Source organism: Streptomyces lunaelactis (assembly GCF_003054555.1).
GTDB classification, from domain to species: Bacteria; Actinomycetota; Actinomycetes; order Streptomycetales; family Streptomycetaceae; genus Streptomyces; species Streptomyces lunaelactis.
The window spans coordinates 3137017-3251091 of the sequence record NZ_CP026304.1 but is presented as its reverse complement, the minus strand read 5'-3'; the positions used below and the strand labels follow the sequence as shown (position 1 = coordinate 3251091).

97 protein-coding genes, 4 tRNA genes and 2 pseudogenes (2 of these 103 cut by a window edge) are annotated in these 114075 nt (G+C 70.3%); 45 read left to right on the top strand and 58 right to left on the bottom strand.

Annotated features, from left to right (window positions below; all coding sequences use genetic code 11):
* A protein-coding gene (locus tag SLUN_RS14605) for a glycoside hydrolase family 6 protein (RefSeq protein ID WP_108148907.1) crosses the window boundary here: on the top strand, positions 1-800 show its 3' portion. It extends 208 nt beyond the left edge of the window; the window shows 800 of its 1008 coding nt (coding positions 209-1008); its start codon lies beyond the left edge, outside the window; its stop codon occupies positions 798-800.
* A gap of 124 nt (positions 801-924) precedes the next feature.
* Here the strand turns inward: SLUN_RS14605 and glxA are convergent, their stop codons facing one another.
* From glxA to SLUN_RS14590, 3 genes are all read right to left on the bottom strand, one after another.
* Positions 925-2877, bottom strand: coding sequence for a radical copper oxidase GlxA (gene glxA, locus SLUN_RS14600; protein ID WP_108148906.1), 1953 nt, complete (start codon positions 2875-2877; stop codon positions 925-927).
* The gene (locus tag SLUN_RS14595) at positions 2874-4796 is read right to left on the bottom strand and encodes a glycosyltransferase family 2 protein (RefSeq protein ID WP_108148905.1); all 1923 of its coding nucleotides are present in this window, start codon (positions 4794-4796) and stop codon (positions 2874-2876) included. Before SLUN_RS14595 ends, glxA begins: the two co-directional genes overlap by 4 nt.
* 446 nt (positions 4797-5242) lie before the next feature.
* Positions 5243-5316 (bottom strand) — tRNA-Lys (locus SLUN_RS14590).
* A 185-nt stretch (positions 5317-5501) separates the two neighbouring features.
* Between SLUN_RS14590 and SLUN_RS14585 the strand changes: the two genes are divergently transcribed.
* The 7 genes and pseudogenes from SLUN_RS14585 (at position 5502) to SLUN_RS14555 (ending at position 14232) form a co-directional block, all read left to right on the top strand.
* Positions 5502-6881 (top strand): peptidoglycan-binding protein, encoded by a 1380-nt coding sequence (locus SLUN_RS14585; protein ID WP_108148904.1) that lies wholly within the window; start codon positions 5502-5504, stop codon positions 6879-6881.
* 97 nt (positions 6882-6978) lie between these two features.
* A pseudogene (locus SLUN_RS14580) lies at positions 6979-8130 on the top strand (SPFH domain-containing protein); the annotation flags it as partial.
* A gap of 120 nt (positions 8131-8250) precedes the next feature.
* Positions 8251-8838 (top strand): lytic polysaccharide monooxygenase auxiliary activity family 9 protein, encoded by a 588-nt coding sequence (locus SLUN_RS14575; protein ID WP_108148902.1) that lies wholly within the window; start codon positions 8251-8253, stop codon positions 8836-8838.
* 26 nt (positions 8839-8864) lie between these two features.
* Entirely contained in the window at positions 8865-10559 is a 1695-nt protein-coding gene (locus SLUN_RS14570; protein ID WP_108148901.1) for an AMP-binding protein, read from the top strand.
* Positions 10560-10778: 219 nt separating this feature from the next.
* Positions 10779-11456 (top strand): response regulator transcription factor, encoded by a 678-nt coding sequence (locus SLUN_RS14565; RefSeq protein WP_108148900.1) that lies wholly within the window; start codon positions 10779-10781, stop codon positions 11454-11456.
* Complete coding sequence (locus SLUN_RS14560) at positions 11446-12807, top strand: sensor histidine kinase (RefSeq protein WP_108148899.1); 1362 nt, start codon at positions 11446-11448, stop codon at positions 12805-12807. The genes SLUN_RS14565 and SLUN_RS14560 overlap by 11 nt, the downstream gene beginning before the upstream one ends.
* A 75-nt stretch (positions 12808-12882) precedes the next feature.
* A complete protein-coding gene (locus SLUN_RS14555) occupies positions 12883-14232 on the top strand; it encodes a hypothetical protein (protein ID WP_108148898.1) in 1350 nt (449 codons plus the stop codon).
* A gap of 36 nt (positions 14233-14268) precedes the next feature.
* On the opposite strand, the gene SLUN_RS14550 is transcribed toward SLUN_RS14555, so the two are convergent.
* Positions 14269-15141: a hypothetical protein gene (locus tag SLUN_RS14550; RefSeq protein WP_170146577.1), complete on the bottom strand. Its 873-nt coding sequence runs from the start codon at positions 15139-15141 to the stop codon at positions 14269-14271.
* Positions 15138-15887, bottom strand: coding sequence for a MerR family transcriptional regulator (locus SLUN_RS14545; protein WP_108148896.1), 750 nt, complete (start codon positions 15885-15887; stop codon positions 15138-15140). Before SLUN_RS14545 ends, SLUN_RS14550 begins: the two co-directional genes overlap by 4 nt.
* 107 nt (positions 15888-15994) lie before the next feature.
* Between SLUN_RS14545 and SLUN_RS14540 the strand changes: the two genes are divergently transcribed.
* Positions 15995-16396, top strand: coding sequence for an ATP-binding protein (locus SLUN_RS14540; RefSeq protein WP_108148895.1), 402 nt, complete (start codon positions 15995-15997; stop codon positions 16394-16396).
* Between the two features lie 73 nt (positions 16397-16469).
* Here SLUN_RS14540 and SLUN_RS14535 read toward each other — a convergent pair.
* From SLUN_RS14535 to ehuB, 6 genes are all read right to left on the bottom strand, one after another.
* Positions 16470-16543 (bottom strand) — tRNA-Lys (locus SLUN_RS14535).
* 63 nt (positions 16544-16606) lie between these two features.
* Entirely contained in the window at positions 16607-17365 is a 759-nt protein-coding gene (locus SLUN_RS14530; RefSeq protein WP_108148894.1) for an IclR family transcriptional regulator, read from the bottom strand.
* A gap of 167 nt (positions 17366-17532) precedes the next feature.
* The gene (locus SLUN_RS14525; protein ID WP_108148893.1) at positions 17533-18297 is read right to left on the bottom strand and encodes an amino acid ABC transporter ATP-binding protein; all 765 of its coding nucleotides are present in this window, start codon (positions 18295-18297) and stop codon (positions 17533-17535) included.
* Positions 18287-18937, bottom strand: a complete 651-nt coding sequence (gene ehuD / locus SLUN_RS14520) for an ectoine/hydroxyectoine ABC transporter permease subunit EhuD (RefSeq protein ID WP_108148892.1) — start codon at positions 18935-18937, stop codon at positions 18287-18289. The genes SLUN_RS14525 and ehuD overlap by 11 nt, the downstream gene beginning before the upstream one ends.
* Positions 18934-19662 (bottom strand): ectoine/hydroxyectoine ABC transporter permease subunit EhuC, encoded by a 729-nt coding sequence (gene ehuC, locus SLUN_RS14515; RefSeq protein ID WP_108148891.1) that lies wholly within the window; start codon positions 19660-19662, stop codon positions 18934-18936. The genes ehuD and ehuC overlap by 4 nt, the downstream gene beginning before the upstream one ends.
* Positions 19659-20540 (bottom strand): ectoine/hydroxyectoine ABC transporter substrate-binding protein EhuB, encoded by an 882-nt coding sequence (ehuB, locus tag SLUN_RS14510; protein WP_108148890.1) that lies wholly within the window; start codon positions 20538-20540, stop codon positions 19659-19661. The genes ehuC and ehuB overlap by 4 nt, the downstream gene beginning before the upstream one ends.
* Before the next feature lie 42 nt (positions 20541-20582).
* Between ehuB and SLUN_RS14505 the strand changes: the two genes are divergently transcribed.
* The gene (locus SLUN_RS14505) at positions 20583-21086 is read left to right on the top strand and encodes a DUF3830 family protein (RefSeq protein ID WP_108148889.1); all 504 of its coding nucleotides are present in this window, start codon (positions 20583-20585) and stop codon (positions 21084-21086) included.
* 53 nt (positions 21087-21139) lie between these two features.
* Here SLUN_RS14505 and SLUN_RS14500 read toward each other — a convergent pair whose 3' ends face one another.
* Both SLUN_RS14500 and SLUN_RS14495 read right to left on the bottom strand, forming a co-directional pair.
* A complete protein-coding gene (locus tag SLUN_RS14500; RefSeq protein WP_108148888.1) occupies positions 21140-22546 on the bottom strand; it encodes an amidase in 1407 nt (468 codons plus the stop codon).
* Positions 22527-23489, bottom strand: a complete 963-nt coding sequence (locus SLUN_RS14495) for a D-2-hydroxyacid dehydrogenase (RefSeq protein ID WP_108148887.1) — start codon at positions 23487-23489, stop codon at positions 22527-22529. The genes SLUN_RS14500 and SLUN_RS14495 overlap by 20 nt, the downstream gene beginning before the upstream one ends.
* Before the next feature lie 164 nt (positions 23490-23653).
* On the opposite strand from SLUN_RS14495, the gene SLUN_RS14490 reads away from it, so the two are divergent.
* From SLUN_RS14490 to SLUN_RS14475, 4 genes are all read left to right on the top strand, one after another.
* A complete protein-coding gene (locus SLUN_RS14490; protein WP_108148886.1) occupies positions 23654-24490 on the top strand; it encodes a maleate cis-trans isomerase family protein in 837 nt (278 codons plus the stop codon).
* A complete protein-coding gene (locus SLUN_RS14485) occupies positions 24487-25212 on the top strand; it encodes a maleate cis-trans isomerase family protein (RefSeq protein WP_108148885.1) in 726 nt (241 codons plus the stop codon). The genes SLUN_RS14490 and SLUN_RS14485 overlap by 4 nt, the downstream gene beginning before the upstream one ends.
* Positions 25213-25300: 88 nt before the next feature.
* Complete coding sequence (locus SLUN_RS14480) at positions 25301-26392, top strand: LLM class flavin-dependent oxidoreductase (RefSeq protein WP_175313455.1); 1092 nt, start codon at positions 25301-25303, stop codon at positions 26390-26392.
* A gap of 209 nt (positions 26393-26601) precedes the next feature.
* Positions 26602-28317 carry a glycosyl hydrolase family 18 protein gene (locus tag SLUN_RS14475; protein WP_108148884.1) on the top strand — a complete coding sequence of 572 codons (1716 nt, stop codon included), beginning with the start codon at positions 26602-26604 and terminating at the stop codon, positions 28315-28317.
* Positions 28318-28393: 76 nt separating this feature from the next.
* Here SLUN_RS14475 and SLUN_RS14470 read toward each other — a convergent pair whose 3' ends face one another.
* The gene (locus SLUN_RS14470; protein WP_108148883.1) at positions 28394-30226 is read right to left on the bottom strand and encodes a putative bifunctional diguanylate cyclase/phosphodiesterase; all 1833 of its coding nucleotides are present in this window, start codon (positions 30224-30226) and stop codon (positions 28394-28396) included.
* 339 nt (positions 30227-30565) lie between these two features.
* Here SLUN_RS14470 and SLUN_RS14465 point away from each other — a divergent pair, with 339 nt between their 5' ends.
* Positions 30566-31864 (top strand): M6 family metalloprotease domain-containing protein, encoded by a 1299-nt coding sequence (locus SLUN_RS14465; protein ID WP_108154741.1) that lies wholly within the window; start codon positions 30566-30568, stop codon positions 31862-31864.
* Between the two features lie 109 nt (positions 31865-31973).
* On the opposite strand, the gene SLUN_RS14460 is transcribed toward SLUN_RS14465, so the two are convergent.
* The 8 genes from SLUN_RS14460 to SLUN_RS14425 all read right to left on the bottom strand — a co-directional run bounded on the left by SLUN_RS14460 (position 31974) and on the right by SLUN_RS14425 (position 40087).
* A tRNA-Lys gene (locus tag SLUN_RS14460) sits at positions 31974-32047 on the bottom strand.
* Positions 32038-32694 (bottom strand): bifunctional DNA primase/polymerase, encoded by a 657-nt coding sequence (locus SLUN_RS14455; protein WP_108148882.1) that lies wholly within the window; start codon positions 32692-32694, stop codon positions 32038-32040. Before SLUN_RS14455 ends, SLUN_RS14460 begins: the two co-directional genes overlap by 10 nt.
* Positions 32695-32835: 141 nt before the next feature.
* A complete protein-coding gene (locus SLUN_RS14450) occupies positions 32836-33174 on the bottom strand; it encodes a DUF8844 domain-containing protein (protein ID WP_108148881.1) in 339 nt (112 codons plus the stop codon).
* A gap of 322 nt (positions 33175-33496) precedes the next feature.
* The gene (locus tag SLUN_RS14445) at positions 33497-34834 is read right to left on the bottom strand and encodes an AAA domain-containing protein (protein WP_108148880.1); all 1338 of its coding nucleotides are present in this window, start codon (positions 34832-34834) and stop codon (positions 33497-33499) included.
* The gene (locus tag SLUN_RS14440) at positions 34831-36417 is read right to left on the bottom strand and encodes a hypothetical protein (RefSeq protein ID WP_108148879.1); all 1587 of its coding nucleotides are present in this window, start codon (positions 36415-36417) and stop codon (positions 34831-34833) included. The genes SLUN_RS14445 and SLUN_RS14440 overlap by 4 nt, the downstream gene beginning before the upstream one ends.
* On the bottom strand, positions 36408-37529 hold the full coding sequence (locus tag SLUN_RS14435; protein ID WP_108148878.1) for a hypothetical protein: 1122 nt from the start codon (positions 37527-37529) through the stop codon (positions 36408-36410). Before SLUN_RS14435 ends, SLUN_RS14440 begins: the two co-directional genes overlap by 10 nt.
* Positions 37459-38337 carry a phosphatase PAP2 family protein gene (locus tag SLUN_RS14430; RefSeq protein WP_108148877.1) on the bottom strand — a complete coding sequence of 293 codons (879 nt, stop codon included), beginning with the start codon at positions 38335-38337 and terminating at the stop codon, positions 37459-37461. The genes SLUN_RS14435 and SLUN_RS14430 overlap by 71 nt, the downstream gene beginning before the upstream one ends.
* Positions 38338-38713: 376 nt before the next feature.
* Complete coding sequence (locus tag SLUN_RS14425; RefSeq protein WP_108148876.1) at positions 38714-40087, bottom strand: NsdA family TPR-like regulatory protein; 1374 nt, start codon at positions 40085-40087, stop codon at positions 38714-38716.
* A gap of 240 nt (positions 40088-40327) precedes the next feature.
* On the opposite strand from SLUN_RS14425, the gene SLUN_RS14420 reads away from it, so the two are divergent.
* Together SLUN_RS14420 and SLUN_RS14415 are read left to right on the top strand one after the other, a co-directional pair.
* Entirely contained in the window at positions 40328-40771 is a 444-nt protein-coding gene (locus SLUN_RS14420; protein ID WP_175334985.1) for a hypothetical protein, read from the top strand.
* 56 nt (positions 40772-40827) lie between these two features.
* Positions 40828-41703 carry a spermidine synthase gene (locus SLUN_RS14415; RefSeq protein WP_108148875.1) on the top strand — a complete coding sequence of 292 codons (876 nt, stop codon included), beginning with the start codon at positions 40828-40830 and terminating at the stop codon, positions 41701-41703.
* 20 nt (positions 41704-41723) lie between these two features.
* Here SLUN_RS14415 and SLUN_RS14410 read toward each other — a convergent pair whose 3' ends face one another.
* Entirely contained in the window at positions 41724-42257 is a 534-nt protein-coding gene (locus tag SLUN_RS14410) for a hypothetical protein (protein WP_108148874.1), read from the bottom strand.
* Between the two features lie 166 nt (positions 42258-42423).
* On the opposite strand from SLUN_RS14410, the gene SLUN_RS14405 reads away from it, so the two are divergent.
* The 4 genes from SLUN_RS14405 to SLUN_RS14390 all read left to right on the top strand — a co-directional run bounded on the left by SLUN_RS14405 (position 42424) and on the right by SLUN_RS14390 (position 47342).
* The gene (locus SLUN_RS14405) at positions 42424-43299 is read left to right on the top strand and encodes a hypothetical protein (RefSeq protein WP_159100253.1); all 876 of its coding nucleotides are present in this window, start codon (positions 42424-42426) and stop codon (positions 43297-43299) included.
* A 179-nt stretch (positions 43300-43478) separates the two neighbouring features.
* On the top strand, positions 43479-44210 hold the full coding sequence (locus SLUN_RS14400; protein ID WP_108148872.1) for a response regulator transcription factor: 732 nt from the start codon (positions 43479-43481) through the stop codon (positions 44208-44210).
* Complete coding sequence (locus SLUN_RS14395; protein ID WP_108148871.1) at positions 44207-45607, top strand: sensor histidine kinase; 1401 nt, start codon at positions 44207-44209, stop codon at positions 45605-45607. Before SLUN_RS14400 ends, SLUN_RS14395 begins: the two co-directional genes overlap by 4 nt.
* Before the next feature lie 244 nt (positions 45608-45851).
* Positions 45852-47342: a cellulose binding domain-containing protein gene (locus SLUN_RS14390; protein ID WP_108148870.1), complete on the top strand. Its 1491-nt coding sequence runs from the start codon at positions 45852-45854 to the stop codon at positions 47340-47342.
* Between the two features lie 104 nt (positions 47343-47446).
* On the opposite strand, the gene SLUN_RS14385 is transcribed toward SLUN_RS14390, so the two are convergent.
* Positions 47447-48865 (bottom strand): S41 family peptidase, encoded by a 1419-nt coding sequence (locus SLUN_RS14385; protein ID WP_257153725.1) that lies wholly within the window; start codon positions 48863-48865, stop codon positions 47447-47449.
* A 344-nt stretch (positions 48866-49209) separates the two neighbouring features.
* Here SLUN_RS14385 and SLUN_RS14380 point away from each other — a divergent pair, with 344 nt between their 5' ends.
* Positions 49210-50169, top strand: a complete 960-nt coding sequence (locus tag SLUN_RS14380) for a trypsin-like serine peptidase (RefSeq protein ID WP_159100252.1) — start codon at positions 49210-49212, stop codon at positions 50167-50169.
* Here the strand turns inward: SLUN_RS14380 and SLUN_RS14375 are convergent.
* The 4 genes from SLUN_RS14375 to SLUN_RS14360 form a co-directional block, all read right to left on the bottom strand.
* Positions 50137-51573: a GH1 family beta-glucosidase gene (locus SLUN_RS14375; protein ID WP_108148867.1), complete on the bottom strand. Its 1437-nt coding sequence runs from the start codon at positions 51571-51573 to the stop codon at positions 50137-50139. The two genes, SLUN_RS14380 and SLUN_RS14375, sit on opposite strands and share 33 nt — an antisense overlap.
* 84 nt (positions 51574-51657) lie before the next feature.
* Positions 51658-52503: a carbohydrate ABC transporter permease gene (locus SLUN_RS14370; RefSeq protein ID WP_108148866.1), complete on the bottom strand. Its 846-nt coding sequence runs from the start codon at positions 52501-52503 to the stop codon at positions 51658-51660.
* Between the two features lie 9 nt (positions 52504-52512).
* Positions 52513-53526, bottom strand: coding sequence for a carbohydrate ABC transporter permease (locus SLUN_RS14365; protein ID WP_108148865.1), 1014 nt, complete (start codon positions 53524-53526; stop codon positions 52513-52515).
* Between the two features lie 2 nt (positions 53527-53528).
* On the bottom strand, positions 53529-54842 hold the full coding sequence (locus SLUN_RS14360) for an ABC transporter substrate-binding protein (RefSeq protein WP_108148864.1): 1314 nt from the start codon (positions 54840-54842) through the stop codon (positions 53529-53531).
* Positions 54843-55066: 224 nt separating this feature from the next.
* Between SLUN_RS14360 and SLUN_RS14355 the strand changes: the two genes are divergently transcribed.
* Positions 55067-56116, top strand: a complete 1050-nt coding sequence (locus SLUN_RS14355) for a LacI family DNA-binding transcriptional regulator (protein WP_108148863.1) — start codon at positions 55067-55069, stop codon at positions 56114-56116.
* 89 nt (positions 56117-56205) lie between these two features.
* Here the strand turns inward: SLUN_RS14355 and SLUN_RS14350 are convergent.
* The 4 genes from SLUN_RS14350 to SLUN_RS14335 all read right to left on the bottom strand — a co-directional run bounded on the left by SLUN_RS14350 (position 56206) and on the right by SLUN_RS14335 (position 59009).
* Positions 56206-56278 (bottom strand) — tRNA-His (locus SLUN_RS14350).
* Between the two features lie 147 nt (positions 56279-56425).
* On the bottom strand, positions 56426-57028 hold the full coding sequence (gene orn / locus SLUN_RS14345; protein WP_108148862.1) for an oligoribonuclease: 603 nt from the start codon (positions 57026-57028) through the stop codon (positions 56426-56428).
* Between the two features lie 140 nt (positions 57029-57168).
* Complete coding sequence (locus SLUN_RS14340; protein WP_108148861.1) at positions 57169-58386, bottom strand: helix-turn-helix domain-containing protein; 1218 nt, start codon at positions 58384-58386, stop codon at positions 57169-57171.
* A 386-nt stretch (positions 58387-58772) separates the two neighbouring features.
* On the bottom strand, positions 58773-59009 hold the full coding sequence (locus SLUN_RS14335; RefSeq protein WP_108148860.1) for a hypothetical protein: 237 nt from the start codon (positions 59007-59009) through the stop codon (positions 58773-58775).
* 449 nt (positions 59010-59458) lie between these two features.
* Here SLUN_RS14335 and SLUN_RS14330 point away from each other — a divergent pair, with 449 nt between their 5' ends.
* Both SLUN_RS14330 and SLUN_RS14325 read left to right on the top strand, forming a co-directional pair.
* Positions 59459-59980 (top strand): universal stress protein, encoded by a 522-nt coding sequence (locus SLUN_RS14330; RefSeq protein WP_108148859.1) that lies wholly within the window; start codon positions 59459-59461, stop codon positions 59978-59980.
* A 182-nt stretch (positions 59981-60162) separates the two neighbouring features.
* Entirely contained in the window at positions 60163-60735 is a 573-nt protein-coding gene (locus tag SLUN_RS14325) for an acetate uptake transporter (protein ID WP_108148858.1), read from the top strand.
* A 121-nt stretch (positions 60736-60856) separates the two neighbouring features.
* Here SLUN_RS14325 and glmS read toward each other — a convergent pair whose 3' ends face one another.
* The 3 genes from glmS to SLUN_RS14310 form a co-directional block, all read right to left on the bottom strand.
* Entirely contained in the window at positions 60857-62674 is a 1818-nt protein-coding gene (gene glmS / locus SLUN_RS14320) for a glutamine--fructose-6-phosphate transaminase (isomerizing) (protein WP_108148857.1), read from the bottom strand.
* 42 nt (positions 62675-62716) lie between these two features.
* The gene (locus tag SLUN_RS14315; RefSeq protein WP_108148856.1) at positions 62717-63004 is read right to left on the bottom strand and encodes a hypothetical protein; all 288 of its coding nucleotides are present in this window, start codon (positions 63002-63004) and stop codon (positions 62717-62719) included.
* 66 nt (positions 63005-63070) lie between these two features.
* Positions 63071-63958 carry a DUF4429 domain-containing protein gene (locus SLUN_RS14310; RefSeq protein WP_108148855.1) on the bottom strand — a complete coding sequence of 296 codons (888 nt, stop codon included), beginning with the start codon at positions 63956-63958 and terminating at the stop codon, positions 63071-63073.
* Between the two features lie 422 nt (positions 63959-64380).
* Here SLUN_RS14310 and SLUN_RS14300 point away from each other — a divergent pair.
* Positions 64381-65924 (top strand): annotated as a pseudogene (locus SLUN_RS14300) (beta-N-acetylhexosaminidase).
* Between the two features lie 208 nt (positions 65925-66132).
* On the opposite strand, the gene SLUN_RS14295 reads toward SLUN_RS14300, so the two are convergent.
* The 10 genes from SLUN_RS14295 to SLUN_RS14250 form a co-directional block, all read right to left on the bottom strand.
* Positions 66133-67914 (bottom strand): IucA/IucC family protein, encoded by a 1782-nt coding sequence (locus tag SLUN_RS14295; protein ID WP_108148854.1) that lies wholly within the window; start codon positions 67912-67914, stop codon positions 66133-66135.
* On the bottom strand, positions 67911-68441 hold the full coding sequence (locus SLUN_RS14290; RefSeq protein ID WP_108148853.1) for a GNAT family N-acetyltransferase: 531 nt from the start codon (positions 68439-68441) through the stop codon (positions 67911-67913). The genes SLUN_RS14295 and SLUN_RS14290 overlap by 4 nt, the downstream gene beginning before the upstream one ends.
* Positions 68438-69703, bottom strand: a complete 1266-nt coding sequence (locus tag SLUN_RS14285) for a lysine N(6)-hydroxylase/L-ornithine N(5)-oxygenase family protein (RefSeq protein WP_108148852.1) — start codon at positions 69701-69703, stop codon at positions 68438-68440. Before SLUN_RS14285 ends, SLUN_RS14290 begins: the two co-directional genes overlap by 4 nt.
* Positions 69687-71129 carry a pyridoxal phosphate-dependent decarboxylase family protein gene (locus SLUN_RS14280; protein ID WP_108148851.1) on the bottom strand — a complete coding sequence of 481 codons (1443 nt, stop codon included), beginning with the start codon at positions 71127-71129 and terminating at the stop codon, positions 69687-69689. The genes SLUN_RS14285 and SLUN_RS14280 overlap by 17 nt, the downstream gene beginning before the upstream one ends.
* A 113-nt stretch (positions 71130-71242) precedes the next feature.
* Positions 71243-72100, bottom strand: coding sequence for a siderophore-interacting protein (locus tag SLUN_RS14275; protein ID WP_108148850.1), 858 nt, complete (start codon positions 72098-72100; stop codon positions 71243-71245).
* Between the two features lie 2 nt (positions 72101-72102).
* Entirely contained in the window at positions 72103-73128 is a 1026-nt protein-coding gene (locus SLUN_RS14270) for an ABC transporter substrate-binding protein (protein WP_108148849.1), read from the bottom strand.
* A gap of 181 nt (positions 73129-73309) precedes the next feature.
* Positions 73310-74470, bottom strand: a complete 1161-nt coding sequence (locus SLUN_RS14265; RefSeq protein WP_108148848.1) for an acyl-CoA dehydrogenase family protein — start codon at positions 74468-74470, stop codon at positions 73310-73312.
* 7 nt (positions 74471-74477) lie between these two features.
* The gene (locus SLUN_RS14260; protein WP_108148847.1) at positions 74478-75416 is read right to left on the bottom strand and encodes a hydroxymethylglutaryl-CoA lyase; all 939 of its coding nucleotides are present in this window, start codon (positions 75414-75416) and stop codon (positions 74478-74480) included.
* Positions 75413-77518, bottom strand: a complete 2106-nt coding sequence (locus SLUN_RS14255; protein ID WP_108148846.1) for an acetyl/propionyl/methylcrotonyl-CoA carboxylase subunit alpha — start codon at positions 77516-77518, stop codon at positions 75413-75415. The genes SLUN_RS14260 and SLUN_RS14255 overlap by 4 nt, the downstream gene beginning before the upstream one ends.
* An 8-nt stretch (positions 77519-77526) precedes the next feature.
* Positions 77527-79143 carry a carboxyl transferase domain-containing protein gene (locus SLUN_RS14250; protein WP_108148845.1) on the bottom strand — a complete coding sequence of 539 codons (1617 nt, stop codon included), beginning with the start codon at positions 79141-79143 and terminating at the stop codon, positions 77527-77529.
* A 121-nt stretch (positions 79144-79264) separates the two neighbouring features.
* On the opposite strand from SLUN_RS14250, the gene SLUN_RS14245 reads away from it, so the two are divergent.
* The 4 genes from SLUN_RS14245 to SLUN_RS14230 are packed head-to-tail and all read left to right on the top strand — an operon-like array spanning position 79265 to position 82174.
* Positions 79265-79861 (top strand): SACE_7040 family transcriptional regulator, encoded by a 597-nt coding sequence (locus tag SLUN_RS14245; RefSeq protein WP_108148844.1) that lies wholly within the window; start codon positions 79265-79267, stop codon positions 79859-79861.
* 57 nt (positions 79862-79918) lie between these two features.
* Positions 79919-81160: a DUF418 domain-containing protein gene (locus tag SLUN_RS14240; RefSeq protein ID WP_108154739.1), complete on the top strand. Its 1242-nt coding sequence runs from the start codon at positions 79919-79921 to the stop codon at positions 81158-81160.
* A gap of 15 nt (positions 81161-81175) precedes the next feature.
* Positions 81176-81964, top strand: coding sequence for a phosphatase (locus tag SLUN_RS14235; RefSeq protein ID WP_108148843.1), 789 nt, complete (start codon positions 81176-81178; stop codon positions 81962-81964).
* Positions 81965-82018: 54 nt separating this feature from the next.
* The gene (locus tag SLUN_RS14230; RefSeq protein WP_175313427.1) at positions 82019-82174 is read left to right on the top strand and encodes a hypothetical protein; all 156 of its coding nucleotides are present in this window, start codon (positions 82019-82021) and stop codon (positions 82172-82174) included.
* Positions 82175-82183: 9 nt separating this feature from the next.
* Here the strand turns inward: SLUN_RS14230 and tesB are convergent, their stop codons facing one another.
* The 3 genes from tesB to SLUN_RS14215 form a co-directional block, all read right to left on the bottom strand.
* Positions 82184-83059 (bottom strand): acyl-CoA thioesterase II, encoded by an 876-nt coding sequence (gene tesB / locus SLUN_RS14225; RefSeq protein ID WP_108148842.1) that lies wholly within the window; start codon positions 83057-83059, stop codon positions 82184-82186.
* An 18-nt stretch (positions 83060-83077) separates the two neighbouring features.
* Positions 83078-84235: an acyl-CoA dehydrogenase family protein gene (locus tag SLUN_RS14220; protein WP_108148841.1), complete on the bottom strand. Its 1158-nt coding sequence runs from the start codon at positions 84233-84235 to the stop codon at positions 83078-83080.
* 122 nt (positions 84236-84357) lie between these two features.
* On the bottom strand, positions 84358-85839 hold the full coding sequence (locus tag SLUN_RS14215) for a PucR family transcriptional regulator (protein ID WP_108148840.1): 1482 nt from the start codon (positions 85837-85839) through the stop codon (positions 84358-84360).
* 129 nt (positions 85840-85968) lie between these two features.
* Between SLUN_RS14215 and SLUN_RS14210 the strand changes: the two genes are divergently transcribed.
* From SLUN_RS14210 to SLUN_RS14200, 3 genes are read left to right on the top strand one after another with little or no spacing between them, the layout of a single operon-like run.
* Positions 85969-87441, top strand: a complete 1473-nt coding sequence (locus tag SLUN_RS14210) for a sodium:solute symporter family protein (RefSeq protein ID WP_108148839.1) — start codon at positions 85969-85971, stop codon at positions 87439-87441.
* Positions 87442-87499: 58 nt separating this feature from the next.
* A complete protein-coding gene (gene speB, locus SLUN_RS14205) occupies positions 87500-88471 on the top strand; it encodes an agmatinase (RefSeq protein WP_108148838.1) in 972 nt (323 codons plus the stop codon).
* Positions 88468-90150 carry a thiamine pyrophosphate-binding protein gene (locus tag SLUN_RS14200; RefSeq protein ID WP_108148837.1) on the top strand — a complete coding sequence of 561 codons (1683 nt, stop codon included), beginning with the start codon at positions 88468-88470 and terminating at the stop codon, positions 90148-90150. Before speB ends, SLUN_RS14200 begins: the two co-directional genes overlap by 4 nt.
* A 99-nt stretch (positions 90151-90249) precedes the next feature.
* On the opposite strand, the gene SLUN_RS14195 is transcribed toward SLUN_RS14200, so the two are convergent.
* Both SLUN_RS14195 and SLUN_RS14190 read right to left on the bottom strand, forming a co-directional pair.
* A complete protein-coding gene (locus SLUN_RS14195) occupies positions 90250-91140 on the bottom strand; it encodes an SUMF1/EgtB/PvdO family nonheme iron enzyme (RefSeq protein WP_108148836.1) in 891 nt (296 codons plus the stop codon).
* Between the two features lie 116 nt (positions 91141-91256).
* Complete coding sequence (locus SLUN_RS14190; protein WP_108148835.1) at positions 91257-92030, bottom strand: aminotransferase class IV family protein; 774 nt, start codon at positions 92028-92030, stop codon at positions 91257-91259.
* A 446-nt stretch (positions 92031-92476) separates the two neighbouring features.
* Here SLUN_RS14190 and SLUN_RS14185 point away from each other — a divergent pair, with 446 nt between their 5' ends.
* The 5 genes from SLUN_RS14185 to SLUN_RS14165 are packed head-to-tail and all read left to right on the top strand — an operon-like array spanning position 92477 to position 95895.
* Positions 92477-93502 carry a radical SAM protein gene (locus SLUN_RS14185; RefSeq protein ID WP_257153724.1) on the top strand — a complete coding sequence of 342 codons (1026 nt, stop codon included), beginning with the start codon at positions 92477-92479 and terminating at the stop codon, positions 93500-93502.
* A complete protein-coding gene (locus SLUN_RS14180) occupies positions 93499-94131 on the top strand; it encodes an AAA family ATPase (RefSeq protein ID WP_108148834.1) in 633 nt (210 codons plus the stop codon). The genes SLUN_RS14185 and SLUN_RS14180 overlap by 4 nt, the downstream gene beginning before the upstream one ends.
* Entirely contained in the window at positions 94124-94636 is a 513-nt protein-coding gene (locus SLUN_RS14175) for a hypothetical protein (RefSeq protein WP_159100251.1), read from the top strand. The genes SLUN_RS14180 and SLUN_RS14175 overlap by 8 nt, the downstream gene beginning before the upstream one ends.
* Positions 94633-95424 carry an STM4013/SEN3800 family hydrolase gene (locus tag SLUN_RS14170; protein ID WP_108148832.1) on the top strand — a complete coding sequence of 264 codons (792 nt, stop codon included), beginning with the start codon at positions 94633-94635 and terminating at the stop codon, positions 95422-95424. Before SLUN_RS14175 ends, SLUN_RS14170 begins: the two co-directional genes overlap by 4 nt.
* Before the next feature lie 21 nt (positions 95425-95445).
* The gene (locus SLUN_RS14165) at positions 95446-95895 is read left to right on the top strand and encodes an NUDIX hydrolase (protein WP_108148831.1); all 450 of its coding nucleotides are present in this window, start codon (positions 95446-95448) and stop codon (positions 95893-95895) included.
* Positions 95896-95945: 50 nt separating this feature from the next.
* Here SLUN_RS14165 and SLUN_RS14160 read toward each other — a convergent pair whose 3' ends face one another.
* Positions 95946-96596 (bottom strand): response regulator transcription factor, encoded by a 651-nt coding sequence (locus SLUN_RS14160; RefSeq protein WP_108148830.1) that lies wholly within the window; start codon positions 96594-96596, stop codon positions 95946-95948.
* A 4-nt stretch (positions 96597-96600) separates the two neighbouring features.
* The gene (locus SLUN_RS14155) at positions 96601-97770 is read right to left on the bottom strand and encodes a sensor histidine kinase (protein WP_108148829.1); all 1170 of its coding nucleotides are present in this window, start codon (positions 97768-97770) and stop codon (positions 96601-96603) included.
* A gap of 107 nt (positions 97771-97877) precedes the next feature.
* Between SLUN_RS14155 and SLUN_RS14150 the strand changes: the two genes are divergently transcribed.
* The 7 genes from SLUN_RS14150 (at position 97878) to SLUN_RS14120 (ending at position 107827) form a co-directional block, all read left to right on the top strand.
* A complete protein-coding gene (locus SLUN_RS14150) occupies positions 97878-98810 on the top strand; it encodes an ABC transporter ATP-binding protein (protein WP_108148828.1) in 933 nt (310 codons plus the stop codon).
* Positions 98807-99598 carry an ABC-2 transporter permease family protein gene (locus SLUN_RS14145; protein WP_108148827.1) on the top strand — a complete coding sequence of 264 codons (792 nt, stop codon included), beginning with the start codon at positions 98807-98809 and terminating at the stop codon, positions 99596-99598. The genes SLUN_RS14150 and SLUN_RS14145 overlap by 4 nt, the downstream gene beginning before the upstream one ends.
* 97 nt (positions 99599-99695) lie before the next feature.
* On the top strand, positions 99696-100733 hold the full coding sequence (locus tag SLUN_RS14140) for an esterase-like activity of phytase family protein (protein ID WP_108148826.1): 1038 nt from the start codon (positions 99696-99698) through the stop codon (positions 100731-100733).
* Between the two features lie 133 nt (positions 100734-100866).
* Positions 100867-101844 (top strand): serine hydrolase, encoded by a 978-nt coding sequence (locus SLUN_RS14135; protein WP_108148825.1) that lies wholly within the window; start codon positions 100867-100869, stop codon positions 101842-101844.
* Positions 101845-101940: 96 nt separating this feature from the next.
* The gene (locus tag SLUN_RS14130) at positions 101941-105666 is read left to right on the top strand and encodes an ABC transporter ATP-binding protein (RefSeq protein WP_108148824.1); all 3726 of its coding nucleotides are present in this window, start codon (positions 101941-101943) and stop codon (positions 105664-105666) included.
* Between the two features lie 241 nt (positions 105667-105907).
* Positions 105908-106318, top strand: a complete 411-nt coding sequence (locus SLUN_RS14125; RefSeq protein WP_371413827.1) for a hypothetical protein — start codon at positions 105908-105910, stop codon at positions 106316-106318.
* 75 nt (positions 106319-106393) lie between these two features.
* Positions 106394-107827, top strand: a complete 1434-nt coding sequence (locus SLUN_RS14120; RefSeq protein ID WP_108148823.1) for a S28 family serine protease — start codon at positions 106394-106396, stop codon at positions 107825-107827.
* A 75-nt stretch (positions 107828-107902) separates the two neighbouring features.
* On the opposite strand, the gene SLUN_RS14115 is transcribed toward SLUN_RS14120, so the two are convergent.
* From SLUN_RS14115 to SLUN_RS14090, 6 genes are all read right to left on the bottom strand, one after another.
* On the bottom strand, positions 107903-108535 hold the full coding sequence (locus SLUN_RS14115; RefSeq protein WP_108148822.1) for a hypothetical protein: 633 nt from the start codon (positions 108533-108535) through the stop codon (positions 107903-107905).
* A gap of 146 nt (positions 108536-108681) precedes the next feature.
* Positions 108682-110538 carry a glycoside hydrolase family 3 protein gene (locus SLUN_RS14110; protein ID WP_108148821.1) on the bottom strand — a complete coding sequence of 619 codons (1857 nt, stop codon included), beginning with the start codon at positions 110536-110538 and terminating at the stop codon, positions 108682-108684.
* A gap of 436 nt (positions 110539-110974) precedes the next feature.
* Positions 110975-112105, bottom strand: a complete 1131-nt coding sequence (locus SLUN_RS14105) for a putative hexosyltransferase (protein WP_108148820.1) — start codon at positions 112103-112105, stop codon at positions 110975-110977.
* A 116-nt stretch (positions 112106-112221) separates the two neighbouring features.
* A complete protein-coding gene (locus tag SLUN_RS14100; protein WP_108148819.1) occupies positions 112222-113016 on the bottom strand; it encodes a sugar phosphate isomerase/epimerase family protein in 795 nt (264 codons plus the stop codon).
* A 10-nt stretch (positions 113017-113026) separates the two neighbouring features.
* Positions 113027-113962 carry a bifunctional helix-turn-helix transcriptional regulator/GNAT family N-acetyltransferase gene (locus tag SLUN_RS14095; protein WP_108148818.1) on the bottom strand — a complete coding sequence of 312 codons (936 nt, stop codon included), beginning with the start codon at positions 113960-113962 and terminating at the stop codon, positions 113027-113029.
* 106 nt (positions 113963-114068) lie between these two features.
* Positions 114069-114075: the 3' end of a LacI family DNA-binding transcriptional regulator gene (locus SLUN_RS14090; protein ID WP_108148817.1), read on the bottom strand. The gene runs 1058 nt beyond the window's last position; the window shows 7 of its 1065 coding nt (coding positions 1059-1065); its start codon lies beyond the right edge, outside the window; its stop codon occupies positions 114069-114071.

Genomic DNA, 114075 nt, shown 5'->3' with positions numbered 1-114075 from the left:
AGAACGCCGAGCTGATCAAGAGGATCGCGGACCAGCCGGTCGCCGAGTGGATCGGCGCGGACAATCCGGAGGCCGAGGCGAAGGGCTTCACCGAGGCGGCCGCCAAGGCGGACCGGGACGCCCTGCTCGTGCTCTACAACATCCCGCACCGCGACTGCGGACAGTTCTCCAAGGGCGGCGCGGCCGACGGCGACGCGTACCGGGCGTGGATCGAGAAGGTCGCCAAGGGCATCGGCGACCGGCGGGCCACGGTGATCCTGGAACCGGACGCGGTGCTGCACCTGGTGGACAGCTGCACGCCCCAGGAGCTCCACGAGGAGCGCTTCGACCTGCTCAAGGGCGCGGTCGAGCGGCTGAAGCGGCAGCCGAACACGAAGGTGTACCTGGACGCGGGCAACGCGGGCTGGTCGCAGCCGGACGCGCTCTTCGACCCGCTCCAGCGGGCCGGGGTCGGCAAGGCGGACGGCTTCTCCGTCAATGTCTCCAACTTCTACCCGACGGCCGCGAGCAAGGAATTCGGCAAGCGGCTGTCGGCGAAGGTCGGCGGCAAGCACTTCGTGATCGACACCAGCCGCAACGGCAACGGCCCGTACACCGAGGGCGACCCGAAGGAGAACTGGTGCAATCCACCGGGCCGCGCGCTCGGCGAGACCCCGACCACCAGCACGGGCGACCCGCTCGTCGACGCGTACCTGTGGGTCAAGCGCCCGGGTGAGTCGGACGGCGAGTGCCGGGGCGGGCCGAAGGCGGGAGAGTGGTGGCCGCAGTACGCGCTGGGGTTGGCCCGCGGCGCGAAGTAGGGCCGGGGGGCGGGGCCCTTGCCGGGCTCCGCCCCGAGCCCCGCGCCTCAATCGCCGGCGAGGCTGAGTTTCGCCGGCGAGGCTGAGTTTCGTCGGTGAGGCTGAGTAACTCGGCGACGCCGAGTTACGGGACCTCCACCCACACCCCCTCCGACGGGGTCCCCTTCCCGTCCGTCACGAAGAGCAGGTACCACCCCGACGGCACCAGCGCCCGGTTCTTCGGCACCGTGACCCGGACACCCCCAGCCGTCTTCGTCACATCCAGCGCCACCGACCGCTGATCCGTGTCCGTGACATGCGTGACCGCGCTCGGTCGCATCAGCCTCGCCGTCCTGATCGACGCGGGGTCCTTGACCTTGAACACCCCGCTGTCCCCGCGCTCGATGGACTTCGGGCCGCCACTCACCTCGGGCCGCGCGTTCCGGTACAGGTACGGCGGTGTGTAGATCTCGATGCGCTGCTCGAAGACGCCCGGCTTGGTGTTCGCGGCGTCCGCGAAGAGGGAGTCCGAGCCGAAGATCATCACGCGGCCGTCCGGCAGCAGCAGCGAGCCCGAGTGGTAGTTGCGCCCCACCTGGGGGTCGGCCACCCGCTTGTACGTGCCCGTCCTCGGGTCGTACGTACGCGCCTGGAGGACGTTGGAGCCGCCGCGCCCGCGGTAGTCCGAGGAGCCGCCGGTGACCAGGACCGAGTCGTCGGGCAGCAGCGAGGCGCTCGGATAGCGGGTGCCCTTCTCCAGCGAAGCGCTGTCCTTGAAGCGGGGTTTGGGCGCCTTGAGGTCGACCAGCCTCGACTTCTCGCTGGCCTTCTCCGACTCGCCGACCCCGCCTCCGCCGATGACCATGAACCTCTGGTCCTGGGCGGGCGGCAGCATGACCGTCGCGGAGGTCTCCAGCCGGTCGGGGTCGCTCAGCCCGGGGATCGTGTCGAACTCGTTCGTCTGCAGATCCCAGACGCCGGGGTCACGGCCGACGGTGGCAGGCCCGTACCCGGCGTTCGAGCCGGAGTAGAAGAGCTTGCCGTTGTCCATCAGGAAGATCGCCGGGTAGGTGGGGAACTTCCGGACGATCCCGGTGTACTTCCAGGTCTTGGTCTTCGGGTCGTAGATCTCGTCCTTGCCGGGCACGATCTGCCCGATCTCGTCGAGCCCGGAGAGCGAGAGGACCTTCCCGTCCTTGAGCGTGGTCAGCGTCGGGTACCAGCGGGCCTCGTTCATCGGGTCGACGGTGATGTACTTCTCCGCCACCGGGTCGAACTCGTAGGCCTCCTTGATGCCCTGGAAGTCCTTCTTGTCGAGCGCGAGCTTCTGCGCGATGCCGTAGAGATTGCGGGCGTCGGAGCCCTTCAGGCCCTGCACCCGGTAGTTGTCCTCGGTGCCGGTCTCGTGCTCCTTCCCGGACTCCTCGGCCTCGACATAGATCCGGCCGAGACCCGCCTCGGTCCGCAGGAACCTCCCGGTGGCCGGGTCGAAGACCTTCTTCGCCTTCTCCACCAGGACCGGGTCCTTGGAGACGTAGGTCTTGCCGTTCTCCTTGCCGGTGAACGCCGTTCCGGCGGGCAGCGTCTTGGGCGTGTCCGGGTCCTCGTTGTGCACGACCATCAGGCCGCCGGCCTTGGAGACGTCGCCCTGGAGCTTCTCGTACCGCTTGGTGCCGCCCGCGACCAGCAGCTTTCCGTCGGGCAGTTGGGTGTGCCCGGCGCAGAACATGTCCTTGGGCGTGGGGATCTTCTTGAAGTCGCCGGTCTTCGGGTCCCAGAGCACCGACTCGAACTTCTTCGCGTCGAAGTTCTTCTGGCTGTTGCCGGAGCCGGCGATCAGCAGCACCTTGCCGGTGTGCAGCAGCGCCGCGTGAATCGAGTTGATCCGGTACTCGGACGGGACGTCCAGATAGTCCCAGTGGCCGTTCTCCGCCTTGTACTCCGGCTTGTTGATCTCGTAGTCGTGGTACTTCTCGGAGCCGAAGCGCCATATCGCTGGCCCGTTGAACCCGGCCACCACGAGGACCACCGCCGCACCTATCGCGATGCGACGGGCCCGGTTCCTGCGGTGGTCCGGCCGGGCGGGCATCGTGCTCATGTCTTACGTCCCCCAAGGGCTATCTGCATGGTGTCTTCGTTGCCGGCCGGGTGCGGCCGCTGTTGCGGAACATGGACCGGCGGGGTGCCCGCGGGCGGCCGCCCGCCCCGTCGCCGTCTGCTGACCTTTTTCTCCGCGCGGACGCCGTGCCGCCAGACGAAGATGGGCGCCGCCGTGATCAGCAGGGCGAGCGTGGCCCAGGTGATCATCGCCGGGTGGTCATGCCCGAAGTAGAAGGAGGAGCCCAGCGATCCGCCGAAGACGAGAACGAAGAAGAGGTGGATCCGGAAGGTGCCGAAGAGGGTGTCCGGGCTGGACGAGTCGCCCTTGGGGGTCACCACGAAACTGCTCTTGCGGCGCAGTACGGCGTCCATCAGCGAGCGTGCGTAGATCGGCGCCGAGAGCGCGGACATCACCATGCCGGCGAGTCCGCCGGAGCCCTCGGGCTCGTGCGGCGAGACATTGTGGCGGCGGTTCCAGATGTAGAGGCCGATCTGGAGGGCCGAGGCATTGCCGTACAGCATCATCCAGATCGCCGCGTCGATCTGCACACCCGATGCGCCCATGCCCAGGAACAGGGCACAACTCAGTGCCGCCAGAATCCAGTTGAGGGCGGACATCGGGTAGAAGATGATCATCATCGTGTAGTTGAAGAGCTTGCCGGCCGGCAGTGAGTAGAAGCCCTTCCAGTACTGCTTGAGGATCGTCTCGTACGTGCCCCGGGACCAGCGCAGCTGCTGGGTGAAGAAGTCGGTCCAGGCGGTCGGCCCCTCGCCGACGGCCAGCACGTCGGGGGTGTAGACCGAGCGCCACTTGTTGCCGGTGTCCGGGTTCTTGGCGCGGTGCATCTCGAACCCGGTCGCCATGTCCTCGGTGATCGAGTCGTACAGACCGCCGATCTGCTTGAGCGCCTTGATGCGTACGGCGTTGGACGTGCCGACGAACATCGGCGCGCCGTAGCGGTTGCCCGCGCGCTGGATCAGGGCGTGGAAGAGGAACTGCTGCGACTCGGCGGCCTTGGTGACGAAGGTGTCGTAATTGCCGTACACCTGCGGGCCGATGACAAAGCCGACGTCCGGGTCGCGGAAGTAACCGAGCATCCGCTCCAGGTAGTTGGGCAGTGGAACATGATCGGTGTCGACGGAGGCGAAGAAGTCGTAGCGGCCGCCGTGCGCCTCGAGCCAGGCGTTGTAGTTGCCGTGCTTGGTTTTCGCCCGGTGCGCGCCCGTGGCCTGGTTCCAGTGCGGGACTCCCTTGCGGGAGAAGTGGTGGACGCCGAGCCGCGCGCACACCTCCTTGACGGCGGGGTCGTCGCCCTCGTCGAGCAGCCAGACGTGCATCAGCCCGCGGTGCCGGATCCGCACGGCCGCCTCGAGCGTCTTCGTCACCATCTCCAGGGGCTCCTTGCCCGGTACGAAGGAGGTGAGGAAGGCGACCTTGGTGCCGGTCTCGGGCACGACGGGGACGGGATCCCGGGCCACGAGCGTGGCGTGCGCGTTCGACAGGACGTTCATCGTGCGGAAGAGCTCGATCAGACCGATCGAGACGAGCATGACGATGTCGAGGATCAGCAGTGTCCGGTTGTTGAGGTTCGGGTCGCGCTCGGTCCAGTGCTGAGGCTGCATCAGCCAGGCGAAGAGACCGAGGGACACCAGGGGCGCGGCGCCGAGCAGCAGGGCGGCCCGGATGCGGTGCGGCTCCTGCGAGAGCAGCGAGCGGTACTGCACGGTGTACGGCTTGGTCGGGTCGGGCTTGGTGAGGGGGCCGGCGAGTCGGCTGTAATGCTCGTAGTCGTAACGCGGCGGCGCCTTCTTGACGCGCTGCTGGTGCCCGCCGGTGCGCACGTGCGCCGGTATCCGGAGCTGAGTCGTCAGGGAAGGGTCGTTGTGCTGCCGGGCGCCGTCTGGCGTCGACGTCATGGGTCATCCCCCCGCACGCAAACTGGCTGCGTGTGATGTGGTCGGTCGGTTCGTCCCGGCCGCGGATCCCCCTCGACCAGCAACCCAGGACGCATCAGTGGCGAGCCACCGCCTCTACAGACACAAAATAGCCACCATTCGGTTGCATCATGCCCGCAGCCTGTTCGGTCCGTGAAGGAGGCCCCCCATCCCGCTCCCCGAGGCGGGGGTATCCCCTCCAACTGTCCCCAACTGTGCGAAATGGATACTCCATTGGGGGCATTGGCTCCAGGAAAGGGTCTACGACCCCAGCCGCGACCGCAAGGGTGAAACGGGCCGTTAGTCGGCAGTATGTGCGAATTGAGGAGCCCTTGCGGGGGAGGTGTGCGGAGGCGTAAGGCGGCCGAAAAGGGCCGCAAGCACGACCGAAGCCCCCTTACGCGTGGTGAGGGGGCTTCGACTCTGCGTGCGCCGCCAGGGACTCGAACCCCGGACCCGCTGATTAAGAGTCAGCTGCTCTAACCAACTGAGCTAGCGGCGCCTGTTGACCTGGAGAACTTTACCCGACGGTCCGAGGTGCTCCAGACCATTCTCTGATCGTTCCGGCCTGTCGGATGGTCGTTTTTTACCTTTAGTCCGTCAAAATGCGATGAGGCGGGACAGCTTGAGCGGCTGACGCCCGCACCGACAGAGTCAAAAGATCTTGATGAGTGCGGAGGGCTACGTATGACCGTGCCGGTGTTCCAGGAGTACGAGCCCGCCGCCGACTGCGACTGCGCGGGCTGCGCCCAGCAGCGCCGCGTCCTCGCGGCCGGCGGGCACCCGGCCGGGCGCGGCATCCGGCGGGCGCTGGTCGTGTTCACGGCGGCGGGCATGGTGCTCGGCAGTGCGGGAGCGGGGGCGGCGGCCGCCGCAGGTCTCCCGGCGGGTACCGCGCGCCCGCACGAGGCCGGTGCGATTGCGGCCGGTGCCGGTGCCGGTGCGGGTGCGGGTGCGGGTGGCGGTGCGGCCGCCGCTCACCGCCGGGCCGCCGACCCGGAGCCGACGACCGAGCAGGGCCGCGAGGGGCCGCTGCACGGACCATCGGGCAAGCCCGCCGCGGCCTCCGCGCCGCTGAGCAGGACGACCCGGGCCGAGATCATCAACCGCGCGAAGAAGTGGGTCAGCGCGCGCGTCCCGTACAGCATGGAGAAGTACTGGTCCGACGGGTACCGCCAGGACTGCTCCGGCTTCGTCTCGATGGCGTGGAACCTGGCGGGCAACGAGTGGACCGGCAGCCTGGCGGCGTACGGCACGCGGATCACCCGCGAGGAGCTGCAGCCGGGCGACATGCTGCTCTTCCACAACCTGGCCGACCCGACCAATGGCTCGCACGTCGTGCTCTTCGGCGGCTGGACGGACTACACGCACAGCTACTACATGGCGTACGAGCAGACGAAGCCGTACACCCGCCATCAGGCCACGCCCATGGCGTACTGGACCAACTCCGGCAAGTACCTGCCCTACCGCTACAACGGCATCACCGGGGCGACCGCGACCGCATCGGCGTCCGTCGACGTCTATCCGGGCGGGACGGCGTTCGGCCCCGGGGCCGACAACGAGTACGTCACCCGCCTCGGCGAGCTGCTGGTCGCGCGCGGCGGCAAGCGCTTCTACACGCAGGGGCCGGGACCGCGCTGGGGCGAGGCGGACCGACGTGCCACCCGGGCGTTCCAGCTCGCGCAGGGCTGGCGGGGCACGGACGCGGACGGGATGCCGGGCCCGGCGACCTGGCGGCTGCTGGTCACCGGGCAGGGCAAGGACATCCCGGGCGCGGGGGCAGGTGCGGGCGCGGGTGCCGGTGGGCCCGGCGGTACGAGCGCTGTGGCGCCCAAGTACCCGGGTCGCGGCTACTTCCGCCCCGGCCAGTCCAACGCGTACGTCACCCAGCTCGGCCGGCAGCTCGTGAAGCGCGGCTTCGGCAAGCAGTACACATCGGGACCGGGACCGCGCTGGGGCGAGGCGGACCGGCGAGGTCTCGAGGCCTTCCAGCGCGCGCAGGGCTGGCGCGGCGCCGCGGCGGACGGCTTCCCGGGCCCTGAGACATGGCGCCGGCTCTTCGCCTGAGGGACCGGCTGTTCAGCCCGTCAGGCGATTGATGACACGGCCGAAGGCCGTAACCAGAACGACGGCAGCACGAACCTCGGAGGTGGCAGCTATGAACACCACGACCTCGGAGCCCGACGGCACCGTGCCCCCCGACAGCACCCGCCGCAATCCCGTCATCGCCCAGGAGGCGACCACCGAGATCCCGGTGCATCTCCTCTTCCGTGACGACGACACCCAGCCTGTTGCCCTGCGGCCGGGCGTCGTCGGGCGGCGGCAGGGCACCGGCGAGCAGCCGAGGATCGGGCGCCGGGCGGCCGCCCCGCGGCCCGTCGCCCCGTCGCTCCGGCCCGCGCCGCCCGTCGACCCCGACCTGGCCGAGCGGGCCGCGCAGGCGCTGCCCGGCTGGACCGGGGTTGTCGCGGGGATGTTCTCGCTCGCCGGGATCGGCATGGTGCTGTGGGGGGCCGGGGCGGTGCCGGGCGGGGTGACGAAGCTGCTCGGGCTGACCTCGCATCCTTTCTACGGCATCGGGATCGGGCTGTGGTGTCTGCTCGCGCTGGGCGTGATCCTGGCGCTCTTCGCCTTCGGCGGGCTCGGGCGCGGGCGCGTCGGATACGCGTGGGTGCTGATGCTCTTCGGCGACTACCGGGGGAGTGTGCGGCGTACGGGTCTGGTGTGGGTGAGCCCGCTGGTGCTGCGCTGCCGGGTCGACGTACGGCTGCGGCACTGGCGCAGCGACCCGATGCCGGCGGTCGACGCGGACGGCACCGCGCTGCGCGTCGTGGTGCTGGTGGTGTGGCGGGTCAAGGACACGGCGCGGGCGGCGCTCGGCGTCGAGGACCACGAGGGCTATCTGAGCGAGCAGGTCGAGGCGGCGATGGCCCGGGTGCTCTCGCAGCTGCCGGCCGACGCGTTCCACGAGGACGCCCCGACGCTGCGCAACGCGGAGGCGGTCGGCGACGCGCTGACACGGATGCTGTCCGCCGAGTGCGCGCCGGTGGGGATCGAGGTCTTCTCGGCGCAGCCGACGGGGATCGAGTACGCACCGGAGGTGGCGGCTGCGATGCAGCGCCGGCGGATCGCGGCGATCGACGCCAAGCACCGGGACAGCGTGCTGGCCTCGGTGGTGGACGCGGTGGACGACACGGTGAACCGGCTGACCGCGCGCGGACTCGTGGAGCTCGACGACTGCGAGCGCAAGACTCTGGTGAAGGACCTCACGGTCGCGTTCTGCACCGGGCGCTCCGGGGCCGTGGAAGGTACGTGATTGGTCTGGACATGTTCAAGTTCCGTTAATACCCTGGGACTTGGTCTAGACCGCAATGCGCACCACCGCACGCGTGCAGCACGGCTCACAGAACACCCCCACGTTCTCCTGGAGCGAAGCATGCGCAAAAAGATAGGTGCGGCCCTGGTCGGCCTCGCCGTGGCGGGCACCACCATGCTCGCCACCGGCAGCGCCAGCAGCCACGGCTACACCGAATCCCCCATCAGCCGCCAGAAGCTCTGTGCCAACGGAACAGTCACCAACTGCGGCCCCATCCAGTGGGAACCGCAGAGCGTCGAGGGCCCCAAGGGGTTCCCGGGAGCCGGTCCCGCGGACGGAAAGATCTGCGCGGGCGGGCTCGGCCAGTTCGCGCAGCTCGATGATCCGCGCGGCGGGGCATGGCCCACCACCAAGGTCTCATCGGGTCAGAACTACACCTTCTCGTGGCGGTTCACGGCCCGGCACCGGACAACCGACTTCAAGTACTTCATCACCAAGAGCGGCTGGAACTCCAACCAGCCGCTGACCAGGGCGGCGCTCGACTCGCAGCCGTTCCTGACCGTTCCGTACGGCGGCAACCAGCCGCCGGAGACCCTCTCCCACTCCGGCAATCTCCCGTCGCGCTCGGGCCGGCATCTGATTCTGGCCGTATGGACCGTGCACGACACCGGCAATGCCTTCTATGCCTGCTCGGACGTTCAGTTCTGACAGGTAGTCAGTTACCGTGCGGCGTCATGAGGAACGCGGATGCAGGCACCGTCGCGGAGCTCGTACAGCGCCAGTGGGGCGACCACCGGGTGGGGCTGAGAGACCACGGTCTCGCGCTCAGCCACCACCAGGTCGCCGCGGGCGCCGCCGCACGCGCCGCGCTCCTCGTGGACCTTGTGCCGCGCGGAGCCGAGCCACACTTCGGGGTGCTGCTCGACAACGCCCCGGAGTTTCCCCTGTGGCTCAGTGCGGCGGCCCTCGCCGGGGCCGCCGTGGCGGGCATCAACCCGACCCGTCGCGGGCCCGAACTGGCCCGCGACATCCTGCACACCGACTGCCGGGTGCTGGTCACCGAACGCGCCCACCTTCCCCTCCTCGACGGGCTCGACCTGCCGGGGGTACGGGTGCTGGTGACCGACACCGACGCGTACGCCGAGCTGCTCGCCCCGTACGCCGCCGCCGAACCCGGGGAGGCCACGCTCGGTCCCGTCGGGCCCGGCAGCCGGCTGCTGCTCTACTTCACCTCCGGGTCGACGGGCGCGCCCAAGGCCGCGATCTGCTCCCAGGGGCGGCTGGCGGCGGCGGGCGCGTCGCTGGTGAAGCACTTCGGCGTGCGTGAGGACGACGTCCACTACATCTGTATGCCGATGTTCCACGGCAACGCCGTGATCGCGGACTGGGCACCGGCGCTCGCGGGCGGGGCGGGGGTCGCGCTGAGCCGCCGCTTCTCGGCGTCCGGCTTCCTCGACGACGTACGGACTTATCGCGCGACGTACTTCACGTATGTGGGGCGTGCGGTGCAGTACCTGCTGGCCACGCCCGAACGTCACGACGACCGTTCGCACTGCCTGCGGCTCGGCTTCGGCACCGAGGCGGGCGCCGTCGACGCGGCCCGCTTCGAGGCGCGCTTCGGGACGCGGCTGGTGGAGGGCTACGGCTCGTCGGAGGGCGGCGCGGCGATCCAGCGAACCCCCGGCACCCCGGCCGGCGCGATCGGCCGGGCGGGCCCCGGCGACGACCTGGCGGTGGTCGACCCCGGCACGGGCGAAGAACGGGCACCGGCGGTGCTGGACCCGGGCGGGCGGCTGGTCAACGGGGCAGAGGCGATAGGGGAGTTGGTGAACCGCGGCCGCAGTCCCTTCGAGGGCTACTGGCGCCACCCCGCCGCCGACGCGGCCAGGACCAGGGGCGGCTGGTACTGGACGGGCGACCTGTTCTTCCGTGACGCGGAGGGTTTCCTGTACTTCGCCGGCCGCGGCGACGACCGGCTGCGGGTCGACAGCGAGAACCTCGCCGCCGCGATGATCGAGAACATCCTGGCCCGGTGGCCTGACGCGGCGGGCGTCGCGGTATACGCGGTGCCGGACCCGGTGGCGGGCGACCAGGTGATGGCGGCGCTCGCGCTGCGCGAGGGCGTGTCCGCGTTCGACGCGGCCGGTTTCAGCGAATTCCTGGCGGCCCAGGCGGACTTGGGTACGAAGATGGCGCCGCGTTTCGTGCGGGTGCTGCGGCAGCTGCCGGTGACCGCGACGAACAAGATCCACCGGGTGGCGCTGCGGAGGGAAGGCTTCGGCGGGGGCGCGGCCTTCCATGAGGGCTTCGGTGCGGACGAGGTGTGGTGGGCGGAGCCGGGCGGGAGCGGCTACAGGCCGCTGACCGGGGCCGACAGGGCGGCGCTGCTCACGGAGTACCGCGAGCACGGCAGGGAGAACCAGCTCTAGGCCGTGTCTGACAAATCGCGCCTGGCGCGCGACGCCCGGCACGCACACTCGCTGCGTTGTCGGAGTCATCCAAGTACGTCCAGTACGAGGATGATCCTCCGCCTTGCGATCGCACGCACCGGACGCCGCGCACCCCGCCCTGCGGGCGGACGGCGCCATTTGTCAGACACGGCCAGCGTGTTCAGCTCCGGTTCAGCGGGGGCGCGCCACAATCGGGGCATGCGGGTGCTGATCGTCGAGGACGAGGAGCGCTTCGCCGAAGGCCTGCGCATCGGCCTGGAGGCGGAGGGCTTCGCCGTCGATGTGGCGCTCGACGGTACGGACGGCCTGTGGCGGGCGCGCGAGAACCCGTACGACGCCATCCTTCTCGACATCATGCTGCCGGGCCTCAACGGATACCGCGTCTGTGCCGCGCTGCGCGCCGAGGGCAACTGGACACCGATCCTGATGCTCACCGCCAAGGAGGGCGAGTGGGACGAGGTCGAAGGGCTCGACACCGGCGCCGACGACTACCTGACCAAGCCCTTCTCGTACGCCGTGCTGCTGGCCCGGCTGCGGGCGCTGCTGCGCCGCGACCCGCGCGAGCGGCCCGCCGCCCTCACCGCCGGTGATCTGCGGCTCGACCCGGCGGCCAAGGAGGTCTCGCGCGGCGGGGTACGGGTCGAACTGACCGCCCGGGAGCTGGCGCTGCTGGAGTTCCTGCTGCGCAGAGCCGGCGAGACCGTGTCCAAGCGGGAGATCCTCGCGCATGTCTGGGACGACGACTTCGACGGTGATCCGAACATCGTCGAGGTCTACGTCCGCCATCTGCGCAACAAGCTCGACCGGCCCTTCGGGCGGGCCGCGATCGAGACCGTGCGCGGCTCCGGCTATCGGCTGGCCTCCGATGGGGGTTAGCCACGGGGTCAGATTCCGGTCGACGGTGGCGGCCGTACTCGTCGTCGCGGTGGGACTGATCGCGGGGGCGGTGGCCCTGGTCGCGGTGCTGCGGGCCGAGCTGACCGACGACGTACGGCAGGCGGCGCGCGCCCGTGCCGAGCAGGTGGCCGCCGTCATCGAGTCCGGGCGCGGGGTGCCGTCCCTGCCGGTCGCCGACCGCGACGAGCAGTTCATCCAGGTACTGGACGCCGACGGCGCCGTGGTGGCCGCCAGCGCGAACGTCGAGGAGCTGCCCGCGCTGGCGCGCCCGGGCGGGGACGGCGAGAGCAGGATCACCACCCCGCTGGACGAGGACGAGTTCCTGGTGGTGGCGGTGGCCGCCGACGGGCCCGACGGGCGCGGGACGGTGCTGGTGGGGCGGGCGCTGATCGCGGTCGCCGAGTCGACGCGGATCGTCACCCGGCTGCTGCTGATGGGCCTGCCGCTGCTGCTCCTGCTGGCCGCCGCGGCCACCTGGATGGCGGTCGGACGCGCGCTGGCCCCGGTCGCGGCGATCCGGTCGGAGGTGGACGCGATCTCCTCCGCTCAGCTGCACCGCCGGGTGCCGCTGCCGCGCGGCCGCGACGAGATCGCGCGGCTCGCCGCCACCATGAACCGCATGCTGGACCGCCTGGAGCGGGCCCAGAGCGCGCAGCGGCGCTTCATCTCGGACGCCTCGCACGAGCTGCGCTCGCCCGTCGCCACCATCCGCCAGTACGCCGAGGTCGCGCTGGCACACCCCGGCCGTACGACGCAGGAGGGGCTGGCGGCGACCGTACTGGCGGAGGATCTTCGGATCCAGCGGCTGGTCGACGATCTGCTGCTGCTGGCACGGGCCGACGAGGACGCCCTGCGCCCGCACCTGCAACCGGTCGACCTCGACGACCTGGTGCTCGACGAGGCGCGGCGGCTGCGCTCGACGGCCGCGGGGCTGCGGATCAGCACGGCAGGGGTGCCGGCGGTGCGACTGGAGGCCGACGCGCAGGGTCTGCGGCGCGTACTGCGCAACCTCGGCGACAACGCGGCCCGGCACGCCCGCTCCCAGGTGGCCTTCGACCTCGCGGAGCAGGAGGACGGCCGGATCGTGCTGGGGGTCGAGGACGACGGGCCGGGGGTGCCGGCCGGCGAGCGGGAGCGGATCTTCGAGCGGTTCGTACGCCTCGACGACGCGCGGTCGCGTCGCGTGGAGGACGGCGGAGGCAGCGGGCTCGGTCTTGCGATCGTCGCGGAGCTGGTGGCTGCGCACGGCGGCACCGCCACGGTGTCCGATGGCGCGCTGGGCGGGGCCCGTTTCGAGGTCGTGCTCCCGGCCGGCGAGGACCGTACCTGAAGGCGGATTCAGTTTCGTTCAGTGTCCGTTCAGCGCCCTCCTGCCACGGTCCGGGTACGAGACGAGGAGGCCGTCATGAACAGCAGGAGACTCGCGGGAGCGGTGGCGGTGGTGCTGGGCGCGACGCTCGCGACCGGCGGCTGCACCAGCGGTCCGGGGAGCGCCACGACGCGTACGGACTGCGTACAGATCATCGACCCGGACACCGGCAAGAAGACCGGCACATGCCTGCCGCTCGCGCCCGACAAGGACCGCGTCGACCTGGCCGCGCCGGTCTTCTCCCGTCCGACGTCCATCACCAACCCGCTGCACCCCAGCTCCGAGGTCCAGCAGGTGATCTACGGCGGTCAGGTCGGCGGCAAGCCGTTCCGCACCGAGTTCAGCCTGCTGCCCGACAGCAGGACCATCGCGCTGGGTGGCGAGCAGGTGAAGGTCCGGACCCTCCAGTACATGGCGCTGTCCGACGGGCGCATCGAGGAGGTCGCGCTCGACTGGTTCGCGCAGGCCGATGACGGCTCCGTCTGGTATCTCGGCGAGGACGTCTTCAACTACGCGGACGGGGTCGTCGCCGACACCGACGGCACCTGGATCGCGGGAAAGTCCGCGCCCGCCGCGATGATCATGCCCGCGCAGCCGAGGACCGGTGATGTGTACCGGCCGGAGAATGTGCCGGAGGTCGTCTTCGAGGAGGTCACGGTCAAGGCCGTGGGGCAGACCGTCGAGGGCCCGTACGGGCCTGTCGAGGGCGCGGTCACGGTGAACGAGCTGCACATGGACGGCACCCGCGAGGACAAGGTATTCGCCCCCGGTTACGGCGAGTTCTCCACCGGGAACGCGGGCGGCGACCTGGAGGCGGTCTCGCTGGCGGTGCCGACCGACGCCGCGCCGGGGCCGGTTCCGGGCGAGCTGGCCGCCCTGTCGGCCGCCGTCCGTACGGCACACGACGGGGCGACGGACCCGGCCGAGGTGGCGAAGGTGCGGGCGGCCTGGGACGCGTACCGCACCTCGGACCGTGTGCCGCCGCTGCTCACCCAGCAGATGAACCGCGACCTCGACGCGCTCACCGCGGCCGTCAAGGCGCGGGATGCGGAACTGGCGCGCGGGGCGGTGCTCCGGGTCGCGCAGAACGACCTCGATCTGCATCTGCGCTACGAACCGCTCCCGACGGTGGAGGCGGCCCGGATGGACCTGTGGGCACGGCAGTTGAGGACCGATGCGGCCGCCGACGACAGCGGCGCGGTCGCCGGCGACGTCACCGTCCTCGAACTCACCTGGGAGAGGGCGCGGCACACCACGGAGGCGGGCAAGGCCGAGCGGATCTCGGAGCAGTTGCGGGAGCTGCGGGGGGCGGCCGACCGCAAGGACACAGCCGCGGCGGAGCAGTCGGCACCCCGGCTGACGGCGGCACTGGCGGGCGGGTCCTGACGGGTTTCAGCGAGATGCGGGCGGCGGCGAGCGAAGTCAGGCCGACGCAGGCGTACCCGGGACGGGCGTGGGTGCGGTTCGCGCCCGTGTGACGGCGTCGTGGAGGGCCTTCGGGTCGTCCGCGTGCAGCCTGATCACCTTGACGAGGCGGGGAGCGCCGAGGAACTTCGGCGCGTTGACCGGTTCGGTCAGTGCGAGGGTGATGGAGGTCTGTGAGCCGATGGGCAGGTTCAGCTCGTCGTCCTTCTTCTCGTGGGTGAACAGTGTCTCGCGTCGGATGGAGGCGATCTGGTCGAGCGGCACGTGGACGTCGACGTGGGCTGCCTGCCGGACGCGCAGGGCACCGTCGGCGAGGGCGTGTGGCCGGGTGACGGAGGCCGCGTGCACACCGAGGACGAACAGGACGGTGTAGACGTCCACGACCAGGAAGACGGCGTGGACGACGGGCCAGTCCGCAAGCAGGTACGACAGGGCGACGGTCTCGACGACGCACGCGAACGCGAAGCCGTACATCGTGATGGCCTGGTCGCGGCCGTGTGAGAAGACCGCGTCGGCGCCGTTGACGCCGTGCCGGCGGCGGGCGGCCCACCGGACCAGGCTCGCCATGATCCGCAGCTCGTGTGTGACGAACCGCAGCACGGGCTCGGGCACGAGCTGCGCGAGCGCCTCCCGCCGGGACAGCCCGTGACGCCGCAGCCGCAGCCAGACGTGCGCCTCGGCGCCGAGCTGCACCAGGAGGAGCAGCTTGCCGCCGAGCAGGACGGTGCCGGGTATCGGCACTCCGCTGATCAGGCAGACGGCCAGCACGAGCTGGGCGGGGAACGCGATGCCGCGCAGCTTCCGCAGGACCGGCCCCCGGACGGAGGCGGCGGACCGGGGCAGGGCCGCCCGGATCTCCGGAGTCGTCATGATGGTCCTTCCTGCCGTTCCGCCACGAGTTCCATCGCACGGCGGACGGCCGCCGACTGGGCCGGGGCCAGGTCCGCGAAGATGGCGTCCGCCAGACCGCCGGAGCCCTTGTCAGGGAAATGCACCGCCAGGTGGTCGGGCAGAAGGGCCGCCAGCGCTGCTGCGGCACGGGCCACCCGCGGGTCGTCCGGCTCCTCGTCGGCGAGGGAGTCCAGCAGGCCGTACACCTCCCCCGCGTGCTCCCTCATCCCGTGCAGCGTCGCCATCAGCGAGCCCCGCTTCTCCTCGGGGACCACGGCGTCGAGGAAGGCCAGGTGCTCCCGGTCCTGCACAGCCATCGGGGAGTCCGGCACCTCGCCGAGACCCGCCAGCAGCCTGGTGAACTCCGGCGACACCGGACCCTCGGCGGCGAGCCGCCCGGCCCGCGCCTCGGCCAGCAGCGTGGCGAGCCGTGCCCGCCGCTCCCGGATGACCGCCTCCTGCCGTCCGAGGTCTTCGTCCAGTTCCTCCAGCACCTCCACCAGTTCCCGCGCCTCGTCATCCGCGAGGACGTCTCGCACTTCGTCAAGCCCGAGCCCGAGCTCGGTCAGCCGCCGGATCCGGGCGAGCAGGACAGCCTCCCGGATGCTGTACTCGCGGTAGCCGTTACTGCGCCGTACGGGCTCGGGCAACAGCCCGAGATGGTGGTAGTGCCGCACGGCCCGCGGGGTGACCCCGACGAGGGCGGCGATCTCGCCGATTCGCATGAGCCCAGTACAAACCATGACGTTGCGGCAAGGTCAAGGGCGGCCTGAGCAGCGGGTGGCGTGCCGGGCGTGACCGTCGTGAACGCGGCGGAGAACTGCTGGGCAGGATGACGTTGCACGCCACTCCGGCATCGGTGCCGACGGCCCGCCGCTGGTTCCGGATGCTCACAGCCCGGCTCGACCTGCTCTGCTCCGTCGACGAGTGTGTGCTGCTGATCTCCGAGTTGGTGACGAACGCGATCGCGTACGCGAAGGTGGAGGTCCCCTGGCTGGTGCGCATCGAGTGGTACCGGGCGGGCACCACCTTGCGGATCGAAGTGCACAACCCGGCCAGCTCCGAACCAGTCCGGCTCGTTCACGCCCATCCCGCCGACGAGCACGGTCGCGGCCTGCTGCTGGTCGATTCCCTCTCCGACGAATGGTCGGTGGGATGCAGTTCCCACGGCGGCACCGTTGTCGCGTTCTCCCTGCACCAGGCGCTGCCTACGGAGCAGCAGCCCGTTTCATGAATCCAGGAGGCATCGATGACCGAAACACATCTGGGGCCCCTCGGATGACCGAGAAGCCCCAGATGATCAGTTGTGCGCCGCCAGGGACTCGAACCCCGGACCCGCTGATTAAGAGTCAGCTGCTCTAACCAACTGAGCTAGCGGCGCCTGCTGACTCGAAAATAATACCCGGTCCGGAACCGTGCTCCGGACCCCCCGCCGGCGGGAGCCCTAGATCGCCAGCGAGAGCACCACCGGCGCCGCCCTGCGGTTCAGCGTCTCCGCCGCCGCGCGCAGCCGGTGGGCGTGTTCGATCGGGAGCGACAGCGCCAGGCAGCCCACCGCCGCGCCCGCCGTCAGCGGGACCGCGGCGCAGACCGTGCCCACCGCGTACTCCTGGAGGTCCAGGATCGGGACCGTCGGGGGCTGGCTGTCCAGCTTGGAGAAGAGCAGCTTCTCGCTGGTGATCGTCCGCGAGGTGAGGCGCGCGATCTTGTGGCGGGAGAGGTGGTCGCGGCGGCCGTTCTGGTCGAGCTGGGTCAGCAGGCATTTGCCGACCGCGCTCGCGTGGGCCGCCGAGCGGAAGTCCACCCACTCGTTGACCTTCGGCGCGAGCGGACCGTCGGCGAACTGGGTGATCTTGACCTCGCCGTCGATGTACCGGCTGATGTAGACCGCCGCGCCGACCGAGTCGCGCAGTTCTATGAGGGTGTCCTGCAGTTTCGCCTCGAGTGCCTGCTGGCGGGTGACCCCGGAGCCGAGCAGGATCAGCGAGTCGCCGATCACATAGGCGCCGTCCGCGACCTGCTCCACATAGCCCTCGCGCCGCAGCATCGCCAGCATGGGAGCCAGATGGCCGGTCGGCAGACCCGTCTCGCGCGCGATCTGCACATCGGTGACACCGCCACCGTGCTTGGAGATCGTTTCCAGGACGCGCAGAACGTATTGCACCGAGTGGAACGGCGCGGTCGGCTCAGGCTTCAGCGCCACGGTTTCCCCCTACCAGGTTGTGACCGCAAGCTTCCGTACCACGATAGCGGGCAAGAGCCGTTTGGGGGGCGGCTGTTGGCGTAAATGATGGTGCGCCCCAGCCCCATATGCTGGGGCGCATCCACCTGGCATATGCCAGCGTCACACTTGCCACTCAGATCAAATGGTCAGAGCACCGCGCCGAGAAACTCGCGAGTACGCGTCTGCTCCGGATCGGAGAAGATTTTCTCGGGAGATCCGGACTCGATGACCTTCCCGGAGTCGAACATCAGGACCTCGTCCGAGATGTCCCGGGCGAAGTTCATCTCGTGCGTCACGCAGACCATCGTGATGTCGGTGGAGCGCGCGATGTCCCGCAGCACGTCCAGCACTCCGGCGACCAGTTCAGGGTCGAGCGCCGAGGTCACCTCGTCAAGGAGGAGGACCTGCGGCCGCATCGCCAGTGCCCTCGCGATCGCCACCCGCTGCTGCTGGCCGCCCGACAACTGCGTCGGCCTGGCGTCGCAGCGGTCGCCGAGGCCCACCAGATCGAGGAGCCCCTTGGCGCGCTCCTCCGCCTCGTCCTTGGACAGGCCGAGCACTCGGATCGGCGCCTCGGTGATGTTCCGCAGGGCGGTCATGTTCGGGAACAGGTTGAACTGCTGGAAGACCATTCCGATGTGTTTGCGCGCCTCGCGGCGCTCCTTCTCGGCGGCCGGAAAGAGACGGTGGCCGTTCACCCGGATCGTGCCCTCTTCGGGCGATTCGAGGGTCATCAGCAGTCGCAGGATCGTCGTCTTGCCGGAGCCGGACGGGCCGATCAGAGTGACGTGCTTTCCGGGCTTCACCGAGAAACAGAGGTCGTCCAGCACGGTGTTGTCGCCGAAGCGCTTCGTCACATTGTCGAAGCGGATCAGCTCATGGGGCTTTTCGAGCGTGAGGTCAGCGGACAAGGCGGCGCTCCAGGGTTCGTACGAGAAGAGAAGCCGGGTAGGCGATGAGAATGAAGGCGATGCCGATCACGGTCAGCGGTTCGGTGTACTGGAAGGTTGACGCGCTCTCCAGCCGGGACTGCTGCAGCATCTCCAGGACGCCGATCGCGGCGAGCAGCGGCGTGTCCTTCAGCATCGCGATGACGTAGTTGCCGAGCGCCGGCGTGATGCGCCGGATCGCCTGCGGCAGGATCACCGCGAACCAGGTGCGGTGGGCGGGCAGGCTCAGCGCCTTCGCCGCCTCCCACTGACCGGCCGGCACGGCTTCGATGCCGGCCCGGTAGACCTGCGCGGTGTACGTCGAGTAGTGCAGCCCGATCGCGATCGTGCCGGTGGTCAGCGCCGAGAACTGCACGCCCCACTCCGGCAGTACGAAGTAGAGGAAGAAGAGCTGCACCAGCAGCGGGGTGGTGCGGATGAACTCCGTGACGACGTTCACCGGCCACCGTACGAAACGGGTGGGCGCCCTGAACCCGATCGCCCAGACCAGGCCGAGCGTGAAGGAGATCAGCGAGCCGAGCACCAGGATCTGCAGCGTGATGAACACGCCGTCCCAGAAGCGCGGCATGAAGTCCGCGACCGCGGACCAGTCCCAGGTCACTTCTCACCACCTCCGGAGGTGGTCGTTACAGCGGTTCGCGCGGCGAACAGGGCGCCGAGGCCGCCACCCGGAACCTCGATGCCGATGTTCCGCTTGGTCTTCCTCTCCAGCGCCTTCATGGAGCGCGTCACCACGAACGCGAGCACGAAGTAGATGACCAGGCTGATCGTGTAGATCTGCGCGCTCTCCTGGGTCGCCAGCCGCACCAGGTACGCGGCGAAGGAGACATCACCCACGCCCAGCAGCGACACCAGCGCTGTGCCCTTGAGCAGCTCGACGAGCAGATTGCAGAACGGCGGGATCATCTCCGGCACCGCCTGCGGCAGCAGGATCAGCCGCATCCGCTGCCACGGTGTGAAGCTGAGCGCGACCCCCGCCTCGCGCTGCGCCGGCGCCACCGAGTTCAGCGCGCCGCGCACGATCTCCGCGCCGTACGCACCGTAGGACAGGCCGAGCGCGAGCACCGCGGCCCACATCGGGACCAGCTGCCAGCCCAGCAGCGGCGGCACCACGAAGAACAGCCAGAACATCAGGATCAGTGCCGACATGCCGCGGAAGATCTCGGTGTAGAAGCCCGCCAGGAAGCGGACGACGCGCGAGCTGTGGGTGCGGGCGATGCCGACCGTGAAGGCGACGGCCGTGGCCAGCGCCGCGCTGTACACCAGGAGTTGGATGGTGATCCAGATGCCCGGGAGCACCCAGTTCTGCCAGAGTCCGGCTGTCATCGGCACAGCTCCTCGGCAGTGAGCGTGGTCATCTCGTTCTGTGTGAAGCCGAACGGCCGCAGTATGCGGAAGAGTTCGCCGCTCTTCTTCATCTTGTGGATCTCGACGTTGAAAGCGTCACGCAGCTCTGTGTCAGTGGGGCGGAAGGCGAAGCCCCCGCCGTCGATCTTCTTCTCGCCGTCGACGACGGCCGCGAACGGCTCGGTCGCCTCGGCCCTGCTGCTCTTCTTCACCACCTCGCGGGTGGTCAGCGCGGTGCCCGCGAAGACGTCGACCCGGCCCGACTCGACCGCGTTCAGCCCCGCCACCTGGTCCTGGAGAATGACGATGTCCTTCTCCCGGTAGCCGGCGGCGACCGCGTAGCCGATCTCCGCATAGCCGGTGCCGGTGGCGAACTTCGCCTTGGCCTTCACCACGTCCTCGTAACCGTGCAGGTTCTTCGGATTGCCCTTGCGCACGATGAAGGAGTCGAGCATCTGGTACTCGGGGTCGGCGAAGATGACCTGCTCGCAGCGCTCCTTGTTGATGTACATCCCGGCCGAGACGACATCGAACTGCTGGGAGTTGAGCCCCGGTATCAGCGAGGCGAAGTCGGTGGCGACGGGCTGGACCGTGTCGATGCCCAGCCGCTTGAAGATGACCCGGGCCAGCTCAGGGGCCTCGCCGGTGAACTCGCCCTGGTCGTCGACATAGCCGTAGGGCACCTCGCCCGCGATGCCGAGGCGCACCGTGCGCTGGGACTTGAGCCGGGCCAGGGCGTCGCCCGAGGGCACCCGGCTGCAGCCCGCCGCGCCCGCGGCGCCGAGCGCGCCCGCGGCAGCCGTGCCGAGCAGCAGTGTGCGTCTGCGTATCGTTCCTGGTTGTCCTGTACGAGCCATGGCCGCGCGGCTACCCGGCTCCACGCGGGGTATGCGTACGAGATGGCCGACCGATACGTGACCGTAGCCCTCGACAAGCGCGGTGTGCGCTGCACCGCGAAACTCCTGGCCGACAAGGCCCCGCTGACCTGCGCGGCCGTGTGGGACGCGCTGCCCCTCGCCGGGGATGTGTACCACGCGAAGTATGCCCGTAATGAGATCTACGCCCTGCTCCCGGCGTTCGCCGAGCAGGAGCCACCGCTGGAGAACCCGACGGTGACTCCCATCCCGGGTGATCTCTGCTATTTCACCTTCTCCGATGTGCAGTTGGGCACGGCGTCGTACGGATACGGCGAGCAGGCCGCCCACCACGGCCGCCGTACCGTCGTCGACCTCGCCCTCTTCTACGAGCGCAACAACCTGCTGATCAACGGCGACACCGGCTGGGTCCCCGGCATCGTCTGGGGGACGGTGGTCGAGGGCCTCGACCTGATGGCCGAGGCCTGTCAGGACCTGTGGCGGGCGGGCGCGTTGGGCGAGACCCTCAGTTTCCGACGAGGTGGATAGATCTCAGCCTCGCCGGCTTTCGAGGCGCGGGGGTCGGGGGGCGGAGCCCCTGGTTACCCCGCCGGCGCGGGTGCCGGAATCGCCGCCACGCCCGATTCGTACAGCGCGTGCGCCGCCCGCAGCACCAGCGCGTCCGCATGCCGCGCCCCGATCAGCTGGACCCCGATCGGCAGCCCGTCCTCGTCCACACCGCACGGCACCGTCGCGGCGGGCTGCTGCGTCATGTTGAAGGGGTACGTGAACGGCGTCCATCCCGTCCAGCGCCGGTGCCCCGAGTGCGCCGGGACCTCAACCCCCGCCTCGAAGGCGGTGATCGGCATGGTCGGGGTGACCAGCAGGTCGTACGAGGTGTGGAACCGCCCCATGCGCCGGCCGAGCGCCATCCGGTTGTCCGTGGCCACCAGATACTCCAGCGCGCTGCGGCGCTCCCCGATGGCGGCGATCTCGAGCAGCCCCGGGTCCAGGAGCGCGCGCTGGTCCGCGCCGACGCGCTGCACCAGCCGCGCCGCACCGCTGAACCACAGGGTGTGGAAGGCCTCCAGAGGGTTGCCGATCTCGGGATCGGCCTCCTCGATGTACGCGCCGAGTCCGGCCAGCGCCCCCACCGCCCGCCGCACCGCCGACGCGACCGCCGGCTGCAACGCCACCTGGCCGCCGAAGGACGCCGAGTAGGCGATGCGCAGCCCCTTCACCCCGTCGTTGAGGGTCTCGCGGACGCTGCCCACCGTGCCCAGATGCGACCAGTCCCGCCAGTCCTCGCCGCTGATCACGTCCAGCATCAGCGCGGCGTCCGCGGCGTCCCTGGTCATCGGGCCGACATGGGACAGCGTTCCGAAGGGGCTGGAGGGGTACAGCGGCACGCGTCCGTACGTCGGCTTCAGCGCGAAGATCCCGCAGAAGGACGCCGGGATCCGGACCGAGCCGCCACCGTCCGTGCCGATCGACAGCGGACCGGCGCCCAGCGCCACGGCCGCCGCGCTGCCGCCGCTGGACCCGCCCGACGTGCGGCCCAGGTCGTGCGGATTGCGCGTCACCCCGTTCAGCGGGGAGTCGGTGACCCCCTTCCAGCCGAACTCGGGCGTCGTCGTTTTGCCGAGGAAGACCGCGCCGTGCGCGCGCAGCCGGGCGATGGACGGCGCGTCCTCGTCCCAACTGCCGCTCGTGCCAACGGTCTTGGAGCCGCGCAGGGTCGGGGCGCCGCGCTGCAGCAGGACGTCCTTCACCGTCACGGGCACCCCGTCGAGCAGCCCCTGCGGTTCTCTCCTGTGCCACCGCTCGGCGGATGCCGTCGCCTGGGCGAGTGCCTGCTCGGCATCGACCCGTACGAAGGCGTTGACCAGCGGTTGCACCGTCTCGATCCGGTCCAGCGCCGCTCTGGTCGCGTCGAGGGGGGTGAAGTCGCCCTTCTCGTAGCCGGTCAGCAGTTGGCGTGCGGTCAGGTCAGTCAGCGGAGACGTCATGCATGGGGACGTACCCACGTTTCTTGTCCACCACGTTCGGGAACGGCTTTCCGGCCTCCCATAGTTCGTACAAATCGACGAACTGCTCACCCAGACGGTCCCGCCAGCCGACCGTGTCGCCGCTCATGTGCGGCGAGACGATCAGCCCCGGAACGTCCCACAGCGCACTGTCGGGCGCGAGCGGCTCGGAGACGAAGACATCGAGGGCCGCACCCGCGATCCACCGCTTGTTCAGCGCGGCGACGAGATCGTCCTCGAGCACCAGCGGGCCCCGCCCCACATTGATGAAGCGGGCTGACGGCTGCATCAGACCGAAGCGCCGCGCGTCGAACATCCCGCGTGTCGCGTCGGTGAGCGGCGCGGCGCACACGACCCAGTCGGCGCGGGCGAGCAGCGGATCGAGATCCTGCGCGCCATGGATTCCGGGGCGCTCGGTGCGGCCCACGACCGCCACGGTGACACCGAGCGCCTCCAGCGTGCCGGCCACGGCCCGGCCGATCGGGCCCGCGCCCACCACCGTCGCCCGGGTGCCGGCCACCCGCAGTCCCTCGCGGTGGCGCCAGCGCCGCTGCCGCTGGAGCTCCATGGTCCCGGGGAGGTCCTTCGCCATGGCGAGCACCAGCCCCGCCACGTACTCGGCGATCGGTTCCTCGAAGACACCCCGGGCATTGGTGAGCACCGTGTCGGAAGCGACCAGCTCGGGGCAGAGCAGCCGGTCCACTCCCGCGCTCGGGGTGTGCACCCAGCGGGGTCTCGGACCCTCGCCAGGCCAGGCGAGACGGACCGCGTCGGAGGTGAAGTCCCACACCAACAGGACGTCTGCGTACGGGAGTCGAGAGGCGAGTGACTGCTCGTCGGCGTACTGGACGCGGACCCGTCCGGTCAGTTTGCCGAGGCGCGGCGGGGGGTCCGCCGCCAGCACGAGAAGGGTGGGTTCAGACATCAAGCGGAAGCCGTTCCGATGGGGGCACCTCCCGTGCCCGAAGGGCATACGGGGGAGTCTGACATGTACGGATTGACCACGCTCGCACCCGAACCTACCGTCGTCAACAACACGTCAGGTCGAGCCCGGCACGATCGACCGGACAGGACCTGAGGGGGCCTGCGATGGATGTCTCCTTTCTCGGCGGACCACAGCCGCAGCGCGGTGTCGGAGTGGTCGCCCCGTTCGATTTCGCTCTGGACCGGGAGCTGTGGCGCTGGGTCCCCGACGATGTCTCGCTGCGTCTGACCCGTACGCCTTACGTGCCCGTCGAGGTCTCCCTGGACCTGGCCCGCCTGGTGAGCGAGCACGAGACGCTGCGCGAGGCGGTACGGGCCCTGGGCGCCTCCGAGCCCGAGGTGGTCGCCTACGCCTGCACCTCGGGCAGTTTCGTCGGCGGTCTGGCCGGGGAGCGGGCCATGTGCGAGGCGATGAGCTCGGCGGGGGACGTGCCTTCCCTGACCACGTCCGGCGCCCTGCTCGAAGCGCTCGACGAGCTGGGCGCCGGCCGGATCGCGCTGGTCACGCCCTATACGGAGTCGGTGACCCAGGCATTGGAGGAGTATCTGGGAGAAGCTGGGGTAACGGTCACGGGCCGCGCTTTTCTCGGGCTGACCCGGCACATCTGGAAGGTGCCGTACCGGTCGGTCGTGGACATGGCCAGGCAGGCGGTGGTGGGCGCGGCGGACGCGCTCTTCATCAGCTGCACGAATCTGCCGACATACGACGCGATCCCCCAGCTGGAGGCCGAACTGAGGATGCCGGTGCTCTCGGCGAACCAGGTGACGATGTGGGCGGCGCTGCGCGGGATCGGGGTGCACGCGGTCGGCCCGTACCAGGGGCTGCTGCTGCAGCCGGAGGCCGCGGTGGTCGCGGAGCACGAAGCGACGTCGGTTCCGCCCGCCCAGCAGGCCCAGGCGGCTCAGCAGGCTCAGCCCGAAGAACCGGAAGGCTGGACATGACGACGGTCGGACTTCTCTACCCCGGACATTCCGCCGAGGGCGACTACCCGCGGTGTGAGGTGCTGCTCGACAGCGACATCAGACTGCCCGTCTTCCACACCGACATCGGCGAGGACGCGCACCGCGTCGACGCACTGCTGCGGATGGGTTCGGCGGAGCGGCTCGCCGCGGGCGTGGAGGAGCTGCGGCTGGCGGGAGCGGAGTCGGTGGTGTGGGCGTGCACCAGCGGGAGTTTTGTGTACGGCTGGGAGGGCGCGCACGAGCAGATCCGCGGGCTCGCGCGGGCGGCGGGACTGCCCGCGTCGAGCACGTCGTTCGCGTTCGCACATGCCGTACGGGAGCTGGGCGCGGTTCGGGTCGCGGTCGCCGCGACCTACCCGGACGACATCACGGCCCTGTTCACCGCCTTTCTCAAGGCGTCCGGGGCCGACGTCGTCGCGGGCCGGGCGGCCGGGATCGTGACGGCGGCGGAGGTCGGCACCTGGGGCCGGGCGGAGGTGCTGGAACTGGCGCGCGCGGGCGACCACCCGGACGCGGAGGTGGTGCTGCTGCCGGACACGGCCCTGCACACCGTGGCGTACCTCCAAGAGCTGGAGGAGATGCTGGGCAAGCCGGTCCTCACCGCGAACCAGGTGACGGTGTGGGAGGGGCTGCGGCTGGCGGAGCGCAGGGCGTGGCTGTACGGGCCGAAGCTGGGGACGCTGTTCCAGAAGCGCGAATGACCACGCGCGGGCGGGCGGCGCGGGAATAAAGCGGAGAGAGCCTCCTGTTTGCCTGTGCTGTACGTATCTTCATGCGCGGGAGGCATCGGTGGACGACGCGAAGCAGGGCGACGCGATTCGGGGCACGGCGATCGGGACCGCACCCGTACCCCTGTCCGTACTGGATCTGGTCACGGTCGGCAGCGGGCGCACCGCAACCGACGCCCTGCGCACCAGCGTCGACATCGCCCGGCTCGCCGAGAGCCGCGGGTTTCACCGCCACTGGGTGGCCGAGCACCACTCCATGCCGGGCGTCGCCTCGTCCTCGCCGGCCGTGATCCTCGCCCACCTCGCCGCGCACACCGAGCGCATCCGCCTCGGCTCCGGCGGCGTGATGCTCCCGAACCACGCACCGCTGGTGATCGCCGAGCAGTTCGGCACGCTCGAGGCGCTCGCCCCGGGCCGGGTCGACCTGGGCCTCGGCCGTGCGCCCGGCACCGACGGCGCGACGGCCGCCGCCTTGCGGCGCACGGACAGGCTCAACGAGGGCGCGGACGACTTCCCGCAGCAGCTCGCCGAACTGACCCGCTTCCTGGACGACGACTTCCCCGACGGGCATGCCTACGCCCGTATCCACGCCGTCCCCGGCCCGGTCCAGGGTCCCTCGGCCCGCCCGCCGGTCTGGCTGCTCGGCTCCTCCGGCTTCAGCGCCCGGCTGGCCGGTGTGCTCGGGCTGCCGTTCGCATTCGCACACCACTTCTCGGCGCAGAACACCATCCCGGCCCTCGACCTCTACCGCGACTCCTTCCGCCCCTCGGGGATCCTGGACGCCCCGTACGCGGTGATCGGTGTCTCCGCGCTCGCCTGTGACGACGAGAAGGAGGCCCGCCGCCAGGTGCTGACGGGCGCGCTGTCGATGGTCCGGCTCCGCACGGGCCGTCCCGGTCTCATCCCCACGCCCGAGGAGGCGGCGGCGTACGAATTCAGCTCCATGGAGCAGGAGTTCGTGGACAGCTGGCTGTCGAATGTCATCCATGGCACCCCGGACGCGGTGCGTACGGGTCTGGACGACCTCCAGAAGCGCACCGGCGCCGACGAGTTGATGATCACGGCCAATGCGCACGGCGGCGGTGAACGGCTGCGCTCGTACGAACTGATCGCCGACGCGTACGAACTGCCGGGTGGAGTGGTTCATTCCTGAACTGCCTGTCCGGGAGCCCTTAAAGGGGTCTTAAACCGCTCGTCACCGATGGTGGCGAGCGGTTCTGCATGCCGGGGTGTGCGTCTGACAAGCGGTTTCTTGTCAGAATTGGTCTAGTCCTTCTTTGGATCAGACCATTGACGCGGAAGTGGCCGGATCGCTATCTCTACTCCAACTCCCGTTAAGCACACCCCCCTCGGAGGCAGCACGTGCGCTCCCGCAGACCCTTGCTCGCGGCCCTGACGACCGCGGCGCTCGCCGCCGGCGCCCTGGCCGGATTCGCAGGCCTCGGCACGGCCGCCGGCCCGGCCGACGACCTCACCACCGCAGCCGCCTCCACCGGCGGGGTGAAGATCGCGTACTACGACCAGTGGAGCGTGTACGGCAACGCGTTCTACCCCAAGCACCTGGACACCCGGGGCATCGCGGGCAAGGTCGACGTCATCAACTACTCGTTCGGCAATATCCACCCCACCGACCTGACCTGCTTCGAGGCGAACAAGGCCGCGGGCGACGACGCCAACCCCAACGCGGGTGACGGCGCGGGCGATTCGTACGCCGACTACCAGAAGTCCTTCGTGGCGGCGGACAGCGTCGACGGCGTCGCCGACACCTGGAACCAGCCGATCGTGGGCGTCTTCAACCAGTTCAAGGAGCTGAAGGCGAAGTACCCCCAGCTGAAGATCAATATCTCGCTGGGCGGCTGGACCTACTCGAAGTTCTTCCACGACGCCGCGAAGACGGACGCGAGCCGCAAGAAGCTGGTCGCCTCCTGCGTCAAGCAGTACATCCAGGGCGACCTGCCGGTCGAGGGCGGCTACGGAGGCGCGGGCGCGGCCGCCGGGATCTTCGACGGAATCGACATCGACTGGGAGTACCCCGGCTCGGCGAACGGCCACCTCGGCAATCACTACGGACCCGAGGACAAGGCCAACTTCACCCTTCTGCTGGCCGAGTTCCGCAAGCAGCTGGATGAGTACGGCACCGCGCACGGCGGCAAGAAGTACCTGCTGACGGCGGCGCTCCCGGCCGGCCAGGACAAGATCAAGTACATCGAGACGGACAAGATCGGCGCGTACCTCGACTACGCGAACATCATGACGTACGACATGCACGGCGCCTGGGACGCGGACGGCCCGACGTACCACCAGTCGCCGCTGTACTCGCCCGCCTCCGACCCGACGGACCCGATCGCGCCCGGCACCCAGAAGTACTCGATCGACAACGCCATCGACGCCTGGCTCGACGGCAACGCTGCGTACGGCATCGCGGGCGGCTTCCCCGCGAACAAGCTGACGCTGGGGTACGAGTTCTACTACCGCGGCTGGAAGGGCGTCCCGGCCGGCGCGAGGAACGGCCTCGCCCAGTCCGCCACCGGCGCCTCGGCCGCCCGCCCGGTCAGCCAGCAGGCGGGTATCGCGCACTACAAGGAGCTCGGCGGGATCGTCGACAACGCGGCGACGACGTTCTGGGACGACGAGGCGAAGGCGGCGTACTTCTACAAGGACGGGGAGTTCTTCACCGGCCTCGACAAGCGGGCGATCCAGGCCCGTGCGGACTACGCGCACAACCGGGGGCTGGCGGGCGCGATGATGTACTCGCTGTTGGGGCTGGACGCGAACGCGACGCTGTTCAACGACATTGTGACGGCGGTGGGCAGCTCGCCCAACCCGGACCCGACGCCGACTCCGACGCCGTCCCCGTCGAACCCGACACCGTCGCCGTCCCCGTCGAACCCGACGCCGTCCCCGTCCGACCCGCCGTCGGGCTGCTCGGCGGCGGCCTGGTCCAGCACCGCGGTCTACACGGGCGGCGGACTGGTCTCCCACAAGGGCCACACCTGGAAGGCGCAGTGGTGGACCCAGGGCGAGGAGCCGGGCACGACGGGCGAATGGGGCGTGTGGCTGGACCAGGGCGCGTGCTGACCTGACCCGGGGCGCCGCCCCGGCCCCCGCGCCTCAATCGCCGGCGAGGCTTGAGTTGCCTGCCGCAGCCGGCAACTCAAGCCCGTCCGGCGATTGAGGACACGGCCGAAGGCCGTACGATCAGCTCCGCGATCCGCTCCGGCGCCACCGCCCGCGAGTACAGCCAGCCCTGCCCCGTATCGCATCCGATCCGCCGCAGCCGCGACGCCTGTCCCGCCGTTTCCACGCACTCCGCCGTGACCGTCAGGCCCAGCCGGTGCGCCAGTTCGACCATCGCCTGCACGATCGTCTCGTCCGCCGGGTTCGGGTGCGCCTCGTCCTGGAAGCCGCGGACAAACGATCCGTCGAGCTTCAGCACGGATACCGGCAGCCGGCTCAGATACGCCAGGTTCGAGTACCCGGTCCCGAAGTCGTCGATCGCGATCCGCACACCCATGTCGCTCAGCTCCTGGAGTGCCTGGAGCGGGCGGCCCGCCGAGCCCATCACCGCGGACTCGGTGAGCTCCAACTGCAGCAGACGCGGCGCGAGACCCGTCTCCGCCAGGATCCCGGCCACATCCGCCACCAGGTCGGAGTCCCAGACCTGCCGTACGGCGACGTTGACGCTCACGAACAGCGGCGGGGCGTCCGGGTGGTCCTTCTGCCACTGGCGGGCCTGGCGGCACGCCGTACGCAGCACCCACCGCCCGAGCTGCACGATCGAGCCGTCCTCCTCCGCGATCGCGATGAACCGATTCGGCGCGAGCGTGCCGAACTGCGGGTGGTTCCAGCGCACCAGCGCCTCAACGCCCCGCGTGACCCCGTCCGCCATCCCCACCAGCGGCTGGTACTCCAGCGCGAACTCCCCGCGATCCACGGCGGGGCGGAGCGTGGAGGACAGCGCCTGACGGGTCATCCGGTGCGCGTTGCGCTCGGGGTCGAACAGGGTCCAGCGGGCCTTGCCGTCCGCCTTCGCCCAGTACAGCGTGGTGTCCGCGGCCTGCATCAGCCCCGTCGCGCTCGTCCCGGCGACGGCCCGCTCCACGACCCCGATCGACGCCGAGACCGAAAGCCGCTGCCCGGCCAGGTCGAACGGCTGCTGGAGCGCGGCAAGTACGGACCTGGCGAGATCGGCGAGCTGTTCCGTACCGGTGGAGTCCTCGACCAGGATCGCGAACTCGTCGCCGCCGAGCCTGGCGACCAGATGGCCGCCGCTGCGCGTGTGGCCGTCGCTGTCGGCGCACTCGGTCAGCCGGGTGGCGACGGCGGCGAGCAGCCGGTCGCCGACCCGGTGCCCGAGGGTGTCGTTGACCGCCTTGAAGCCGTCGAGATCCAGGTAGCAGAGGCCGATCCGCCCGGTGGAGCCATGGTCGTACGCCGATGACTCCAGCGCCGCCGAGAGCCGCTCGAAGAAGAGCGTGCGGTTGGGCAGCCGCGTCACCGGGTCGTGCATCTGCAGATGCCGCAGCCGCGCGTGCAGTTCGCGGCGGTCACTGATGTCCGCGATGGAGAGCATCACATTGCGGCTGTCCGGCACGGGCGCGACGGTGACCTCCGCCCACAGCGTGCGCCCGTCCGGGTGCTTGAGCCGCCGTGTGCAGCGGAACCGGGAGCGGCGGCCGCGCAGCACTTCGCGGTACGCGTGCCAGGTGCGGCCGTCCGATGCGAGGTCGACGAGATCGGCCGCGTGCTGATCCAGCAGGGCCACCGGCTCGGTGCCGAGCAGCGTCGCGAAGGCCTCGTTGGCTGTGACCACGACGCCCTCGTGGTCGACGACGGCCATCGCGAGATGCGCGGCGCTGAACGCGGCCCGGTAGTCGCGCAGTTCGGCGACGGACCGGCCGACGTCGTGACGCTCTGTGACCGGCGGCCGCGTGCTACCGGGGACTGCGACTCCCGCCGGCCCTGTTCCTTCGGAGGTTCCACTCACCGCTCGCTCCCGCAGTGCAGTTGTGTGTCGTACAGGGTCGTACAGATGTGGTCGGGAAGAGGTCGGACAAGAAAGTCGGGGAAAGTGAGCCGATCATAGGGGCAGGCGCGTGGGCCGTTCCAGCGACGCCGTCACGAGGCAGGCCATCCGCGGGCCACGGCCGATCGTTTCTGCACAGGTCTTGGCGGGGGTCGACTCCGCCCTGACCGAATGTGACGTTCCGTGAGCCATCGGAGTGTCGGCGGGTCTCGGGTCGGTGTCGGCCCGGTGTCGGGTCGGTCACCCGACTGGGGCAGTCGGACAGGGCGTACCACCCCAAAGCAACACAGGGTGGGTGAGATGTCCCGCATTCCGCAGCCGGAGGTCCACGTGGAGGGTCAGCACTCACCCGAGGGAACACCCGTGGGAGTGGCCGGGGGAGTGGAACGTGCGCGCCTGCGCAGCGCCGCGGCCGCCCTCACCTCCCTCGTGGCGCTCGCCGCCACGGGCCTCGTGGCCGGCCCCGCGGTCGCGTCGACATCGGCGGGTCCCTGCGCGCTGCCCCGCACCCCCGCCCACCACTCCCTGGGCGTCGACTCCTGGAACTCCGCCTACCCGCGCCCGGACCGGAACCTGGACGCGGTGATGATCTTCCTGTCGTTCCCGGACTCCGTACCGAGGAACTCGCCGGACGAGCTCGCGGCCGACCACTTCCCCGCCACCAGCCGGTTCTTCGAGCGCGCCTCGTACGGAAAGTTCGCGCTGCGCCCGCATCCCCAGCGCCAGTGGGTGCCGATGCCCAAGGCCTCCACCGCGTACGGGATAAGGCGGGACTGGGACTCCGCGCGGCGCGGCGCGTATCTGCGCGACGCGGTCACCGCGGCCGACCCGGCGGTCGACTTCTCCCGCTACGACATCGTCTATCTGGTCGCCGACCCGGACGCGTCCGGCGTCGACGCGGATGCGACGAAGGTCGTCAACCTCGACCGGCCGCTGACGGCCGACGGCACCGACATCAAACGGGTCGTCACCGTCTTCGAGCGCCATCCGCCGGACCGCAATGTGCTCGCCCACGAGACCGGGCATGTCTTCGACCTGGCGGACCTCTACCACCGGCCGGCGGACGGCAAGGGCGACTGGGACACCTACGTCGGGGACTGGGATGTGATGGGCAGCCAGTTCGGGCTCTCGCCCGATCTCTTCGCCTGGCACAAGTGGAAGCTGGGCTGGCTGGACCGGGCGGCTGTGCGCTGCGTGCAGAAGACGGAGCTGATCACCCTGGAGCCGGTGGCGGCGGCGCCCTCGCCCGGCGGGAGCCTCGGCACGCGGCTGGCGGTCGTCAGGACCGGGGAGGACACGGCTCTCGCGATCGAGGCGCGTGCTTCGACCGGCAACGACGAGTCGACCTGTACGGAGGGTGTGCTGCTGTACCGCGTCCGGGCCGAGACGGCATCGGGCAGCGGCCCGATCGAGGTGTTGGACACCCACCCCGACAGTGAGGCGTGCTGGGACGAGTCGGTGTACCCGCCGCTCGCGGACGCGCCGCTGGTGGTCGGCGAGACGTTCACGACGCCGGGGGCGCCGGGGGAGCGGACGAGGGTGGAGGTGCGGGACCGGACGCGGACGGGCGCGTGGACGGTGAAGATCACCACCGCGTAGGGCGGCGGTGCGGTCCGGTGCGGTCCGGTGCCGTGCGGTGCGGTCCGGCGTACGAAAGTGCGGGCGCACGAAAAGGCCCCTCGCTCTCACGAGGGGCCTTTTCCGTCTGTGCGCCGCCAGGGACTCGAACCCCGGACCCGCTGATTAAGAGTCAGCTGCTCTAACCAACTGAGCTAGCGGCGCCTGCTGACGTCGTAGACCTTAGCATCCTGATCGGCGGGAGGAAAAATCGATATACGGACACTGGGAGAGGCGGCCGAACGGGCCGCGCGCACGCACGCCCAGATCAGCACCTCGGGCCCCGGCAGCCAGGGATGCCGGGTGTCCGGGGCCACCAGCCAGCGCGGCCCGGAGGGGGCGTCGCCCTGGGCCAGCGGCGGAATGGTGACCGCGTCGCCGATGCCGTGACAGAGCATCGGCGGTACGGCGTCGCCCCACTCCTCCCAGTCGAGCAGGGACGGGAGGCGCCGCGCGCTGCCGGGGGCGGTGAAGAGCATCATCCGGCCGCGGTACATCGCGACGGGCCCGGATCCGGGCCCCTCCTCCCACAGCCGGTCGAGCATCCGCCGGCCGAAGATCGCGGGCACATTCACGACGTCGAAGACGGACCCGCAGGGCAGCACGACGGGGGCGCTGGGGCAGGTCTCCCAGTGAGCGAGCATCGAGCGGGGATACACGCCTGCGGACGCGAGCCAACGGGCGCCGGGCGCGGTGACCTGCGCGACGTGATGGCGGCCCTCCCCCCGGAGCAGGGCGAAGATGTCCGTACGGCGCTCGTTGTCACCGGCGCCGGAATCCAGCAGGGAGTCGTCTCGCGGCCATGCGCTCATGACACAAGATCTACCCGGAGTGACGCTTCGGTTTCCGAGGGTTGCCGAAAACCGGGACAGGGTGGGGCGGTGAGGGGTATCTTGCACCCCGGCATATGCCAGTCGCGATGGTGACCTGGGTGTGCCCTTGGGGCGGGCCGCCTACGGGGTGTTGTTGCGGAGGAGGTCGCGGCCGAACTCGATCATCTTCTTCGCGTAGTCCTCGGTCCACTCCGCCCGCTGGGCGATATCCGCGGGCGTGAGCCGGTCGAACCGCCGCGGGTCCGCGAGCTGGGCGGCCGCAGCCGCCTGGAACTCCACCGCGCGGTCGGTCGCCGCGCGGAACGCCAGGGTCAGTTCCGTGGCGCGCGCCAGCAGCTCCCGGGGGTCCTCGATGGACTCCAGGTCGAAGAAGTGCTCGGGGTCGGCGGCAGCCTCCGACGGCTCGAAGAGCAGCGGCGCGGGTCGCAGCCTTCGCTCGGTCCGCTCGGGATCCGCCATGTGGTTCTCCTCCTCGCACAGATGCGGCCGCTGATCGGGTCCGCCGTTCGTCGCTCGCGCTGCTGGCCGGGGCCCTGCCCGGAGCCCGTGGCCACCGTCCATCGACCTCTTCCCGTGGCCACCCTCGCACTGCTTCGCAGGCTTCGGGCGGCCGGCCGGACTCCGTCCGACGGCCGTGGCCACCGTCCATTCTCCCGGTCCCCGCAAGAGGGCCTGCTTTCCAGCCCGTGGCGGTCTCCCCGGACGACGTCCGGGGAAGATTGAGAGCCGGGGTCCGGGGCGGAGCTCCAGCAAGGGCCGGGCGGGCATGCGGGGGCCGGACTCACGGGCGCCAGGCCACCCGGTGCTCGGCCAGATGTGCCAGAACCGCGTGGTTCGCCTCCCAGCCGTCCGGGAACTTCACCGCGACGCCCAGTTGGACCGGCTCCGTCGAGGGGTGTTCGTCCAGCAGGTCCGTGACGCCCGCCCGGCACACCACGATGCATGCCTGCCGGTGACGCGAGGCCAGCACGCACAGGCGGCCCGTCTCCAGGTGGAACGCCGTCGCGTCCGGGCGGCCCGACAGCGGGTGGAGCACCACCGTGACGTCGAACTCCCGGCCCTGGAGCCGGTTCGCCGTGTCCACCGTGACATCCGCGACGCCCACCTCCGCCAGCGCCGCCCGCACCGCCGCCGCCTGGTCCCGGTGGGCCGTGCCGACCGCGATCCGGTCGGCGGTCACCGGGACCGGGTGCGGCGAGCGCTCCGAGACCGCCGCGCCGCCGCGGTCCAGCAGCCGGCGGACCACCAGGGCCACCGCCCGAACCGCCTCCGGGTCCGTACGGGGCGTGTGGCGGGCGGGCAGCTCCAGCAGCCCCCACCCCGAATCCGCCGCCTCGTCCAGCACCCGGTCCGGCCCCGAGCCGTCCGACGGCACCCCGAAGGTGAGCCGACGGTCGGCCGGGCCCGTACCGCTGCGGAAGGGCGTGTACGGGTAGAACGCGTCCGAGACCAGCGGCGCGGCCGACGCCGGGAGCCGCCACGAGACCGGCAGCCGGTGCTGCGGCAGCTCCGGGTTGTGCGCGAGCAGCGTCGAGACCGCGCTCGCGGACGGGTCGTACGAAAGCCCCGCCCACTGGTCCGCGCCCACGATCGAGAACGGGTCCAGCTGGCCCGGGTCGCCCACGAACAGTGCCCGTTCGAAGAGCCCGGCGACGGCGAGCAGCGCGTCGGACCGCATCTGGTACGCCTCGTCGACGATGGCGTGCCGCCACGGCTCCACGCCCTGCACATGCGCCCACTTCGCGGCCGTCGAGATGACGATGTCCAGGCCCGCGAGATCCCCGGCCTTCGCGGACTTGCGTACGTTGTCGAGCTCGTCGAGCGCCTTGTCGTACGGGTCGGAGTCGTTGCTGTGCAGCCGCCCGACCGGCAGGTCGGGCTCCTTCTCGGCGAGCCGGACCACGAGGTCGTCGACCTGCGCGTTGGTCTGTGCGATGACCATCAACGGCCGCCCGGCCGCGGCCAGTTCACGGGCCGCGTGCACCACGAGTGTGGACTTGCCCGCGCCGGGCGGCGAGTCCACGACGACACCGCGGTGCGTCCCGTGCAGCGTGTCGGCGAGGATCGCGTCGGTGGCCCGCGCGGCCTCGGCGGACGGGTCGAAGGCGGGCCCGCTCACAGAATGTCCTCCGGGGTCACGGGGTCCGGGCTCTCCGCGGCCGCGCCCGGGGGGCCGCCGTGGGTCCAGGGGGTTTCCTCCGGGTCCGGCAGCTTCGGGCCGCCCCGCTGGTCGTGCTCGAAGAGGGTCCACGCGATCCGCTCGCCCTTGTCCGGTACGGAGCCTTCCGCCGGGTCCCTGGACCGGCCCATGCGGTCGGTGAGCCGCAGCACCAGCACGCCGTCCGACTCGTACCGTACGAACTCAGCCGTCTGCGGCTTGCCGTCCAGCGAGCGGTACACCTTCGCCCGCTCGCCCAGATGCGGGCGGTCGTCCGTGCGGACGGTCACCAGGGGGCGGGGGCTCGGCCGCTTCGAGTCGGACCAGGCCATCACGACCTCGGCCACCTCACTCGTGAACGCCTCGCCCGCGAGCCTGCGTCCCGCAAGCACCAGCGGATCGTCCAGCGCCTCCTGGGCCTCGAGCTGCGTCTGGGCCGTCTCGCGGGACGCGAGCTTCTGCGCGGCCGTCACCGCGTCGTCCCGGCGGGGCTGCGGCGGCTCCCCGGCCCGTACGCGATCGCGGTGCGCGGTGAACGACCAGCGGTCGCGCGTCCAGCGGTCGGCCGCCCGGGAACCCTCCGGCAGCGACCTCATCAGCTCCAGGCTCCGCCACACCGCGTGCCAGGTGGGCTGCATCTGGGTCAGCAGCAGCCGGCGGATCTCCCGCTCCGCGACGGTCAGTTCACCCAGCCGCGCGTCCGCCGTCGCCCCGTCCTCGGCGGCCGACAGGGCCTGGCGGGCCCGGTCGTAGCGCTCGACGGCCGGGGCCAGCAGCCTGTTGTCGAAGGCCGGGTCGGTGGCGGGACCGGCCGGCGGGCAGAGCAGCTGCCCGGCCCGGTCCCGCGCCAGCTCCGCCCGTAGCGCCGCCTCCGCGCCCGACTCTCCCTCGGGGGGAGCGATCCAGGCGAGCAGGGCCCCCAAATGCTGGTCCTCCAGCGAGGACTGGCCGCTCGCCCAGTGCCGGCCCAGCAGATCGGTCGCGGCGAGCAGCAGCGAGGAGCCGGGCACGCGGGCGCGCTCGCCGTAGTGCGTCAGCCAGCGGCCGAGCAGCGGGACGCGCGGCGGCGCGGGGTAGGGCGTGTCCGGGTCCTGCTCGGCCGTACGGCGGAACCGCATGGACCGGCCGAGGAGCCGTACGAAGTCGATGCCCGCCCGCCCCGGCACGATCAACTGCGGGGCGTCCGCGCACAGTTCGACCTCGACCTTGACCCGCTTGCCGGTCTCCGGGTCGGTCTCGTTGCGCTCGGCGGGCTCGACATCGTCGGCATACGCGTCCAGGTGCGGCAGCACGGCATCGGCCAGCTCCGCCAGGAAGGTGAACCGCAGATCGCGGTCGCGCGGCTGCGCCACGACCAGCAGCCGCGGCTCCTTCTCGTCGGTGCCGACCAGCGCGCCCAGCGGCGCCCCGGCCTCACCGGCCGTCGTCAGCGGTACGAGGACCAGCGGCCGCTCGGACAGATGCCGGTGCCGCACGGTCGCCAGCGGTGTCGCGCGCCCCGACTCCACGGCCTCCAGCCGGGCGAGGGTGGAGATCAGCGACATCCGGCCCCCTCCAGCGCCTCGGCCCGCAGTGCCGAGGCCCGGCGCAGGGCGGCGACCGCCGGATCGTCCGGATCACCCGCCGCGCCGCGCGCTGCCGCCAGGACTTCGCCGATCGTCGTCAGCCCGCCCAACTCGCCGCGCACGCCCCGGCCCAGCGCCTCCACCGCGCCCGCGTCGCGAGCCCGCTCCCGGCAGTGGAAGGCCAGCTCGCAAGCGGCAAGGCACTCGGGGGCGTACGCCGCGGACACCGATTCGACCGCCGCCGTCAGCTCATCGGCCGGGCGCTCCAGATCGAAGGTCGTGCCCTCGGGCAGCGCGGCGGCGATGTCCTCGATCCGGGTCAGCCGGGTCAGCTGGCGGCGGGTCACTGACAACTGCTTGCGTACGTCCACGACGGACGCGGTCGGCAGATTCGAGAAGTCCTTGGGGCAGACCAGCAGGATGCTGTGCGCCACCTCCGCGCCGTCCGTCAGCGCGGCGACCCGCTCCAGCGCCAGCACGTACACCCCGGCCTGGCGGGCGGCCGCGCCCACCTTCGCCGCGTCCGCCGAGGCGTCGATCATCGGGAAGGACTTGATCTCGACGACCGTCCACCGGCCGTCGGGGTGCACGACGACCGCGTCGGGCTCCAGATAGGCGGGGGAGCCCGCGACCTCCAGCGCCAGCATCGGGTGGTCGAGCAGCGTCCAGGCTCCGGCCGCTGTCGCGTCCCGCAGCGCCAGCGCCGTACGAGCCGCGCGGCCCTCGGGACCGGCCGCGCTCAGATCCGGGACCCGGACCTGCGCGGACGTCTCCACACCCAGCAGCCGCAGCAGCTCCGTACCGCCGTCGGCCTTGACCTTCGCCTCGAAGGCATTGCCCCGTATGAACGCGAACTGCGACTGCCCGAACGCCGCCGCAGACCCCAGCGCGGACGCCAGCCCGGCCTTGTTCACCCCGGCGCCGTCCAGCAGCGCGCGCCGCTCGCAGCCCGGGTTGGCGGCGAGAGCGGCCAGCGCGCGGGCGTCGAGCGGATGGGGCTGGGCGGCAGGTCCGCGCAGCTCAGCGAGCCGCTGCCGGAGTGCTGTCGTCGGCGCCTGCGGAGGTGGTCCGCTGTCCAGGGATTCGCTCACCCGCGGAAGTCTCGCATCCGGCACTGACAATCGGGGACTTCGAGCCGGAAGGGGCGGATGTGAAGCGAGTACGCACACGGTCGGCGAGGCGCATCGCGGGCCGCGTCAGCAGCGCGCCGAGACCCATCACGGCCACGCCGGCGACCGCGTCCAGGAAGTAGTGGTTCGCGGTGCCCATCACGACGAGCGTGGTGAGCAGCGGGTAGGTGATGGCGAGGGCCTTCATCAGCGGCGTACGGCCGTGGCGCCACAGCATCACGCCGCACCACAGGGCCCAGCCGACGTGGAGGCTCGGCATCGCCGCGTACTGATTGGTCATCCCGCCGAGCCCGCGCGGCGCGCTCGCCTCGCCGCCCCACCAGCCGTACGAGCTGTACTGCGCCATCGTGTCGACGAAGCCGTACCCCGCGTCCAGCAGCCGCGGCGGGCAGGTCGGCATCAGCGTGAAGCCGACGAGTCCGAGGAGGGTGGAGAGCATCAGCCAGGTGCGGGCGGCCCGGTAGCCGGCGGGGCGGCGCCGGAAGAGCCAGACCAGGATGACCGGGGTGAGCAGATAGTGCAGGGAGGCGTACGCGAAGTCGGCGGGTATGCCGAGGGCCGGGGTGTCGCTGAAGAGCCGGTTGAGCGGGTGCTCGGCGTTGAGGAATAGTGCCTTCTCGGCCCGGAGTATCGCCGTGCCGTGGTCGACCGCGGTCGTCACATCGCCGCGCGCGAGGAGCCGTCCGGCCGAGTACGCGGCGTAGACCACAGCGATCAGCGTCAGCTCGGTCCACCAGCGGGGCCGATGGAGGGGCGCGGTGTACGGCATCCGAACGTTTCTCCATGTGGGTTCAGGCAGCCATCGGCCACCGGTCAACCGTACGGTGTATGGGAAGGCGCCCTGTCGGCGGGTCCCGGCCCTGTACGAGGACGCTGAGATCGTCCCGGAGGTTGCCCCGCGTTCAGCTGCGCGATGGCCTCCGGCGGTGTGCCGTGCGCTGTGGTGCGGGGTCTTGTCCGGTGCGGGTTCCGGTGCCCCTCCGGGCCGACCCTGCACGGCCCCGGACCGGGCTCGGCAAGACCCGCGCTCTGGGGTGCCCTGTCTTGCGCGTGCGGGTCCCCGGTTCGCCGGTGGAAACCACCCACGGACAGCAACCACCAACGCCCCCCGGCCCACGCAGACCACATGACCGGGTGAGTACGTGCTACGCCCTTCGGACTGCGCCCGCGTAGCGGTCCAGGAAGAACGCCACGCCGCCCGCCCTCCGCTGCGGCAGCAGCACCCTCGCCGTGTCCGACAGCATCAGCTGGATGCGCGACGACTGGACCCCCGTCAGCAGGTCCAGCACCTGGTGGCCCGCCTCCGCCGCCTCGTCCGGGGCTCCCGCTCGGGCCAGGTTCGCCGCCAGTTCAGCCTGGTACAGCGCCAGGTTCCGGGCGAAGCGCCCGTCCTGGAGCACCGTCGCCCTCCGCGCGTGCCGCGCCGCCCGCGGCCATTCCCCCAGCGCCGCCCAGCACTGCGCCTGCAGCGCCTCCAGCTCCGGCTCCCCGAAGAACGACATCCACTCCGGGTCCGCATCCACCGCACCCCGGTCGAAGTACGCATGCGCCCGCCCGAGCGACTGCTCGCAGCTCGTACGGTCCCCCAGCCCCGCCCACCCGCCGGCCTCCCGCAGCGTGAGCAGTGACAGCAGCCGCGGCGAGCCCAGCCGGCGCGCCGCCCGCAGTCCCGCCTGCGCCGAGCGCACCGCCTCCCGGTGCCGCCCCGCGTCCCGCGCCAGGAACGACGTATTGCAGAACGCGTGCGCCTCCAGCGCCGGGTCACCCGCCACCCGCGCCGTCGCCAGCGCCTCCGCGTAGTGCGAGCGCGCATCGTCGAAGCGGCCCGAGTCGTGCGCCAGCCAGCCCACGGAGATGGCGAGTTCACCCGCCCCCGCGTGCAGCCGGTCCGCGGTCGAGGCGCGGGCCGTGGTCCCCGCGTCGAGCAGTGCGTACGCCGCCCGCAACGGCTGCGCGGCCCGCTGGTAGAGCCCGTCGGCGCCGTGCCGGTCGTCGAGCAGCCGGATCCGCCGTACCGCCTCCTCGACGGCGCTCACCTCGGCTTCGCCGACTCGCCGCTGTGCGGGCACGGTTCCGGGCCCGGAACCGGGCACAGAGCCGAGCCCCAGCCCGAAGGACGCGGCCGCCACCGTGGCTGAGCCGCTCGTCATGAATGCGCGACGCAGCACGTCGCTCTCCTCGTTGCTGTCGGTGGTGCTGTCGAACTCGTAGAAAGGACCCGCCGGTTCGGGCAACCCCACCCGACCGCCCCGCACCCGCTCCCGCGCCGTGAACCCCAGGTCCGACAGCGTCAGGCCGGGGAACATGTGCAGGAACACGCGCTCGTACGCGTAGTTCGGACAGCGGATCTCGCCGGCCTCGACGCGCCCGATGTAGCGGGCGTCGCACGAGACCTGCTCGCCGATCTCTCGAGCGGCCTTGCGTACCGCCGCCGCGAACTCCCCCGGCGAGCGCTGCCCGCGCAGCCCGCGGAAGGCGAGGTTGGGAACTGCCCGTGATGCCTGTGACGACGACGCCATGGCCGTGCCCTCTCTTGGTGCAGCCGTGTTCCGGCGGAGCAAGAACGTACCTGCTGTGACGGTCCGCGTACGCAGGGTTTGGCTACAAAAGGGATAACTCCCCCTTGATCTGCCATGAACTGCCATCCTTTGCGGCGGCGTGCCGCCGTAGCCCTTGACGCCGACGGGCGTTGAACCATTCGGAGGCCCGCTACGTGTCTCCACTCGAGCGAGGAGGGGATCCCCTTGTTGGAGACCGGCATGGAGACCAGCGTCGACGGCAGCTCACCAACGACCGCGACGACTGCTCGGCACAGGCCCACCCCGGACGGCAGCGCCCCACCCGGTCAGGCCGCCGCCGAGCCCTGTGACCTGGTGACCGTCCCCGCCCGGCAGGGCCTCGAGGCGGTGGACATCCTGCGCCGGGCCGACGCCCCCGCCGTAGGCCCGGTTCTGCACGACGGCGCCTGCGACACTCTCGGCTTCCTTGTGCCGCCCGGCACCGCCGACGGCTGGGACATGCCGGGCAGTGCCTGTACGCAGACCTCGGGACGAGGTCTGCGCATTCCCGCCGAGCCCCCCGTCAGCGGCTCCGGCTGGCTGCTGCCGCCGGACGACGGCGACCCGGTCACCGATCCGGCGGTCCTGCGGGAGGCGCTCGGCGAGGCGGCCCGCCTCATCGAGGCCGCCGACAACCGCTGCTGAGCTGCCGCGGAGCCCTGCGCGGGCACCCGACGCCGAACGGTGCCGATAATGGGCTGATGGCAAAGAGCAAGCGGCGCGGCCGTACGGGCGGGGGCGGCAGCCCCGAACCCGTCGTCGAGCAGGTGGACGGCGGGTGCGCCGAGCTGATACCCGACCGCGAGCGCCCTCGCGCCTGGACGCTGCTGCTCGACGGCGCCCCGCAGTCCCATGTCGACCTCGACGACCCCATGTATCTCTCCTTCGAGTACCAGCGCCGCCTCGGCCACATCGCCGATCTCGCCGCCCCGCCCGGCCGCCCCCTCCAGGTCGTCCATCTCGGCGGCGGCGCCTTCACTCTCGCCCGCTATGTCGCCGCCACCCGGCCCCGATCCACCCAGCAGATCGTCGAGTTGGACGCCGCACTGGTCCAATTGGTGCGCAAGCACCTCCCGTTGGATCCCACCGCTCGGATACGAGTCCGGTCCGGCGACGCCCGCGACGGGCTCGGCAAGATCCCGGACGGCTGGGCGGACCTGCTGATCGCCGATGTGTTCGGCGGCGCCCGTACCCCCGCGCATCTGACCAGTACGGAGTTCCTCGCCGAGGTGCGCAGGGTCCTCAAGCCGGGCGGCTTCTACGCGGGCAACCTCGCCGACGGCCCGCCGCTCGCCCATCTCCGCGCCCAGGTCGCCACGGCGGCCGTCGTCTTCCCCGAGCTCGCGCTCGCCGCCGACCCGACCGTGCTGCGCGCCCGCCGCTTCGGCAACGCGGTGCTGCTCGCATCGGACGTCCCGCTGCCCGTCGCCGAACTGACCCGCCGCGTCGCGAGCGACCCGCACCCGGGCCGGGTCGAACACGGGCGGGAGCTGGCCGACTTCACGGGCGGCGCGGCGCCGGTCACCGACGCGAGCGCGAAGCCCTCACCCGCACCGCCGCCTGCCGTCTTCCGCTAGCGGTCAAGCGGCCGGCGGTCCTAGCGCTCGTCGAACTGGACCATCGGCGGGTGGCCGTTCCACGTGCAGAACACCGAGACCTCGTGGCCGTCCTGCGTGAACGTCACCCGGATCCACTGCGGTTGCTTCCACACCTGCATCTGCCAGCCCGCGTCCGGCGTCGCCGAGACCAGCTCCGCCGACGTCTTGCCCATGTCGAAGACGACCCGGCCGCCGTCGACCGTATAGCCCTTCACATTTCCGGACGAGGGCGTCGGTGAGGCGGGCCTGGCCTTGTCCGGCTTCCCGCTCCCTGCGGACGGCGTCGCCGACGGCTTGCTGCCGGCCGGTGTGCCCGGCTTCGCCGACGGGCTCTGCGCCCGCCGGGTGGAGGCGACCTGCGGCTTCGACCCCTGCGTGGTGGCGCTGTCCGCGCTGATCGGCAGCGCGCGCGGACGGTCGTACGCCGTCCCGGACATGACGGTGTGGACGCCCCACCAGGACAGCGTGACCGCCGCGCCGGTGGACAGCGACCACGCCATGGCATGTACGAGTCCTCTTCGCATCCGGCCCATACTGCACCACGCGCCCCACGTCTGTCCCCAGCCCGGGCATCGGACAGCTGAACGGCCAAGGCCTGCCACAGCGTGCGGGGGAACCGCAGGCGCTCCCGCACACTCTCGTAACTCAGGTGGGCGAACAGGTCCGCTCGCACAGCCGGCCTTTCGACCAAGGGGAATCGTGTTCCGCCGAGCAGCCCACACCACAGCCGTCGCCGTTGCCGTGATTCTTCCGCTCCTTGGCGCAGCGCCCGCCCTGGCTGTGCAGGGCTCCAAGTGTTTCGATGGCACCCCGTATCCCGCGGCCTCGAGCACACCGGTCGGCCCCCGCCTGGTGTTCTTCGGCGACCAGTCCACGACGGAGGTCGGCTCGGTGGTCGGGGTCGGCATCACGGGCATGCCCGCCGGGTGGAGCGTGGTGACCGTGACCTCACCGGCTCTGGCCAAGCCGGTGCGATTGACCCCCTTGCAGAAGGGGTCCTCAGACTCCGCCCTGCTGCAGGAATCGGGACAGGGACACCGCATCCGCAGTGATATTTCGCCGGGGACCTACACCCTTACCGCGGACCGGGACGGCCGCACTGTCGCCACAGCTCAGCTCGTGATCACACCGCAAGCCGGTGCGGAAATCGGCCGGTTCGACGTCACACCGGAGACCGCCCGCCCCGGCGGCAAGGTCGTCGTTGTCATGACGGACCTCAGAGCCGCACCGGACGAGAACTCCCTCACGGTCACGTCATCTGCTCTTGAGAGCCCCCTGACCATCACACGTGACAGCCCCGACGACCCAGGGCGCAAGGGCGACGACGGAAGCACCGTCTACGCGGGCCACGGCGCGTTGCGGGACGACATCTCGTCGGGCAGGTACGAGCTGACCGTCGTCAGCCATCACGGGCAGCACACCAGGACCCAACAGCTCACGGTTGCAGGTGAACCGGTGAATCACTCCCGCCCCTGGGTGATCGGGGGAGCGATCGTTGCATCCTTGGTCCTGGTGGCGGGTGTTGGGGTTGTGGTGCGCAGGAGTCGGCGACCGGGGCACGCCCGATCGGCGTAGAAGTGATCGTGACCCAGTATCAGGACACCGGCGGGAGCACCCTCGGCAAGGAGATCCAGATGGCCGCCCCTCCACATTGATCTGCGCGGCGAAGGCGGATCGCCGCGGTCCAGCGCCCATGCCCTGGAATTCTTCCTCCAGAGGGACCCGGTTACTCCGGATGGCGTACGGTGCCGCCCATGGCAAGTGTGCTCGTGGTCGAGGACGACCAGTTCGTGCGCTCCGCCCTCATCCGGCACTTGACCGAGGCCTCCCACACCGTGCGGAGCGTCGGCACGGCCCTGGAGGCGTTGCGCGAGGTCGCCCATTTCCGTTTCGACGTGGTCATCCTCGACCTCGGCCTGCCCGATCTGGACGGGTCCGAGGCGCTGAAGATGCTGCGCGGCATCACCGACGTACCGGTGATCATCGCCACCGCGCGGGACGACGAGACGGAGATCGTCCGGCTGCTCAACGACGGCGCCGACGACTACCTCATCAAGCCCTTCTCGGTGGAGCACCTGTCCGCGCGGATGGCCGCCGTACTGCGCCGCTCGCGCGCCACCGCCGGCGAAGCCCCGCCCTCGCGCGTCATCCAGGTCGGCGGGCTCTCCATCGACCCGCTGCGCCGGCAGGCCGAACTGGACGGCGCCGCGCTCGACCTCACCCGCCGTGAGTTCGACCTGCTGGCCTTCCTGGCCGGGCGGCCCGGCGTCGTCGTACCGCGCAAGGAGCTGCTCGCCGAGGTATGGCAGCAGAGTTACGGCGACGACCAGACCATCGACGTCCATCTGAGCTGGCTCCGGCGCAAGCTCGGCGAGACGGCGGCCCGGCCCCGCTATCTGCACACCCTGCGCGGAGTCGGCGTGAAGCTGGAGCCGCCGAACGGATCCTCTCCGAACGGATCCTCTCCGAACGGACGCCGGCCATGAGATGGGCACTGGTCAAGGTCTCCCTCGCCGTCACCGTGATGGTCGTGCTGGCCTTCGCTGTACCGCTGGGGCTCGTCATCCAGGAGATGGCCAGGGACCGCGCCTTCTCCAACGCCGAGCGCCAGGCCGCCGCGATCGGCCCCACGCTCTCCATCACCGCAGACCGCGATCCGCTGGAGCGGGCTGTCCTGTCCACCCAGGCCGGTTCGGCGGGACGGATGGCCGTGCACATCCCGGCCTCCGGCGAGGCGGGCAGCCTGCCGCTCGAGATCGGCACCCGCCGGGCCGTGAAGAAGGACCTGGCGACCACGCAGCGGCTCGGCCGCGCCTCCATCACCGAGGTCACGGGCGGCTCCGCGCTGCTGCAGCCCACCGCGATCAGCACCGGCCAGATCGCGGTCGTCGAGGTCTTCGTGCCCGAGGGCGAGGTCTCCAACGGCGTCGACACCGCCTGGCTGGTGCTCGCGGGCGTCGGTATCGCGCTGATAGTCGGCTCGGTCGCGGTCGCGGATCGGCTCGGCATCCGGATGGTGCAGCCCGCCCAGCGGCTCGCGGGCGCGGCGCACGATCTGGGCGAGGGGAAGCTCGGCGCGCGCGTCCCGGAGCAGGGACCGACCGAACTGCGCTCCGCCGCGATCGCCTTCAACTCCATGGCCGACCAGGTGGTTCAGCTCCTCGCCAATGAGCGCGAGCTGGCGGCCGACCTCTCGCACCGGCTGCGTACGCCGCTGACCGTGCTGCGCCTCAACGCGGCCTCGCTCGGCGAAGGACCCGCCGCCGACCAGACCAGGGCCGCTGTCGCGCAGCTGGAGCGTGAGGTCGACACGATCATCCGTACGGCGCGGGAGGCCAAGCCGCAGACCGCGGCGTCCCTCCCCGGCGCCGGCTGCGACGCCTCTGAGGTCGTCCGGGAGCGGATGGACTTCTGGTCGGCGCTCGCGGAGGACGAGGGCCGCAAGGTGCGGGTCGCGGGTGTCGACCGGCCCGTACGCATCCCGGTCGCCCGCCCCGAACTGGCCGCCGCGCTCGACGCGTTGCTCGGCAACGTCTTCCGGCACACCCCGGAGGGCACGGCCTTCTCCCTCGACGTGCACAACGGCGAGGACGCGGTCATCGTCCTGGTCTCGGACGCGGGCCCCGGTATCACCGACCCGGAGGCGGCGATGGCCCGCGGCAACAGCGGGGGCAGGGACGGCTCGACGGGTCTCGGCCTGGACATCGTGCGCAGGGTCGCGGAGTCGACGGGCGGCGACGTGCGGATCGGCAGCTCGGTGCTGGGCGGCACGGAGGTACGGATCTGGATCGGGCTCGATCCCCGCGAGGGGCCGGGGGGCGTGCGCCGCCGCGGACACCGGGGCACGGTCAAGCGCCGCAAGCGGGCCTCAGCGCAGAGGTGACCGGGTGCGCCCGGCCGATCGCTTTGTCCTGAGGCTCCGCACGGGCTTGATTTCAGGCCCGTCCGGCCGCAGGCCAAGCGGCCGGAGGCCGAAATGGTCTCGACCATTAATCCGTTCCGATGCCTTCCTTAAGGCCGCCCTAAGAACATCAACCCTTGCCCCGAAACGGTCATTTGTCCGTTTCCAGGTCGCTAGCGTGCTGCCACACCCCCCACTCCCGTAACGCAGCAGAGGCAGGCACGCAATGGGCACCAGCACGCACCGGCGCAGGGCGAGCGGCAGGACCAAGACGGTCGGCGTGATCGTCGCCGCCGCGGTGATCGGCGGCGCGGCGTTCGCGCTCACGGGCACGGCCCAGGCCGCCTCGGTCGGCGCCGCGTACACCAAGACCAGCTCCTGGACCGGCGGCTACACCGGCCAGTACGTCATCACCAACGGCACCGACAAGGCCCAGTCGGACTGGACCCTCGAGTTCGATCTGCCCGCCGGGACCACGATCGGCTCGCTGTGGAACGGCGAGCACACGGTCAAGGGGCAGCACGTCACCGTGAAGCCCGCGAGCTGGAACAAGGTGCTCGCCCCCGGCGCGTCCGTCACCGTCGGATTCGTGACCGCCGCGAGCGGTACGGCGACGGTCGCCGACCCGACCTCCTGTCTCATCAACAAGGTCACGTGCTCGGTCGACGACGGCGCGACCCCGCAGCCCAGCGGCCGCCCCACCGAGAAGCCCACGCCCACCCCCACGGCGAGCGCCACCCCACGAAGCCCCGACCGCGACCCCACCCCCACGCCCACCAAGACCGCGACCCCGACGCCCACCGAGACCCCCGGCGGCGGCACCGCGGGCTCCGGCTTCGCGCCGTACGTCGACACCTCGCTCTACCCGGCGTACGACCTGGTGGACACCGCCACCAGGACCGGGGTCAAGGAGTTCACGCTCGCCTTCATCACCTCCGGCGGCAGCTGCGCCCCGCTCTGGGGCGGCGTCACCGACCTGAACAGCGACAAGGTCGCCTCCCAGATAGGCGCGCTGCGCGCCAAGGGCGGTGACGTCCGGGTCTCCTTCGGCGGCGCGGCCGGCTCCGAGCTGGGCCTGAAGTGCTCCTCCGCCGACGAGCTCGCGAAGGCGTACGGCAAGGTCATCGACGCGTACAAGCTCACCAAGGTCGACTTCGACATCGAGGGCGCCGCCCTGCCGGACACCGCGGCCAACTCCCGCCGCTCGCAGGCGATCGCGCAGCTCCAGAAGTCCCACCCCGGGCTCGACGTCTCCTTCACGCTCCCCGTCATGCCCGAGGGCCTGACCCAGCCCGGCGTGGATCTGATCGCCGACGCCAAGAAGAACGGCGTGAAGGTCGGCGCCGTCAACATCATGGCGATGGACTACGGACCGGCGTACAGCGGCGACATGGGCGACTACGCGATCCAGGCCGCGACCGCGACCCAGGGGCAGATCAAGGGCGTGCTCGGGCTCTCGGACGCCGCCGCGTGGAAGGCCGTCGCCGTCACTCCGATGATCGGCGTCAACGACGTCGTGACCGAGATCTTCAAGGTCGACGACGCCAAGCAGCTGGTCGACTTCGCGAAGTCGAAGGACCTCGGCTGGCTGGCGATGTGGTCGTCGACCCGCGACAAGCAGTGCCCGGGCGGCGCGCAGAACTCCGCGGACGCGACGTGCAGTTCGATCCTCCAGGAGCCGCTGGCCTTCACGAAGGCGTTCTCCGCCTTCAAGTAGGCCTGGCTACAAGTAAGCCGCCACCCCCCTGCGCGTCCCGGCCGGACTGCCCCCCCACCCGGCCGGGACGCGTGTTTCTGCGGGTCCGTCGGCTTTCTGTGGGTCTATCGGCGGCCGAGTACGGCGACGGCCCGGTCGAAGGCCGAGTCCCTGTTCTTCGCGAACTCCTCGTCGGTGAAGACCGGCTCGCGCAGCTGCGGCGGGATTCCCGGGCCGTCGAAGGTCTGTCCTGAGCGGGTCAGGAACTCCTCGTTGGGCAGCACGGCCTGCCAGCCGCCGGGAAGCTCGCGCTCCATCACGTCCGAGAAGACGCCCTGCGTGTTCTGTCCGATCCTGACCGTCCGCCCCGGCCGGTCCATCAGTGCCTGGGTGAAGGTCTCCCCGGCGCTGATCGTCGAGCCGCCGGTCAGCACCGCGATCGGGCCGGTGTACCGGGGGGCGGCCGCGGGCTGTACGTACTGCGGCTGCGGGCGGGTGAAGCGGCTCGCGTCGGTGGGGTCGTTCCGCGCCCGCTTGGCGTACGCGAAGTACGGGCGGTCGGTGAAGCGCCCGGCGAGCTGAAGCCCCAGCGAGTCGGAGCCGCCGCCGTTGATCCGCAGATCGATGATCAGCCCCCGCAGCCGGGCGGTGCTCGCCTGCGTGAAGATCGTGTCCAGCGTCTCCTTCAGTACGGCGCTGTTGGCGGCGAAGTCCTGGGCCTCCGTGTAGCCGCCGAAGCCGGTGATACGCAAGTAGCCCTGCTCGCCCGGCAGTTCGGCGTAGCCGATCCGTCCGCCCGCGAACTGCCTGAGCTTGCCGCCCTTCAGGTCGCGCTTCTCGATGTACGCCGAGACCTTCGCGTCCATCTCCTCGGTCGGCATCTCGGTGCCCGGCCTGACCGTGCCGAAGGAACCGGTCTCGCCCGCGATCACGGCGACATGCGCGTCGTGCAGCGGCGCGACCATCTCCCGGAGGACCGCGAAGAGTTCGGCATCGGTCGTGTGCGCGTCGACCTGGGGGCGGTAGCGGTCCCGCACCGCGTGCCAGTCGATTCCCTTGGCTGCGAAGAAGGGGTAGTTCTCCTCGAAGGTCTGCCAGAAGATGTCGAACGCCGCGACCGGCCCGCCGGGCGCCGGCTCGAGGCAGTCGGCGGGCAGTGCGGCGATGCGCCGCAGGCCCCGGTCGCCGGGCGAGCCGTCGATGCGCAGCGCCGCCCGGTCCGGACGGCCCGTGGACCGTACGGTGAAGACGAAGCCGTCGTCGTTCGCGTACCGGACCGTTCCGCCGCTCCCGCCCGCGCGATCCGCGGACACGCCCTTGATACAGCTGATCCCGGTGACCTGGTACTCCTGCAGCCGGCTCCCGTCCAGCGAGAACACCTCGCCGTAGCCGTCCACCTGCCACACCCCGCCGGTCACCCCTGGCGGCCGCGGCGCATGCGCGCCGGCGGGGGCCAGCGGCAGGGCCACGCTCGCGGTGACGGCCAGCAGTGCGGTCGCCGCGACGGTCCTGCACATGGTGCCCGAACCACTCCTGAGCTGCATGATCAAGCCTTCCCCGTACGCCATCGATCCGTATCAAAATGATCGACTCGATGCCGCGCCGGGGACATCCCGCTGTCCGGTCACTTGGGGGTGGGGAAAACCCCCACGACGTTTGAGTGATTCATGGCCTCACACCGTACTGAAGGGCATGGTGGGGGATGATCCGGTGCTGCTGCGGCACGCCGCGCGGGGTACGTGGAAGGTGCTCGGCGACGGCTGAGGGGCGCCGACGGCCGCATGCACACGGCCGCCCCTTCGTACATGCGTGTCACGTCGAATGCGAGTGTCACGTCGTCACGGTGTTGATCCTCGACCAGAGAGACAGTGTGTTGCGTTCACCTTGGTTGGCTGTCCTTGCGCTCGCTCTCCTGTCGGGAGCACTCAGTACCGCTCCCGCCACGGCAGCACCCCCGGACGCGGACGCGTTCTGGACGGCCGAGCGCATGGCGGACGCCGAACCGGTCGACTCCGGGCGGGCCACGGGCCGTTCCGGTCCGCGGGCGGCCGCAGCCGCTCCTCCCGGCATCAGGAAGGGGACGTACTTCGGGGGCCTGCCCATGGTGGGCACGTTCTTCTACGACGGCAGGCCGCTCGGCGGCACGGTGACATCCTGCACGGGCAGCGTCGTCCACAGCGGCGGCAAGGATCTGGTCCTCACCGCCGGGCACTGCGCCATGGGCCTCAGGCGCGCCACGCACCGCATCTTCGTACCGCAGTACCGCCACGGACTCTCCTCCGCCCGTCAGCCGGGCGGCGTCTACGCGGTGAACAGGGTCTTCGTCGACCCGAGGTACGAGCGGAACACCAAGAAACCCGTCTCCGACCTGGACTTCGCCTTCGCCCGCCTCGCTCCCAACAGCAAGGGCAGGGTCGAGGACGTCACCGGTTCACTCACCTTCACCCAGGCGTCCGGCTACCGCCACAAGGCCACCGTGGTCGGCTATCCCAGCAGCGAAGCCGTCAACAAGAGGCACCACGCGCTCCGTTGCGACGTCGCCACCTACCGTCTGCCCGGCTTCCGGCAGATGCGGATGACCTGCGGCGGCTTCTACGGCGGGGTCTCCGGCGGCCCCTGGATCAAGGACTACGACCCCGTCACCCGCACCGGCAAGGTCATCGGCAACACCGGCGGCTACAACGGCGGCGGCAACGACCAGAACGTCGACTGGATCACCTACTCGCCGCTGTACGCCAAGGATGCGCAGGCCCTCTACGACGACGCTGTCGCGGGCACGAAGGACGCGGACATCAAGCGCCCGCCGTATGTGCCCTCAGGCCTCCGGCAGGTCCGGCAGGTCAGGTAGGCCCGGCAGCTCCGGCAGCACCCCGGTCCGGGCCAGCTCCCCGTACCAGTGCGCGCTCGACTTCGGCGTACGAACCTGCGTCTCGTAGTCCACGTACACCGCCCCGAAGCGCTTGCTGTAGCCGTAGGACCACTCGAAGTTGTCCATCAGGGACCAGAGGAAGTAGCCGCGTACGTCCGCGCCGTCGGCCATCGCCCGGTGGACCGCCGAGAGATGGCCGTGCAGATAGCGGATGCGGTCGGGGTCGTGGACCGTGCCGTCGGCGGCCGGCTTGTCGACGTACGCGGCGCCGTTCTCGGTGATCATCAGCGGCAGCCCCGGCGCCTCGCGCGTGTAGTGCAGCAGCAGGTCGTACAGCCCGGTCGGGTCGATCGACCAGCCCATCTCGGTGCGGTCGCCCGGCGGCTGGTGGAAGGAGACCCCGTCCGCGCCCGGCCAGGGGGAGTGCTCGCCGGCACCGTGGCCGTCGCTGCGCTCGGGGCGATTGTCAGTGGCGTCCGATACAACTGCAGGTGCGTAGTAGTTCAGTCCGAGCGAGTCCAGGGGGTGCTTGATGACAGCCAGATCGTCGCCGTGGACGAACGACCAGTCGGTCAGGCGCGCGGTGTCCGCGAAGAGATCTTCCGGATACGTGCCCTTCAGCATCGGGTCCGCGAAGATCCGGTTCGCGAGCGCGTCGATACGGCGCCGGGCGTCCAGGTCCGCCGGGCTCTGGCTCCTCGCCCTGACCACACTCGGGTTGAGGCTGACGGAGAGCTTCGCGCGGGCGGGGAGTACGGACCGCAGTGCCTGGGCGGCCAGGCCGTGGCCGAGGTTGAGATGGTGGGCGGCGCGCAGCGCGGCGGCCGGGTCGGTGCGGCCGGGGGCATGCACCCCGGAGCCGTATCCGAGAAAGGCGCTGCACCAGGGCTCGTTGAGGGTCGTCCACATATCCACGCGGTCGCCGAGCGCGTCGGCGACGATCCGGGCGTAGTCGGCGAAGCGGTGCGCGGTGTCCCGCTCCGGCCAGCCGCCCGCCGACTCCAGCTCCTGGGGCAGGTCCCAGTGGTAGAGGGTGAGCGAGGGCCGGATGCCGTGGTCGAGCAGATCGTCGACGAGGCCGCGGTAGAAGTCGAGGCCGCGCTGGACGGCGGGGCCGCGGCCGGTGGGCTGCACCCGCGGCCAGGAGACCGAGAAGCGGTAGGCGTTGACCCCGATCCCCGCCATCAGCGCGACGTCGTCGGCGCGGCGGTGGTAGTGGTCGACGGCCGTGTCCCCGGTGTCACCGCCCTCCACCTTGCCCGGCGTATGACTGAAGGTGTCCCAGATCGACGGGGTGCGGCCGCCCTCCCGGACCGCGCCCTCGATCTGGTACGCGGCGGTGGCGGTGCCCCACAGGAAGGCGGGCGGAAACGTCACGGACATGGGTGAGCTCCCAACGTGTGTGTGGATAAGGGACTGTGAGGAGGTGTCAGTCCAGGTGTCGGTCCTTGAGCCGGCGGCGCGTCGTCAGCCCTTGACCGCGCCCTGCATGATGCCGCCGACGATGTGCTTGCCGAAGACGACGAAGGCGATCAGCAGCGGCAGCGTGCCCAGCAGTGCGCCGGCCATGATCACCGACTGGTCGGGGATATAGCCGCGGCCGAGCCCGGTCAGCGCCACCTGCACGGTCGGGCTGCCGTTCTGGGTCAGCGCGATGATCGGCCAGAAGAAGTCGTTCCAGGCCATCACAAAAGTCAGCATGCCCAGCACCGCCATCGCGGGCCGCGCCGCTGGGAAGACGATGTGCCACACCACGCGCCAGCTGTTCGCGCCGTCCACCCGGGCCGCCTCGATCAGCTCGGTGGGCAGCGCCTCGATCAGGTACTGCCGCATGAAGAACACGCCGAAGGCGCTGACCAGGGTGGGCAGGATGACGGACTGCAGCTGATCGGTCCAGGACAGCTCGGCGATCAGCATGTACAGCGGTACGACGCTGAGCTGCGGCGGCACCATCATCGTGCCGATCACCAGCACCAGAAGGAGGTTCTTGAAGCGGAAGCGGAGTTTGGCGAAGGCGAAGCCGGCGAGCGTCGAGAAGAGCACGGTCCCGGCCGCGATCGATCCGGCGACGACCGTCGTGTTGAGCAGGGCGGTGCCCATATTGGCGTCGGTCCAGGCGATCTCCAGATTCTTGAAGAGATTGCCGCCGAACCAGAAGGGCGGGGGAGTCTGGGCGAGCCGGGAGCTGCTGCGGGAGGCCGCGATCGCCGTCCACACCAGCGGAAAGAGCGAGCCGATGGTGAACACGATCAGTACGGCATGGGTGATCCGGCCGCCGTGCAGCTGGCGTCCGGCACGTTTGGCGCTCAACATTTCGTCCCCCTACGCGCTCTTGCTCAGCCGGCGGGCGAGCAGCCAGTTCACCGCGCCGATCACCAGCAGGATCAGGAACATCGCCCAGGCGATCGCCGAGGCCCGGCCGAGGTGGAGATTCACCCAGCCCTGCTCGTACAGATAGAGCCCGAGCGTCTGGAACTGATGGTCGGCACCGCCCGTCGCGCCCGCGCTGCCGTTGAACAGCAGGGGCTCACCGAACAGTTGCGTGGCGCCGATCGTCGAGACCACACAGGTGAACAGGATCGTCGGCCGCAGTGAGGGGATGGTGACATGCCTGAACTGCTGCCAGCGCGAGGCCCCGTCCAGCGCGGCCGACTCGTAGAGATCGTTCGGGATGGCCTGCATCGCGGCCAGATAGATCAGGGCGTTGTACCCCGTCCACCGCCAGATCACGATGGTGGAGACGGCCAGCTGGGAGGTCCATTCGCCGTTCTGCCAGTCGACATGGTCGAAACCGACCAGCCCCAGCGCCCAGTTGATCATCCCGTAGTCGCGCCCGAAGAGGAGCACGAAGACGAGCGTGGCCGCGGCGACCGAGGTGGCGTACGGAGTCAGCGCGGCCACCCGGAAGAACATCGAGCCGCGCAGCCGGTAGTTCAGCAGATGCGCGATGCCGAGTGCGATGAGCAGCTGCGGCACCGTGGAGATCAGCCCGATCGTCACGGTGTTCTTCAGCGCGTTCCAGAAGAACTCGTCCTCGAGCAGCCGCGAGAAGTTCCGCAGCCCCACCCACTCCATGTCGGTGGGCGCCGTCAGCTCCACCCGGTGCAGCGAGGCCCAGCCGGTGTAGAGCAGCGGGAAGAGCCCGAACGCCAGGAAGAAGACGAAGAACGGCATGACAAAGGCGTACGGGCTCCACCTCACATCCAGCCGGTAGCGGCGGCTGCGCCGGGCCCGGCGGCGTTCGTCGTCCGCGGACACCTCCACCGCGCGCGGCGGGGCCGTGCCCTCCTCCCCCGAGGAGGGCACGGCGGCTTCTTCCGAAGTGGCGGACTTCATGCTCACTGGTCCAGCGCGTTGTCGATCGCCTTCACGGCCGCGTCCCAGCCCTCCTTGGAGGAACGGCCCTTCTGGTCGACCTGGAGCATCCCGATGTCCCCGAGGTTCTGCGCGATGATCAGGTCCTTCGGGCCGATGATCTGGACCGGTACGCCCTCGGCGGCCTTCGAGAAGATCTGTCCGATGGGCGCGCCCCCGAAGTAGGCGTGCTTGGCGCCGGAGACCTCGGGCAGCGCGTACGCGGCCTTGGCGCTCGGGAAGCTGCCGCGCTCGGCGAAGAGCTTCGCCTGCTGTTCGGGCGCGGTCAGCCAGGCCGCGAGCTTCGCCGCCTCGGCCTTGTTCTTGCCGGCGTCGGGAACGGTCAGGAAGGAGCCGCCCCAGTTGCTCGGCCTGGGCGCGGCGGCCACGTCCCACTTGTCCTTGCCCGCGGCCCCGCCCTTGTCCTGGATGTAGCCGAGCATCCAGGCCGGGCAGGAGACGGTCGCGAAGGTGCCGTTCGCGAAGCCCTGGTCCCAGGCCGGGGTGAACTGCTGGAGCTTGCCGGTCAGTCCCTCCGTCGCGAACGCCGCGGCGGTGTCCCAGGCCTGCTTCACGGCAGGGTTCGTCTTGTAGACGATCTTGCCGTCCTTGTCGTAGAAGCGGTTCTCGTTGCTGCCGGTGATCGCCGACATCACGCCGGTCGCGGAGTCCACGAACGCCACGCCCTTGGGCGCCTTGGACTTGAACTGCTTGCCCGCGTCCAGGTACTTGTTCCAGTCGCCCGCCCACAGCTTGCCGACCGCCTCACGGTCGGTGGGCAGCCCGGCCTTGGCGAAGAGGTCCTTGCGGTAGCAGATGCCCTGCGGCCCTATGTCGGTGCCAAGAGCGACCGTCCTGCCGTCCTTTGAGGTGGCCTGCTCCCACTTCCACGGCAGGAACGCGTCCTTCTGGACCCCCTCCGCCTTGCCCAGGTCGACGAGCTTGCCCGACTGCGTGGCGGTGATCTCGGCGATGTTGTTGACCTCGACGGCCTGGATGTCGGCGAGTCCGCTGCCGGTGCCCAGGTGGGTGAGCAGCTGCGGGTAGTAGTTCTCGTTGCGCTCGATCGAGGTCTGCTGGATCACGATGTTCTTGTTGAGCTTCATGTACTCGTCGTAAAGGCCTGCTTCCTTGAGGCCGAAGGCCCCGAAGACCCCTACGGTGAGCGTGGTTCTGCCCTTGCCCCCACCGCCGCCGTTCGACGCACTGCCGGTGGGTTCGTCGCTGTCCTCGGCACAGCCGGCCAGCAGACCGGCGCCGAGCGCGGCGACGACCGCGAGGATTACTGCCCTGCGCATTGCGTCCTCCTTGTGCCATGACGTGCCGACCCCCCGGCCAACTGGCGTGCGGCGCAGTGACGTTGATGCTCTGCGGCTCGGGCGGGGAACGTGCGGGTCGTGTATGAGTCAGGTACGGTGGGAGCGCTCCCATATGTGATGTGTTGAAGGGTCGCGGCTCGCTGAAGGGGTGTCAAGGCAGCCGACACGTAATGTTCTCGGCCTGGGAGCCTGGGGAGGCGGACATGGTGTCTCGGACAATCCGTACGCGCAACGAGGGACGGCGCACAGGCAGACCCACCCTCGAAGAGGTGGCGGCACGCGCCGGAGTTGGGCGTGGCACGGTCTCCCGGGTGATCAACGGCTCGCCGCGGGTCAGCGACCGCACGCGCGCCGCCGTCGAGGCGGCCGTCGCCGAACTGGGCTACGTACCCAATCGCGCCGCCCGCGCGCTCGCCGCCAACCGCACCGACGCGATCGCGCTCGTCGTGCCGGAGCCGGAGGACCGGTTCTTCGCCGAGCCGTACTTCTCCGACATGGTCCGCGGCGTCGGAGCGGCTCTCGCCGACACCGAGATGCAGCTGCTGCTGACCCTCGCCGGCAGCGACCGCGAGCGCCGCCGGCTCGCCACGTATCTGGCAGCCCACCGCGTGGACGGCGTCCTGCTCGTCTCGGTGCACGCCGACGACCCGATCCCCGACATGCTGGAGCAGCTCGCCATCCCGGCCGTCATCAGCGGCCGCAGGTCCGCGCGCGAGACGCTCGCCGCGGTCGACTCCGACAACTTCGAGGGTGCGCGCAGCGCCGTGGCGCATCTGCTCGCGCGCGGCCGCCGCACCATCGCGACGATCACCGGACGCCTCGATGTGTACGGAGCCCAGTGCCGGCTCGACGGCTACCGCGCGGCCCTGACGGCGGCGGGCCGGTTCCCCGACACCGAGCTGACGGCCCCCGCCGACTTCACCGAGGAGGGCGGCCGCCGGGCGATGCGGGAGCTTCTGGAGCGCTGCCCGCAGCTGGACGCGGTCTTCGCGGCCTCGGACGTGATGGCGGCGGGCGCGCGGCACGTACTGCGCGAGGCGGGCCGCCGGATTCCGGACGATGTGGCGCTCGTCGGCTTCGACGACTCGGCGGTGGCCCGCCATATGGACCCGGCGCTCACCAGCGTGCGCCAGCCGATCGAGGAGATGGGCCGCACGATGGCCCAGGTGCTGCTGCAGGAGATAGCGGGCCGCCCGGCGGAGCTGCCGCAGATCGTGCTCCCGACGGAGCTGGTCGTACGCGAGTCGTCGTAGAGCGCGCGACAGGGATCACGTGACGAAGGTCACGTGCGCGACAAAGATCAAGGGCCCCGGTCCGAAGACCGGGGCCCTTGATCGTTCAGGGTGAGTAACGGGACTCGAACCCGCGACATCCTGGACCACAACCAGGTGCTCTACCGTCTGAGCTATACCCACCAAGACCGGTCTTCTTCCCGACCGGCCGAGGAAAAGTGTACAGGGTCGGGGAGGGTGCTCGCGCCCGGGTTATCGCGGCCCTGACGCGGGGCTCATTCCCGCCTCGTTCCCGCGCCCCACTTGCCTCGGCCCCGCCTCACGCCCGCCTCATTCCGTGGGCAGGACGTGCTTCGCCGCGATCTTCTTCGCGGTGTCCGAGTCCGGTCCGGGCTGCGGCACGAAGACCGCCTCGCGGTAGTAGCGCAGCTCGGCGATGGATTCGCGGATGTCCGCCAGCGCCCGGTGGTTGCCGTTCTTCTCCGGACTGTTGAAGTACGCCCTCGGGTACCAGCGCCGGGCCAGTTCCTTGACCGAGGAGACATCGACGATCCGGTAGTGGAGGTAGCTCTCCAGCGTCGGCATGTCGCGCAGCAGGAAGCCGCGGTCGGTGCCGACCGAGTTCCCGCACAGCGGGGCCTTGCCCGGCTCCTTGACGTGCTCCCTCACGTACGCCATGACCTGCTCCTCGGCGGCTGCGAGCGTGGTGCCGCCCGCCAGCTCGTCGAGGAGGCCCGAGGCGGTGTGCATCTGCCGCACCACCTCGGGCATCGTCTCCAGCGCGGCGTCCGGTGGGCGGACCACGATGTCCACGCCGTCGCCGAGCACGTTCAGTTCCGAGTCGGTGACCAAAGCGGCCACCTCGATGAGTGCGTCGTCCGTCAACGAGAGCCCGGTCATCTCGCAGTCGATCCACACCATGCGGTCGTTCATGCGTCCTACCTTAGGCCGCCCGGCGATCGGCCGGCCTGAGGCCTCTCGTTTGGATCGTGCCGGGCTCGCACGCACCGCAGTGACATCAGCCGCTCCGCGGCGGGCCGCTCACTCATCCGACCCGATCCAAACGAAAGACCCTAGGGCGCACTCCGCTGGCCGGGGAGGCTCGGCCGGCCGTGACCTGTCGCGTACACGTCCGGACCGGGTCTGCCGAGCTCCGGCGGCGCGGCCGATGTGGCGGCAGGACCGGACGGTCCCGACGCCGCGGCAGCACGTCTGGCATGCGGGGAGGCCTGCACCGGTACGACCGACTCCACCACCGCCGCCGGGGCGGGCTCGCTCTGCGGACGGCGTACCCGGTAGGCCGCCCGGTACGCGGCCGGGGAGGACCCCAGCTGGCGCCGGAAATGGCCACGCAGGGCGACCGGGGAGCGGAAGCCGCAGCGGCCCGCCACCTCGTCGACCGAGTAGTCGGAGGTCTCGAGCAGCCGCTGTGCCTGCAGCACCCGCTGGGTGATCAGCCACTGCAGCGGTGCGCTGCCGGTGAGCGAGCGGAATCGCCGGTCGAAGGTGCGCCGGCTCATGTACGCCCGGGCCGCCAGGGTCTCCACGTCGAACTGTTCATGGAGATGCTCCAGCGCCCACGAAACGACCTCGGCCAGCGGGTCCGACCCGATTTCCTCTGGTAAAGACCTGTCCAGATAACGCTCTTGCCCGCCACTGCGCCGCGGCGGCACGACCAGCCTGCGGGCGAGCGCCCCGGCCGCCTCGGTGCCGTGGTCCGTACGCACGATGTGGAGGCAGAGGTCGATTCCGGCCGCCGTGCCCGCGGAGGTGAGCACATCGCCGTCGTCGACGAAGAGCTCGCGCGGATCCACATGGACGGACGGATATCTCTTGGCCAGCGTCGGCGCGTACATCCAGTGGGTGGTCGCCGGGCGGCCGTCGAGCAGACCGGCAGCGGCGAGCACGAACGCACCGGTGCACAGGCCGACTATTCTGGCCCCCTCCTCATGCGCTCTGCGCAAGGCATCGAGTGCCTCGATCGGCGGTGGTGAGGTGATCGACCGCCAGGCCGGTACGACAACAGTGCCTGCTCTGCTGATCGCCTCCAGGCCGTAGGGCGCGGTCAGTTCGAGCCCGCCGGTGGTCCGCAGCGGGCCCTCCTCGCCACCGCACACGAGCAGTCGATAGCGAGGAACTCCGGCGTCCTGACGGTCAATTCCGAACACCGAGAGCGGGATGGAACTCTCAAAAATGGGGCCGCCGCTGAACAGCAGCACCGCGACGACTTCCCGGCGCCGGCGCCCGGAGAGCTTCCGTGCCACCTCCGGTGCGGCGGAGTCCTGACTCATGACGCTAAGCCCCCCTCGGTGTTCGCGTCTCCCCGTTCGTTCTGGGCCTTTCGCTCCTGCACGTTTCCCCTCGGTTTTGCACGAGTCCCGAGCCTTCGATACTCATGATCGAATCTACTGTGTCCCGTGGCGCCGCCGTGACAAGTTCGTCATGCCCCGCTATGTCGACTTGGCAACTTGGCGCGAAGCATTCGATCACGAAGCGTTCCACTCACGGGCCGCGCAGGGAAGTGTGCATTTCATGCATGGCCCGTCCCCGTAGGGTGCGCGAGCCGCGAATGGTCCTTTCCTGCCTGGTGGCAAGGGGGTTGGCAGGCCATTTCGCCAAGGGATGACCGGTGGCCCGAAGTTGGCTGAAAATATGCGGGCGTGAGGGTGTGAACCCGTCAGCCCCCGGGCGCACTTCCCGCGCCGTGCCGACCGCCCCGATGCGCCCCCGCGGCCGTCCTGGCCCGCCGGCCGCGGGGTGGCGCAGACTCGGCCGCGCGGGCCCGGGCGGCGTTGCGCTCGGACTGGCGCAGCAGCACCCGGCAGGCGGCGGTCACGGCCGCGAGGCCGAGAGCCGCGGCTGCCGCCCCGCCGACGGACGTCCCGTACACGACCAGCACAACGGGGACGAGCACACAGCTGAACGCCGCCCAGCGGACGACGTCGCCGGCCGACTCGGACGAGGGGTGGGAGGCGGGGGAAGAGGGGCGGGTGCGGGGGCCGGGGTGGACTGTCGTGCGTGCACGGAAGCTCCCTGAAGGCGCCGGTGGACCGAGGGGGTGTCCTGGGGATGCCCAACGAAGGGCGGAGCCTTCTGGTCACTGATCGCCGCCCGGACGTGCCACCGGGCTCGCGCAGACGGCTGTAGACACCAAGCGGCATTGCCATCCCGGGCAGGCTCGGGCATGCTCCCTGGAACGCCGCGTATGGGGCGGGCAGGCCCTGGGCAGGAGAGGAGTGTCGCCGTACCCTTGGGGGTATGGGGTTGGGAAGATGATTCCCGGACACAGCTCCGCCGCCCTGCCAACCGACGCACCCTTCCTTGACGATTCCTCCCAAGAGGACCTTCTTCGCCGAGACACCGATGGCCGGTCACGAAATCCCCGAACCCGCGGACCGCAAGCAGGTAGCCGACCCACTGTCGGACCTGCAAGCGGCAGAAGAGACATGCCACCCCTGCGATCCCGCCTTCCGGCACGGAGTCGTCGTCGGCTTCGACGGATCGACCTCCAGTGAGCGGGCGCTCGCGTACGCCATCGGAATGGCCAGAAGGCTCGGCTCCGGCCTGATCATCGTCCATGTCGCCAATCGGCTGCCGACCACGGTCTGGGCGGGCTGCGAGCCCCCCGTCTTCGTGGATGTGCCGGACCACCGCACCGAGGTGCTCGGTCTGGAGCTGGCCTGCGCGGACTATCTCGCCGAGGTGCCGTGGATCCTGGTCGAGCGCGGCGGCGACATCTGTCACGAGCTCGAAGAGGTCGGCCAGGAGTACTCCGCGGACGCGATCGTCGTCGGCTCCACGCACGGCATCGTGGGACGCATCTTCGGCTCCGTCGCGGGCCGTCTCGCACGACGCGCGCAGCGCCCCGTCGTAGTGATCCCGTAGTCCCGGTCCCCACCCCCGTCAGGCCCCGGTTGCGTCCGGACGGACCTTCGCCGAGGCTCCGTCAACTCCCTTTGTGCCTGCGGATATCTACCCGTGCGTACAGGTGGATTGTGCGCTTGTGAAGGGTACATAGCGATCGCTGGGTAGCAGCACAACTGCACAGGACACGAAGGGAGCCCGCCGTGGACAACGACGTCTCTGCGGGAAGCGCTACTTCTACTTCGACTCTCGGCCACCTCGCGCTCGGACTGACCCTGCTGGCGTTCGGCGTCGGCCACACCGGCGTGATCGACAATGTCGCGGCGGCCGATGCCTCCGCGCTCGCCACCTGGGTCGGCGGCGTCGCACTGTTCATCGTCGGACTGCTCGAGTTCCGCGCGGGCAACGCCGGTACGGGCACGGCGTTTTCGGGTCTCGGCGCCTTCTGGTTCACCTGGGGCACCGCCGTCGGCGCCGAGGTCTCCACCGAAGCCGCAGGGCTGTTCCTGCTGCTGTGGGCACTGCTCGCACTGACCCTGACGGCCTCGTCCGCGGGCAGCGGACTGTTCGGTCAAGGTGTGTACGGACTGCTGTGCGTCTCGCTGCTGCTGCTCGGCATCGCATCGTTCGCGGAGAGCGGCGGGCTGGCGAAGGCGGGCGGCTGGGTCGGCGCGGTCGCGGGTCTGGCCGCCTGGTACGGCGCGACGGCAGCACTCGCCAAGTGGCCCACGTTCTCGGGACGCGCTGCCGGCCGGGGAGTGACGGCCACCGGCTGAGGCAGCCGCAGGCCGGCGCCCTTGGGCTGCGCCGGCCTGTGTGGGAACGCCCCCTGTGTGCTCGGTGGCACGTGCAGGGGGCGTTCTCATGCGGCGTTCTCGTGGGACGGGGGAGCGGGGCCTACTCGACCGTGACGGACTTCGCCAGGTTGCGCGGCTTGTCGATGTCCCGGCCCATGGCCAGCGCCGTGTGGTAAGCGAAGAGCTGGAGCGGGATGCCCATCAGAATCGGGTCCAGCTCGTTCTCGTTCTTCGGTACGACGATGGTGTGATCGGCCTTCTCCTGCTCGCGGTGGGCGACGGCGAGGATCTTGCCGCTGCGGGCCTTGATCTCCTCCAGGGCCGCGCGGTTCTTCTCCAGCAGGTCGTCGTCCGGGACGATCGCGACCGTCGGCAGCGCCGGCTCGATCAGCGCGAGCGGGCCGTGCTTGAGCTCCGAGGCCGGGTACGCCTCGGCGTGGATGTAGGAGATCTCCTTGAGCTTCAGGGAGGCCTCCAGCGCCACCGGGTAGCCGCGCACCCGGCCGATGAACATCATCGACTTGGCGCCCGCGTACTCCTCGGCCAGTTTCTTGATCTCGGCCTCGGACTCGAGGATCTCGCTGATCTGCTCGGGCAGCCTGCGCAGGCCCTCGATGATCCGCTTGCCGTCGGTGACCGACAGGTCGCGGATCCGGCCCAGGTGCAGCGCGAGCAGCGCGAAGGCGACCACGGTGTTGGTGAAGCACTTGGTGGAGACGACGCAGACCTCGGGCCCGGCGTGGACGTACACACCGCCGTCGGCCTCGCGGGCGATCGCCGAGCCGACGACGTTCACCACGCCGAGGACGCGCGCGCCCTTGCGCTTGAGCTCCTGCACGGCGGCGAGGACGTCGTAGGTCTCACCGGACTGGGAGACCGCGATGTACAGGGTGTCGGGGTCCACGACCGGGTTGCGGTAGCGGAACTCGGAGGCAGGCTCGGCGTCCGCGGGGATGCGGGCGAGTCCCTCGATCAGCCCGGCGCCGATGAGGCCCGCGTGGTACGAGGTGCCACAGCCGAGGATCTTGATCCGGCGGATGGTGCGCGCCTCGCGGGCGTCCAGGTTCAGACCGCCCAGGTGCACGGTGGAGAACCGGTCGTCGATGCGGCCGCGCAGCACGCGGTCCACGGCGTCGGCCTGCTCGGAGATCTCCTTGTGCATGTACGTGTCGTGGCCGCCCATGTCGTACGAAGCGGCCTCCCACTCCACGGTGGTCGGCGTGGCCGTCGTCGTCGAGCCCTCGGTGGTGTACGTACGGAAGTCGTCGGCCTTCAGGGTGGCCATCTCGCCGTCGTCGAGGGTGACGACCTGGCGGGTGTGGGCGACCAGGGCGGCGATGTCGGAGGCGACGAACATCTCCTTCTCGCCGATGCCGAGCACGACCGGGGAGCCGTTGCGGGCGACAACGATCCGGTCGTTGAAGCCGGCGTGCATGACGGCGATGCCGTAGGTGCCCTCGACCAGCTTCAGCGCCTGGCGGACCTTCTCCTCCAGGGTGTCGGCCTGGGAGCGGGCGATGAGGTGGGTGAGTACCTCGGTGTCCGTCTCGGAGAGGAAGACGACGCCGTCGGCGACGAGCTTGGCGCGCAGCTCGGAGGCGTTGTCGATGATGCCGTTGTGGACGATCGCGACCTTGTTCTCGGGGTCGAGGTGGGGGTGTGCGTTCTCGTCGGACGGGGCGCCGTGGGTGGCCCAGCGGGTGTGGGCGATGCCGGTGGTGCCGGCGAAGCGCTTGGGGACTCGGGCCTCCAGGTCACGGACCCGGCCCTTGGCCTTGACCATCTTCAGCCCGGCGGACTTGGGGCTGGTGATCACGATGCCCGCGGAGTCGTACCCCCGGTACTCCAGCCGCTGCAGGCCTTCCAGCAGCAGCGGTGCCACGTCACGCTTGCCGATGTAACCGACAATTCCGCACATAAAGTCTCTGCCCCTCCATAGATCAGGTGTGTGCCCGGCCGGTCAGCCGTAGACGATGCGGCGCAGCTGGCGGAGCGAGAGCTCCGGCGGCGCCACGGCGCGGTGCGGCAGTTCGGCCGCGATCCGCTCGAAGATCTCGGCGTTCGCCAGGCCACCGGACTGCAGTTCGCGGTGGCGGCGGCGGACGAATTCCTCGGTCTTCTCGTCGAAGTACGCCAGCACGTCGAGGATCACCCGGGCCGCCTCACCGCGCTGGAGCGCGGTGCTGCGCACCAGATGGTCGATGAGGTCGTCGTGGGACAGGCGACCGGGCTGACGAGGTTCGAGCACCCGTAGATATTGCGGGGTGACCTATGGTGTTTGCAAGAATCCTGCCCGATTCCGGGCAGTGGGGGCTCAGAGACGCTTCAGAATCGCCTGTTTGGCGGTGGTGAACTCCTCGGCCGTCAGTATCCCGGACTGATGCAGCTCGCCCAGTTCACGCAGTCGCCGCAGCAGCGCGTCATGATCGTCGCCGGGCGTCGGGGCGGGGGCGGCCGGCGCGGACAGGGCCGGCCACGGGACGGCCTCGACGAGCGCGGGGGCGTACGGATGCGGCATCCGGGCCACCACGGCCGCCCCTACCAGCGCCATCAGCGGGTCCTTGCGGAAGCCCCACAGCTCGACGGCGTGCGGATCGTACTTGGGCGGGGCCTTCGTCGGGGCCTTCGCCACGGCGAAACGCAGGTAGCCGATCTCCAGGCCGACGGAGGGCAGCCACTCCACGGACTCCACATCCTCCAGCGCGAGCGTGCGCGCGCCGCCCGAGGACTTGGACTCCTCGGTCTTCCAGTTCCACTCCAGCCGGATCCGCTCCCCGTCGAAGGTGGCGGTTCCGTCCCCCGCGCCCACGGTGATCGGCAGGGCGGGCCCGCTCAGCAGATAGCGGTCGACGGGCCCGGTCCCCACCTGGTCGAGCAGCAGGGCGTTGCGCACCTCGTCCACGAAGTACTCGGCGACGCCGCTGCGGTCGTTCTCGACGGTCAGCCGGTAGGGGTCGGAGCTGTCCTCCAGCTTGCCGCCGGTGATCTGCAGCAGCGGGTCGGCGCCGTTGCGCAGACGCAGCCGCAGGCGTCCGGACTTCTTGCCGGGCTCGTAGGAGATCCCGGCGAGTGCGTCCAGGGGTACGGCGACCTCACCGAGGGTCTTGCGCAGCAGGCTCACACCTTTGTCGCTGCCGGGCACGACGCGCACCGTGTCCCCGTCGAAGGTCCAGGTGCCGTCCTTCTGGAGGATTTCCGCCATGGGGGGATTCTCGCACCGGGGGTGGCGTGCGCGGGTTCGGCGAGGTGAGTTGGCCGGGTGGGCCCGGGGTTTTGCCTGGGGTCCGGGGTGGCTCCCGGGATGGCGCAGTCGCCATGGGGATTCTCGCACTGGGGCGTGTGCGGGTTCGGCGAGGGTGAGTTGGCCGGGGTGGGCCCGGGGTTTTGCCTGGGGTCCGGGGTGGCTCCCGACGGCGCCGTCGCCATGCCTTGGATTCGTTCATCGTGAGGCGAGGAAGTGGTCTACACCTTGACCGCAACTGGGGTGCGCGGTACGCATGATGACCACCGTTCGGTTGCTCAGCACCACAGTTTGCGACGCCCGTCGAAGGGACCCAGCCTGTGAGACTGCCCGGAACGCTTCCCCGACTGTTCGGTTCGCTGCTGCTCGTCGCGGCGGCGGGTATCGCCGGCATCGGCGCCGGCGCCGCTCCCGCCGACCTCACCCCACCGTCCCGCCGCTCGGCCGGGTCGTCCCCGCGCCCGCGTCCGTACAGGCCGGTGGCGCGCCGTACACCCTCACCCCCTGGACCCGGATCAGGGTCGACGGACACTCACCCGAGGTGCGGCGGATCGGCACGTATCTCGCCGGGCTGCTGCGGCCGTCCACCGGATTCGACCTGCCCGTCACCGACGACCACCTCCCCGGCGGCATCCAGTTGCGGCTCCGCCCCTCGGAGCAGGGCCTCGGCGACGAGGGCTACCGGCTGCAGTCCTCGCGCGGCTCGGTCACCCTCACCGCCCGCAGGCACGCCGGGCTCTTCCACGCCGTCCAGACGCTGCGGCAACTGCTGCCCGCCTCCGTGGAGAAGGACACCAGGCAGAAGGGGCCGTGGAAGATCGCGGGCGGCACCATCACCGACACTCCGCGCTACGGCTACCGCGGCGCGATGCTCGATGTCTCCCGGCATTTCTTCACCGTCGGCCAGGTCAAGCGCTATATCGACCAGTTGGCGCTCTACAAGATCAACAAGCTGCATCTGCATCTCTCCGACGACCAGGGCTGGCGTATCGCCATCGACTCCTGGCCGCGGCTCACGACGTACGGCGGCTCGACGCAGGTCGGCGGCGGACCGGGCGGGTACTACACCAAGAAGGACTACCAGGAGATCCTCGGCTACGCGGCCTCGCGCTATCTGGAGGTCGTCCCCGAGATCGACATGCCGGGGCACACCAACGCCGCCCTCGCCTCGTACGCCGAGCTGAACTGCTCGGGCATCGCGCCGCCGCTCTACACCGGCACGGATGTCGGCTTCAGCTCGCTGTGCGTGCCGAAGGCCGTGACGTACGACTTCGTGGACGACGTGGTGCGCGAGCTGGCCGCGCTCACGCCCGGCAGGTACCTCCACATCGGCGGCGACGAGGCGCACTCCACGAGCCATGCGGACTATGTGGCGTTCATGGACAAGGCGCAGGCGGCAGTGGGGAAGTACGGCAAGACCGTGGTCGGCTGGCACCAGCTGACCGGGGCGAGTCCGGTCGCCGGCGCGGTCGCGCAGTACTGGGGTCTGGACGGCACCAGCGACGCGGAGAAGGCCCAGGTCGCCAAGGCCGCGCAGAACGGCACGAAGCTGATCCTGTCGCCCGCCGACCGCGTCTACCTCGACATGAAGTACACCAAGGACACGCCGCTCGGGCTGGACTGGGCGGGTCTGGTCGAGGTCGACCGCTCCTACGACTGGGACCCGGGGACGTATCTGCCGGGGGTGCCCGCGTCGGCGGTGGCGGGGGTCGAGGCGCCGCTGTGGTCGGAGACGATCTCGACGAGCGACCACATCGAGTTCATGGCGTTCCCGCGGGTGCTGGGGGTGGCGGAGCTCGGCTGGTCGCCCGCGTCCACGCATGACTGGGGGGCGTATCGGGTGCGGTTGGCTGCGCAGGGCGCGCGGATGTCGGCGCTCGGGATCGACTACTACCGGTCGCCGAAGGTGCCCTGGCCCGCCGGCTGAGCGCCCGAGCCGGGGCTCCGCCCCAGACCCCGCGCCTCAATCGCCGGCGGGGCTGGATTTCGGGGCTCTGCCCCGGACCCCGCGCGTCAACCGCCGGCGGGGCTGGATTTCGGGGCTCCGCCCCAGACCCCGCGCCTCAAACGCCGGCGGGGCTGGATTGAGACGGGCGCGCCAGTGAGGGACCGTATTCACCGGCGCGCCCGTCCGTTCAGTGGGAGAACCTCGCGATCGGGTTCTCGAGCGTGCCGATCAGCTGGAGCGCGCCCGCCGGGTCCGCGAGGTCCACCATCTGTTCGTTGTTGCGCAGTTGGAGCCGGTTGAGGCAGGAGAGCGCGAACTCGCCCGCGAACATGTCGTACTCCTTGAACTTGTCCGCCAGATGCGGCACGGACTCCTGGTAGCCGCTGACGCACTCCGCGACCGTCCGCCAGAACGTTTCCTCGTCGAGGCGGCCCTCGGTCACCAGCGCCGCGCCCAGGAAGCGGAGGAAGCAGTCGAACACGTCCGTGAAGATGGACAGCAGCTTCATGTCCTCGGGCACGTCCACGCGGATCCGCTCGACCGCCGGCGGCAGGACCGCGTCCGGGTCCATCACCGCGATCTCCTCGGCGATGTCCTTGAAGATCGTCCGCTGGACCGTGCCGTCCGCGCCGATGACCAGGATGACGTTCTCGCCGTGCGGCATGAACACCAGGTCGTATGCGTAGAAGCTGTGCAGTACGGGCGTGAGATACGCGTCCAGATAGCGGCGCAGCCACTGCGCCGGAGCCAGACCCGACTCGTCGATCAGCGCACCCGCGAACGACGCGCCCTCGTGGTCGACATGGAGCAGCGACGCCATCGTGGCCGGCCGTTCGCCGTCCAGCAGCTGCGGCACCGGGCTCTCGCGCCAGAGCGCGGCCAGCATTTTGCGGTACGGGGAGTAGCGGTCGGTCGCCCGCTCGTACTGGCGGTGGTGGTAACCGATCGCCGCCCGCTCCTTGACGATCGAGAAGCGGACCGCCCTCAGTACGTCGTCGCGCTCGATCAGGCCCGCGAGCCAGTCGTTGATCGCGGGCGTCGCCTCCATGTACGCGGCCGAAAGGCCCCGCATGAAGCCCATGTTGAGGACGGACAGCGCGGTTTTGACGTAGTGCTTGGCCGGGTCGCTCGTATTGAAGAACGTACGGATGGACTGCTGGGCGAGATAGTCGTCGTCGCCCGCGCCCAGGCAGACCAGGCGCTGCTGGGCGACCTCGGCGGCGAAGGTGACGGAGAGCTTGTTCCACCACTGCCAGGGGTGGACCGGCAGCAGGAAGTAGTCGGCGAGGTCGAGGCCGAGGGCGTTCAGCCGCCCGCCGAAGCGGGCGAGAGCGGCTTCGCCGAGTTCGGCGCGGACCAGCGACTCGTAGTCCAGTCCGGCGCCCGAGGTGAAGGTGGCGACATCGCGGCGGGCCGCGAGCCAGACGAGGCGGACCTCGCTCGCGGTCTCGGGGGCGTACGAGAGGTACTCGTGAACCCCGAAGCCGAGCCGGCCGTTGTTGGCGACGAAACAGGGGTGGCCCTCGGTCATCCCCGTCTCGATGGCCTGGAAGCCGGCTGTGGCCAGCTCGGCGGAGGTCGTCTGCTGCTTGCTGAGCTTGTACGCCGTTCCGGAGAGAGTGGAGGAGATCTCCTCCAGATAGACCGGCAGGATCGTCTCGCTCAGGCCGAGCGTGCCGCGCAGTTCGATGAAGAAGTCGAGCGAGTCCAGCGGTTGCTCGCCGCCGTCCCGGTGCCGGGTGATGGAGTCGGCGAAGACCTGCCAGTGGTCGAGGGCGAACCGGCGCGCACAGAAGCGGTACTCGGTGGCGGAGTCGTCGCTGAGGACACGGTAGTTGTCCTGGCCGAGCGACTCGGGGACCAGCAGCCGCTCGTGGGCGAACTCCGCCAGCGCCTTGCGGACGAGCAGCCGGTTGGCCTGCTCCCACAGCTCGGGCGTCAGATGCGATACGGCGTCGGACAGGTTCATGCCGTCACTCCTCGTGCAGCCAGGAACTGGGCGCGGGTGCAGAAGCTCAGCAGGGCGTCCTTCTCCGGCTTCCTGATCTCCCCTGCGGGCACAAAGCCGACCGCTTCGTTGAGCGCGTGGACAGCCTTGTTGCTCACGTCCGGCTCGACGACGACGCGCCGGGTGGCCGGGTCAGCGAACAGCGTCTCCATCACCGCGGTGATCACCTGGCGGGTGAAGCCGTGTACGGGGTTGTCGGTCGGCGCGACCAGGAAGTGCATGCCGACATCGCCCGGCTCGGGGTCGTACAGACCCTGGAGCTCCACATACCTGGGGTCGTAGCGCTCCATCAGGAAGACGGGCTCCCCGTCGTTCTGGCCTATGAAGGCGTCGTGGTGCTCATGGGCGGCTATCGCCATGTACTCGCGCTCGACGTCCTGCAGTTTCGCCTCCTGCATCATCCAGAAGGCGGCCTTGGGGTGGGTCACCCACCCGTGCACCAGCTCCGCGTCGGCAAAGGGGTCGAGGGGACGGACGGTGAACGTCATGCGGAGAACTCCTGGAACGCGATGGACTTTTCGACGGGGTAGTACTCGGACCCGAGCAGCTCGCCGATGATGTAGGCGTTGCGGTACGCACCCATGCCCAGGTCGGGCGAGGTGATGGAGTGCGTGTGCACGCCCGCGTTCTGCAGGAAGATCTCGCGTCCCGCCGTGTCGATGGAGTAGTTGCGGGCCACGTCGAAGCGGCCCTGTCCGTCCAGGCGGATCCGGTCGCCGACCGGTTCGAGGAACTCGGGGGCGGCGTACTTGTAGCCGGTGGCCAGGATCAGGCCCTCCGTACGCAGCTCGAAGTCCTTGCCCTGCTCCTCCTGGCGCAGCCCAAGCGTGTACGTGCCGTCCTCGTAACCGGCGCTCTTCAGCGCCGAGTTGGTCAGCAGTCTGGTCGGCACCGGACCCTTGAGGTTCTTCTGGTAGAGCAGATCGAAGATCTCGTTGATCAGATCCCCGTCGATGCCCTTGAACAGGCCCTTCTGCTCCGACTCCAGCCGGTAGCGGGTGGGCTCCGGCAGTGCGTGGAAGTAGTCGATGTACTCGGGCGAGGTCATCTCGAGGGTGAGCTTGGTGTACTCCAGCGGGAAGAACCGCGGGGAGCGCGTGACCCAGTTCAGCCGGTAGCCGTGCACATCGATCTCGGAGAGCAGGTCGTAGTAGATCTCCGCGGCGCTCTGCCCGCTGCCGACGAGGGTGATCGACTCCTTCTGCTGCAGCGCTTCCTTGTGGTCGAGGTAGCGGGAGTTGTGCAGGAGGTCGCCGCCGAGGTCCTGGCAGGTCTCGGGGATGTACGGCGGGGTGCCGGTGCCCAGGACTAGGCGGCGGGCGCGGAACCGCTCGCCGGCGGTGGTGTGGACGACGTACACCTCGTCCTCGTACTCGACCCGCGACACCGTGGTGGAGAAGCGGATGGAGCTCAGCTTGGCGGCGGCCCAGCGGCAGTAGTCGTTGTACTCGGTCCGCAGCGGATAGAAGTTCTCGCGGATGTAGAACGAGTACAGCCGCCCCGATTCCTTCAGATAGTTGAGGAAGGAGTACGGGGATGTCGGATCGGCCAGCGTCACCAGGTCCGACAGGAACGGCGTCTGGAGATGGGCGCCCTCCAGGAACATTCCGGAGTGCCACTCGAAGTCCGGCTTGGACTCCAGGAAGACGCCGTTCAGCTCGTCGATCGGCTCGGTCAGGCAGGCGAGGCCGAGGTTGAAGGGCCCGAGCCCGATGCCGATGAAATCAAGGGGCTCACGAGGCGTGGACAAGATTCTCTCCCAGGTACTGCTCGGCATGGCCGGCGATCAGATCGAGTACGGCGGCGATGTCGTCGGTCGTCGTTTCGGGGTTGAGCAGGGTGAACTTCAGGTACTGGCGGCCGCCGACCTTGGTGCCCGCGACCACGGCCTCGCCGGACGCGAACAGCGCCTTGCGGGCATAGAGGTTGGCCCGGTCGATCAGGGTGGGGCTGGTGATGGCCTCGGGGATGTAGCGGTAGACCAGCGTGGACAGCTGCGGCGCCACGACGACGTCGTAGCGCGGGTCGGCGGCGAGCAGCTCCCAGCCGTCGGCTGCCAGGTCGCAGACCTCGTCGAAGAGCTGCCCGACACCGTCGGCGCCCATCACGCGCAGCGTCATCCACAGCTTGAGCGCGTCGAAGCGGCGCGTGGTCTGCAGCGACTTGTCGACCTGGTTGGGGATTCTCTCCTCGATGGTGCGCAGCGGGTTGAGATAGTCCGCGTGGTACGTGGCGTGGCCGAGCGTGGCTCCGTCCCGTACCAGTACGGCGGACGAACTCACCGGCTGGAAGAAGGACTTGTGGTAGTCCACGGTGACCGAGTCGGCGTGCTCGATGCCGTCCAGGAGATGGCGGCGGGTGGGGGAGGCCAGCAGTCCGCAGCCGTACGCCGCGTCCACATGCATCCAGGTCCCGTACTGCTCCGCCAGCTCGGCGATCTCGGGCAGCGGGTCGATGGAGCCGAAGTCGGTGGTGCCGGCGGTCGCGACGACGGCCATGGGGACCAGGCCCTGCTGTGCGCAGCGCTCCAGTTCGGCGGCGAGTGCCACCGTCTGCATCCGCTTGTTGCGGTCGACGGGGACTGCGACGACGGCGTCGGGTCCGAGCCCGAGCAGTGTCGCGGACTTCTGCACGCTGAAGTGGCTGCACTCGGAGGAGAAGATACGCAGTTTCGCGAGGTCCGACGTCTTGGCCTCCTGGCGTGCGAGCAGCAGCGCCTGGAGGTTGGACTGGGTGCCGCCGCTGGTGAAGACACCGTCGGCCGCGGGGCCGAGGCCGATCCGCTGTGCGGTCCAGTCGATGAGGCGGCGCTCGATGAGGGTGCCGCCGGCGCTCTGGTCCCAGGTGTCGAGCGAGGAGTTGACCGCTGAGAGCACGGCCTCGCCGAGGACGGCCGGGATGACGACCGGGCAGTTGAGGTGGCCGAGGTAGCGGGGGTGGTGGAAGTAGACGGCGTCGCGCAGATAGACGCGCTCCAGCTCGTCGAGGGCGGCGGAGGCGTTGCCCAGCGGCTGGTCGAGGTCGACGGCGGAGATGACCGGGGCGAGCTCGTCCGGGGTCACACCGGTGAACGGCCGCCGGGTTGTGGCGAGTCGCATCGCCACCCGCTCGACTCCTTCGGTCACGGAGCGCCGGTAGCTCTCCGCCGTTACGTCATTGAGCAGGTGCGAGCGCATGCAAGTCCTCCGGACAAGCGAGGGGGGCGAGGTGCCGAGGTTAGGTTAGCCTAACCTAACTTTCACGCCAGCAGTTCCTCGCCCCCCTGGGGGCACGGCTGTTATGCCGTTGTTCACATGTCGGCAGCCCCGCCCGCGGTTTCGGCCTCCTCGCGGAGGCCGTCCTCGCTGACTCCCTGCTTCCAGTAGCCGACGAACGTGACCCGGCGGCGGTCGATTTCACGCTCGCGCACGAGATGGCGGCGCAGCGCCTTCACGCTCCCCGACTCGCCCGCGATCCAGGCGTACGGGACGCCCTCGGGCAACTCGGCGGCGCTGACGGCCTCCAGGGCGGACGGCGCGCCCTCGTTCCGTACGAGCCAGGTGATCCGCGCGTCCGCGGCGGTCCTCAGGTCCTGGCGGTCCTCGGTGTGCTGCACCTCGAGCCAGACCCGGGCCTTCAGGCCGGCCGGCAGCCACTCCAGGATCGCCGCGGCGGCAGGCAGGGACGTTTCGTCGGCCCAGATCAGCACCCAGTCGGTGCCCTCGGGCGGACGGCAGCGCACGGCGGTGTTGTCGGCGACGGCCGGGCCGAGGACCATAACGCGGTCGCCGGTCCTCGCCGCGCTCGCCCAGCGGCAGGCGGGCCCGCCGTCGGCGTGGATCGCGAAGTCGATGTCGACCTCGGCCGGTTCGCGGCGCTGCTCCCGCACGGTGTACGAGCGCATGACGGCCCGTATGCCCTCGGGCATGGCCCGCCAGGCGCCGAGCGTCGCGTAGAGGTCTCCGCCCGGGTCCACCGGCACGACCGGTTCGTCCTGGCCGGGGTGCGGCAGGAACAGCGAGAGGGACTGGTCGCGGCCTCCGGCGGCGAACTCCCTGAGGGACTCTCCGCCGAAGGTGACGCGGACCATGGACGGGCCGAGCCGCCTAGTCCGCACCACCTGCAGGCCGAAGAAGCGGAACGGGGCGAGCTCGGCCGTCGTCGTCATGGTCAGGCGACCTTCTTCGCGCTCTCGATGGCCTTGGCGAATTCCTCGAGGATCGGCGCGCACTTGTCGTAGGAGTAGATCGGCTCGGTGACACGCGGGATGACCTGGCCGGCCTTGACGGCGGGCAGCTTGGCCCAGGTCGGCTTGGATGCCAGGGACTCGGGCTGGAGGGTCCCGGTGCGGTTGTCCAGGATGATGATGTCGGCGCCGTACTTGCCGGCGTTCTCCCAGCTGAGTCCCTCGAAGAAGCCCTGGGCGTCCGGCTTCGGCTCGACGAACTTCACACCCAGCTCCTGGAAGTAGAGCGTGTCGGCGGACATCTTCGGGACGGAGACGTAGAAGAGCTCCTGGCTGCCGGAGCCGATCAGGACCTTGAGGTTCGGCTTGGCCTTGGCGGCCGCGCGCAGCCGGCCGGCGGCCTTCTCGAAGCGGGCCTTGGCGTCGGCAGTCTTCTTGCCCTTGACGTCGCCGCCGAGGGACTCGGCGAGCTCCGCGTGGCGCTGGAGGGCCTTCGCCATCGTGGTCTCCGCCGCCCACAGCAGCACGCTGGGGGCGACCTTCATGATCTTGTCCTTGGACTGCGGCGGCACGTACCAGGGGTCGTTCTTCGCCCACTGGTTGGTGATCAGCAGCTCGGGGCCGAGGGCCGCGTACTGCTCGATGTTGAACTCGCCGTAGACATTGCCGATGATCTTGACCTTGCTGATGTCGAGATCGCCGGCCTGGACGTCGGCCTTGCCGTCCTTGGTCTTCGTCGGGCCGAAGACGCCCTTGACCTCGACGCCGTAGTCGTGAAGCGCGGCGGCGGTGCCGGTGAAGGCGACGATGTTCTTCGGGGCGGCCTTCAGTGAGACCTTCGTGCCGCGGTCGTCCGTGAAGGTCCAGGGACCCGACTTCTCGGCGGCCTTGCCCGCGTTGCCCTTGTCGTCGCTGCTGCCGCAGGCGGCGAGTGCGGCGCCGAGCCCGAGGGCGCTGCCCGCGGCGAGCAGGCCGCGACGGGAGAGATGGGAAGCTCGGGCGTTGGGCATGATGATGTCCGCTTTCGTACGTGCCGGGTTCGGCCACTGGGCAGTTCGAAGATAGGTTAGCCTAACCTCACCTGCTGTCCAGGGGGCGGCCTCCGCCCGCACGTCGAGCCCGTCGGTTGATTGCGGACAAACCGAACCGGGGGGCGACGCGGACCGCGTCGCCCCCCGGTTCACGCCGGTGTCAGCCGGACAGGCCCAACTCGCGGGCGATCAGCATCCGCTGGACCTCGCTCGTGCCCTCGCCGATCTCCAGGATCTTGGAGTCGCGCCACATCCTGGCCACCGGGTACTCGTTCATGAAGCCGTAGCCACCGTGGATCTGGGTGGCCTCGCGGGCGTTGTCCACCGCCACCGTCGACGAGTACAGCTTCGCCAGCGCCGCCTCCTTCTTGAACGGCTCGCCCTGCACCAGCCGGGACGCCGCGTCGCGCCAGCCCACCCGGGCCATGTGCGCCCGCATCTCCATGTCGGCGATCTTGAACTGGATCGCCTGGTTCGCGCCGATCGGCCGCCCGAAGGCGTGCCGCTCCTTCGCGTACTTCACGGACTCGTCCACACAGCCCTGCGCGAGGCCCGTCGCGAGTGCCGAGATGGCGATCCGGCCCTCGTCGAGGATGCGCAGGAACTGGGCGTATCCGCGGCCCTCCTCGCCCAGCAGGTTCGCCACCGGGACGCGGACGTCCGCGAAGGACAGCTCGCGGGTGTCCGAGGCGTTCCACCCGACCTTGGAGTAGGGCGCGGCCACCGTGAAGCCGGGGGTACCGGACGGGACGATGATCGAGGAGATCAGCGGCTTGCCGTCCTCGGTGCGGCCGGTGACCGCCGTGACCGTCACCAGGCCCGTGATGTCCGTACCGGAGTTGGTGATGAAGCACTTGGAGCCGTTGATCACCCACTCGTCGCCGTCCCGGACGGCCGTCGTCCGGGTGCCGCCCGCGTCCGATCCCGCGCCCGGCTCGGTCAGCCCGAACGCGCCCAGCAGCTCGCCCGAGCAGAGCCGCGGCAGCCACTCCCGCTTCTGCTCCTCGGTGCCGAAGCGGTAGACCGGCATGGCGCCCAGCGAGACGCCCGCCTCGAGTGTGATCGCGACGGACGAGTCGACGCGTGCCAGCTCCTCGAGGGCGATGCCGAGCGCGAGATAGTCGCCGCCCATGCCGCCGTACTCCTCGGGGAAGGGCAGTCCGAACAGGCCCATGCGGCCCATCTCGCGGACGATCTCGTACGGGAACTCATGGCGCTCGTAGAAGTCGCCGATCTTTGGAGCGATCACATCGTGTGCGAACTGCTCGACGGTGCGGCGGAGTTCCTCGTGCTCAGGTGTGAGCCGGTGGTCCAGGGGCATGGGTGAGTCACTCCTTGTGGGAGAGGGCACGTACGGTGCGGGAGGGGCTGGGACGGCCCAGCTGTCCGGCCATCCACACGCTCGTGGCGGTGAGCCGGCCGAGATCGACCCCGGTTTCGATACCGAGGCCGTCGAGCATCCACACGAGGTCTTCGGTGGCGAGGTTTCCGGTCGCGCTCTTCGCGTAAGGGCAGCCGCCGAGGCCGCCCGCGGAGGCGTCCACGGTGCTCACGCCGTGCTGCAGCGCGGCGAAGGTGTTGGCGAGCGCCTGCCCGTAGGTGTCGTGGAAGTGCACACCGATCGCGGAGGTGGGCACGCCCTCCTCGTTGAGCTCGGCGAGCAGGCTCTGCACATGGCCGGGGGTGGCCACGCCGATGGTGTCGCCCAGGCTCAGCTCGTCGCAGCCGAGGTCGAGCAGCTGCTTGGCGACCCGGACGACCTGGTGGACCGGGACCGGGCCCTCCCACGGGTCGCCGAAGCACATCGAGAGATAGCCGCGGACGTGGATCTTGTCGGCGCGGGCCTTGGCGACGACCGGCTCGAACATGGCGAGCGACTCGTCGACGCCGCGGTTGAGATTGCGCTGCGCGAAGGTCTCGGTCGCGCTCCCGAACACGGCGATCCGGCGCGCACCGAGGGCGGTGGCCCGCTCCAGACCGCGCTCGTTCGGTACGAGGACGGGCAGGGCGACGCCCGGGATGTCGCCGAGCTGCGGGAACAGCTGCTCGGCGTCGGCCAGTTGGGGCACCCACTTGGGGTGGACGAAGCTGGTCGCCTCGATCGTGGTCAGGCCGGCGCCGGCGAGCCGGTGGATGAACTCCGCCTTCACCTCGGTCGGTACGACGGTCTTCTCGTTCTGCAGCCCGTCGCGCGCGCCGACCTCGTGGATACGGACGCGGGGCGGCAGACCCTGTACGGGTACGGCCATGGGCAGCCCGTCGGTCATGCTTCCTCCCTCGGGGTGACGACCGCCAGGATCTGGTCCATGGCGACGGTGGAGCCCGCGGTCACATCGAGCTCGGTGACGGTGCCGGCGTGCGGGGCGGAGATGACGTGCTCCATCTTCATGGCCTCGACGACGAGCAGACTCTGCCCGGCGTCGACCTCGTCCCCGACGGCGACCTTGACGACGGTGACGGTCCCGGGCATGGGCGCGGCGAGGGTGTCGGCCCCCGCGTGGGCGGCGCCGCTCAGGGAGGCCTCGACGGGGTCGTGGTCCTGGAGGTGCCAGGAGTCGCCGTCCCGGCCGAGCCAGGTCCCTTCCGGGGAGGGGGCGTACGTGAAGGTGTGGGTGACGCGGTCGAGTTCGAGGGTGACGCGGGTGGGGGTGGCGGTGAGGAGCCGGGTGCGGGTGGGTGCGGCGGGGCGCTGCCCCGGACCCCGGTCCTCGAACTCCCCCGGACTTCGTCCGGGGGAACCCCCAGGGGCTGGGTGTGCCGGTACCGACTGCCCGGCTGCGCCGAGGAGGAGCTCCACGGACCGGCCCGACGGGCGGGTGCGCACCTCGACCGGCTCCTGGCCCGGGACGCGGAAGTGGTGGACCGTCCAGGCCGGTTCGCCGCCGAGGCGCCAGCCGGTCGGGACCGAGAACGGGTCGACCCAGCCGGGCGCGGCCGGGGCACCCACCCCGGCCCGCAGCAGCGCCGCCGCCGCGTACACCTCGTCCGGAACCCCCTCCGGCACCAGGCCGTCCGCCTCCCGCTCCACCAGCCCCGTGTCCAAGTCCCCTGCCACCACCGACTCGTGGGCCAGCAGGCGGCGCAGGAAGCCCGCGTTCGTCGGGACGCCGAGGGTGACCGTGTCCGCCAGGGCCGCGCGCAGCTTGCGCAGGGCCGTCGGGCGGTCGGGGCCGTACGCGATGACCTTGGACAGCATCGGGTCGTACAGGCTGCCGACCTCCGTGCCCTCGGTGAGGCCCGAGTCGGTGCGCGCTCCGTCGCCCTGCGGCTCGTGCAGGGCCAGGACCGTGCCGCCCGACGGCAGGAAGCCCCGCGACGGGTCCTCGGCGCAGATACGGGCCTCGATCGCGTGGCCCGTGAGACTGATGTCCTCCTGGGCGAAGGGCAGTTGCTCGCCGGCCGCCACCCGCAGCTGCCACTCCACCAGGTCCAGGCCGCCCCCCGCAATCGACACGACCAGCTCCGTCACCGGGTGCTCGACCTGGAGGCGCGTGTTCATCTCCATGAAGTAGTACGAGGACGGGTCGCTGCCCGGGACGATGAACTCCACCGTCCCCGCGCCGACATAGCCGCACGAGCGGGCCGCCTCCACGGCGGCGGAACCCATCGCGGCCCGGGTCTTCTCGTCCAGCAGGACGCTCGGCGCCTCCTCGATGATCTTCTGGTGGCGGCGCTGCAGCGAGCACTCGCGCTCACCGAGATGGACCACATGGCCATGGCCGTCCGCCAGGACCTGGATCTCGATGTGCCGGGGGCGGTCGATCCACCGCTCCACCAGCAGCGTGTCATCGCCGAAGGAGGCGCGGGCCTCGCGCCGGGCCGCGGCGATCTCCTCCAGCAGCGCAGACTCGACCCGGGTGAGCCGCATGCCCTTGCCGCCGCCGCCCGCCGAGGGCTTCAGCAGCACCGGCATGCCGATCTCGCGTGCCGCGTCGGCGAGTTGATCGTCGGTCAGGCCGGATCCGGACGAGCCCGGCACGACCGGGACGCCCGCCGCCTGCACCGTCTCCTTCGCGCGGATCTTGTCGCCCATCAGCGAGATCGCCGAGGCCGGCGGCCCGATGAAGGCCAGGCCCGCCTCCGCGCACGCCCGCGCGAACGCCGCGTTCTCGGCGAGGAAGCCGTAGCCCGGGTGGACCGCCTCCGCGCCCGTACGCGCCGCCGCGTCCAGCAGACGGTCGATGGAGAGGTAGCTCTCGGCGGCGGACGCGGGGCCGATACGGACCGCCGTGTCCGCCTCCCGTACATGCCGGGCGTCCGCGTCCGCGTCGCTGAACACGGCCACCGAGCGCACGCCCAGCGTCCGCAGCGTACGGATGACGCGGACCGCGATCTCGCCGCGGTTGGCGACCAGGACAGTGCTGAACATCTGGGTCCTCACATCCGGAAAACGCCGAAGCCGGGCTCACCCAGCGGGGCGTTGGCACACGCGGTCAGGGCCAGACCCAGCACCTGCCGGGTCTCCAGCGGGTCGATCACGCCGTCGTCCCACAGCCGGGCCGTGGCGTAGTAGGCGTTCCCCTGCTGCTCGTACTGTGCGCGGATCGGCTCCTTGAAGGCCTCCTCGTCGGCGACGGGCCAGGTCTCGCCCCGCCCCTCGAGCTGGTCGCGCTTCACCGTCGCCAGCACCGACGCCGCCTGCTCGCCGCCCATCACCGAGATCTTGGCGTTCGGCCACATCCACAGGAAGCGCGGGGAGTACGCCCGGCCGCACATCGAGTAGTTCCCCGCGCCGTACGAACCGCCGATGACGACGGTCAGCTTCGGCACGCGCGTGCAGGCCACCGCCGTGACCATCTTCGCGCCGTGCTTGGCGATGCCGCCCGCCTCGTAGTCCCGGCCGACCATGAAGCCCGAGATGTTCTGCAGGAAGAGCAGCGGGATGCCGCGCTGGTCGCACAGCTCGATGAAGTGCGCGCCCTTCTGGGCGGATTCGGAGAACAGGATGCCGTTGTTGGCGACGATGCCGACCGGGTGGCCGTGGATCCGGGCGAAGCCGGTGATCAGCGTCGTCCCGAACTCCGCCTTGAACTCGGCGAACCGGGAGGCGTCGACGACGCGTGCGATGACCTCACGGACGTCGTAGGGCGTACGGGAGTCAACCGGCACCGCGCCGTACAGCCCCGCGGGATCGACCTTCGGCTCCTCGGCGGGCTCGACCGACCAGGGGAGCGGGCCCCGAGCGGGCAGCGTCGCCACGATGTTCCGGACGATCCGCAGCGCGTGCGCGTCGTCCTCGGCGAGATGGTCGGTGACGCCCGACGTACGCGAGTGGACCTCGCCGCCGCCGAGCTCCTCCGCCGTGACGACCTCGCCGGTCGCTGCCTTCACCAGCGGCGGGCCGCCGAGGAAGATCGTGCCCTGGTTGCGCACGATCACGGCCTCGTCGCTCATCGCCGGGACATACGCCCCGCCCGCCGTGCAGGAGCCGAGCACCGCCGCGATCTGGGGGATCCCCGCGCCGGACATCCGTGCCTGGTTGTAGAAGATCCGCCCGAAGTGCTCGCGGTCGGGGAAGACCTCGTCCTGCATCGGCAGGAAGGCGCCTCCCGAGTCCACCAGGTAGAGACAGGGCAGCCGGTTCTCCAGGGCCACCTCCTGGGCGCGGAGGTGCTTCTTGACCGTCATCGGGTAGTAGGTGCCGCCCTTGACCGTGGCGTCATTGGCGACGATCACGCATTCGCGGCCGCTGACCCGCCCGATCCCGGCGATCACTCCGGCGGCCGGGGCCTGCCCCTCGTACATCCCCTCCGCCGCGAGCGGCGCGAGCTCTAGGAAGGGCGAGCCGGGGTCGAGGAGGGTGTCCACGCGGTCGCGCGGCAGCAGCTTCCCGCGCGCCGTGTGCCGGGCGCGGGCCCGCTCGCCACCGCCGAGGCGGGCGGCCGTCAGCCGGCCGCGCAGGGCGTCGGCGAGCTCCTGGTGCGCCGCCTCGTTGGCCTGCCAGGCCTCGGAGGCGGGGTCTGCCGCGCTCGCCAGCACGGGTGCCTGCTGCATCGTGTCGAGCCCCCTTGCCCGTACGACTCCGTTGTCGCTTACGTACGAGGATAAGTTAATGAGCGTTAACGCGTTTCCTTCAGGTTAACGAGCGCTAACAGCCTTGTCTAGAATCAATGCCATGAGCACCAGGACGGATGCCCCGACGCGCCGCGAGCAGATCCTCAGGGAGGCCGCCCGGCTCTTCGCCGAACGCGGATTCCATGGCGTCGGTGTCGACGAGATAGGAGCGGCGGTCGGCATCAGCGGACCCGGCCTCTACCGGCACTTCCCCGGCAAGGACGCGATGCTCGCCGAGCTGCTGGTGGGCATCAGCGAGCGGCTGCTGAGCGGCGGCCGGCTGCGCGTCGAGGAGTCGGCGGCCGACCCCGCGGTGCTGCTGGCCGCCCTCATCGACGGACACATCGACTTCGCACTCGACGACCGCCCCCTCATCACCCTGCACGACCGCGAGCTGGACCGCCTCCGGGACAGCGACCGCAAGCTGGTGCGGCAGCTGCAGCGGCAGTACGTGGAGTTGTGGGTGGAGGCGGTGCGGAAGGTCTACCCGACGCTCGTCGAGGCAGAGGCGCGCGCCGCCGTGCATGCCGTGTTCGGGCTGCTCAACTCCACGCCCCACCTGGGCCGCCCCGGCGCCCTCCCGGACCGTTCGGCGATGGCGGTGCTGCTGCACCGGCTGGCCTGCGGAGCCTTCGCGGCGGCCGCGGACGGCGCCTGACGCGTTCGCGTGGAAAGATCTCAAGTCACGTCGGCAGAGCGGCTCATGGGGGAGACGATGGCGCAGGAGACAGTGGGCGCCGCAGCCCGGCTCGGAGACGGGACGGAGAAAGCAGCGGCAGGCCGACGGCTCGTGGAGGTGGACGCGCTGCGCGGCTTCGCGCTCGGCGGCATCCTCCTGGTGAATGTCCTGGTGATGGCCGGGCCGTACGGGGCCATTGGCGCCGACCCGCGTGAGGGCGGCGCCGACCTCGTGGCTCACTGGCTGGTCGTGGCGTTCGCGGAGGGGAAGTTCTATCTGCTCTTCTCCTTCCTCTTCGGGTACAGCTTCACGCTCCAGATGGGCTCGGCCGTGCGCGCAGGGGCCCGCTTCACACCCCGGATGCTGCGCAGGCTGCTGGGCCTCTTCGTCATCGGCGCCCTGCACGCGACGCTGCTGTACACCGGCGACATCCTGATGACGTACGCCCTGCTCGGCCTGATCCTGTTCGCCGCCCGGAACACCTCCGTGGCCCGTGCCCGGCGCGCGGCGCTGTGGCTGTACGGAGCCGTCTCCGCTCTTCTCCTCCTCGCGGGCATCGGGATGCTCCTTGCGGACGATCCGGCATCGGAGGCCGAACTGCGTGAGCAGGTCGCCGAGTTGACCGCCGCCTACCGTGGCGACGCCGCCGACGTCATCGGTGCCAACCTGCGTGCCCTGCCCGAAGCCCTGGCCGCCGTCCTGCTCGTGGGCGGGCTGGTCGTCGCCGCGTTCCTGGCGGGCTTCGCGGCGGGCAAGCGGCAGTTGCTCAGCGGCACCGCCGAGCGCCGCGGCCGCCTGCGGCGGATGTGTGCCATCGGGCTGGCCGTCGGTCTGCCCGGCGCGGTCGTCATGGCGGCGGGCACGGTCGGCCCGTTGTCCGACCGATGGGAGCTCCTGTCGTACGCCGTCGGCATAGCCACCGCACCCGCGCTCTCCCTCGCGTACGCCGCCGGGCTCCTGCTCTGGTTCGGCACGCCGCGCGGTGCCCGGACGGCCGCCCGGCTCGCACCCGCGGGACGGATGGCGCTGACCAACTATCTGCTGCAGTCGCTCGTGATGGCCATGGTCTTCACCGGCTACGGCCTCGGGCTCTACGGCCGGGTGGGCACCGCCGCCACGGTCTGCGGGGCGCTCGTCCTGTACGGGGCTCAGCTGTGGGCCGGCGGCCGGTTGCTGAGGCGCTGTCGGCTCGGGCCCGTGGAGTGGGTGCTGCGTGCGCTGACGGTCGGCGGCCGGCCGTCCAACGTTCGGGACACCGGGCACGCTGCGCGCACCTGACGGCACAATGGGGTCATGCCGATACCCAGCCGTGCCGCCCTTGTCGACCACCTCGTCCGCACCCGTATCGCCGGAGACGTAGCCACCCCCCGCGACAACAACCTCTCCCACTACCGCAAACTCGCCAACGGCGACCGCCACTTCTGGCTCGGTCTCGAGCTCGGGGACCGCTGGACCGATGAGCAGGACGTGCTGGCCGTGATGGCCGAGCGGTGCGGGGTCAACGACGACCCCGAGCACCGGACCGGTCAGGACACCATCGACCCGGAACTGACCGTCGACGCCCTGGACCGGATGGCCGCCCGGCTGCGCAAGGCCGTGGCGGACCAGGAGCGGGTCCTCTTCGCGACCGGGCACCCGGGCGGGCTGCTCGATGTGCACAGGCAGACCGCAGACGCGCTGCGCGCCGCGGGCTGCGAGATCGTACGGATTCCGGGCGGGCTGATGGCCGACGAGGGCATGGTCTTCCAGTTCGCGGACGTCGCGATGCTGGAGCGCGGCGCGACGCTGTGGCACACGCACTCCCCGGCGCCGATGGCCGCGATCCTGGACGCCCTGGAGCGCGAGGGGCGCCCGTTGCCCCATCTGGTGGTGGCCGACCACGGCTGGGCCGGCTGCGCCGGTCAGCGCGGCATCGACTCCGTCGGGTACGCGGACTGCAACGACCCCGCGCTCTTCATCGGTGAGGCGGAAGGCACCCTCCAGGTGGCCGTCCCGCTCGACGACCATGTCACCGATCCGCGCTTCTACGACCCGCTGACGGCCTATCTGCTGGACTCGGCCGGGTTGGCGTCCCGGGGCTGACGGCAGGAGTCAGGCCGGATCCTGCGTTGATCGTGACGCCATGCGGATCCCATATTGGCTCGCACCGGGACGGAGGATCAGCTCGGCGGGACCATGCCGACGCTGCCCCTGCTGGCCCGGCCGGCACGGGCCATGGACGCGGCCCTCAGCCTGGAGCTGGACGGTGACACCTCGCGCGTCGCCTTCACCGCGCACACGCCCGCCGCCTGAGCCAACCCCTCAGCCGTGCGGAACGCGAACGACGCCTTCCTGGATGACCGAGACCGCCAGCCGCCCGTCCTGGGTGTAGATCCTGGCCTGGCCCAGACCCCGGCCGCCGGACGCGGAGGGCGACTCCTGGTCGTACAGCAGCCACTCGTCCGCGCGGAAGGGCCGGTGGAACCACATCGCGTGGTCGAGCGAGGCGCCCACCACATCGCCGACCGCCCAGCCGCCGCGCCCGTGCGCGAGCAGCACCGAGTCGAGCAGCGTCATGTCGGAGACGTACGTGGCGAGGCAGACGTGCAGCAGCGGGTCGTCGGCGAGCTTGCCGTTCGCCCGGAACCACACCTGCGAGCGCGGCTCGCGCGGCTGCCCGGCGCTCGCGTACGGCGGTGCGTCGACGTAGCGCAGATCGACCGCTGCCCGCGCTTCGAGCAGCCGCTCCACGGTGCCGGGATCGACGAAGTGCCGCGCGTGCGACGGCAGGATCTCGGCCGCGGTGGGCAGCGTCTCGGGGGCCGGCGCGGACGGCATCGCCGCCTGGTGCTCGAGACCTTCCTCGTACGTCTGGAACGACGCCGAGAGATGGAAGATCGGCTGCCCGTGCTGGACGGCGACGACCCGGCGCGTGGTGAAGGAGCGGCCGTCGCGGATGCGGTCGACCGTGTAGACGATCGGCGCGCCCGGGTCACCCATGCGCAGGAAGTACGCGTGCAGGGAGTGGGCCGTACGGTCCTCGGGGACGGTGCGGCCCGCGGCGACCAGGGCCTGGGCGGCGACCTGCCCGCCGAAGACACGCGGCACGAGGGCGGAGCGCGAACGCCCCCGGAAGATGTCCTGCTCGATCTGCTCGAGGTCGAGCAGATCGAGCAGGTCGTCGAGTGCTGTGCTCATGGAAGGAAGTAACTGCCCTTACAGACCCATGGACTTGGCGATGATCGACTTCATGACCTCGCTGGTGCCGCCGTAGATGCGGTTGACGCGGTTGTCGGCGTACAGGCGGGCGATCGGGTACTCGTTCATGTAGCCGTAGCCGCCGTGCAGCTGGAGGCAGCGGTCGATGACGCGGTGGGCGACCTCGCTGCAGAAGAGCTTCGCGGAGGCGGCCTCGGCGGGCGTGAGCTCGCCGGTGTCCAGGGCCTCCAGGGCGCGGTCGGCGACCGCCTCGGCGGCGTCCACCTCTGCCTGGCAGGCGGCCAGCTCGAACTTGGTGTTCTGGAAGGACGCGACCGGCTTGCCGAAGACCGTGCGCTCCTGCACGTACTGCTGGGCGAACCGGACGGCGGCCTTGGCCTGCGCGTACGCGCCGAACGCGATGCCCCAGCGCTCGGACGGCAGGTTCTGGCCGAGGTAGTAGAAGCCCTTGTTCTCCTCGCCCATCAGGTCCTCCACCGGGACCTTGACGTCGACGAACGCCAGCTCGGCGGTGTCGGAGGTGCGCAGGCCGAGCTTGTCCAGCTTGCGGCCGATGGAGTAGCCCTCGGACTTGGTGTCCACGGCGAACAGGGAGATGCCGAAGCGGCGGTCGTCCTCGCGCGGGGCGGAGGTGCGGGCGCAGACGATCACGCGGTCGGCGTGCACACCGCCGGTGATGAAGGTCTTGGAGCCGTTGAGGACGTAGTGCGTGCCGTCCTCGGAGAGCTTGGCGGTGGTCTTCATGCCCGCGACGTCGGAGCCGGTGCCCGGCTCGGTCATCGCCAGCGCCCACATCTCGTCGCCGGAGACGAAGTTCGGCAGGTAGCGCTTCTTCTGCTCGTCGGTGGCGAGCAGCTTGATGTAGGGCAGGGCGAGCAGCACGTGCACGCCGGAGCCGCCGAAGTTGACGCCCGCGCGCGAGGTCTCTTCGTAGAGCACGGCCTCGAACTTGTGCGTGTCCAGGCCCGCGCCGCCGAACTCCTCGGGGACGTTGATGCCGAAGACGCCCAGCTCGCCGAGCTTGTGGTAGAAGTCGCGCGGCGCCTGGCCCGCAGCGAACCACTCGTCGTAGACGGGGACGACCTCGGCCTCGATGAAGGCCCGGATGGTCTCCCGGAACGCCTCGTGGTCCTCGTTGAAAACGGTACGGCGCACGGACGCCTCCTCGTGACTGTGTGGGTACGCTGCGCTGTCTAAGCGCTTGCTCAGCTCTAAGTTACCCGGCAGTTGCAAGCACTGTCCAGAGTCCTGGGTGGTCGTAAGCGTCACAGCGCCCGTCACAGCGAGCGCAGCGCGAACCACAGCTCCATGCGTACGTCGGCGTCGTCGAGGTCCTCGTCAAGGAGGGTCGCGCAGCGGGCGATGCGCTGGCGGACGGTGTTGCGGTGGATCTCCATCGCGGTCGCGGTTCGGTCCCAGCTGCCGTGCAGGGAGAGCCAGTTGCGCAAGGTCTCGACCAGGGCGGGGGAGTCGGTGAGCGGGGCGAGGCGCAGCCGGGCGTGGCCGGCGGCCTCCTCGGGCGTCAGCAGCGCGGCGAGGGAGGTGCCGCGATGCCTGACCAGGTCGGTACGGGTGGCGGCGGCGCGGTGGACGGCCCTGGCGGCCTGGGTGTCGGCGGCTGGGAGCTCCTCGGGCCGGACGGGGGCGCTGACGCCGAGGGTCCAGCCGGGCTGGGGGGTGACCTCGCGGTCGGCTGGGAGCAGGATCCGTACGGTGCCGTCCTCGCGGGCGTCGACGAGCGCGCTGCCGAGGGCGGCACCGAGGGCGGACGCGGCGAAGGGGGCCGCGGCGCGGTCGCCGCGCGCGTGCACGACGACCCACCGCTCGGCCCCGAGCATCGGTGCGGCCTCGGCGGGGCCGGCTCCGAGGAGCAGCCGTACGAGGGCCGCGCTGCGGCCGGTGCTGCCGGCGCCCTGGTGGGGCGCGGTGAGGAGGGAGAGCAGCACGACGGCGACCCCGGCGACGGTGTGGTCGCCGGGCTCGCGGTGGGGCGTGGCGAGCCCGAGGACGAGGCCTTGGCTGCCGCCGAGGGGGTAGGCGGCGAGGTGCGTGCCGCGCACGGTATCGGTGGCGGACGCGGGCGCGGGCCGGTGTGTCTCCCCGGGGTGGGGGACCTCCTCCCCACCCCCCGGCCGGGGGTTCACCACTCGCGCCAGCCTGACCAGCGCCGCCCTCGCCTGCGCGCCCGGCGCGCGGCCCGACGCCGACAGCTCCACACCCGACGCGTCGAGCAGGACCGCCAGCCCGCCCAGGCGCGCCGCCAGCTGGTGGAGGACCGCCGGGATCGGGTCCGGGCGGGCAGCCGCCGTGGCCAGGCCCTGCTGGGCCTGGGTCACCCGGCGCAGCTCGCGGTGGCGTGCCTGGGCCATCAGGCGCCACACCGCCCGGGCCACCGCCGTGAACGTCGTCTTCGGCGGGACCTCCAGCAGCGGCAGCCCATGCCGGTCGCACGCCTCGATCAGCGCCCCCGGCACCGTGTCGTACACCGGCGCGACCCCGAAGCCCAGCGCTGCCGCCCCCGCCTGCACGATCCGCGACGCATACCTGTCGGGATCCTTCAGCAGTACCCCCGCGCTCAGCAGCAGCTCGCCGCCGAGCAGATACGGATAGGGGTCCTCCATCTCCGATGTGTGCACCCAGTGCACCACCGTGCCCGCGTCCGTCGGCCCGGCGATCTGGCGCAGGCCGAGCTCCTCGCGGCCGAGCAGTGCGGCGAGTGGGATCGGCGGGGTGGGCGGGGCTGCTGCGGTCTCCGGCATGGACAGTCCATCCATCAGCGGCGTAAAGAATGGATGAAACGTACACTTCAGCGTCTCATTCCGGCCACCTACCGTCGACTCGCACAAGGACTGACCCGCGACCACGGGGGACGAGACGAAAGGAAGCCGATGGCTGTCGACTACGCAGTGATCGTCGTCTATCTGGCCGGCATGCTCGGCATGGGCTGGTGGGGCATGCGCCGCGCGAAGTCCAAGAGCGAGTTCCTGGTCGCGGGCCGCCGGCTCGGCCCCTCGATGTACTCCGGCACCATGGCCGCCATCGTCCTCGGCGGCGCCTCCACCATCGGCGGCGTCGGCCTCGGCTACAAGTACGGCCTCTCCGGCGCCTGGATGGTCTTCGCCATCGGCCTGGGCCTCCTCGCCCTCTCCGTCTTCTTCTCCGCGCGCATCGCCCGGCTGAAGGTCTACACCGTCTCCGAGATGCTCGACCTGCGCTACGGCGGCAAGGCCGGCCTCATCTCGGGCGTCGTGATGTGGGCGTACACGCTGATGCTCGCCGTCACCTCGACCATCGCGTACGCCACGATCTTCGACGTCCTCTTCGACATGAACCGGACCGTCGCGATCATCCTCGGCGGCTCGATCGTCGTCGCGTACTCCACGCTCGGCGGCATGTGGTCGATCACGCTCACCGACATGGTGCAGTTCGTCGTCAAGACGATCGGCGTGCTGCTGCTCCTGCTGCCCATCGCGGTCGTCAAGGCCGGCGGCTTCAGCGAGATGAGGGCGAAGCTCCCCACCGAGTACTTCGACCCGCTCGGCATCGGCGGCGAGACGATCTTCACGTACGTCCTGATCTACACCTTCGGCATGCTGATCGGCCAGGACATCTGGCAGCGGGTGTTCACCGCCCGCAGCGACAAGGTCGCGCGGTACGGCGGCACGGTCGCCGGCACGTACTGCCTCGTCTACGCCCTGGCCGGTGCCGTCATCGGCACCGCCGCCAAGGTCCTCTACCCGACGCTGCCGAACGCGGACGACGCCTTCGCCACCATCGTCAAGGACGAACTGCCCATGGGCGTCCGCGGCCTGGTGCTGGCCGCGGCCCTCGCCGCCGTCATGTCGACCTCGTCCGGCGCGCTGATCGCCTGCGCCACCGTCGCCAACAACGACATCTGGTCGCGACTGCGCGGTCTGGCGTCCCGGGGCGGCGACGACCACGACGAGGTGCGGAGCAACCGCGCCTTCATCCTGGTCATGGGCGTCGGGGTCATCTGTATCGCCATCGCGCTCAACAACGTCATCGAGGCGCTGACGGTCGCGTACAACCTGCTGGTCGGCGGACTGCTTGTGCCGATCCTCGGCGGCCTGCTGTGGAAGCGCGGCACGGTTCACGGCGCGCTGGCCTCGGTCACCGTGGGCGGCGTCGCCGTCATCGGTCTGATGGCGTGGTACGGAATCCTCGCCAACGAGCCCGTCTACTACGGCCTGCTGCTCTCGCTCGCGGCCTACGTGATCGTCTCGCTGGCGACGAAGCCGACGGACGCGGCGGTCCTGGCGTACTGGCGCGAGCGCCTGGCGGGCCGGGGCGCCGAGGAAGAAGAAGGGGCCCCGGCGGAACCCGTGGCCGTATCCAGCTAGGCCGGACAGGGCTTAGAGTCGAAAACCGCAACGAACCGTAGGAAAGAAGGCAAAACACATGAGCAGCAACGAGCAGCCGCGGGGCCCCGTCGACTCGTCCCGCATCCCGCGGTACGCAGGACCCGCCACGTTCGCCCGGCTGCCACGGCTCGACGAGGTCGGCACCGCCGATGTCGCCGTGGTCGGTGTGCCCTTCGACAGCGGAGTCTCCTACCGGCCCGGCGCGCGCTTCGGCGGTAACGCGATCCGTGAGGCGTCGAGGCTCCTGCGCCCGTACAACCCGGCGCAGGACGCCTCGCCCTTCGCGCTCGCCCAGGTCGCGGACGCGGGCGACATCGCGGCCAATCCGTTCAACATCAACGAGGCCGTCGACACGATCGAGGCCGCGGCCGACGACCTGATCGGCACCGGCGCGCGGCTGATGACGCTCGGCGGCGACCACACCATCGCGCTGCCGCTGCTGCGCTCGGTCGCCAAGAAGCACGGCCCGGTGGCGCTGCTGCACTTCGACGCGCACCTGGACACCTGGGACACCTACTTCGGCGCGGAGTACACGCACGGCACGCCGTTCCGCCGGGCCGTCGAGGAGGGCATCCTCGACACCGAGGCGCTCTCGCACGTCGGCATCCGCGGGCCCCTGTACGGCAAGCAGGACCTGACCGACGACGAGAAGATGGGCTTCGGCATCGTCACCTCCGCCGACGTCTACCGGCGCGGCGCCGACGAGGTCGCCGACCAGCTCCGCCAGCGCATCGGCGACCGCCCGCTCTACATCTCCATCGACATCGACTGCCTCGACCCGGCGCACGCGCCCGGCACCGGCACGCCCGAGGCGGGCGGCATGACCTCCCGCGAGCTCCTGGAGATCCTCCGCGGCCTGGCCTCCTGCAACCTCGTCTCGGCGGACGTCGTCGAGGTCGCGCCCGCGTACGACCACGCCGAGATCACGTCGGTCGCCGCCTCCCACACGGCGTACGAGCTCACCACGATCATGTCCCGCCAGATCGCGGCCGCGAAGGCTGCGCAGTGACCCACGACCACGATCTCGTTCTGCGCCCGACCGGGGCGCAGACCGAGGCCGCGCTGAACCCCCCGGCAGGGCGCAACGGCGGCGACCTCGTCGTAGAGACGCTGGCCGGTCTCGGCGCGACGACCGTTTTCGGGCTGCCCGGTCAGCACGCGCTGGGCATGTTCGACGCCCTGCGCCGGTCCTCGCTCTCGTACGTGGGACTGCGCGTCGAGAACAACGCGGGCTTCGCGGCCGACGCGTACGGCCGGCTGACGGGCGAGGTGGCCCCGCTGCTGCTCTCCACCGGCCCCGGCGCGCTGATGTCGCTGGCCGCGCTCCAGGAGTCGGCGGCTGCCTCCGCGCCGGTGCTCGCCATCGGCAGCCAGGTCCCGACGGCGGGCCTCGGCGGTGGCCGCCACGGCTACCTCCACGAACTGCCCGACCAGCAGGCCTCGTTCCGCGACATCGTGAAGTCCGTCCACACGGCCCGTACCCAGTCCCAGATCCCGTCGGCGATCGCAGCGGCCTGGGAGTCGGCTCTCACCGCCCCCCACGGCCCGGTCTGGGTGGAGATCCCGCAGGACGTCCTGCTGGCCGGGACGACCCTGCCGGTGGTCACGGCGATGGACGCGACCCCTGACGATGTCGTGCCGCGCCCCGAACTGACCGCGGTGGCGGCCGACTTGCTGTCCCGCGCCGCCCGCCCGGCGATCATCGCGGGCGGCGGAGTCGTACGCTCCGACGCGTCCGGCAAGCTGCTCGCGCTGGCGGAGAAGCTGAACGCCCCGGTGGTCACCACGTTCGGCGGCAAGGGCGCCTTCCCGTGGGAGCACCCGCTCTCGCTCCAGTCCTGGCTGGAGGACCGCCACACGACGGACTTCCTCGAATCGGCGGACGTCCTGCTGGTCGTCGGCTCGGGCCTGGGCGAACTGTCCTCGAACTACCACACGTTCGCGCCCCGCGGCCGGGTCATCCAGATCGAGGCCGACCCGGGCAAGCTGGAGTCCAACCACCCGGCCCTCGGCATCCACGCGGACGCGCGCCTCGCGCTCTCCGCGCTGCTGGAGACGGTTTCGGTACGGGAGGACGCGACGGCCGCCGATTCCGTACGCACGGTCCTGACCAAGGTCGGGTCCCGCATCGCGGCCCAGGACCTCACCCTGGAACAGCGGGTGCTGGCCTCCGTCCGCGAGGCCCTCCCCGACGCGTCCCCCAGCTTCTGGGACATGACGATCCTGGCCTACTGGGCCTGGTCGGCCTTCGACGCCCGCCACCCGAACACCATGCACTCGGCCCAGGGCGCGGGCGGCCTCGGCTACGGCTTCCCGGCGGCGCTGGGCGCCGCGGCGGCGGACCGTACACGTCCGGTCCTCGCGGTCTCCGGCGACGGCGGCGCGATGTACTCGATCGCCGAGCTGGCCACGGCCAAGCAGTACGAACTCCCGGTCACCTGGCTGATCGTGGACGACGGCGGCTACGGCATCCTGCGCGAGTACATGAAGGACACCTTCGGCGAGGCGACGGCGACGGAGCTGTCCCGCCCGGACTTCGTGGCACTGTCGGAGTCCTTCGGCGTCCCGGCGGTCCGCACCACCCCGGAGTCGCTCACGGAGGACCTGGCGAAGGCCCTGACGGAACCCGGCCCATCGGTGGTGGTGCTCCCGGCGGTCCTGCGGATGTTCGCCCCGACGCATCTCTGAGGCGTCCTCCGATCCCTGGCCCCGCTGCGCATCCCCCTGGGCAGCGGGGCCAGGCCGTGTCGAGTCAACGCAGACACAGGACTACGGGCTCATTTCTTGTCAGGCAGACCGGGGTTTCAACAGCGCTTGGAGCGCGGCCCCGGCGATGCAGCACAGAAATCCGGTGTCGTCGTCGAGCATGGTCGACGAGGCGTCATTGAACGATGACGGCGTGGACCGAGAAAAGGGGCTGGTGAATGCGCCGGCCTTCAACTCGTAGCGGTTGGCAACGGTTCGAGTGCTGCACCACTCCCAGGTGTTGCCGCACATGTCGTACACCCCGTACGGACTTACACCACTGTGGAATCGGCTTACCGGCGTGGTGGTTCCGACCCCGCTCTCCCTGGCGTTGCACTTCGCGGGTGTGGGCTGGTTCCCCCATGGATACACATTGCCCCTTACCCCCCTGGCCGCCTTCTCCCACTGTTGAGAACTCGGCAGCTCCTTACCCGCCCACGAGGCGAACGACGCCGCATCGTGCCAGGTAACGAAGGTAACCGGATGATCGAAGATCGTGTCCGGGCACTTCCCTTTGAGCCAGTGCTCCGGAGGTTGGCGTCCCGTTGCAGCAACGAACCGCGCGTAATCGGAGTTCGTCACCGGGAAGATGTCGATGTAGAAGGCGGGGAGCCAGACAGGCTTGTTGCTCCCCCCGCTCAAGTAGACCCCAGCATCGACGAGGGCCATCTGCTTACCGTCGTTTGGGTGCCTGTCTTGCTGTTGTTGTGGAAGGTCATGAGTACCACTTGGACTCTGTCCCGGCAGGACCGATTCGTAGCCACCCGTGAGGCTGGCGAACCGCTCGTGGACATCCGGGCTGGACGCCTTCAACGACGTGTCCAGGGCAGCCTGGTTGACTTCGCGAATGGCTATCGTCTCGCCTCGGAGTTCCCACGTGGAGAGGGTCCGCTCACTGACTCCGAGGTGAGCCGCGAACGCTTCAAGGCTCATCCGCTTCGCCTTGCGTAATGCTTTGGCCTCTCGGCCGGTCCAGCGCTCTACCGTGGCCACCCGTCCCCGCTTTCTCGTGACCGAGCCCAGCCATCAGCCCATGCCCGGTTTCCGGATCAGACGGAGTCGCCGGCTACGTCCATGTATTCCTTGCGGAGAATGTCGATGATGGGGTGATCGCCGGGCATTTCCCTGTCATCGATGCGCGTGATAGCGCGGACTCCGATGGCGGCGTTGGTCGCGAAGGCCGCCTCCATGGAAGCGAGGTCTCGGAGAGAGACAGGTGCGCCCCGGTGTTCGTGGGCTTCTTGGAGGAGCCGCATCGTCACGCCCACGAGGCAGTCAGCATCCGGCCAGATCACCTGGTCGCCGTCGAAGAAGCCGATGTTCCAGGTGCCGCCCTCGGAGATGCGCTCTCCCCCATCTACGAAGAGCGCGTCGTCGAATCCGTTGAGCTGGGCCGCGCGCCGATGGTGGAGCAGGCCGAAGAGCCCCACACTCTTCACGTTGGGAGCATCTCGCACGTACAAGGACGACTGCACCCGCAGGGGTGGGAGAGGCAGGGTGGCGGCCGACCTGTGCGTGACGAGGATTCGAGGGTCCGTGGCGTGGTCCGGATGCCCCAGGTCCGTGGTCGGGTCGAACACCGTGACGCGGATCGTGATCGACCCGTGGGCCGGTGCCATTCGCCGGATGAGTTCGCGTACACGCTCCGTGTCGAGGTCCGTTCCGAACAGGGCTCGACAGTCGCGGGCGAGCCTGTCCAGGTGAAGTGACAGGCCGCGGACTCGGCCTTCGTCCACTCGGAGACTCGTGAAGTGGCCGTAGTTGGTGAGGGCGAGTGTTTGGAGCTCATCCAGGCTGACGGGGCGTCCGTTGAGTTCTGCCATGCCCCCAGCATGGCAGTCGCGCCCATCGAGCCTGTTCCACGAGCTCTCGCGCGGGCTCGAACTTCGGTGAAACTTCAGGGCCACGACAGCGGGACGACATTCAGACCGCGTCACTGTGCGCGCCAAGCTGGTGACTCAAGGTTGAGGTCACGCTCCATCCACTGAAGAGACCTCGCAGACGACTTGCGCCTACAAGGCGCTGGAGGATCCGTGGCCACGGTGGCGAGTGTCGAGCACAGGCTGAGCATGAGCCACCGTCGAGCCTGCCGTCGCAGGCGCGCCGCCGGGTCGCCAGCCAAAAGGTCTTGACCTTCCCCCATGACTCGACCTGGCGCGTGGGCAGGTCACACGCCACCTACAGACCCTCTTGAAGCTCATCAACGGCGAGTAGCCCGGCCATCGCCGTTGCCGTCCAAAGCGAGTCCGCTCCCTCCGAGGAGGTTGCCGTGCGCACTGCTCAGGTTTCCATTGCTACGCCCGAAGTCGACTGGACCGCCTTGCAGAACTTTGCCGCTCTTCGTGGCCAGCTCAGGGTGTCCTTCACCCCTCGCTGCAACATCGCCTGCTGGTTCTGCCACAACGAGGGCGACGTACCGCCCCCGCTGACCCGGCAGGACCGGTCGCAGCAGCCGCGCCCCCGCGGACTCGACCCGGAGGGGCACCTCGCACTCATCACCTCCCTGATGGAAGCAGGACTGAAGCGCGTCTACTTCACTGGCGGCGAACCCCTGACCTCCCCCGTGGCCCGCCCCGTGTTGGAGCAACTTCCCGAGCCCGGCGCGGACGCCTCGTACACCTTGATCACCAACGGCACACGTGTACGTACGCATCGGTCGTGGCTGTCCAAGACGTACTTGGACAAGGTGAAGGTGTCCCTGCACTACTTCTCCGACGAGTCCTTGCAGGCCATTGCCGGAACCCGCATCGGGATCAACGCGGTTCTCGACGGCATCGAGACCGCGCGGGAGATCTTCGAGCGGGTGGAGCTGAACACCGTCCTTCAGAGGGAGAACGCCCACGAGGTCGGGCAAATCCTTGACTTCGCGCTGGAGCGGCGGATGCCAATGCAGTTCATCGAGCTCGTTGGCACCGGCTTCAACGAAGGTCGGGCATCTTCAGCCGTGTCGGCCGACGAGATCGTCACCTACCTGCGCACGCTGACCAGCGACGAGCACACCGAAGTGGCTGGCGTCGGGCAGGGCCGCCGGGTCTTCAGAATCGATGGCGTCGAGATCGATGTCATCCACCGCAACCTCGGGCGCCACCACGTCGGTCAGTGCGGCACCTGCCAACTTCGGACCACGTGCGTCGAGGGCTTCTGGGCGCTGCGAGTTGACCACGACGGTGGCATCCAGCCCTGCTTGCTCCGCGATGACCTGCGCCTGGACATCAAAGAACTCCTGGCTGACCCGGCCCGGCTCGCGGAAGTCGTTGCCGGGCACATCACCTCGTTCACCGAGGGGACTCTATGATTTCGCATCCGTATCTGCCCGTCGACTGCGACGGCCCCCGCAGCCCGTTCGTCGTCCTCGAAGGTGTCTCCGGGATAGGGAAGTCGACGCTCGCCGCAACCTTGGCCAAGCGCTTGCAAGCGACCGAACTGCACACGCTCCCGATGCCGCACTCCGGCTGGTCTTCGACAGCGAACAGATGGCTGCGGCCCCTGCCGCAGTTCGCCTTCTACCTCTCGGGGGTCCTCCACGCCGCCGACTCCATCCGCCAATCCAGGATGATCGGAACTGTGGTCGCCGACCGCTACATCTCCTCGGTCATCGCGTGCCACGCCGCCGTGCATGGCTTGCAGACAGAAGCGGTCACCGAGCTCGTGGAGCCCTTCCGGCCGTATTTGGAGGTCCCTACCCACACGTTCTACCTGCGCTGCTCAGAGTCGGTCCTGCGCGAGCGAATGGCCGGCAAGCCGGACACGAAGCAGGACGACACCGACCTCTTCGCAGTCCCCGGACGACTGGCGCAACTGCTGGCCAACTTCGAGGCGGTGGGGGCCGCCGACAGTACGGCCGTTGTCGTCGACACCGACGCCAAGACGCCCGACGATCTCGCTGAATGGGTCATTGCTCACCTGGAGGGCAAAGGTGCTTAACCCCATCAACACCGATGCTGTTGTCCTCGACGGCGCCGTCATAGGCCAGTTCCCAGTTGAGATCCACGAAGGCGTTGGCTGGTGGGTGGGCGCCTGCCTCGTCGTCACGGCCAAGGCCAACCGAATCGCCGTCGCTCATGACGGCCACGGGACCAGCGCCACGTTCTACGAGCGTCTGTGCCGGGGCGCCATCAACGCCCAGCACTTCGCCTGCACCGTCGCCGACCTCCGTGTAGCCGACGAGGCCTCGCTGATCCGGACCATGAAGGAGCTGGGCTCCGTACCAGGCGCATTGGTCACCACGACGGTCGGCGATGACGGCGCCGAGACGGTCAGGATCTCGCTGTACGACCGTGAAGGGCAGCCGCTCGGCGAGGAAGCTGGGCTGGCCCGGATTCGCCGAATGATCGCCGAGGATCATGTGCCGATCCCCGTCAATGACCGGTCCAAGGGGCGAGTGGAGCAGTACTCCCGGCAGGTGGCCGAGGAAGGGGTGGAGGAGTGATCGACGCAGCCGAGATCATCCGGACCGGTACCAGCATCCTGTTCCTCACCCTCGACTCGTTGCGGTACGACGTGGCCCGCAACGCTCTCGACGACGGGCTGACGCCACGTATGGCGAGCCTGCTGCCCGAGGGAGGCTGGGAGCGTCGACACACACCCGGCAGTTTCACGCTCCCAGCGCACATGGCGTTCTTCTCCGGGTTCTTGCCCAAGCTGCCGCAGCCCGAGCAGCCGCCGCGCCTCTGGGAGTGTCGCCCGCCTGCCTTCAAGACGGTCGCCAAGGAGACGTTCGTCTTCGAGGCGTCGAACCTCCTCAACGGCCTCGCGGAGCACGGCTACCGAAGCGTCTGCATGGGCGGCGTCACCTACTTCTCGCGCGAGACGCCGCTCGGCTCCGTCCTGCCCGACATGTTCGATGAGGACCACTGGCGGCCCGAGTTCTGCTCGCCCGAGATGGACTCCACGCGCCACCAGGTCGACCAGGCCCTACAGATCGCCGCGAAGTACGACGGCCGCCCGCTGTACCTCTTCGTCAACGTCTCGGCCACTCACGTACCTCACGGCCACTACCTCGGCGACAGCCGAGACACTCTCGCGTCCCAGCGTGCCGCGCTCGCCTACGCCGACGACCACCTCGGGCGCCTGATCTCCGCCCTTACGGCGAAGCAACGCTGGCTGATCATCATGTGCGCCGACCACGGCGACGCTTTCGGCGAAGACGGATTCCACGGCCGGGGCATCGCTCACCCGGTCGTTATGAACGTGCCGTTCGCGGCGATGGTGCGCTGATGGCCGCTATCCTCGCCAGGCATGAGCGACGACATCCAAGGCCGCGGGCCGGTACGCGACGCTTCCGTTGTGGTCGCCCTCAACGCTGATGGCATGGTGGCCCTCCTGAGCTCCGACTTCTCCCGCCACGGCGGCGAGTACCTGTTCTTGCCGGGCGGGCGGAGGGAAGACGGTGAGACCCCGGAGGAATGTGCACGCCGAGAGCTGCGTGAAGAGGCCGGCATCACCGCCGAGTCGTGGGGGTCGCTCGGCTCGTACGCCATGACCCTCGACTCGACGGCGCGTGTCCACCTCTTCGTAGCTCACCAATTGACGTGCGGCCCGCAGGAGCTCACTCCCACCGAGGAGGGCTTCAAGCTCGCCTGGTGGCCTGTGAGCGACGCGATCACGGCGGCGTTCAATGGGCGCTTCCTCCTCCCCGCCGGGCCGTTGGCACTGCTCCTCGCCGACCGGTTGGCGGAGGCTCGCTGATCTCCTCGCGCCCGTGAGGGCGATGTCCCTGCGCATGGCCGTCTCAACTCTCAGGCGGGTGCCACGAACCCCGACTCGTACGCCGCGATCACCGCCTGTGTGCGGTCCCGCGCGCCCAGTTTGGACAGGACCGCGCTCACATGGGTCTTGACCGTCTCGGTGCCCACCACGAGCTGCGTGGCGATCTCCGCGTTCGACAGTCCGCGTGCCATCAGCCGCAGCACCGCCGCCTCGCGCTCGGTCAGTGCCGCGCGTTCCATCGCCGCGCGGGCGGCCCGGCTGCCGTACTCCGCGGCCAGGGAACGCACCGCCGCCGGGAAGAGCAGGGAGTCGCCCTCCGCGACCAGGCGCACCGCGTGCACGATCTCCGCGGGGCGGGCCCGCTTGAGCAGGAAGCCGTCGGCGCCGGCGCGCAGGGCCTCGTAGACGTATTCGTCGTTCTCGAAGGTCGTGATGACCAGGATCTTGGGCGGGTCGTCGACGGTACGCAGCACCGCGCGGGTGGCCTCGATGCCGTCGAGGAGCGGCATCCGGACGTCCATCGCCACCACATCGGGGCGCAGTTGCCGCACCAGGGGGATCACGGCGGCGCCGTCCGCCGCCTCGCCGGTGACCTCGATGTCCGGCTGGGCCTCGAGCACGGCGCGCAGCCCCGCCCGTACGAGCGGTTCGTCGTCGACAAGCAGAACAGTGATCGGCACCCGGTCAGCGTAGGCCGTCCAGGGGAAGTCCGACGTGGACCCGCCATTCGCCGTCGTACGGACCGGTGTCGGCCTTGCCGCCGAGCAGCGCCGCCCGTTCGCGGATGCCGCGCAGCCCGCTGCCGCGGCCGGTCGAAGTGACCGGTCCCGGAAGGGGGTTGGCGACCTCCAGTTCAAGACGGCCGTCCGCGACGGCGATCCGTACGCGCGTCGTGACCGGGCCCGCGTGCCGCAGTACGTTCGTCAGCGCCTCCTGCACGATGCGGTAGCCCTCCCGGGAGACCGGGCCCGGGAGCTGTTCCACGGGACCCGTCACCTCGGCGTCGACCTTGGCGCCGGAGGCCCGCGCGGACTCCAGCAGCCGGTCCGCGTCGGTGAGCGTCGGACGCCGGCTCGCGGGCCTGCCGGACTCCCGCAGCACCAGGAGTACGCGCTCCAGGTCCTCCAGCGCCGCCCGGCCGGTCTCCTCGATGGCACTCAGCGCACGGTCGGTGAACTCCGTACTGCCTGCCGTCCTGGCCGCGCCCGCCTGCACCACCGCCACCGTCAGAGCGTGGCCGATCGAGTCGTGCAGCTCCCGGGCGATGCGGTTCCGCTCCAGCAGCTGCTCGGTGCGCTCCTCCAGGGCGGCGAGCCGCTCCGCCGCCGACGGGCCGAGCAGCCGCCGCGCGATGGCTGTGATCAGCTCCCCGAGTCCCACAACGGCCGCCAGCAGAGCGGCGATCGGCAGCGGAGCGAGCAGCGCGTACCACCAGTGGTGGCCCGGCACGTCGATCAGCTCGCCCTCGCCGGTGCCGCCGCCCGCGGCCATGGCCAGATCCACGGACAGCCCGAGCAGGTTCGCCGTGAGGTATCCGGTGAGCAGGCCAAGTGCCAGCCGGATCTCCATCCACAGGGCTGTCCGCCACCGGTCCGCCCAGGTGGCGGACGACTCGGCGGCTATACCCGAGGCCGACTCCGCGTATCCGTGCGGGGAGAGCAGCAGCCGTGCCTGCAGCCCCTCGGCCAGCCGCACCGCCGGAATGAGCCCCAACAGCCCCAGCAGCACGACCGGTACGTACGGCCGCTCGGTGTCGACGAACAGCCACATGCCCCAGACGATCACGCCGATGAACAGATGCAGCCAGCGGGTGTAGGTCACCGAGCGGGTCAGCGGGCGCACGAAGCGGAGCATTCCGTCATCGTGTCAGCGCCCCTCTGCCCACGGCTCCCCCGCACGGGGGAGGCGATCTCCACCGGCGGGGGAGGCCCCGGCCACCGCCCCGCGGCCACGCTGGAGCCATGACCAGCATCGACGTCACAGAACTCACCAAGGAGTACGGGACGACCCGCGCCTTGGACGGGCTGACCTTCAGCGTGCGGCCCGGCAGGGTCACCGGCTTCCTCGGGCCGAACGGCGCCGGCAAGTCCACCACCATGCGTCTGGTCCTCGGCCTGGACCGGCCCACCTCGGGCACCGCCACCATCGGCGGGCGGGCGTACGCCGCGATCGGCGAACCGCTGCGCCACGTCGGCGCGCTGCTCGACGCGCAGGCGGCCCTCGGCTCCCGTACCGCCCGCGACCATCTGCGTATCCTCGCCGCCGCCAACCGGATCGGGGCCCCTCGCGTGGACGCCGTGCTGGAGCAGGCCGGGATCGCAAGCGTCGCGGCCCGGAGGATCAGGACGTTCTCGCTCGGCATGCGCCAGCGCCTCGGGATCGCCGCGGCCCTGCTCGGCGACCCCGAGGTGCTGATGCTGGACGAGCCCTCCAACGGACTGGACCCGGAGGGCATCATCTGGATCCGTGAACTGATGCGCCGACTGGCCCGCGAGGGCAGGGCAGTCCTCGTCTCCAGCCATCTGATGAACGAGACAGCCTCCTTCGCCGACCATCTCGTCGTCCTCGGCAGGGGCAGGCTGCTCGCCGACACCGGCATGCAGGACTTCATCGACGCGCGGACCACACCGCGCGTGCGGCTGCGCACGACCGAGGGCGAGCGGCTGCGCACGGCCCTGAGGGGCAAGGGCTTCACGCCCGTCGAGGGGGCGGACGGCCGCTGGACCGTGGAAGGCGCGAAGGTGGCGGACATCGGGCCCCTCGCCGCACACGAAGGCATCCCGATCCTTGAACTCGCCGACGAGGAGGCCACGTTGGAACAGGCCTATCTCGCGCTCACCGCGGACGAGACCGAGTTCGCGGCACCCCGTCCGGCCGTGGGCCAGGAGGTATGACCGTGTCCCTCACGTCGTCCAGCACGTCGTCGTTCACGTCCACGTCGTCGTTCGCGCCCGTTGTCCACTCCGAGTGGCTCAAGATCCGCTCCGTACGCTCGCTCGGTGCGACGCTCGCGTCCGTCTTCCTCGCCACCGTCGGCTTCTCACTGCTGCTGAGTGCCACGCTCAGCACCGAGGAGACGGCGAAGCCCGACTTCGACCCGCTCCTCTCCTCCTTCTTCGGCATCGACTTCGGCCAGATCGCGGCCATCTGCTTCGGTGCCCTGGCCGTCGCGGGGGAGTACAAGAGCGGCGCCATCCGCATCTCGCTGGCCGTCGTCCCGCGCAGAGGTGTCCTCTACGCGGCCAAGCTCGCCGTCATCGGCGGCCTGGCGCTCCTCGTGGGCCTGGCCACGAGCGTCACCTGCTTCCTCGCGGGACAGGCCTTCCTCGGCGACCGCGGCGTCGGTATCGGGGACCCGGGCGCCCTGCGCGCAGTCGTCGGCTGCGGGATCTATCTGGCGCTGATCACCTTGTTCTCGGCGGGACTTGCGGCGGTGCTGCGCAGCGGACCCGCGGTCATGGGCATCCTCATCCCGTTCCTGCTCATGGTGTCGTTCGTGATCGGGGACGTATCGCAGGACGACAGCGTCGTCGAGTTCCTGCCCGACCGGGCGGGCCGGCAGGCACTGCTGCAGGAGTCGACCGGCGTCCTCGGGCCGTGGACCGGTCTCGGTGTCCTCGGGATCTGGGTCGCGGCGGCGCTGTGGGCGGGGTGGCAGTCGCTCCACCGACGGGACGCCTGACCCGTGGGCTGGACGGACGCCTGACCCCGGCGCGGGACGGCCGAACGTTCACGGGGAGTCCGCCCGGGCTCAACCCGTCGCGTCCTACCGTGACGCCATGCGCCTGCGAACCGTACTCGCCTCCGTCACCGCCGGTCTGGCGGTGGCCACCTGCGTGGCCGCCACCGGGCCCGCCAACTCCCAGCCCCGGACGAGCAGTTGCTCGCCGAGCGTGGTCATCGACGGCTACTCCGACGCGCTCGACAAGACCGAGTTCCAGGGCACCTTCGTCGGCAACTTCTCCGCCCTCGCCCTCGACGGCCGCGGCCGGATCGCCGCGCTGTCCGACCGGTCGGAGCTGTTCACGCTGGACGCGCGGACCTACGCGCCGCGCACCGTCGCACATCTCGCCGACGAGCAGGGCGCGCAGCTCGACTCCGAGGGACTCGTCGTCGAGCGGGACGGCAGCCGGCTGATCAGCTCCGAGACCGAGCCCTCCGTACGCCGTTACGGCCAAGACGGCACCCTGCTCGGCAGCCTCCCCGTGCCCCAGGCCCTGCGGGTCGCCCCGGCCGGACGCGCCGGCCGGAACCAGACCTTCGAGGGGCTGACCCTCCAGCCCGGCGGCCGTACCCTCGTCGCCGCCATGGAGGGCCCGCTCGCCGGTGACGATGCCGGGATCAGGCGGCTGCAGACCTGGTGGCGGTCCGGCCCGCAGCGCGACTTCAGGCCCTCGGCGCAGTACGGCTACCGCACCGACACCGGCCTCAGCATCAGCGAGTCCACGGCCACCGGGGACGGCCGGCTGCTCGTTCTCGAGCGCGGCTTCACGGCGGGCGTCGGCAACACAGTGCGCCTCTATCTCGCCGACCTGAGCGACGCCTCGGACGTCAGCTCCGTCGAGTACCTCAAGGAGCAGGACGGCGTCCGGCTGGTACGCAGGACCCTGCTCGCGGACCTCGTCGACTGCCCCTCCCTCGACGCCCCCGCCAAGCAGCCCCAGCCCAATCCGCTGCTCGACAACATCGAGGCCCTGGCCGTGACCGGGCACGCCCCGGGCGGGCGGCTCCGCCTCCTGCTCGCCAGCGACGACAACCAGAACGCCACCCAGATCACCCGCTTCTACCGGCTGACCGTGCGGCTGCCGCGCCACTGAGCCGACGCCCTTCGCGGGAAGCCGACCCGTTGCAGAACTTCGTACAACTTTTCAGCCGGCCGTTAGTCATGTGGTGCGGGTGCCCCGGAAAGGCGCACCCGCACCAGGTCACACAGGGGACGGGAAAGCCTCCATGACTCACCACCGAGTACGCGGCCGCGCCGCGCGCCGCGCACGTGGCGCCGCCGCAGTCCTGGCCGCCGCGACGCTCGTGCCACTCGCCGCGGCCACGGCGCCCGCGGCCGCCGCGACACCGCAGGTCGCCTGCACCTCGCAGAAGGCGGGCCTCGCCGCCAAGCTCACCGCCGACATCACCGCGGCGCTCGCCGGCCGCCGGTCGACGACCGCCGTGCTGCTCAACGACCGGGTCAGCAAGACCAGTTGTGTGCTGCGTCCGGACCAGAAGTACGACTCGGCCAGCGTGGTCAAGGTGACCGTGCTCGCCGCTCTCCTGCAGGAAGCGCAGATCCAGAAGCGCGGATTCACCCAGCGTGAGTTCACTCTGGCGAGCGACATGATCACGAAGTCGGACAACGCCGCCACCAGCGCGCTGTGGAAGCAGCTCGGCACCACCAAGATCAAGCGCTTCCTCACGGCGGCCGGAATGACGCAGACCGTCCCCGGCGCCAACGGCTACTGGGGACTCACCCAGATCAACGCGCGTGACGAGCAGAAGCAGCTCGCCGCGCTGACCGTGAAGAACACCGTGCTCAGCGACGCCAACCGGTCGTACGCCCTCAAGCTGATGAGCAAAGTCATCACCTCCCAGCGCTGGGGCACCCCGGCCGGGGCACCGGCAACCGCCACCGTCCAGGTGAAGAACGGCTGGCTGTCGCGGGCCACGCACGGCTGGCGCGTGCACAGCATCGGCGCCTTCACCGGCAACGGCCACGACTACACGATCACCGTCCTCACCCAGGACAACGCCACCATGAAAGACGGCGTGAACACCATCCAGGCGGTCGCCCGCGCGATCCACAAGGACCTCAACCCCGCGGCGTCCGCGCTCACGGCCTTCGTGCCGCCCGCAGCGCCCCAGGAAGCGGTCCCGGCGTCCCCCCAGTCGCCCGCCGTCCCGCTGATCACGGCCGTGCCGAGTCCTAGGACCTGAGACCTGTCCTGGTCCCGGATTTGTTGCGGCGGGATGAAATCCGCTGCTCCCCGCGTTGGTGTCTTCCGGTAGATCAGAAAAAACGGGAGGCATCACGTGGCGGCGGCGAATCAGGGGTGGGCGCGGCGGCTGGCCGGTTACGCCTGGCGGTACCGGCGCAATGTCGTGCTCGCCCTCGGGTCCTCGCTGGCCGGTATGGCCGTCATGGCGCTCGTCCCGCTGATCACCAAAGTCGTCATCGACGACGTGATCGGTGACAGCACAGGTTCCATCGGTCTCTGGACCGGGCTGCTGATCGCGTCGGCCCTCGTCGTCTACGCCCTCACCTTTGTCCGCCGCTACTACGGCGGCCGCCTCGCGCTGGATGTCCAGCACGATCTCCGTACCGACATATTCGGAACGATCACCCGCCTCGACGGCCGGAAGCAGGACGAGCTGTCCACCGGACAGGTCGTCGGCCGCGCGACCAGCGACCTTCAGCTCATCCAGGGCCTGCTCTTCATGCTCCCGATGACCATCGGGAACATCCTGCTCTTCCTCATCTCCCTGGTGATCATGGCGTGGCTGTCGCTGCCGCTCACCTTGATCGCGATCGCCGTCGCTCCCGCCCTCTGGTTCATCGCCAAGCGCAGCCGCACCCGGCTGCATCCCGCCACCTGGTACGCGCAGAGCCAGGCGGCCGCCGTCGCGGGCGTCGTCGACGGTGCCGTCTCGGGCGTACGCGTGGTCAAGGGCTTCGGCCAGGAGGACCAGGAGACCGGCAAGCTGCGCGAGGTCGGCCGCAAGCTCTTCGCGGGCAGGCTGCGCACCATCAGACTCAACTCCCGCTACACCCCGGCCCTCCAGGCCGTCCCCGCGCTCGGGCAGGTCGCGATGCTGGCGCTCGGTGGCTGGCTGGCCACACGCGGCCAGATCACCCTGGGTACGTTCGTCGCCTTCTCCACCTATCTCGCTCAGCTCGTCGGCCCGGTCCGGATGCTCGCCGTGGTGCTGACCGTAGGACAGCAGGCGCGCGCCGGCGTGGAGCGTGTACTGGAGCTGGTCGACACCGAGCCGACGATGCGGGAAGGCACGAAGGAGCTGCCGGCGGACGCGCCCGCGACCGTCGAGTTCGACGATGTGACCTTCGGCTACGACGAGGAGCGCCCGGTCCTCGACGGCTTCTCGCTGGAGATCCGGCAGGGCGAGACCGTCGCGGTCGTCGGCTCGTCGGGCAGCGGCAAGTCCACCGTCTCGCTGCTGCTGCCGCGCTTCTACGACGTGTTGCACGGCGCGGTCCTCGTCGGTGGCCACGATGTGCGCGAGCTGACCTTCGACTCGCTGCGGGCCGCCATCGGGCTCGTGCCGGAGGACAGCTTCCTCTTCTCCGAGACCGTGCGCACGAACATCGCGTACGGGAAGCCAGACGCGACCGACGAGGAGATCGACACCGCGGCGCGCGCCGCCCAGGCCGACCGTTTCATCGCGGAGCTGCCGGACGGCTACAACACCAAGGTCGGCGAGCACGGCCTCACCCTCTCCGGCGGCCAGCGCCAGCGCATCGCGCTCGCCCGCGCGATCCTCACCGACCCCCGGCTGCTGCTCCTCGACGACGCCACCTCCGCCGTTGACGCGCGCGTCGAGCACGAGATCCACGAGGCCCTGCGCGGCGTCATGGCGGGGCGTACGACCCTGCTGATCGCCCACCGGCGCTCCACCCTCAACCTCGCCGACCGGATCGCCGTCCTGGACGGCGGCCGGCTCGCCGGCATCGGCACCCACGAGGAGCTGGTGCGGAGCTCGGCGCTGTACCGGCGGCTGCTGACCGACCCGGACGAGCTCGGCGGCGTATCGCCGGGACACTCGACTCCGTCGGACGTCCTTGGACCCGAACCGCGGGAGGACCACACCGTACGGGACGAGCTCGACGCCGAGTTCGACGTCGAGCGCGGCATCACGCCCCGGCTGTGGGTACGTGAGGAGAACACCGGAGAGTCCGCGGCCCCCGGCGCCACCCCCGAACTGCTCGCCCAGGTCGAGGCGCTGCCGCCGGCCACCGACACCCCCGAGATCGACGAGGCGCGCGCCGTACGGGCCGAGCAGTCGTACGGGCTGCGCCGGCTGCTGCGCGGCTTCGGACTGCCGCTGCTCGTCAGCCTGTTGCTGGTCGCCATCGACGCGGGCATGTCGCTGCTGCTCCCCGTCCTGATCCGGCACGGCATCGACCAGGGCGTCACACAGCTCGCGCTCGGCGCGGTCTGGGCGGCCTCCGCCCTCGCGCTGGTCTCGGTGTTCGTGCAGTGGGCCGCGCAGATCGGCGAGACCCGGATGACGGGCCGCACCGGCGAGCGCGTTCTCTACTCCCTGCGTCTGAAGATCTTCGCGCAGCTCCAGCGGCTCGGACTCGACTACTACGAGCGCGAGTTGACCGGCCGGATCATGACCCGTATGACGACGGACGTGGACGCCCTGTCCACGTTCCTGCAGACCGGACTGGTCACCGCGTTCGTCTCGGTCGTCACCTTCTTCGGCATCATGGTCGCGCTCCTCTTCATCGATCTGCAGCTGGCGCTGGTGGTCTTCGCGACCCTGCCGCTGCTGATCGTCGGCACGTTCTTCTTCCGCCGCAAGAGCGTGAAGGCGTACGAGCTGGCCCGCGAGCGCATCAGCGTCGTCAACGGCGACCTCCAGGAGTCCGTGTCCGGGCTGCGGATCGTCCAGGCGTTCCGGCGCGAGCGCGACGGCCGGGACCGGTTCGCCGCCCGCAGCGACAGCTACCGCCGGGCCCGCGTGCGCGGCCAGTGGCTGATCTCCGTCTACTTCCCCTTCGTGCAGCTGCTGTCGTCGGTGGCCGCCGCGGCCGTGCTGATCGTGGGCGCGGGCCGGATCGAGGCGGGCACCCTCACCACCGGCGCCCTGGTCGCGTTCCTCCTCTACATCGATCTGTTCTTCGCGCCGGTGCAGCAGCTCTCCCAGGTCTTCGACGGTTACCAGCAGGCGACGGTCTCGCTGGGCCGTATCCAGGAGCTGCTCCAGGAGCCGACATCGACCGCCGAGGCGAAGGAACCCCTCGACGTGCTCTCGCTGCGCGGCGACATCGCCTTCGAGAACGTCGACTTCGCCTACGGAGCCTCCGACGCGCCCGAGGAGGCCCTCACCGGCATCGATCTGCGGATCCCGGCCGGCCAGACCGTCGCTTTCGTCGGCGAGACCGGCGCGGGCAAGTCGACGCTGGTCAAGCTGGTCGCGCGGTTCTACGACCCGACGAGCGGCAGAATCACCGCGGACGGCCGGGACCTGCGCGAGCTCGATCTGACGGCATACCGGCACCGCCTCGGCGTCGTCCCCCAGGAGGCGTACCTCTTCGAGGGCACGGTCCGGGACGCCATCGCGTACGGCCGCCCCGGCGCGAGCGACGCCGAGGTGGAGGCCGCGGCCCGTGCCGTCGGCGCCCACGACATGATCGCCACCCTGGACGGCGGCTACCTCCACGAGGTCTCCGAGCGCGGCCGGAATCTCTCGGCCGGCCAGCGCCAGCTGATCGCCCTGGCCCGCGCCGAGCTCGTCGACCCGGACATCCTGCTGCTCGACGAGGCGACCGCGGCCCTGGACCTGGCCACCGAGGCCCAGGTCAACCAGGCCACGGACCGCCTCACTGGCCGGCGCACCACGCTGGTCGTGGCACACCGCCTGACCACGGCGGCCCGCGCGGACCGGGTGATCCTGATGGACGCCGGACAGGCGGTCGAGGACGGCACGCACGACGAACTGCTGGCGCTCGGCGGCCGGTACGCGGCGCTGTGGCGGACCTTCATAGGTGAGGACGAACCCGCGGCGGTGTGAGGGGTGCGATGCGACGGCCGGACGGAGTCCGGCCAGTCGGCCGAAGCTTGTGAGGCCCCCAGGGGCCGAGCAATTGCGAGGGCGGCGAACAGGAGGGGTCGCGGCGCTGTGGCGGACCTTCATAGGTGAGGACGAACCCGCGGCGGTGTGACGATTCCGTGGGTGCCGCAGCCGAGTGGCAACCATGTGGGCCGCCACTGCGTCGTACGCATGTACGGGACAGTGGCGAGGGGGAGTAAGAGTGTTCGGTGGTGCGGGAAACAGAAGGCTCGGGCGGCTGCTCGCGCAGGGCTGCGCCGTGTTCATGACCGCGGCCGCCCTCACGCTGGCCGGTCCCGGCGCCCAGGACGCGTGGGCGACATCGTCCGCCCCCTGCGCCGGGCGGCTGCAGAAGACCGTGAAGTTCGCCGGCGGCGAGGTGCGCGTCTACAAGTCCGGGCACTACGCCTGCGCCGTCACTCTCGCCCGGAAGCCCGGCGCCAGGCGGGCCATGTCGGTCTCGCTCCAGGCGCGCGGCGGCCGCGCCGCCGTGGACAAGGGCACCTTCACCCGCCAGGCGGGACCCGTCACCGTCCATGCCCTCAACCGCTGTGTACGGGCCACCGGCGCCATCTCCGGCACGGCGCGCTCGACCGGCTGGATCCTCTGCTGACCAACTGGGGCTGGCGGGCCGGGCATTGCCACCGCTAGGTTCACCGCGACCGCTTGTGAATCAAGGGGAGGGTGAATGCGCAAGGCGCTCAGATGGCTGCTGACGCTCGTGGTGCTCATAGGCACCGTGAGTGCGGCCGGTTCGACGGCCGGGGCGGCTACCGCCGCGGAGCCGGCGACCGGCACGGACATCAAGGACCGGATCCTCGCGATCCCGGGCATGAGTCTCATCGAGGAGAAGCCGTACCCGGGTTACCGGTACTTCGTCCTCAACTACACACAGCCGGTCGACCACCGGCACCCGGACAAGGGCACGTTCAAGCAGCGGATCACCCTGCTGCACAAGGACACCAACCGCCCCACCGTCTTCTTCACCTCCGGCTACAACGTGAGCACCACGCCGCGCCGCAGTGAGCCGACGGCGATCATCGACGGCAACCAGGTCTCCCTGGAGTATCGGTTCTTCACCCCCTCCAGGCCGGACCCGGCCAACTGGTCCAAGCTGGACATCTGGCAGGCCGCCAGCGACCAGCACCGCGTCTTCACGGCGCTGAAGAAGGTCTACGCCAAGAACTGGCTCGCCACGGGCGGTTCCAAGGGCGGCATGACCGCCACGTACTACGAGCGCTTCTACCCGCGTGACATGGACGGCATCGTCGCGTACGTCGCGCCCAACGACGTGGTGAACCAGGAGGACTCGGCGTACGACCGGTTCTTCACGAAGGTCGGCACCAAGGAGTGCCGGGACAAGCTCAACGCGGTCCAGCGCGAGGCGCTGGTGCGCCGCGAGCCGCTGGAGGCCAGGTACCAGGCCGCCGCGGCCACCGAGGGCTACACCTTCACGACCGTCGGCAGCCTCGACAAGGCGTACGAGGCCGTCGTCCTCGACTACGTCTGGGCCTTCTGGCAGTACAGCCTGGTGGCGGACTGCGAGGCGATCCCGGTCGCCGCCACCGCCACCGACCAGGAGATCTACGACTCCATCGACGCGATCTCCGGCTTCTCCTTCTACACCGACCAGGGCCTGGGGACGTACACGCCGTACTACTACCAGGCAGGCACCGAGCTGGGTTCGCCCGACATCAAGCAGCCGCACCTGGGCAACCTGAGCCGGTACGGGTACCAGCCGCCGCGGAACTTTGTGCCGCGGGACATCCCGATGCACTTCAAGCCGTGGGTGATGGACGACGTCGACAGCTGGGTGCGGCACAACGCCCGGCGGATGATGTTCGTCTACGGCCAGAACGACCCCTGGGGTGCTGAGCAGTTCAGGCTCGGCAGGACCGCGCGCGACAGCTATGTGTACGTCGCGCCCGGCGCCAACCACGGCGCCAATGTGGCCGGTCTGGTGGCGGAGCAGAAGGCGAAGGCCACGGCCTCGATCCTGAAGTGGGCGGGCGTCGCCCCGGCCGCCGTGCAGGAGGACGCGGCGAAGGCGAAGCCGCTGACCACGTACGACGCGAAGCTCGACAAGCGGGACATCGAGCGGGAGCCGACGCTGAGGCCGTAGCCTCCGTCCGGTTCGCCCGGACAGGGCCTGGCAGAAGGCTGTGGCCGAGTGGGCTGTGCCCGCCGCGCGTGTTCCTCACACGCGGCGGGCGCAGCCCACCGGCGTTTCCCCGCGCAGCTGGACATAGAGCGCCGTGGACGGCGGGCACTGCGTCCGGCTGCTCACCGCGGACGCCACCCTGAACTGCGGGGCCCGCGTGCCCGATCCGTCGCAGGCCGTCTCCTTCACCTGGCCCTTGCTCGCGTTGTAGACGCAGTCGCCCACGACGGTGTGCGGACCACCGCCCCCGCCCGGATCGCCCGGGTGCGGCGGCTCCAGATTGCGCATACAGGCGTACCCCTGCCCGACCGAGCCGTCGCCGTCCTCGTCCGCGGCCGGGCGGCTCTCGGAGATGTGCAGGACGAAGTCGGTGGCCGCGGGGCAGGCGGGTCCGTCCGAAGGGCGCCCCCCGAACCGGCCGATGACCCGGGCGGCCGCCTTCTCGCTGCCGCACGGCACCTCACGGAAGTCGCGCCCGCGCGAGCCGCAGTCGCCGGGGCCCAGAAAGATCAGGCCGTATCCCGACGGAAGGGGGGCGGGGCCGGTGACGCTGCTGTCGCCGACCGGGCCCGTGCGTCCCGTCGCCTGCTGGCAGGCGGCGGTGAGCGCGACCGTCAGTACCAGTACCAGTGCGCTCACGGCCCCCGCCGGCCGCCGCTGTCCGCGCATACGTACCCCCCGAACCCCACCGGCCCTCCGAGCATCGGGCCGGTCCGTCCAGCGTGACCCGCCGAGGCGGGCGCACGCCAGACGTACGGGGTACTTCGGGACAATTGCCGGGAGTGAGAGGGGGGAGCGTGCCCGGTTCGCCTACGTCAGTCGTACGACAGGCCGTAGCCGGTCTCGTACAGCACCCGGGTCGGATCGTCCGCGCGCTGTACGGGCACGGGCAGCCGCCCCTCGGGACCGGCGCGGCCCGCGATCACCCGGGCGGCGGCCCGCAGCTCGACATCGGTCCAGGAGTACGTGGCGAGGGCGGCCCCGACGCCGCCGAGCCGGGCGATGTCGTACGGATTGCGGATGGCGACGGCGATGACCGGCACTCCGGTCGCGACGAGCCGGGCCACCAGGGTGCGCTGGCTGCTGGTCGCCGAGACGTTGTACGTACCGACGATCACCGCGTCCTTGCCGCTCGCCGCCGCCACCGCCTCATCGATCTTCGCGGCGGTCGGGGCGGTCCCGGTGGGCAGGGCGCTTGCTGAGAAGCCCAGTTCGGTGAGGGCCTTCGCCAGCACGGCGGTCGGCGGTCCGGTCGTCCCGGTGGGCGACGCGGGGTCGGCGCCGACCACGAGCAGGCTGCGCTGTCCGCGGCGGCTCAGTGGCAGCAGCCGGTCCTGGTTGACCAGGAGCGTGGTCGTTCCCTCGGCGATCCTGTCCGCGGCGGCGAGGTGCGGGCGGGCGCCGACGGTGCGGTCCACGCCCCGGTGGGAGACGAACGGTTCGCGGAACAGGCCCAGTTTTTCCTTGAGCCGGAGGATGCGGAGGATCGATTCCTCGATGCGGGCCACGCTGATCTCGCCGCTTTTGACGGCGCTGAGGACGCCGTTCCAGGCGACGGCCAGGTTGGGCGGGTTGAGCAGCTGGTCCACACCGGCTGCGAGCGCGAGCACCGGCACCCGGTGGTCCCCGTACTTGTCCCGTACGCCCTGCATGTTGAGCGCGTCGGTGACCACCACGCCGTCGTAGCCGAGCTCTTCGCGCAGGATGCCGGTGAGAATGGGGCGGGAGAGGGTGGCCGGGTCGTTGCTCGCGTCCAGCGCGGGGAACTGGATGTGCGCCGTCATGATCGAGTCGATCCCGGCGGCGATGGCCGCCCGGAACGGTGGGGCGTCGGTCCTCTCCCACTCCTCACGGGTGTGGGTGATGACCGGAATGCCCGTGTGACTGTCGACGGTGGTGTCGCCGTGCCCCGGGAAGTGCTTGCAGGTCGCGGCGATGCCGGCGCTCTGGTAGCCGCGGACCTGGGCCGCGACCAGCCCGGCGACGGCGCCCGGGTCGGCGCCGAAGGACCGTACGCCGATGACCGGATTGGCCGGGTTGATGTTGACGTCGGCGACGGGAGCGTAGTTCTGGAGGATGCCCAGCGCGGCCAGCTCGGCCCCGGCGATCCGCGCGGCGGTACGGGCGTCGGACCGGGACCCGCCCGCGCCGAGCGCCATCGCGCCGGGCAGCAGGGTGGCGGGCTTGCCCACGCGAGCCACGATGCCGTGCTCCTGGTCGGTGGAGATGAGCAGCGGCACGGGGGTGGGCTGGGCGAGCCCGGCGCGCTGGATGCCGTTGGAGAGGTCGGCGATCTGGTGCGGGTCGCGGGTGTTGTGCGCCCAGATGAAGTAGATGATGCCGCCGACGTGGTACTTGGCGATGAGCTCGGCGGCGCTGCGTACGCCGATCTCCGCGAGGTTCAACTCGACGTCGGCCTGATCGGGGCCGGTGGCGGAGTGCCCGTAGACCCGCATCACGAAAAGCTGCCCGACCTTTTCCTCGAGGCTCATCCGGGAGATGAGGCGCTTGAGGTGGCGGAGGCGGTCGTGTTGGGAGGGGCGGGCGAGGGCGGGTGATGCGGTGGCGACGGTTGCGGCGGCGCCTGCGGTGGTCGCGGCGAGGAGGGTGCGTCGGGAGACGTGCCTGGAAGCGGTGCTGGAAGCGTGTCTGGGGAGGCTCCGGTCGTGCATGGGTGCTCCTTCCGGCCTTGCTCGACAAGGGAGTTGAAGGAAACTTCCAAGGTTCACGGATAGCCGGAAAGTTACTGCCAGGTCAAGGGTGTGGCAACAGAAAGGCGGCACGACGCGCGAAAGGTCACCGGGACGGGGGCGCGGGCCCGCCACCGGCGCTGTCGGAGGGGGCGCACCGGTGGCGGTGTGCTGCCGGCCGCAGCGCGGCTGGAGAGGGGTGGCCGACGATCGCAACGAGCAGCGAGGGCCGACACCGCGCTACGGAGACTCACCAGCAGTACGGCTCGTTAGACGGATCGCGGTGAGGGAAGGTTCCGGCGGCGGGGCGTTTTCGTCAGCCCCCACGTACCGGGAGCAAACCTGCCCGCGCCTCAAGCGCCCGCACCCCGGACCCCCCAGGGGCCTCCGCGCAAGCACTCCCCGGGCGCCGCACGGCTCACGGCGGTCCCGACCCGTTCAGCCAGAACGCCCCGTACACCGCCGACCCCACCGAAACCGCACTCAGCACCGCGACAATCACGCCCACCCTCGCCCGCGCCACCCACACCGCCGGCGGCAGCAGCAGTGGAAACGCCGGCATCAGCAGCCGCGGCTTCGATCCGAAATAGCCGGATGCGCACAGCGCCAGCCCCACAACAATCCCGCAGTAGACAAGCAGCGCCGCAGGCTGCCTCTGCTTGACGCACAGGTAATACGCCCACGCTGCGACGGCGACACCGATCAGCAGTCCGGCACCCGCCAGGAACGCCGGACCCGTCAGGCGGTCAAGAATGAATCCCGCGAAGGCCACCCCGCCGTCGAATCCATTCCCCCACTCAGCCTGCACATCGAGATATCCGAAAAGGCTGCCTCTTTCAAGGCCGACCCAGACGACATATCCCGCGCACCCGAGCGGAGCGAGCACCGCCCCGATGACCATGCGGCGATTCGCCGCGGCACGCCAGTCCCCATTCCGCCGCGCCAGTTGACACGCTGCCGCCACCCAGAGCGCCGCGACCACCGCGAGCCCGACCGGGCGGGTGAGGCCGGCCGGCGAGGCCAGGATTCCCGCCGCCACCCAGCGCTGCCTGAGCACCCAGTACAGCGACCACGCCGACAGGGCGACGAAGAGCGATTCGCTGTACGCCATCGACTGGACGATTCCTACCGGCAGCATTCCCCACAGCGCGACAAGCGTGATGCCCACCCGGCGCCCGTGAAGAAGGTCCCCGATCAGAAAAATGGCCCACGCCGCAAAAAGCGAGGCGAGCGCGCTCACCAGGAGTCCCGAGTCCGCAAAACCGAGCGGGCTGATCGCCGAGACGCCCTGTTCCAGCCACGGCAGCAGCGGGAAGAACGCCATATCGGACAGAACTCTGCCGTCCGGCGCGGTCAGCGTGAAGTCGTAGCCGTGCTCGGCGACCCGTACATACCAGAGAGAATCCCACCGGGCGGAGAGGAGTTGATGGGGATCCTTCCCCTTCGCGTGAGACCAGAGAATCAGCGTCACAAGGCCCAGCGCGCGAATCGCCGCGAAAATCAGCAAGGCCGGCGCAGACCTCCGAAGAGAAGTCCTTACGCCGGCCATGACCGGATTGTGGTCACCGCCTATGGAAGGTGGCTCGCCCGTCCGCCCCACTAGCATGCACAGTTCCTAGCTGTCTACGAATTCGAGCCAGTGTACTGGCGCGGCAGCCGGGTATCTCATTTCTCGTCGCGACGGACGATGAGGCCCTCCAGGTGTTCCCGCCCCGGCGCCAGCAGCCCCGGCAGCTCCGCCACCCCCGGATTCCAGCGCTTCTCGTATTCCCAGCACAGCCATGTCTCCTCGGTGAGCGTCGCCAGGCACTCGGCGAGCGGCAGCACGCCCGCGCCGAGGGGGAGCGGGGTCAGGTCGTCGGCCGAGGCCACGTCCTTGACCTGGACATACCCAAGGAACGGGGAGAGTGCGGCATGTGTCGTGGCCGGGGCCTCGCCCGCCAGCCAGGGGTGCAGTACGTCCCAGATCGCGCCCGCGTTCTTGTGGCCGACCGGCCCCAGGACGCGGGACACGGCGGCGCCGCTGCGGTGCGAGTCGTGGGTCTCCAGCAGGATCCGTACGCCCAGGCCGGCCGCGGTCTCCGCCGCCGCACCCAGCCGGCGCGCGGCGATCGCGTCGGCGGTGGCCGGGTCCTGATCGCCGCCGCCCGGGAAGACGCGTACCTGCGGTGCTCCCAAGTCCTTTGCCAGCCAGAGCAGTTCGTCGAGCTCTTCGCCGACCGGCCCGTCGGCTTCCGCCGCCGCGACGCGCGCGTACCCGCAGACTGTCAGGATCTCCACGCCGGCTCGCTCGAACTCCCGCACCACGGCAGCCCGTTCGCGCATCCCCATGCTCAGATGCACCGGCTCCTCGGGGTGGGCGCGCAGCTCCACGCCCTGGTATCCGGTGTCGGCGGCGAGCTGGACCACGTCGGCGATCGGCATGCCCGGTACACCGAGCGTCGAGAAGGCGAACTTCACTTGATCGGCCTCACTTGATCGTTCCTTCCTGAAGGGGCAGCCGCCAGTCCTGGCCGACGAGGTCCACGCCGTACGAGCGGTGCGGTTTCTCGGCGACGAGGGTGAAGCCCGCCCGCTGGTAGATCCGGCGGGCTCCGGTCAGTACGTCATTGGTCCACAGCACCAGTTCCCGGTACCCCACATCGCGCGCGAAATCCACGACGCCGCGGACGAGCCGGTCGCCGAGGCCATGGCCGCGGGCCTCCGGCTCGACGAGGAGCAGCCGCAGCCGTGCGGTGGCGGGCGCGTCGTCCCGTACGCACATGACCGAGCCCACCGGCCGGCCGTCCAGCTCGGCGATCCACACCCGCTCCAGATGGGGGTCGTGGTCCTGCGCGAAGTCCGCGACGATACGGGCGACGAGGCCCTCGAAGTCGGCGTTCCACCCGTACTCGGCGGCGTACAGCGCACCGTGCCGCTGTACGACCCAGCCGAGGTCGCCGGGCCCGGGGTCGCGCAGGACGGGACCTTCACGGTGGGCGGGCCGGTCGCCGCCGAGGATCTCGCGCACGGTCCGCGTCGCCTCGACCAGCCGCGGCCGCACGTCCGCGGGCACCTTGGCCAACAGCGACCCCACGGCCTCCCGCGACCGCTCGTCGAGCAGGGCGGCGGCCTCGCGCCCGTGCGCGGTGAGGGTGATCCGCTGCCGCCGTGGATCGACCTCGGAGGGCGCCCGCGCGACCAGGCCGTCCCGCTCGAACTTGGCGAGCATCCTGCTCAAGTACCCGGCGTCCAGGGAGAGTTCGGCACGCAGGTCGGCGGCGTCGGTACGCGGGCTGTGGGCGAGTTCGTACAGCACGCGGGATTCGGTGAGGGTGTACGGGGTGTAGAGGTGCTTGCTGTAGTCGAGCGCGCCGATGAGGTTGGTGTAGAAGCGGTTGAAGGCGCGGATTTCTTGGATCGGCATGAGCTGCTCCGAGCTTTCCCTTGACTGAGTCAACGGTACGGCCGCCTCGCGGGCAGGGCAAGGCCTGTGCGGCCTTGGGGAGCCGCCCGCGGGCGACCGCCCCCGCTCACCCC

What these genes read in the sequence shown, in the direction of transcription:
- SLUN_RS14135 (WP_108148825.1), top strand. Translation starts at nt 100,867, where the DNA reads ATGACTCACCACCGAGTACGCGGCCGCGCCGCGCGCCGCGCACGTGGC.
- orn (WP_108148862.1), bottom strand. Translation starts at nt 57,028, where the DNA reads ATGAACGACCGCATGGTGTGGATCGACTGCGAGATGACCGGGCTCTCG.
- SLUN_RS14150 (WP_108148828.1), top strand. Translation starts at nt 97,878, where the DNA reads ATGACCAGCATCGACGTCACAGAACTCACCAAGGAGTACGGGACGACC.
- SLUN_RS14310 (WP_108148855.1), bottom strand. Translation starts at nt 63,958, where the DNA reads ATGGCGGAAATCCTCCAGAAGGACGGCACCTGGACCTTCGACGGGGAC.
- SLUN_RS14440 (WP_108148879.1), bottom strand. Translation starts at nt 36,417, where the DNA reads ATGTCGCTGATCTCCACCCTCGCCCGGCTGGAGGCCGTGGAGTCGGGG.
- SLUN_RS14430 (WP_108148877.1), bottom strand. Translation starts at nt 38,337, where the DNA reads ATGCCGTACACCGCGCCCCTCCATCGGCCCCGCTGGTGGACCGAGCTG.
- SLUN_RS14500 (WP_108148888.1), bottom strand. Translation starts at nt 22,546, where the DNA reads ATGACGTCTCCGCTGACTGACCTGACCGCACGCCAACTGCTGACCGGC.
- SLUN_RS14340 (WP_108148861.1), bottom strand. Translation starts at nt 58,386, where the DNA reads ATGAGTCAGGACTCCGCCGCACCGGAGGTGGCACGGAAGCTCTCCGGG.
- SLUN_RS14545 (WP_108148896.1), bottom strand. Translation starts at nt 15,887, where the DNA reads ATGCGAATCGGCGAGATCGCCGCCCTCGTCGGGGTCACCCCGCGGGCC.
- SLUN_RS14560 (WP_108148899.1), top strand. Translation starts at nt 11,446, where the DNA reads ATGGGGGTTAGCCACGGGGTCAGATTCCGGTCGACGGTGGCGGCCGTA.
- SLUN_RS14490 (WP_108148886.1), top strand. Translation starts at nt 23,654, where the DNA reads ATGGATGTCTCCTTTCTCGGCGGACCACAGCCGCAGCGCGGTGTCGGA.
- SLUN_RS14595 (WP_108148905.1), bottom strand. Translation starts at nt 4,796, where the DNA reads ATGACGTCGACGCCAGACGGCGCCCGGCAGCACAACGACCCTTCCCTG.
- SLUN_RS14495 (WP_108148887.1), bottom strand. Translation starts at nt 23,489, where the DNA reads ATGTCTGAACCCACCCTTCTCGTGCTGGCGGCGGACCCCCCGCCGCGC.
- ehuB (WP_108148890.1), bottom strand. Translation starts at nt 20,540, where the DNA reads ATGGCTCGTACAGGACAACCAGGAACGATACGCAGACGCACACTGCTG.
- SLUN_RS14370 (WP_108148866.1), bottom strand. Translation starts at nt 52,503, where the DNA reads ATGTTGAGCGCCAAACGTGCCGGACGCCAGCTGCACGGCGGCCGGATC.
- SLUN_RS14210 (WP_108148839.1), top strand. Translation starts at nt 85,969, where the DNA reads ATGGCTGTCGACTACGCAGTGATCGTCGTCTATCTGGCCGGCATGCTC.
- SLUN_RS14295 (WP_108148854.1), bottom strand. Translation starts at nt 67,914, where the DNA reads ATGAACCTGTCCGACGCCGTATCGCATCTGACGCCCGAGCTGTGGGAG.
- SLUN_RS14140 (WP_108148826.1), top strand. Translation starts at nt 99,696, where the DNA reads ATGCGCCTGCGAACCGTACTCGCCTCCGTCACCGCCGGTCTGGCGGTG.
- speB (WP_108148838.1), top strand. Translation starts at nt 87,500, where the DNA reads ATGAGCAGCAACGAGCAGCCGCGGGGCCCCGTCGACTCGTCCCGCATC.
- SLUN_RS14275 (WP_108148850.1), bottom strand. Translation starts at nt 72,100, where the DNA reads ATGACGACGACGGCCGAGCTCGCCCCGTTCCGCTTCTTCGGCCTGCAG.
- SLUN_RS14330 (WP_108148859.1), top strand. Translation starts at nt 59,459, where the DNA reads ATGGCCGGTCACGAAATCCCCGAACCCGCGGACCGCAAGCAGGTAGCC.
- SLUN_RS14455 (WP_108148882.1), bottom strand. Translation starts at nt 32,694, where the DNA reads ATGAGCGCATGGCCGCGAGACGACTCCCTGCTGGATTCCGGCGCCGGT.
- SLUN_RS14505 (WP_108148889.1), top strand. Translation starts at nt 20,583, where the DNA reads ATGGCCGACCGATACGTGACCGTAGCCCTCGACAAGCGCGGTGTGCGC.
- SLUN_RS14235 (WP_108148843.1), top strand. Translation starts at nt 81,176, where the DNA reads ATGCCGATACCCAGCCGTGCCGCCCTTGTCGACCACCTCGTCCGCACC.
- SLUN_RS14585 (WP_108148904.1), top strand. Translation starts at nt 5,502, where the DNA reads ATGACCGTGCCGGTGTTCCAGGAGTACGAGCCCGCCGCCGACTGCGAC.
- ehuC (WP_108148891.1), bottom strand. Translation starts at nt 19,662, where the DNA reads ATGACAGCCGGACTCTGGCAGAACTGGGTGCTCCCGGGCATCTGGATC.
- SLUN_RS14365 (WP_108148865.1), bottom strand. Translation starts at nt 53,526, where the DNA reads ATGAAGTCCGCCACTTCGGAAGAAGCCGCCGTGCCCTCCTCGGGGGAG.
- SLUN_RS14550 (WP_170146577.1), bottom strand. Translation starts at nt 15,141, where the DNA reads ATGACGACTCCGGAGATCCGGGCGGCCCTGCCCCGGTCCGCCGCCTCC.
- SLUN_RS14165 (WP_108148831.1), top strand. Translation starts at nt 95,446, where the DNA reads ATGAGCGACGACATCCAAGGCCGCGGGCCGGTACGCGACGCTTCCGTT.
- SLUN_RS14240 (WP_108154739.1), top strand. Translation starts at nt 79,919, where the DNA reads ATGGCGCAGGAGACAGTGGGCGCCGCAGCCCGGCTCGGAGACGGGACG.
- SLUN_RS14250 (WP_108148845.1), bottom strand. Translation starts at nt 79,143, where the DNA reads ATGCAGCAGGCACCCGTGCTGGCGAGCGCGGCAGACCCCGCCTCCGAG.
- SLUN_RS14420 (WP_175334985.1), top strand. Translation starts at nt 40,328, where the DNA reads ATGGAGACCAGCGTCGACGGCAGCTCACCAACGACCGCGACGACTGCT.
- SLUN_RS14095 (WP_108148818.1), bottom strand. Translation starts at nt 113,962, where the DNA reads ATGCCGATCCAAGAAATCCGCGCCTTCAACCGCTTCTACACCAACCTC.
- SLUN_RS14245 (WP_108148844.1), top strand. Translation starts at nt 79,265, where the DNA reads ATGAGCACCAGGACGGATGCCCCGACGCGCCGCGAGCAGATCCTCAGG.
- SLUN_RS14355 (WP_108148863.1), top strand. Translation starts at nt 55,067, where the DNA reads ATGGTGTCTCGGACAATCCGTACGCGCAACGAGGGACGGCGCACAGGC.
- SLUN_RS14565 (WP_108148900.1), top strand. Translation starts at nt 10,779, where the DNA reads ATGCGGGTGCTGATCGTCGAGGACGAGGAGCGCTTCGCCGAAGGCCTG.
- tesB (WP_108148842.1), bottom strand. Translation starts at nt 83,059, where the DNA reads ATGAGCACAGCACTCGACGACCTGCTCGATCTGCTCGACCTCGAGCAG.
- SLUN_RS14575 (WP_108148902.1), top strand. Translation starts at nt 8,251, where the DNA reads ATGCGCAAAAAGATAGGTGCGGCCCTGGTCGGCCTCGCCGTGGCGGGC.
- SLUN_RS14115 (WP_108148822.1), bottom strand. Translation starts at nt 108,535, where the DNA reads ATGCGCGGACAGCGGCGGCCGGCGGGGGCCGTGAGCGCACTGGTACTG.
- SLUN_RS14465 (WP_108154741.1), top strand. Translation starts at nt 30,566, where the DNA reads ATGTCCCGCATTCCGCAGCCGGAGGTCCACGTGGAGGGTCAGCACTCA.
- SLUN_RS14485 (WP_108148885.1), top strand. Translation starts at nt 24,487, where the DNA reads ATGACGACGGTCGGACTTCTCTACCCCGGACATTCCGCCGAGGGCGAC.
- SLUN_RS14155 (WP_108148829.1), bottom strand. Translation starts at nt 97,770, where the DNA reads ATGCTCCGCTTCGTGCGCCCGCTGACCCGCTCGGTGACCTACACCCGC.
- SLUN_RS14415 (WP_108148875.1), top strand. Translation starts at nt 40,828, where the DNA reads ATGGCAAAGAGCAAGCGGCGCGGCCGTACGGGCGGGGGCGGCAGCCCC.
- SLUN_RS14120 (WP_108148823.1), top strand. Translation starts at nt 106,394, where the DNA reads ATGCGCAAGGCGCTCAGATGGCTGCTGACGCTCGTGGTGCTCATAGGC.
- SLUN_RS14390 (WP_108148870.1), top strand. Translation starts at nt 45,852, where the DNA reads ATGGGCACCAGCACGCACCGGCGCAGGGCGAGCGGCAGGACCAAGACG.
- SLUN_RS14190 (WP_108148835.1), bottom strand. Translation starts at nt 92,030, where the DNA reads ATGGCAGAACTCAACGGACGCCCCGTCAGCCTGGATGAGCTCCAAACA.
- SLUN_RS14570 (WP_108148901.1), top strand. Translation starts at nt 8,865, where the DNA reads ATGAGGAACGCGGATGCAGGCACCGTCGCGGAGCTCGTACAGCGCCAG.
- SLUN_RS14400 (WP_108148872.1), top strand. Translation starts at nt 43,479, where the DNA reads ATGGCAAGTGTGCTCGTGGTCGAGGACGACCAGTTCGTGCGCTCCGCC.
- glmS (WP_108148857.1), bottom strand. Translation starts at nt 62,674, where the DNA reads ATGTGCGGAATTGTCGGTTACATCGGCAAGCGTGACGTGGCACCGCTG.
- SLUN_RS14375 (WP_108148867.1), bottom strand. Translation starts at nt 51,573, where the DNA reads ATGTCCGTGACGTTTCCGCCCGCCTTCCTGTGGGGCACCGCCACCGCC.
- SLUN_RS14555 (WP_108148898.1), top strand. Translation starts at nt 12,883, where the DNA reads ATGAACAGCAGGAGACTCGCGGGAGCGGTGGCGGTGGTGCTGGGCGCG.
- SLUN_RS14395 (WP_108148871.1), top strand. Translation starts at nt 44,207, where the DNA reads ATGAGATGGGCACTGGTCAAGGTCTCCCTCGCCGTCACCGTGATGGTC.
- glxA (WP_108148906.1), bottom strand. Translation starts at nt 2,877, where the DNA reads ATGAGCACGATGCCCGCCCGGCCGGACCACCGCAGGAACCGGGCCCGT.
- SLUN_RS14195 (WP_108148836.1), bottom strand. Translation starts at nt 91,140, where the DNA reads ATGAGCCTTGAAGCGTTCGCGGCTCACCTCGGAGTCAGTGAGCGGACC.
- SLUN_RS14180 (WP_108148834.1), top strand. Translation starts at nt 93,499, where the DNA reads ATGATTTCGCATCCGTATCTGCCCGTCGACTGCGACGGCCCCCGCAGC.
- SLUN_RS14290 (WP_108148853.1), bottom strand. Translation starts at nt 68,441, where the DNA reads ATGACGTTCACCGTCCGTCCCCTCGACCCCTTTGCCGACGCGGAGCTG.
- SLUN_RS14450 (WP_108148881.1), bottom strand. Translation starts at nt 33,174, where the DNA reads ATGGCGGATCCCGAGCGGACCGAGCGAAGGCTGCGACCCGCGCCGCTG.
- SLUN_RS14145 (WP_108148827.1), top strand. Translation starts at nt 98,807, where the DNA reads ATGACCGTGTCCCTCACGTCGTCCAGCACGTCGTCGTTCACGTCCACG.
- SLUN_RS14260 (WP_108148847.1), bottom strand. Translation starts at nt 75,416, where the DNA reads ATGACCGACGGGCTGCCCATGGCCGTACCCGTACAGGGTCTGCCGCCC.
- SLUN_RS14105 (WP_108148820.1), bottom strand. Translation starts at nt 112,105, where the DNA reads ATGGCCGGCGTAAGGACTTCTCTTCGGAGGTCTGCGCCGGCCTTGCTG.
- SLUN_RS14360 (WP_108148864.1), bottom strand. Translation starts at nt 54,842, where the DNA reads ATGCGCAGGGCAGTAATCCTCGCGGTCGTCGCCGCGCTCGGCGCCGGT.
- SLUN_RS14385 (WP_257153725.1), bottom strand. Translation starts at nt 48,865, where the DNA reads ATGCAGCTCAGGAGTGGTTCGGGCACCATGTGCAGGACCGTCGCGGCG.
- SLUN_RS14255 (WP_108148846.1), bottom strand. Translation starts at nt 77,518, where the DNA reads ATGTTCAGCACTGTCCTGGTCGCCAACCGCGGCGAGATCGCGGTCCGC.
- SLUN_RS14270 (WP_108148849.1), bottom strand. Translation starts at nt 73,128, where the DNA reads ATGCCCAACGCCCGAGCTTCCCATCTCTCCCGTCGCGGCCTGCTCGCC.
- SLUN_RS14110 (WP_108148821.1), bottom strand. Translation starts at nt 110,538, where the DNA reads ATGCACGACCGGAGCCTCCCCAGACACGCTTCCAGCACCGCTTCCAGG.
- SLUN_RS14280 (WP_108148851.1), bottom strand. Translation starts at nt 71,129, where the DNA reads ATGCGCTCGCACCTGCTCAATGACGTAACGGCGGAGAGCTACCGGCGC.
- SLUN_RS14265 (WP_108148848.1), bottom strand. Translation starts at nt 74,470, where the DNA reads ATGCCCCTGGACCACCGGCTCACACCTGAGCACGAGGAACTCCGCCGC.
- SLUN_RS14425 (WP_108148876.1), bottom strand. Translation starts at nt 40,087, where the DNA reads ATGGCGTCGTCGTCACAGGCATCACGGGCAGTTCCCAACCTCGCCTTC.
- SLUN_RS14540 (WP_108148895.1), top strand. Translation starts at nt 15,995, where the DNA reads ATGACGTTGCACGCCACTCCGGCATCGGTGCCGACGGCCCGCCGCTGG.
- SLUN_RS14410 (WP_108148874.1), bottom strand. Translation starts at nt 42,257, where the DNA reads ATGGGCCGGATGCGAAGAGGACTCGTACATGCCATGGCGTGGTCGCTG.
- SLUN_RS14215 (WP_108148840.1), bottom strand. Translation starts at nt 85,839, where the DNA reads ATGCCGGAGACCGCAGCAGCCCCGCCCACCCCGCCGATCCCACTCGCC.